The sequence below is a fragment of the Prevotella sp. lc2012 genome (assembly GCF_900107065.1).
Classification (GTDB): Bacteria; Bacteroidota; Bacteroidia; order Bacteroidales; family Bacteroidaceae; genus Prevotella.
In genome coordinates this window covers 57,672-173,014 of the sequence record NZ_FNUF01000001.1, presented here as the reverse complement: position 1 = coordinate 173,014, position 115,343 = coordinate 57,672, and the positions used below count along the sequence as shown (strand labels likewise).

The following is a 115,343-nucleotide window of genomic DNA, read 5'->3' as shown; positions in this document are numbered from 1 at the left end:
ACCCGTGAATTATATCGCGATACCATCAACGATGACCGACTCGTCCAAGCCATCGAGGAAAAAGACTTAAAAGAAACCACAGGTTGTCTGATGCAGATATTAAGTGAACAGACGGGCCTTGATGAGGGCTATATGCCACTTCCTCCAGTGAATAACCGGAAGACCCAACAAATCCGTCAACTAATAGCCTGTCATCTGAAGATATGAAGAGTATGATGTTGAACAGACTTTGGACTAAAATCAATACTCGGATGATGTCCGTGGCATTCTTATTACTGCCTTTGCATGCAGTGGCAGAGAATAGGATTTATGTTCCACAAGTTAAATCCCTGCAAGCAGTAGTCAATCAGGATTGGCTTTCGCCTGCCGTTATGCGACTTCACAGCGATGACCTATTACATGTAAGTTTTGACGAGCTGTCGCACAATCATCATCGATATATCTATCGTATTGAACGGTGTGAAGCCGACTGGTCGACAGCAGAAGAGGTATTTGAGAGCGACTGGCTCGAAGGATTTAACAACAATGTCGTTGAAGACTATCAACACTCTATCAACACCGTTGTTCCCTATACCCATTATAGCATCATCTTCCCCAACGAGAGATGTCAGTTAAAGATGAGCGGCAACTATCGTATACATGTCTATGAAGAAGATGAAGAGGAGGACATCCTGACTGTTGAGTTTATGGTAACCGAACAATCGATGTCTCTCTCCCTTCATGCCACAACCAACACGGACATCGATGTCAATCAAACCCATCAACAATTGACTATGGGATTGAGATTTTGTGATTTAGTGGTGTCGAATCCCGAGGAACAACTACAGATGGTCATCACACAAAACGGACAGAGATTCAATAAACGTCAGAATATAAGACCAACATCAGTCAATCATCATGGACTAGAATGGCAGCATTGCAGGGATCTTATTTTCGATGCCGGCAATGAGTACCGCAAATATGAGATCCTAGACACCAGTCACCCGACCATGGGCATCGAGCACATCACGTGGGACGGGACGCACTATCAGGCATTCCCATTCATAGATGAACCCAGGCCATATTACATCTACGACCAAGATGCGGACGGTGCTTTCTATATCCGTAACAGCGACAACAGGGAGAATGACATCACAAGTGACTATGTATGGGTTAACTATCGCCTGAAAAGCAACCTACCGTCAAAAGACGGTCGTATTATCATTGATGGACATTGGACAACAGAGGATCCGAAGACATACATCATGGACTATGACGAGAGCAGTGACACATACACCGCGCAAATCATGCAGAAACAGGGATACTATTCCTATCATTATCTCTGGATGACGAATAACGGCGATACGCAACTCCTTCCTTCAGAAGGCAGTTTCTACCAAACAGAGAACCGCTACTGTGCTTATATATACTATAAGGGGACAGGAGAGCGCACGTGGCGGTTGGTTGCCTACAGACAACTTATCTCAGACTAACCTATACCTTTCTTATGACGGAACTGGTCTGGTGTCTGTTTCATATGATGGAAGAAAGTAGCTATAAAAAAGTTGACAGAAACGAATCCGCACTCCTCTGAGATATCCGGAATATCCTTACCAGTTGTCTCCAACATCTCTATGGCACGCTGTAGCATCACCTGGACAGCCAGTCCTCTGGGACTCTTATAGATATTTGCCGTGATCAGCTGATAAAACTCCTGCACATCCATCCCTGCTGCGTTACTCAGATCGCGCATCGAGATCTGCGAGCCTTCTTTTGACAGAATCTGTGGCATGATCTTTATCATGGTACTATTAAACTCTGGCGATAGTTCATTTTGGGGATTAGTACCATAACCATACACCTCTTCAGGTGTCGGTTCCAATAACTCACTTCCACGATTACAACACCTCTCTGCAAAAATCCTGATTCGATTGATAATGCCTTGCTCTTCACTATTACGCATCACTCTCATGTTAGCGTTCCTTAGATAGCAGTAGGCATTAATGCCCAACAAGACAAGCAGTAACGAACCCAACAAGACGAACATCCCCGTCGTCCGCCACCATGGCTGGTGGATCCTGACAATCCATTCATCCGGTTTAGTATCCCATTGGTTTGGGAGCATTGAAGCTTGAATTTCAACCACATAGAGTCCCGGGCGGAGTGATTCCAGTAACAGACGCAGTCTACCATTCTTATCTACCTTTCCTTCTGAATCGTAACTGGTGTAGATATGCCATCTGTCATCCAGGCCCTTCACCCTAACCCGATAGTAGGTATGCTGAGGACGGAAATAGTTGAGTGCCGAATAAATTAGCATCAGAGAATTCTGATTATAGTTAAGATCGATCTCCGACGTACAACTAAGGGCCTTTTCAAGGATAATCTTTCCATCATGTTCCACCCCCGTCTCAACATTATTACCATTCACAAGCAGTTGAATCAACTTGGGATAAATCTCATATGCATACTCGCCCTTTAGTGTTTCCATCGACTGAGGATTAAAGACCATCATATGATCAAGTGACTGCATCACAATACGTCCATCAGGCAGACAGGCAGCCCCCCCGTTAACAAACGCCTCATTCGGCACACAGTCATGCTCATTATAACTGCAGACATAGTCTATCTCACGATCTTTTATAAACACACAGGAAACGCCATAAGTAGTAGTTACCCATATCCGTTTCTCATGATCCTCCACAATGGCATGAATCACATTATTGAGGAGACCATCATTCTTTGTGATAATCTGCGGCAGATGGTCGGACGTATGACGATAGAGATGCAAGCCCTGGGATGTACCGACCCACGTCCATCCTCGAGAGTCACGATAGGTGCAATTGACAGTCCGTCCTCGAAAGGTCGTAGAAGATCTGGCATACTGTGACATATACCCATAGTATACCTTGGCCTGTTTGTCATTCCAGTCATAGATGGTAAACGGAGGGTCGAATGGACGAGAATAAAGCAAACCCCGTTTTTCCGTTCCTACCCATAATCCGCCCTGCTTGTCGAAAGCCAACACATTGATGTCAGTGTTAAGCAACTGTCCATTCTGAAGTAACAGGTTTTCAACATGGTTGAGATGACCGTTACTAGCATCATATACCCAATAACCATACTCTGATGACAGATAGAAAAGAGAGTCTTTCTTCGCAATGTTATTCAAGTGATAAGGCGTCTTGAGAATCGTTCTCCATTCTCTTTTGACAACATCAAAACTCTGGAATATGGCTTGTTTCTTACCATTTCGTATCTGATAGAGCAGATTGCTGTCTTTTAGCAGCACCGACGACGATTTATAGGTCTCCTTCTCAGTTTCGTTATAGGCCGCACTCAACACAATTCTCTTTCCTGTTGCCAGATCCACCATGTCCATCTGTCCATCCTCGTAGAACAGCAGAAGATATTTATCCTGGCTGGTCTCAACATCCTGCAGGTTATGTCCCTTTCGTAATGGATATGACCTCTTAGACTCAACACTATAGAGTCCGTCTTCGACGGATAACCACACGATACCATCTGCATCGACAAACATGTCTCTCACCTGCTTGTCCATACCAAATTTAGCAAACTCTTCTTTGATAGAAACAGTAAACTTCTCGGTTTGCAGATCCACGCAAGTCACATTATGCGTGTTTTTCAACCACATGTGATGATATCGATCAAAATATAAATGGTAGTTCCCTGCATAATCTACCAACGGATAGAGGTTCTCTTCTGTAGGATCAATATAGGAAAATTTTTGACCATCAAAGAAGTTAATCTGTCCCATGGTGGTGATCACCATACGCCCCTCCTTCGTACAATATATGGTCTGGGCACTGTTATCTGCCAAGCCGTCTGAGGCGTTGAACTTCTCAAATCGCCGATCTGAGGTTTCTGCCATCACACAAGCAGACAGAAACGTCAACAGGCTTAGCGTCAATGATCTGGCTATAGACTGTACTTCCATATCATCAGGTTATTAGTTGCTTTTGCAAAGATAGGCAGAAAAACGATTAGTTCCAAATATTTCTTGGAAAATATCTGATGATGACTCATAAAAACGGTTCATGAGCCCGTCAAAGGGAGCCAGTACAGCCAATTCTCTTCCTAGACTGACAGATTAGCCGAGGCCCCCTTATACTTAAGCCCCCTAATGGGGGCCAGTATAAAGGGGGACACCTCAAGCTTGTTCTGTCAGGCCGCCGTCGCCAACGGTTATCTCACCAACCAAATGTCTCTGTAAGAACCCTGTCCCTTCTATACCCCTTTGACAGGCTCAGGGACCGCAGAAAGTAAGGGGTCACGGTTGCTGAGCATGTCGAAGCAAGGTTGTGACCCCTCCCACGCCCTTCTGCGACCAAGTAAGGAAAAGTAAGTCCTTCTGCGTCCTACTACGCCCTACTACGGAAAAGCGCTCTTTGACATGTTGTACCTTTGTAAGCGATAACGCCAGCGGGCCGAGCACCCCCAAGTAAGGGTGAAAGAGATAATCCCTTTCGGTGAAAGAGACGTCATCTACGACTGATGGAGATAATCCCTATAGGGGTATAGACCCTATCTCCATGACTCATAGAGCCTATCCGGATAGCTCATAGAAGGCATCTCCTTAAGCCAAAGATCCCCCCCCGCCCCAACAGCCTATGTTTAACTAAATCACTTACACAAATGGCACAAAAGTTGATCAAGACGCAGAACAAGAACCCCGAGTCGGCCGCGATAATGACGGTTATTGAACTTGTCAAAGCAAGGCTGAACCCCTTCGACATGCTCAGCCCTCACCCCGCCGCCTACCAGAAAATCATCAACGAGCACCACCACCAATTTTTCATGAATAAATAATTTATGTGTTCATGTTGACTTATCGTAGTAGAATCTTAACATTATTTATATCAAGATTATGTGATATAATGAAATATCTTATCTATCTTTGCATTAGTTTTATTGATTCCATGCGAGCCGAGAGCCATAATCACTAAAATCAGGCAATAGTGCCGAATCAACATAATTTTTAAAATAATGAAAATAAAAATTTCAGCACGGTACGGCTCGCTTGAATATAGTGAAACCGCATATCCGTACAACAAGAACGCTCATGATGAGCAAGTTGATGATTGTTTGAGAAGCATTCGTCGCCAAATCGCTGACGCTGGTCAAGCAGAGATGATGGATGCGTTTCTGTTAACAAGTGAAATAATCGAATAGATTGTCCTCTTTTTCCTCTGACGAAGCCCATTGGGCTTTGTCAGAGGATTACCTTTCAATTTGCCACTTCATTTTCAGCAGCAGATTCAATGACCATCTCGCTAAAAGGCTCACGCCTGTCGTAGTCTCTTGTAGGGCTCTGTAATACAGTCTGTTGTCTCGCGGCTTTTCTGATTTTCCTCATAGCTTTTAAACAACCAACGATATTGTCAAAATATCTACCAATACCATAAGCATTCAAAACCGCCATATCAAACTCACGTCGAACTGGGTCTTCTATGTCTTGGTTGATATCAACAATGCCTCTCGAAAGCAAAGCGGCAAACTTTTCCAAGATATCTGTCTGTTGTTCCTCTGAAAGCAATGAAGGATTTAGCATATAACATTTAGAGATAGAATCTTTGCTGATGTCCAAAGCACCCAGCCCTCGTCCAAATCCAACAGCCTCAATATAGAAGATGGAGATAATAGAATTCAACAAGGCATGGATAAGGTCTATATCATCATCTTGATTAATGCGATTGAGTCCAATTATTCGCTGATTGATGAAAGTCGGGGTTGGGAATTTTACATAAAACATCCTATTGTCAGGATTCATCATTGTTCCTATTTCTGCCAATTCACTTGGTTTATTCTCGTACCATTCCATGTGCGCTCTTTTAAGTCTGTCTACTAGTGGACCATAATCATCGACAACATCTTCAAACCGCCTGATCCAACTTAGTGCACCATGCATGTTTTCAGATTCTAGCTCGTCCATAGTCATACTACAGCAAAAAGCCTTACTATCAGCTTGCGCCACGTAACTTCGAGTTCGCTTCAAATTTTTCATAAAGCTATGTAGGAATTGAGGCTCTATTGTTGAATAGTCACAAGGACGAGGAATGAACAACTTGTCATGCCCCCTTCTGTTTCCACGTATTACATTAAGGATAGAATTGAGAGGTGTCAGATTCTCCTGTATTTCAATAAGCCAATTTAAATCGGCAAAAAGGGCATTATAAGAAATATTCAGTCTCATTAGGTCTAACAAGTTTTCATTACTATAGTTGGCCTTTGCAACAACACTTCTATCTAACTCACTATCAAGTAACGAAGAGTTTACTATGCAGTCCGCATAGTCACGCGAATCTTGTATTGCGTATAAATTCCTATTCCATCTGAAGAATGAAATATTAGTATTTCTCTCTGCTTCTGTCCTTTTTCTCATCACAAGCAATACTGTGACTACATCTGCATTCTCAAACCATCTTCCACTACCGCTGATATGCAATCTAATATCGTCAAAAAATTCCCTAATTGCATCAAAGAACAGATTGCCAGCTTCCGTTCCAAGGAAAGAATTAGACAATATGATTCCAACATATCCGTCTTCTTTGACAAGATCTCTGAGATGCAGGGCAACGTAGTAACTGAAATCTGATCTGCCAGATAAACCATAACGGGTCTTTATGCTTTCAACCATGCTAGCATCATCAGGTGATATACCACATGCTTTAACAAACGGAAGATTGGATATAATGGCATCAAATTGTGGTAATGTGTATTTTTCCTTTATACCCGTTTGAGGATTCACGATTTCTACTTCATCGCCTGGATGCAATGATAGAATATCGCGTTGGAATAAACGGCATGGCATATTGATTGTGTCATAGCTGGTCATAGCTAAGTTAGCAATCTGCAAGGGCAACTGGAATTTGTCGCTTGCCCATGTGGTAGCCATTGCTAGTTGCGCTCCAATTCTTTTGCCTTTCTTATAATCTATGATAAAATTAGGTATTGTCCCTGTTCCACAACAACCATCGAAACATTCACCTGTTATATCATGAATAGTCATTCGTGCGAGAATAGCCGCTAATACAGGCGGAGTTGGGTATTGCCCATGTACCAATCTCTTAGATATGCTGACAGAGCCTTCAAGAACCTGCTGGAGAATTCTTTGGCTGATGTGTTTTATCGGCGAGTTTTTCAGGAACAAAGATAGTTCAACCAATGCAGCCCATGTCTTCAATGGAAGATGTTCGTTGTAGAGCATGGCACCAAAGATGTTATAGAAATCGCTTTTCTCTGTAATCGTTTGGAAAATAGCATTGCCTTCCTCTGGTGTACTTTCGTAGTCAAGTTCGTCAATGGCATAAGCGCTCATTTGCCTTTGTTTTATCAAGTGGGCAAAGATAATTCGGTTGGCCCAGTTGATGATGACACTTTTGGCATAGGCTGCAAATTTGCTTTCTTCATCACCTTCATATTCCGATTTGATGTCACGCCACCATGTTTCAATTCGAGCACCCATGACAGCATCTCGTCTTGCCTCATCTTCCAAATGCCTGGCTACGCATAATTTGTTATCATTGACAAGATTCGAAATGGAGGTCTTAGTCAACACATCACCGATAAATGCCTTTTTAACTTCACCAGAAATCAGGTATTCGTTGACAGAGGTAAGTACACTTTTTAGTGTTCTCTCCCATCTTGATTTATATTTCTGAACATCATCACGTGTCCTAATGGTGGCATTATCCCACCTCTTCTTTTCTGCAAATTCATGAGCCTCCGTATCGTAGACAAACAACTTCACGTGAGTAAAGTTCCAAATCACGCAACTATTCAAGTTTAAAGCTCTGGCTTTACGTTGGGCATCATGTACAAAATCGGCATCATTGATAGGCACATCTGGCATCTTCAACTCCCAACCTTGTAATATGCTTGAAAGATCATGGTCACCATACAGAATAACATCAGGGAACATGTTCTGGCCTCGATATTCACTCACCGTTGTCTCACCTCCTGCTCTTTTTATTATCAGGTCGTTGTCTGTTGAGAACTGGTTAATCTGTGATATAAGCTCAATGGCCCAGCTTCTTTCGTTTTTTCGGATAGTTGTCATAGGCGTAAGTTTTTAAAAGTCATTTATCACATTACATTTTCGAAGGATTTCCCGCTTTTCAGCGTCAAGATGTTGCCAAGCAGCCTTTAGTCTGTCTTTTGTTTTCTTGATGTAGTCGATTTTCTCACCCTTGAAGAGTTCTGTGTCTGCATTCTTCTCGATACCAACAAAGTTGCGACCCTCCATCAGAGCAGCAACAAGGAAAGAACCGCTGCCGCTGGTGTTGTCAAGAACGATATCACCAGGGTTGGTATAAGTGCGAACGAAATATCTTCCCAGTTCCACAGGTTTCTGGGTAGCATGGAATACCTCACCTTCACTTTCTGCTGTTTTGAAATACACAACATCTGTAGGGTATCGTTTTCCATCGCTATATACATGAACTGGTTGAAAGTCTCCATAGCTACCACTCAACTGATTCTTACGAACACCTTTATCGTATGGCTCTCCATCCGTCATCTGAGGATGGTATACAGGCTGTTTGTTGTAGAAGACGCATACATCTTCATGTTTCCTCAATGGTTGCTTCTTTGCATTTAAGAAATTTGTAGGTTTTGACTTTTCCCAGACCCACTTATATTTGAACAACTTCGGCTGGCTCATAATTAGCGCAGCTGTAAATATTCCTTGTGATGTTAATACTATCGTACCGTTAGGTTTAACTATACGCCTATATTCAGCCCATAATTTATCGAGTGGAACAATACTGTCCCACTTATTCTGTGTTGTGCCATAAGGCAAATCACACAGTACCATATCGATACAGCCATCAGGGAAATGCCCCATCACGTTGATGCAATCGCCCTTGATGACAGCATTCACAAATCTGTCTTCACTCCAATAGCTTTTTGCCACTTTTGTTGCCATTTAGGCGTTACTATCTTTTCTCTCCCTAAATAGCTGTTTCCATAGGACACAAAAGAGTGGGTCATTACCTGCCCCACATTAAGGTCCTAGGAAAACCCGAGAAAAGACAAGTAAGCCCACTCGTAACGAGTGCGCTAGCAACTTGTCTACTTTTCTCGTCTATACTTTCAGAATTTCCTAGGTTCTAATGTGGATAGATCAATAGCAAACGCTTATATCATAAGAAAAGATCACACGAACAATACGGTAATCCGTATTTCACATGCAAAGATACGAAATTCTTAAGATTATCAATGAAATAATTGCAAGATTTTTATTAACTATTTAGTTGATTATTTAGAATCTTTAGTGCCCCACTGAATTGGGACGAGTTAATTTAATAGGAATGAAGAGACAAAATTTCTCTTTAATATCGTTAAAATCAGCAAAATAATATGAGCATTACAGCCGAAAATGTGATATTTGTAGATTGTAATTGAAAAATATACCACCATAATCATCGAAAAAATGGACCATTAAATCAGAGCTTTACGTTAAATCGCTACTGTTTGGGGGGATAGAGAAATAAAAATAATTAAAAACTGGCCCAACTCACGCAAAAATATTTGCATGAGTTATAATTACAGAAGTTTAATCATTGAGTGATTTATGTAATGAACAACAATCTTTTCGTACCATTGCAACACTCAGCCAAAGTGGTATACTTTTACGTTATCATCTACAATCATAAACTATCCTAAATGTCGATGCAAAGGTGGCGAAAATACTCCGATAATTTGTACCTTTGCCACATTGTTTAAGATAAAAAGTATGGATTATCTACCCAAAGACCCTGTCATTCTAGTTTCGAGCGTCAACATGCTCTTAAGAGATGAGGAGTTTGACACGCTGGAATCGCTATGCTACGCCTTCAGCAGAACCCCCAAGGATATAAAGGATTATCTCATGAAGTACGGTTTCGTATGGAGTGAGCGGCAGAAACAGTTCAGACCCATCGGCTACGACCAATGATTACGAAAGACAGCGTAGAGACCGCATATAGCTTTCTGCATCAGAAACGAAATGTCTATATCCATTCTACCCTCGATTGGCAGATGGATGACATAGAACTGGCCATTGGCAGCTACGTGGATGACATGAGCCAGGAACTATATGAGGCCATATCCGACGGCAGAGTCGATTTCCTGAGAGACCACAAGCGGTTTAGAGAGGACATGACTCAGGCTGTTGACAAATTAGAAGAAATGCTATAAAGAAAAAGGTATGTTAGAACATCTTGTTGAATTCACGGCTTGGCCGATACTGACAGGCATCCTCATTGGATATGTTGCCAATCGCATCATGAGTGGCAAAGGTAAAGGATGCTGCATGAACCTTATCATTGGCATCGTTGGTAGCTATGCCGGTACTTTCATCAGCCACTTGCTGAATATAGAACTGCTTGGCAAAGGCTATCTCACCAACTTTGTCTTCTGCGTTGTTGGTGCAGTAACAATATTGTGGCTCTGGAAAAAACTGTTTTGATTGAGTATGAACAGCAAGATGAAACAGTAGTTTTACATATATGACAATAGAAGAGTATTTGAATAAGCCATATTGGGTGATTGATATACTGCCCAAGCAAGTGCCCGCCGATGGCAGAGGACAGTACTTCAGGATAGAGAAATACTTTCTGGAGCATCCTCAGATTGACAACATCTACAGGAAATTCACCAATATCCTGCTGAAGCTGAATTGCTATGAGGATATCGAGGTGAGCCACGACGGTGATGAATGGATCACAAATCCGGCTCCACATGAACTGGAGACGGCATTGTTGGGATGTATGGCCGACAAGCAGACGCTTTACATCATCCTGGAATCAGCCGACGTCCTGATAACAGTCAGCGGTGACGACACCTATATGACTGTCTATAATCCAACGGAGGAAGCCATCGAGTTAATAGGCTCTTTGGCTGGTTCTGAGGGGATGGCTATATGGCAACCCAATAACATATAAGTAATAGCATCCTCAATATGGCAGTGATGGCCGTTGTGGCCTCGCTCTTCTATATCTTCGGCATCGAAGGACCCAAGCATCTGGAAGAACAACAATAAAAAAGCCGCTGACTCGTGATGAATCAGCGGCTTTTAAAGAAAGTCGAGGTGACAGGACTCGAACCTGCGACAGCCTGGTCCCAAACCAGGAACGCTACCAACTGCGCTACACCTCGCTGTTTTGCGGCTGCAAAGGTACTAAATAAAAATGAAATAACGAAAGAATGAGAGAATGAAATGACAAACCTTGTCGTTTTTTAACGTTTCAGAGTTCATCCATCATCTTTTCATTCTCTCATTCGCACTTTCTATTATTATTTTATGATACCCTGCTCCTGGAAGATCTTCTTCAAGGCAACTACCGAACGGTCCACTTGTTCCTCGGTATGAGTAGCCATCAATGCATAACGCACCAGTGTATCTTGCGGAGCACATGCCGGTGGGATAACGGGGTTGATGAACACGCCAGCCTTGAAGGCGAGTGCAGTCACCAAGAATGTTTTCTCCACGTCACGCACATAAAGTGGGATAATCGGACTCTCTGTATCGCCAATCTCAAAACCTTCCTCACGGAAACGTTTTAAAGCATAATTAGTCACTTTCCATAGCTTTTCAATACGCTCGGGTTCCTGCTGGATGATGTGCAGAGCCTCCATCGCTGCTGCCGTTGCCGCAGGGGTGTTGGAAGCAGAGAAGATATACGTACGACATGTATGACGCAGGAAATTGATGGTATCCCAGTCTGATGCAATAAATCCGCCAATACTAGCAAGCGACTTCGAGAAGGTACCCATGATCAGATCCACCTCATCGGTGAGACCAAAATGATCACACACACCACGTCCCTGACGACCAAAGACGCCAAGACCATGAGCCTCATCCACCATAATCGAGCAGTTATATTTATGCTTTAACGCAACAATCTCTGGCAATTTGGCAAGGTCGCCCTCCATAGAGAACACACCATCAACGACAATCAGTTTGATAGCATCATAAGGCAGTTTCTGAAGCACACGCTCCAGATCGTCCATGTCGTTATGCTTGTAATGTAACTGCTTGGCAAAAGAAAGACGTCGACCATCAACGATACTGGCATGGTCACGATCATCACAGATGATATAATCATCCTTTCCAACGACCATAGCAAGTACACCTTGATTCACAGAGAAACCTGTTGAAAAGCACAAACAGTCATCTTTTCCTATAAACTCGGAGATCTCCTTTTCAAGTTGTACATGAAGATCAAGTGTACCATTGAGAAAACGACTTCCTGCGCAGCCTGAACCATACTTGTCAAGCGCAGCCTTTGCGGCATCGATAATGCGCTGATCACCTGTCAGACCTGTATAAGCATTTGAGCCGAACATCAGAACCTTATGTCCACCCATCTCAACTTCCGTTCCTTGCTTTCCTTCTATAGCACGGAAATAAGGATAAACGTCAGCCTCCATGAACTTCTGCGGCTCACGATAATTCTTGTATTTTTCCTGTAACTGTCCCATTCTGGTTAGGTAAGTTCTATTATATTTTTTATTTTCAGGCTGCAAAGTTACACATTTTTTATCAATTCGTGCAAGTTTTTATCAAGATATTGTCCGTTTTGGATTATTTTGTTATACAAAAGCCCGATTTTTCAGTCTAATTTTGTACTTTTGCATATGAATATGACTAAGAAAAAGGAAATTGTCTTCATCGTAAATCCGATATCAGGTACTCATTCCAAAGATGAGGTACCCTCATTGATTGAGGAGAATCTTGAGAAGGATCACTTTGACTATCAGATATGCTTTACAGAATATGCGGGTCATGCGGCAGAAATTGCCAAAGCCTGCGCAGAACGGCAGACAGACATCGTGGTGGCTGTCGGAGGTGATGGAACAGTCAACGAGGTGGCACGTTCCCTCACCCACTCTTTTACGGCCTTAGGGATTATCCCCTGCGGATCCGGCAACGGACTAGCCAGGCATCTCTGTATTCCATTAGACATCAAGAAGGCCATCCAAATCATCAATGCCTGTAAGATTGAGACTTTCGACTATGGCATGATCAACGATCTGCCGTTCTTCTGTACCTGTGGAATGGGCTTCGATGCTTTTATTTCGCTGAAGTTCGCAGAAGCTGGCAAACGCGGCCCTATCACCTACGTGGAGAATGTACTCAAGGAGGGGCTGAAATATAAACCAGAGACTTACGAAGTGTCCGATGACACAGGAAAGAAACGCTATAAAGCATTTCTCATCGCTTGTGCGAATGCCTCACAGTACGGAAATAACGCTTATATTGCCCCTGGAGCCACGATGAAAGACGGTGAGATGGACGTTATCATCATGGAACCCTTTGATGCCCTGGAAGCGCCCCAAATTGCAGCAGACCTTTTCATGAAGACGATAACAAACAACTCAAAAATCAAAACCTTCCGCACAAAGAGTCTGCATATCAAACGAAAAGGTCCTGGTGCCATACACTACGATGGCGATCCGATTATGACTGGTGAGGAGATTGAGGTGCATATTGAGCATGAGGGTATCAGGATTCTAACCAATCCTGACGTGATTGAGGATAGCGGGCAACCTAATTTCCTATTGAATGCCTTCAGTGACTTTTTCAATAATATAAATAATGTACGTGAGGATATTGGAAAAACCGGACACAGGATTCTGGTTATTAATAAGGTCCTCCTAAGAAAACTGTCTAAGATCTGACGCGAGCATACCCATGCAGACTGTTCTTGTCATCCTCATCCTCATCGGCGCTACCTGCTATGGAGCATGGTGGGTCTACAACCTGGTTAGACAAGCCTCAGATCCATGCTATGGGTGTAAGGGCTGCGCACTGAAAGAGCTGAAACAAGTACAGAAAAAGAAAAAAGCCGATTGCTGGCATAAAAAATAGGTCAAAAATTTGGTCATGTCGAATAATATGCCTACCTTTGCATCCGCATTCAAGAAAAGGTGCCTTGGATGAGTGGCTTAGTCAACGGTCTGCAAAACCGTCTACGGCGGTTCGAATCCGCCAGGCACCTCCAAAGAAAATCCGGAAACCTCAATAAACAAAAGGATTCCGGATTCTTTTTTATTTATCCATGTGGTTTCGTGCAATTGTCACACGTCCTGTCGTGAACCACTAGAAAAAAGAAGTATCATTGCGACTACTCATCCTCCTTGAAGAGGTCCTTAATCTCGTTGATTTCCTCGTCATCAAACCACTTAGACAACTTGCCTTTAGCCTGTTCGACAATAGAAGGATCAATATCCGTCCATACTTTCTTCAGGACATACAGCAGGACAGCCAAGTCATCAGTGAGTCCCGCAATGGGAATAGCATCTGGTATCACATCCAGTGGACTGATCATGTAACCCAAAGCGCCAATGATGATAGCCTTGTCAGTCTTACTGACATGGTCACTCTGCAGTGTGTAATAGAGTATCAAAGCCGCATAGACCAGTTTCGCACCAGCTCGCTTAGCAATACGCGAAATCTTCTCAACAAATTCAGACTGAGAGAATTTGTTGGCATAGCTCATAAAATCAGGTAATTCCATTTTCATATCGGGTTAAGTTTATTTGTTGATTCTGATAATTCTGATTCCTGTATGGGATGGATGCTTTTGAAGATACTGGTACAGAGTCATCGGCTCCTCCACCACCTTCTTGTGAACTGATGAAGCATTCAGCAGATGGAGTCCATCCTTGCGCCAAACCGCGAACCCCAGATGGGCTATATCCAGTCCCACCTTCTTACTGGTAATAGCAATGATATCACCATCATGAATGGCACGCCGCAAGACTCTGCTGTTCTTCACCTCACTCTTTGGAATATAACGGAAATGTCCACCTGTGACACGTTCCTCCATCTGCCGGATATCCTCCACAAATTCCGGATGCTGCTGCAGAGCCTTGTAGCTTTCCGGATGCTGACTCATATAGTTTACACAAACAGTCTGCACATGAGTAAAAGGAGGATCAGGAGCCTGGATCTCCTTGACCATCTCCGTTGCCGTATTAGCGGTGATCCACTCAGTGAAGTAGTGAATACGACTTGGATAACGATCTATAAGTCCGTGGCGGTAACGCATAGCCACCAACGCATTCAAATAGTCATGCCATGAATACAGATTACGATAGACGCAAAGAGTGAGTGCCGTCACGTTCTCAACCAACGTCGTACAATCCAACTGACGGGTATTCACCACCAGTCGTTCCTCATCGTTAAGGTCTAGTGTATGCGCCACATATGGTTTTCCCAAGAATTTCCGTGCAAAGAACAATGGGAAATTAGTAGTACGAGGCATATGTCGCGCCTCTTCCAGAAAACGACACACGTCGATGCTATCTGTCGGAAGTGCAGCATACATCGTCTTTCCCTCAGCCTTACAAAGAATACAAGGGAACAGCACCATCATCATTCCTATTATTCCTTTCAATCTATCCATTTCTTTTCCTGTACTTTTTCTTTAACATGAAATTATAGCCGATATAGGCATTGAACGATCCGAAGATATTATTAGCCGTAAAGCGTGACCCCCGATAATTGTTCGTACGCAGGATGGCACTCAATCCGGCATACCATCTCGTATTATTATAGACAAGTCCAAACCGTCCCAGCATATCTACGTTCACTTTTGAGAAATCAAAGCCCTTTTTCTCATTCGACATATCGCCATAGCTCGTCTTGTAGGCCAAAGCCAACTGGCCGCTCGCACAGAAGAGCCAATCCTTGGCAAACACCCAGTTATATGCGTAGCCACCAGAGAGACTATAGTCAGTATACTTGATGTGACTGAACATCAGACCGCTGTCGAGTTTCACTTCCTGGTCCTTCCCTGCCCTTTCATTGAACAACTCCTCCAACTTCTCGAAATCAAAATCGAGCGTATTTCGCATATACCCTGCTCCTGCCATCCACGAGCCACAACTCACTTTCTGACAAGTACTCTGACTGAAGGCCGCTGGATATGAGAAACGACCGTGATTGAAGATGTAGTAGGCATTCAAGCCTGTAATCCCTACACTGATGCCATCGAACGGCATGTCCTCGAACTCATCACCATTAATGCCATAACCTAACTTAACATCACGCACCTTATAGTCATGCCCAGTCCGTCTGTAATGCAGATCCACACCCACCTGTGAGGTATAAATACTAAAGTCAAACTCTTTTCTGATACCGTTGCTACCAAATCCAAGATGGCTCAGGTCGAAAGTATAACCGAAAAACACCCATCTCCAGCCGAAATACGGCCCTACCTTCGTCAGCTCGTCTGGCGCCAATAAGATGCTTTGTCCATTACTTCCCAGCATGAAACTCTCATAGGTACGCGTCAACTGCATCATCACCGTAAACTCATAATGCTGAGGCTCTATATACTCATTGTGCAGTTGGTCAAGCCCCCGGATAGTACGTCGGAGCGGACTGAGTTCCTTGGATTTGGGTAGAGAATCTCTCATCACAGAGAGACTATCCATCTCTTCTACACGGTCGGCCATCATAGGCGCAGCCGTCAGCAGGAGCCATATCATCAATAGTCCCTTCAACGTCTTCAGAACTTATTTAAGATACGATCCATGGCCCAGTTTACTGGCGTTGCCGAAACGCTGGTACACGTGCATACACCCAGCCCCTGCAGATGCTCAATCACATTCTTAATGAGTGGATATTGCACATAAGGCGGATTAGGCACTGTGATATTCTCGTCTCCGTCGCTAGTCTGCAGACGGATAGGTTTATAGTCAAAGACGGAGAAGCTGACTTGTCCTTCCGTACCAATAATCTCAATACAGTCCTCCCTTGCACTCTCATGGGCAACATAACACCAAGAACCACTACCTGGCAGGCCGTTCTCAAAACGGAAAGAGGCACTTACCGAGTCCTCCGCCTCATAGTAGCCCCCACGGTTGGCACAAATGCCACGAGCTTCCAGGATTACGCCAAACATATCCTGCAGAAGATCCAACTGATGAGGTGCCATATCATAGAAATAGCCACCACCTGCGATTTCTGGCTGTAGTCGCCACGGCAACGGTTGACCGTTCTTTATGGCCTCCGCATCAGTAGCACGTAATGGTTCTGTATATCTCACCTGCACATTTATAATCTTACCTATTCTCCCGCTGCATACAATATCCTTCACTTTCTGGAAATATGGGAGATACCGACGGTAATAAGCCACAAAACAAGGAACCCCAGTCTGTTCTGAGATACGATTGATACGTGCACAATCTTCATAACTGGCCGCCAGGGGTTTCTCAACATATACAGGTTTCCCGGCTTTCATTGCCATGATAGCATAAGTAGCATGACTTGACGGTGGAGTAGCCACATAAACAGCATTGACATCTGGATCATCTATCAGTTCCTGCGCATCAGTATACCATTTTCGGATACCATGCTGGACAGCATAGGTACGGGCCCGTTGCTCCGTACGGCTCATCACCGCCTCAACACTTGAGCCTTCTACCTCACTGAAAGCTGGACCGCTTTTCTTCTCGGTCACCTCGCCACAGCCGATAAATCCCCACTTTAATATTTTCATAAGATGCCTCAATAACTACTAACAATGGTGCAAAGTTACTAAAAAAACGAGAGAAATGCAAAAGAAAAACTTGTTTTCTTTTCATTTCCAAGTGCATGTAACTTCGCCATCTCTGATGGCAAAGTTACTAAAAAGTCGAGAGCAGAACAAAAGATTTCAATCTTTTTTATGCCGAGACGGAGTAAGTTCGCCATCTCTGATGGCAAAGTTACTAAAAAGTAGAGCGCAAAACAAAGAAACTCGTTTCTTTTTTTGCCATCAGAAAGATTTCGATCTTGGGTCGCATGCTTTTTTGCACGAAAATCATCATCAAAGATGATAAAGTTACGAAAAAATGATGTACCTTTGCACAACATAGTGAAAATATCATTTTATATGGAAAAAGACAAAGACGACGCACTCTTGAAAGTCCGCAGCAGTCGGGTCTGCATAGCAGCCGGATACAAGCTCTATACCGGCAATTTCAAAACTATCTTCCGTCGTACATGGGTAATAGCTTTGCTCTATGCGATACTCTATGGTCTCTATACCAGTGTGATGATGAAAGAGTATCCTCACTTTTTCACCGCCGTGACAACAGGTCACCTATATATTCCAGACCATACAGTCCTGAATGTCTTCGCTTTTATAGCACCATTCCTCATATTGATAGTAACCATCTGGTTTTACTCGCAGTTTTTTTCCATGCTGTACCAGCATCGCACACAAGGGATTATCACTGCTCCGCCGCGCATCTTTTGTGTCAGTACAGACAAGCGCATTTTGCGCCATACCATTATCTGTGCGCTCACCTGTCTGCTGCTGAATATCATTATCTTCGCTGTCATCATCGGAGGAACAACATACTCAGGCATCAAACAGTCGCTGGCAGGACTTAGTCTTGTGGCCCTGCTCTGTTTATTATTCATAATATTGGCAGTACCCTTGTCCTATCCGTTTATGCACTACTTGACCACACGAGACTCTCATTTTTTAAAAGTTCTGAGTCATGACTACCGTATGGGATTCCGCCAGTGGGGGCTGCTCTTCACCGTAGCCATCATCACCATCATTCTTAGTGTTGCATTTCTGGTTCTGACAAGCCTACCTGCCAACATCCTATTCCTAGCCAACTTTAAGGCTCAGACAGGTGTGCTGATGGGCGACCCACTGGGAATGCCTGCATACATCACAAAACTGACTTTCCTGGTATTCACACTGGCTAGTTTTATACAAGCATATGTGATTCCCAGTATCTTTTTCCCAGCATATTATGCCGCTGGTTCCATAGAAGCGCAAGAAAAAGAACGGCAAAACATAAATGAAAAATCATGAAAAGAATATTATTTATAGATCGTGACGGAACACTCATAGAAGAGCCTGCAGACGAACAGATTGACAGTTTCAGTAAGTTAAAGTTCACTCCAGGCGTTTTCCGTAATCTTAGCTTCATCCGCGAAAAACTCGATTTTGAGTTCGTAATGGTCAGCAACCAGGATGGTCTGGGTACCGACTCTTTTCCAGAAGACACCTTCTGGCCTGTGCACAACTTCATTCTCCAAACACTAGAGGGCGAAGGCATTCGCTTCGATGACATCCTCATTGACCCGCACTTCCCAGAGGATCATGCGCCGACCCGCAAGCCCAACACAGGACTGGTGGAGAAGTACATGAACAATCCCGAGTACGACATAGCCAATTCGTACGTCATCGGTGATCGAGAAACAGACCGAACCTTTGCTCAAAACATCGGATGCAAGTCGTTGATCCTTAGCGACGAAGGAATCACATGGGAAAAGATTTCCGAGATCCTTTTCGCAGGCGAACGCATAGCAGAAGTCAAGCGGGTTACCAAGGAGACCGACATCCATGTCTGCGTCAATCTCGACGGCACTGGCAAGTGCGACATCAGCACTGGCCTCGGATTCTTTGACCATATGTTGGAGCAAATCGGCAAACACGGCATGATGGACCTTACCATCCACACAAAGGGCGACCTGGAAGTAGATGAGCACCACACCATTGAAGATACCGCTATTGCTCTTGGCGAGTGTATTCTCAATGCCCTTGGCAACAAACGCGGCATCGAGCGCTATGGATACTCGCTGCCCATGGACGATTGTCTGTGCGCCGTCTGTCTCGATTTCGGCGGACGTCCCTGGCTAGTCTGGGATGCGGAATTCAAGCGTGAGAAGATTGGGGAAATGCCAACTGAAATGTTCTTACATTTCTTTAAATCATTGAGTGATGCTGCTAAGATGAACCTGAACATCAAAGCCGAAGGTCAGAATGAGCATCATAAGATTGAAGGCATTTTCAAGGCTCTCGCCAGAGCCCTGAAAATGGCTGTTCGTCGTGACATCTATCACTACGAGCTTCCTTCAACGAAAGGAACCCTCTGAGCAAAGTGGGAGTTTCCACGTTGGAAACCCCCACTTTCCCCGGAGGAAACTCCCAGTCCGCTGGCACACATTTTCACTGAATTGTTTTGAAGTCTCGTTTTTTTTCACTACCTTTGCAGCCCAATTATAATATAATAAGGTAAAATAGAGATGATTACAGTCACGAATCTGGCAATACAATTCGGAAAAAAGACGCTCTACAAAGACGTCAATCTGAAGTTCACAAGTGGAAATATTTATGGCATCATCGGTGCTAACGGCGCAGGTAAGTCTACCCTGCTTCGTGCTATCAGCGGTGAATTAGAGCCCAACAAGGGTTCTATCGAGATGCACCCCGGTGAGCGCCTGAGTGTCCTGGAGCAGGACCACTTCAAATACGACGAGTTCTCCGTGATGGACACCGTACTCATGGGGCATCAGCCCCTTTGGCAGAACATGAAAGAACGCGAAGCCCTTTATGCCAAGGAGGAAATGTCAGAAGAAGACGGTGTACGTGCCGCCGAGTTGGAGATGGCTTTTGCAGAGATGAACGGCTGGGAAGCTGAGAGCGAGGCAGCACAGTTGCTGCAGAACCTCGGAGTTGTTGAGGGACAGCACTACAAGCAGATGTCGGAGATCTCAAACAACGAGAAGGTGCGCGTCATGCTTGCCAAGGCTCTGTTCGGTCACCCCGATAACCTGCTGCTCGACGAGCCTACCAACGACCTTGATCTGGATACAGTACAGTGGTTGGAGGAATACCTGTCGAACTTGGAGCAGTGTGTGCTTGTGGTCTCTCACGACCGTCACTTTCTCGATGCGGTCTCGACACAGACCGTCGACATCGACTTTGGCAAGGTGACGCTGTTTAGCGGTAACTACTCTTTCTGGTATGAATCATCACAACTGGCCCTACGTCAGGCACAGAACCAGAAGATGAAGGCCGAGGAGAAAAAGAAGCAGTTGGAGGAGTTTATCCGCCGCTTCTCTGCCAACGTGGCAAAATCAAAACAGACCACCTCGCGCAAGAAGATGCTGGAGAAGTTGAATGTTGAGGAAATCACGCCCTCAACCCGCAAATATCCAGGTATCATCTTCTCTATGGAGCGTGAACCTGGCACACAGATTCTCGAAGTGGAAGGACTGAAGGCTGTAGATACCGATGGCACCGTACTGTTCGACAATGTCAGCTTCACGATCGAAAAGGGACAGAAGACCGTATTCCTTTCACACAATCCGAAAGCCATGACGGCACTCTTCGAAATCATCAACGGCAACCGCGAGGCTCAGGCAGGCACATACAAATGGGGTGTAACCATCACCACTGCCTATCTGCCACTTGACAATACTGAGTACTTCCAGTCAGAGATGAACCTGGTAGACTGGCTTTCACAGTGGGGCCCAGGCAACGAGGTCACCATGAAGTCGTTCTTAGGCAGGATGCTATTCAAAGAAGAGGATATCCTGAAAAAGGTCTGTGTGCTCTCCGGAGGTGAAAAGATGCGTTGTATGATTGCACGTATGCAGTTGAGGAATGCCAACTGCCTCATCCTTGACACACCGACCAACCACCTCGATCTGGAGTCTATTCAGGCGTTTAACAACAATCTCATACAGTTCAAAGGCAACATTTTGTTCGCATCACATGACCACGAATTCATCAATACCGTGGCTGATCGCATCATCGAACTGACTCCGAAAGGAACCATCGACAAACTGATGAGCTACGATGATTATATCTACGACGAGGCTATCAAAGAGCAAAAAGAGAAGATGTACGCCTAATTCGGCACGATTTTTGCAATTAGGAAAGCAGAATTAATAAAACCACGTAGTTATGACAGAAAAAGATATGAACATCGAAGACGAGGATATCCTGAACGAGCAGGTATCTGAGGAGACTGACAAAGAGGCAGAGACCGAAGAGGCCGTCAATCCTGAGGATTCCGGTATGACCGAGAACTCTGACGAGACCGAGGAGCAAGATCCCATAGAGAAGGCTCAAAAGGAAATAGCAGAGTTGAAGGATAAATGGTTGCGAAGCGTAGCTGAATTCGAGAACTATCGCAAACGTACTCTGAAAGAGCGCGCAGAACTGATTCTGAATGGTGGCGAGAAATTCATCACAGCAGTTCTGCCTATTCTTGACGATATGGAGCGTGCCATCGAGAACGGAGCCAAGACTGATGACCCAGAGGTGCTTCGCGAAGGAATGACACTCATTCACCAGAAGTTCATGAAAGTATTGGAAACCCAAGGCGTTAGTAAAATCGATACTGATAATGCAGACTTCGACACCGATGTTCATGAGGCCGTAGCCATGGTGCCAGGCATGGGTGACGACAAGAAAGGTAAAGTCATTGATTGTCTACAGCAGGGTTATAAACTGAACGACAAAGTAATCCGTCACGCAAAAGTTGCGGTCGGACAATAATGTTTAATATTTAATGTTTTGATTGTTTCATGGCGAAACGCGACTACTATGAAGTACTGGGCGTAGAGAAAGGCGCATCAGAAGACGAGATTAAGAAAGCATATCGAAAGATTGCTATCAAATATCACCCTGACCGGAACCCTGGCGATAAGGAAGCCGAGGAGAAGTTTAAAGAGGCCGCAGAAGCCTATAACGTGCTTCACGACCCGAAGACCCGTCAGCAGTATGACCAGTTCGGATTTGACGGTCCGATGGGAGGAGGTTTCGGAGGTGGCTTCAGTGGCTTCGGAGGTACCAGCATGAACATGGACGATATATTCTCGATGTTCGGCGATATCTTCGGTGGTCATGGTTTCGGCGGATTTGGCGGACAGCGCCGTCCACAGCAACACCGCGGTAGTGATCTGCGCCTGAAGGTGAAGTTGACGCTTGAGGAAATCAACACTGGCGTGACAAAAAAATTCAAGGTGCGCAAGGATATCCACTGTCCCCACTGTAACGGTAGCGGAGCAGAGGCCGGCAGCGGCAAGGAGACCTGTCAGACTTGTCATGGTAGTGGTGTCATCACCCATACTACACAAAGCATCTTCGGCATGATGCAACAACAGAGCGTATGTCCGGCCTGTGGAGGAGAAGGTCAGGTCATCAAGAACAAATGCCATGAGTGTGGAGGTACTGGTGTAAAGAAAGGCGAGGAAGTCGTTGAGATCAATATTCCTGCAGGTGTAGCCGAAGGCATGGTCGTCAATGTACCAGGAAAAGGAAACGCCGGCAAGCACAACGGCATCAACGGTGACATACAAGTATTCATTGAAGAGGAAGATCACGACACATTCATCCGCGACGGAAATGATCTGATATACAATCTGCTGCTTGACTTCCCGACTGCAGCGCTTGGTGGCGAGGTAGAGGTTCCAACCATCGAAGGCTCCAAGTTGAAAATTAAGCTTGAAAACGGTACACAACCAGGGAAGACCCTGCGTCTACGCGGAAAAGGTCTACCCGCCGTACAAGGTTATGGCAACGGTAAAGGCGATCTTGTGGTAAACATCAGCGTCTACGTGCCCAAGACCTTAAGCCGGGAAGAGAAACAAGCCATCGATCAGTTCCGTCAAAGCGACAACTTCAAAGGTGACAAGCAAACGAAGGATTCTATCTTCCAACGCTTTAAGAACTATTTCAATTAATTCCGTTTAATCACAATCAGCAAATACAGAAATGACGTACCAGGAGACATGTGAATATCTGTACAACCAGATGCCTATGTTCGAAAGACAGGGGGCAAGCGGTTACAAGGAGGGGCTGACAAACACATTAGCCATGGATGAGCATTTCAAGCATCCGCACAAGGCATATAAGACTATTCATGTTGCCGGAACGAACGGAAAAGGATCATGTGCCCACACATTGTCGGCCATCCTGCAGATGTGCGGATATAAGGTAGGACTCTATACGTCACCGCATCTCGTAGATTTCTCTGAGCGTATCCGTATCAACGGACAGCCTATCAACGAAGATTATGTGGTGGAGTTCGTTGAACAGCATCGTCCTTTCATCGAGCATATACAACCATCATTTTTCGAGGTTGTTACAGCGATGGCTTTCAAGTACTTTGCAGATAAAGAAGTTGATATAGCTGTCATTGAAGTGGGCTTGGGTGGCCGACTCGACTGCACGAATATTATTACGCCTATCCTGTCGATCATCACGAATATCGGAATGGACCACACACAGTTCTTAGGCCATACATTTGAACAAATCGCCACAGAGAAAGCCGGTATCATCAAGAAAGGCGTTCCTGTCGTCATCGGCGAGACCACGCAGGAGACTCGCCCCGTCTTCGAGGCAAAAGCCAAAGAGGTTAAGGCTCCCATTATCTTTGCAGAGGACGAGCAGGAGGTTAGTACATTCACTCCTTCCAATAACGGCATAAAATACCAAACCCAGCACTTCGGAATGATAGAGGGACAGCTTGGCGGTATCTATCAGGCCAAAAACGCCAACACCATTCTTTGCGCTGTCAAGGAGCTGGAGAAGATGGGATATATGCATGCATGTCCATGTCAAGAGGATGCCGTATGTCAAAACAGAGAAGTGAGAGAAGGTTTCTTAAACGTATGTCAACTGACATCCTTAAAAGGTCGTTGGCAGATTGTTGACGAGGCACCACTCACCATCTGTGATACCGGACATAACGTGGCTGGCTGGCAATATCTCAGTGAGCAACTGAAAACGGTCAAATGTCATCAGATGCATATTGTGTTTGGAATGGTCGAAGACAAAGATATCGAAGGAGTCATCGCCCTATTGCCGAAAGATGCGATCTATTATTTCACAAAAGCCGCCAACAAGCGATCCGTATCAGAGAACGTACTGAAATTATACGCTAAAAGCCAAGACCTGCAGGGAGAGAGCTACCCGGATGTCATCTCGGCCTACAAAGCTGCCAAGAATGCTGCGACCGAAAAAGACTTTGTGTTTATTGGAGGTAGCAGTTATGTCGTGGCCGATTTTCTCAAAAACCGCATTTAGAGTTTTTTAATATATCAAAAACATTTTTTTCGTTGTTTCCTTCGTTTGTTTGGTTTTTTTTCTGTTCCTTTGCAGAAAGATAACGTAACTAAAAACATAGGAATATGGCGAACACAGCAGAAACAGCGAATCTGTGTGGTCTGAAGAGAGAAAACTTCCAGACCACAATCCATGGTAAGAAAACTGATTTGTACATCTTAAGGAACCGTAAAGGATATGAAGTGGCTATCACCAATTATGGTGGTGCCATTTGTGCTATTATGGTGCCTGACAAAGATGGAAAAGTGGCAAACGTCATTCAGGGACATGATAGCATCGAGAATGTTATTAACAGCCCCGAGCCTTATCTCTCCACGCTAATCGGCCGCTTTGGAAACCGTATTTGCAAAGGACAGTTCACCCTTAACGGCAAGGAGTATCAGTTGGCCATCAACAACGGACCTAACGCCCTGCATGGAGGGCCGACAGGTTTCCATGCAAAAGTATGGGATGCTCGTCAGATGGGCCCCCGTTCACTGGCTTTGCATCGCATCTCTTCTTATGGAGAAGAGGGATTCACAGGTGAGTTGGACGTTACTGTGGAGTTCACCTTCACCGACCAGAACGAGTTGGTAATCGAATATCTTGCTACAACCAACAAGAAGACCATCGTCAACCTGACTCATCATGCATTCTTCAGTCTTGCAGGAACAGCAGACCCGACACCGACTATCGATGATTTGATTTGTGAAATCAATGCAGACTTCTACATCCCCACAGATGACACATCCATTCCCACGGGTGAAATCCGTAAAGTGGAAGGCACACCGTTCGATTTCCGCACACCGAAACCAGTTGGAAAGGACATCGATGCTGATGACGAGCAGATCAAGAACGGCGCTGGCTATGACCACTGCTATGTGTTGAACAAGCAGGAAGAGGGCGAGTTGAGTTTTGCTGCAAGAATCACCGATCCGAACAGCGGTCGTACCATGGAATGTTATACTACCGAACCAGGTGTGCAGCTCTATAGCGACAACTGGGCTACAGGCTATAAAGGTGCCAATGGTGCCACATTCCCCCGCCGCAGTGCCGTATGCTTCGAATGCCAGCACTTCCCCGATTCACCCAACCGTCCGTATTTCCCCAGTGTTATACTGAATCCCGGACAGCGCTATAAGCAGAAGACAATATACCGTTTCGGAGTTGTTGAGTAATGAAATATAACCATAAACAATTTAAATAAAAGGAAAAAACTAATATGAGTACTCAAAAACAAAATGGAAGCATCATCGCCATCATCACGATGATGTTCCTCTATGCGATGATTTCGTTTGTCACTAACCTCGGTGCCCCCATCGGAGTCATCTGGAAAAGCCAGCCGGAAATCGGAGGTTCAAATGTACTTGGCATCATGGGTAACTTCATGAACTTCTTTGCCTATCTGTTCATGGGTATCCCTGCAGGAAAGATGCTGACCAAAGTGGGATATAAGAAAACAGCTCTCATCGGTATTGCTGTGGGCTTTATCGGTGTGCTGATACAGTTCCTCTCAGGATTCTCTGGAGGTATCTCAGGGTTCTGCGTATATTTGTTTGGTGCCTTTATCTCTGGTTTCTCAGTATGTATTCTGAACACCGTCGTCAACCCGATGTTGAACCTGCTTGGTGGCGGAGGTAACCGTGGAAACCAGTTGAACATGATTGGTGGAACACTGAACTCACTGTCAGGAACATTAACCCCGATGCTGGTAGGTGCTCTCATCGGTACTGTGACAGCATCAACACAGATGGCCGACGTCAATCTGGTGATGTATATTGCCATGACCGTCTTTGCAGCCGCTTTCGTTGCCCTGCTCTTTATTCCCATTCAGGATCCTGAAATGGGTAAGGTGACTGCCGACACCAAGTTCGAGCACTCACCATGGGCTTTCCGTCACTGTCTGCTCGGTGTCATTGCGATCTTCGTGTATGTAGGTGTTGAGGTAGGTATCCCTGGTGGTCTGAATTTCTATCTGTCCGATACATCTGACAAGGGCGCTGGTCTTTTGGCTGATGCCGCCACTATCGGTGGGTCTGTCGCTGCCATGTACTGGTTGCTCATGCTGGTTGGCCGACTGATATCCAGTGCTATTGCAGCCAAGGTATCTTCACGACAGATGATGCTCTTCACCACTTCTGTAGGAATGATTTTGATACTCGCTGCCATGCTGACACCGAAAAGCGTTACCGTCACCATGCCGTTGGTAAAGATTCTGGAAGGAACTGTTGAAATGACCACCGTGCCGATGAGTGCGATGCTTCTGGTCTTGGTTGGTCTCTGCACTTCAGTGATGTGGGCTTCCATCTTTAACCTCGCAACAGAGGGCCTCGGTAAATATACCGCTCAAGCATCTGGAATCTTTATGATGATGGTTGTTGGCGGTGGCGTGCTGCCAGTGGTTCAGAATTTCTTCGCAGATATCATGGGATATATGCCTAGTTATTTCATCTATCTGCTGGGTGTGGCCTACATGTTCTATTATGCGCTCATCGGCTGCAAGAACGTGAATAAGGACATCCCCGTTGATTGACATTTATAAACCTCTAATTTTTTCATTATGGACATCGAATTTGTAAGAAGCCGGTTCATCAAGCATTTTGATGGAAAGACTGGTAATGTATATGCATCTCCTGGACGTATCAACCTGATCGGTGAGCACACTGACTATAATGGTGGATTCGTATTCCCTGGAGCTGTTGACAAAGGCATCATGGCCGAGATGCGCCCCAATGGCACAGAAGACACGGTGATGGCATATGCTATCGATTTGAAAGATCGTGTCGACTTCAAACTTTCCGATCCTAAAGGTCCAAAAGCATCCTGGGCACGTTATATTTACGGCATCTCACTGGAAATGAAAAAGTTGGGAGTTCCTGTCAAAGGCTATAACATTGCCTTTGCAGGTGATGTCCCCCTTGGGGCCGGTATGTCCTCGTCGGCAGCTATGGAAAGTTGCTTCGCCTACGGTTTGAACGACCTCTTCGGAGAGAACAAAGTCTCACAGTGGGACATGGTATTGGCAGGTCAGGCTACAGAGCACAACTATTGCGGCGTGAACTGTGGTATCATGGATCAGTTTGCCTCCGTCTTCGGTAAAGCAGGTTGTCTGATGCGTCTCGACTGCCGTAGTCGTGAGTTTGAGTATTTCCCCTTCAAGCCCGACGGATATCGCCTGGTACTGCTTGACTCAGTTGTCAAGCACCAATTGGCTGGCTCTCCCTACAATGATCGTCGCAACTCTTGTGAGAATGTGGTCAAGCATATTCAAGCTAAGCATCCAGAAGGTAAATTCGAGACCCTGCGAGACTGCACATGGGAGCAACTCGAGGAGGTCAAGGATGAAGTGGGTTCAGAAGACTACAAGCGTGCCAAGTTTGTTCTTGGTGAAAAAGACCGTGTATTGGCTGTCTGCGATGCCCTGAACGAAGGCGATTACGAAAAGGTAGGAGAATTGATGTATAAGACACACGAAGGTCTGTCGAAAGACTATGAGGTGTCATGCGAGGAACTTGATTTCTTGAACGACATCGCCAAGGAGAACGGTGTTACTGGATCTCGTATTATGGGCGGTGGTTTTGGTGGTTGCACCATCAATCTCGTACGCAATGATCTTTATAAGAAGTTCATCGATGATGCGAAGAAAAAGTTCAATGCAAAATACGGACATGAGCCTAAGGTCTACGACGTTGTTATAGGCGATGGCTCACGTAAAATTTGTTAGTTTCTACTTGACATAAACACAGTATCTTGTGTTTATAAAAGTTAAATACATGCGGTAAGGTGTAGCAATTACACTTTACCGCTATTTTTTTTCTTTTTTCTGTTGCTAGTTCAAAAATATATTGTAATTTTACACCCAAAAATAAACACTGTAACATAAACAACTTAAAACACGTAAATGATGAAAGCACTAAAAGAAACGATGATGGGAATCAGCGTCATTGCGCTGATGCTCTCTGCATGTGCAGGTAGCCAACAGGCTTCAAAGCTCACAGTATCCGGTCTTGATCCTGCTAGATTTGACACAACGATCCAGGATAAGCCTGTGAAACTCTACACGTTGAAGAATGACAACGGAATGGAAGTATGTATCACGAACTATGGCGGGCGTGTAGTTTCTCTCTGCGTTCCTGATAAAGACGGTAAGCCTACCGATGTTGTTTTAGGTTTTGATAATATTGCCCAATATGCTGACACCATCAACACGCCTTCAGACTACGGATCAAGTGTTGGTCGTTACGCTAACCGTATCAAAGATGGAAAATTCACTCTCGACGGAATCGTATATCAACTTAAGAAGAATGATGGCCCCAACTGTCTGCATGGCGGTGGAAACACAGGTTGGATGCATCAGGTCTACGATGCAGAACAGATTGGAGACTCAATCCTTAAGTTGACCATTGTGGCTGCAGACAAAGAAAATGGCTTCCCTGGTAAGGTGATGGCTATCACAACTTACAAACTCACTGCTGATAATACCCTTGATATGACTTGGGAGGCAGAAACGGACAAGCCGACGATTATTAACCAAACGAATCATAATTATTATAATCTGAGTGGTGACTTCACTCAACCCGGATATGATATGATTCTCTATGTAAATGCAGACAATTTCACTCCAAGTGACAAGCTTTATATCCCGACAGGTGAGATCAAGTCTGTGGAAGGAACTCCCATGGACTTCCGTACACCGCATGCCATTGGCGACAGTATCCAGTCTCAGTATGACCAGATTCAGAATGCCACAGGTTACGACCACAACTTCTGTCTGAACACTTATAAGGACGGTAAAGGGGATGACAAACAGGTTTGCGCCAGCCTCTACTCTCCAAAGACAGGCATCTTCATGGAGATGTTCACAAACGAACCAGGTGTTCAGGTTTATTCTGGAAACTTTCAGGGTGTAGGTCCTGATGCCAAGATTGCTCGTAAGCACGGACTCACCTACCCCAAACACGTGAGTGTATGTCTGGAGAGTCAGAAATACCCCAACTCACCCAACCAACCTACATGGGTACAGCCTACACTGAACCCGGGAGAGAAGTATTACAGTCATGCTGCATATAAATTCAGTATCAAATAAAAACCTAAAATCATTAAAATAACAAACAATTATGGCATTATTAGATTGGATTGTCATTGGCGTCTTCTGCTGTGCGCTGATAGGCATTGTACTTTGGGTCGTCAGCCAGAAGAACGACAACTCGGCAGACTATTTCCTTGGTGGTAAGGATGCTACATGGATTGCAATTGGTGCATCTATCTTTGCGTCAAACATCGGCTCAGAACACCTGATTGGCCTCGCAGGAGCAGGAGCATCCTCGGGTATGGCCATGGCCCACTGGGAGATCCAAGGATGGATGATCCTAATCCTAGGATGGGTGTTTGTTCCTTTCTATACACGAAGCATGGTTTATACCATGCCTGAGTTCTTGGAGCGCCGCTACAATACACAGAGCCGCACTATTCTCTCCGTCATCTCACTGATAAGCTATGTTCTGACAAAAGTGGCCGTGACGGTTTATGCAGGTGGACTTGTGTTCCAACAGGTTTTTGGTATAGAAGAACTCTGGGGTATTGATTTCTTCTGGATTGCCGCTATCGGACTGGTACTTATCACCGCCATCTACACTATTTTCGGTGGAATGAAGAGCGTACTCTACACCTCCGTGCTGCAGACCCCGATCCTTCTGTTAGGTTCGCTGATTATCCTTGTCTTGGGTATGAAAGCCCTCGGTAGTTGGGATCAAATGCTCCAGCTCTGTGATGTTAAACCTAACTACGAAGGTGCCACAGGTACAATGGTCCATCTGATGCGTTCCAACAGCGACCCGCAGTATCCATGGCTGGGCGCCCTAATCGGATCTGCTGTCATCGGTTTCTGGTACTGGTGTACTGACCAATATATCGTTCAGCGTGTCCTTTCTGGAAAGAATGAAACTGAGGCCCGTCGCGGTACCATCTTTGGAGCCTACCTGAAGTTGTTGCCCGTATTCCTGTTCCTTATCCCTGGTATGATTGCTTTTGCACTCCATCAGAAATATGCAGGCGACGGTGGTTTCCTGCCTCTGCTCGCCGACGGTACACCTAATGCCGATGCAGCCTTCCCCACCCTTGTGGCTAAGATTCTGCCTGCAGGTGTGAAGGGTCTTGTGGTCTGCGGTATTCTTGCAGCCCTGATGTCATCACTAGCTTCACTGTTCAATTCTTCAGCCATGCTGTTTACCATTGACTTCTGGAAGCGTTTGAAACCCGAGACCTCAGAAAAGAGTCTCGTACGTATTGGACAGACGGCTACTGTCGTTATCGTAATTCTTGGTATCCTGTGGATTCCTATCATGCGTTCCGTAGGTAATGTACTCTATAACTATCTGCAGGATGTCCAATCTGTATTGGCTCCTGGTATTGCAGCAGCCTTCCTGTTAGGTATCTGTTGGAAACGTGCATCTGCCAAAGGTGGTATGTGGGGTTTGCTTTCAGGTATCATTATCGGTCTGACACGTCTGGGCGCAAAGGTATACTACAGCAATGCGTCAGATGCCGCTGACACCTGGTTCAAAGCCGTGTTCTACGACTTCAACTGGTTGTTCTTCTGCGGTGTAATGCTGATTGTCTGCTGCCTGATTGTTATTATCGTATCTCTCTGCACTGCCGCTCCTGATGAGCAGAAGATCCGAGGACTTGTCTTCGGAACCAGCACACCAGAGCAGCGCGCAGCTACACGAGCCAGTTGGAATCACTGGGATATTATCCACACTGTGATTATCCTTGGCTTCACTGTTGCATTCTACATCTATTTCTGGTAATCAACGAGCAATATGACCACTTTCTACGGTGAACATTCAAAAGTTTGGGTATCGGTTGACTGCATTATCTTCGGCTTTGACGAAGGAAAGTTACGCATACTGATTGGAAAACGTAAGATGGATCCCGGACGCGGCGAATGGAGCCTCTACGGAGGCTTCGTTCGTCACGACGAAAGCATCGACGAGGCCGCCAACCGTGTGCTCTTTGACCTTACCGGACTCCGAAATCTCTATATGCGACAGGTAGGAGCCTTCGGTAGTGTAGACCGCGACCCTGGCGAACGAGTCATCTCCATCGCCTATTACGCCCTCATCAACGTTAACGACTATGACGACCGTCTGCGTCGAGAGCATAGCGTAGAATGGGTAAATATCGACGAGATTCCCCATCTTTACTCCGACCACAATGAGATGGTACGTAAGGCACGAAAGATGATGCAACAGAAATTGGCACATGAGCCTGTAGGCTTCCGACTTCTGCCCAGCCTGTTTACGCTCACCCAACTACAAAAATTGTATGAGGCAGTAAATGGTTCTGAACTCGACAAGCGCAACTTCAGAAAACGTATCAAAGAAATGGACTTCATCGAGAAAACAGAACTGATTGACAAGACAGGCTCCAAACGAGGAGCCTATCTCTATCGTTTCAACAAAAGAGCCTATAACGAAGACCCAAATTTTAAATTGTGACAACAGATAGAAAGAATTATATAGAATATGTTAGAAGAACTGAAAGAAAAAGTATTCAAGGCAAACCTCGATCTCGTAAAGCACAATCTCGTGATCTTCACATGGGGTAATGTGTCAGGAATCGACCGTGAGAACGGACTAGTAGTCATCAAGCCTTCTGGTGTTGATTACGATGTGATGAAAGCATCAGACATGGTTGTGGTAGACCTCAAGACAGGCGAGGTCGTAGACGGTGAACTGAACCCGTCATCCGACACCCCGACACACCTCGTCTTATACAGGGCTTTCCCAGAACTAGGCGGTATCGTCCACACCCACTCTACCTATGCCACGGCATGGGCACAAGCAGGTAAGGACATCCCAAATATCGGCACAACACATGCAGACTATTTCCACGATGCCATTCCATGCACAGACGACATGACAGAAGCAGAGGTGAAAGGCGACTATGAGTTAGAAACAGGTAATGTGATCGTAAAACGTATTCATGCAGATAACATCAATCCTGTTCACACGCCTGGTGTACTGGTTAAGAACCATGGCCCATTCTCGTGGGGTAAGGATCCTGACAACGCTGTTTATAACGCCGTTGTTATGGAACAGGTTGCCAAGATGGCTTTCGTATCGTTCTCTGTGAACCCGCAGACCACGATGAACCCGCTTCTTATTGAGAAGCACTTCTCCCGCAAGCACGGACCCAATGCCTACTACGGTCAGAAGAAAAAGAAATAACATTAATAATAACTATTGACCCAAGCCCCAGATATGGTCATCCTTTCTATAAAGGGATAAGAGGGGGTATCTATTTATGATCAAAGCATTTGATAATTATGAGATTTGGTGGGTAACTGGTGCACAGCTTCTGTATGGAGGCGATGCAGTGGTTGCTGTAGACGGACACTCAAAGGAGATGGTTGCCGGACTAAATGAAAGCGGTAACATCCCCGTGAAGATTGTATATAAGGGCACAGCCAACAGTTCTAAGGAAGTAGAGCAAGTGATGTTGGCTGCCAATAATGATGAGAAGTGCGTGGGTATCATCACCTGGATGCACACTTTCAGTCCTGCCAAGATGTGGATCAAAGGTCTGCAGCAGTTGCAGAAGCCTCTGCTCCACTTCCACACACAGTACAACGCAGAGATTCCCTGGAGTGAGATAGACATGGACTTCATGAACCTGAACCAAAGTGCTCACGGTGATATCGAGTTCGGACACATCTGCACCCGTATGCGTATTGCCCGCAAAGTAGTGTGCGGCTACTGGAAGGATGAGAAGGCTCAGAAACAGATTGCCGTTTGGGCACGTGTGGCAGCAGGTGTGGCTGATGCCAAGAATGTTCGCTGCTTGATGTTCGGTATGAACATGAACAACGTTGCCGTAACTGATGGCGACCGCGTAGAGTTCGAACAGCGTCTGGGTTATCACGTAGACTACTACCCTGTCAGCTCTCTCATGGAATATTTCAAGAAGGTGACTGATGCAGAGGCCGATGCGCTCGTTGAGGAATACAAAAAGCTCTACACGATCAAGATCGACGAGAGCGGCGAACAGGTTTACTGGGAGAAGGTTAAGAACAGTGCCAAGGCAGAGATTGCTCTGCGCCGTGTACTGAAGGATGAAGGTGCTACAGCCTTCACCACCAACTTCGACGATCTGGGCGATGCCGATATCGATGCACCAGACTTCTGCGGTTTCGACCAGATTCCTGGTCTGGCTTCACAGCGTCTGATGGAAGAGGGCTACGGCTTCGGTGCCGAGGGTGACTGGAAGACAGCTTGTCTCTATCGTACCCTTTGGGTTATCCAGCAGGGCATGCCTACTGGTTGCTCATTCCTCGAGGACTACACATTAAACTTTGCCGGCGACCGTTCATCTTGTCTGCAGAGCCACATGCTCGAAATCTGTCCGCTGATTGCAACAGATAAGCCCAAACTTGAGGTTCATTTCCTCGGCATCGGTATCCGCAAGCAGCAGACAGCCCGTCTGGTATTCACCTCCAAGACTGGCCGTGGTATCAAGGCAACCGTTGTTGACCTTGGCAATCGCTTCCGTCTGATCTCTCAGGAAGTCGAGTGCATCGAGCCGAAGCCCATGCCTCATCTGCCTGTTGCTTCTGCTCTTTGGATTCCTCAGCCCACCTTCGAGATTGGTGCTGCAGCATGGATTCTAGCAGGTGGTACGCATCACAGCGCATTCTCTTACGACATTAACGAGGAATACTGGGAAGACTTTGCCGAGATGACAGGCATCGAGTATGTCCGCATCAACAAGCAGACCAACATCGCCGACTTCAAGCAGACGCTCCGCAATAACGAGGTATATTATATGCTGAATAAGGCGCTGAAATAATCATCTTAACACAGAGGTACAGAGACTTCCATAGAAGCAACTCTGTATCTCTGTGTTGATAAAAAAACGACTATGACAGCAAAAGAAACTATTCTGGCTGGAAAAGCCATACTGGGAATCGAATTCGGTTCCACGAGAATCAAGGCTGTTCTCATCGACGAGGATAATAAACCCATCGCACAAGGCTCACACGAGTGGGAGAATCAACTCGTAGACGGCCTTTGGACCTATTCTACCGAAGCCGTATGGTACGGACTGCAGGATTGCTATGCCGAGTTACGCAAAGATGTGCAGAAGCAATATGACTGTGAGATCGAGACGCTCGCTGCTATCGGATTCTCTGCAATGATGCATGGTTATATGGCCTTCAACGAAAAACAAGAGATCCTCGTACCCTTCCGTACCTGGCGTAATACCAACACAGGCAAGGCTGCAGCAGAACTCTCCAAGCTTTTCAACTACAACATCCCCCTCCGTTGGAGCATTAGTCACCTCTATCAGTGTATCCTCGACAACGAGGAGCATGTTTCCGACATCAAATACCTAACCACACTGGCAGGTTATGTACACTGGCAGGTGACAGGACAGTTTGTCCTTGGTGTCGGCGACGCATCAGGTATGATTCCTGTTGACCCCAAGACCAAGACTTACGATGCCACAATGGTTGAGAAGTTCGATAAACTCATCGCTCCGAAAGGTTTCTCTTGGAAGCTGCTCGACATTCTTCCTAAGTCACTTAACGCAGGCGAGAGTGCAGGTTTTCTCACTCCAGAGGGTGCTAAGAAACTCGATGCTTCTGGCCACCTGAAAGCAGGCATCCCCGTATGTCCTCCTGAGGGTGACGCAGGTACAGGAATGGTGGCTACCAACGCCGTGAAACAGCGCACAGGAAACGTCTCTGCAGGAACTTCATCGTTTTCGATGATCGTGCTCGAGAAGGAACTCTCAAAACCTTACGAGATGATTGACATGGTAACCACTCCCGATGGATCACTTGTGGCTATGGTTCACTGTAACAACTGCACCAGCGACCTCAATGCATGGGTAAACCTCTTTAAGGAATATCAGCAACTACTTGGTGTTCCAGTAGATATGAATGAGGTATTCGGAAAACTCTACAATAACGCATTGAACGGTGATGCCGACTGTGGCGGACTCGTATCCTACAACTATATCAGTGGTGAGCCTGTCACTGGACTTGCTGAGGGCCGCCCCTTGTTCGTGCGTTCTGCCAACGATAAGTTCAACCTTGCCAACTTCATGCGTGCTCACCTGTATGCCTCTGTCGGCGTACTGAAGATCGGCAACGACATACTGTTCAAGGAAGAAAAGATCAAGGTTGACCGTATTACCGGACACGGTGGTCTTTTCAAGACCAAAGGTGTTGGTCAGCGTGTTCTCGCTGCCGCCATCAACAGTCCGATATCCGTCATGGAGACTGCCGGCGAAGGTGGCGCATGGGGTATCGCCCTACTGGCCGGCTATATGGTAAGCAATCCCAACAAGCTTTCTCTCGCCGATTATCTGGAAGAGGTGGTCTTTGCGGGAAATACAGGAACATCCATTGCTCCAACCCCAGAAGACGTCAGCGGATTCGAGAAATACATAGAGAATTACAAGCGTGGTCTTGCCATTGAGCAGTGCGCTGTAGACAATAAGAAGTAAGGATAAGTGTGGGGAAAATTCCCCACCTATCCGTATTATAATATAAATATGGTATACAAAGTATGAAGAAACAGTTCCTTTTATTGATGATAGCTGCATTCTCCATGCCTGTAATGGCGGCAGACAATGTGAAGGCTACGGTTCATGCCGATCAGGGCGGAGCCAAGATTAACCGTGAGATTTACGGACAATTTTCAGAGCACCTTGGATCATGCATCTACGGCGGTCTTTGGGTGGGCGAAAACTCACAGATTCCCAATATCAATGGCTACCGCAAAGACGTATTCGAGGCTTTGAAGGCCTTGAAAGTGCCCGTACTCCGCTGGCCTGGCGGCTGTTTCGCAGACGACTATCACTGGATGGACGGAATCGGTCCAAAGGATCAGCGTCCCTCCCTGCGTAACAACAACTGGGGCGGTACCATCGAGGACAACTCTTTCGGAACCCATGAGTTCCTGAATCTCTGTGAGATGCTCGACTGCGAGCCCTATATCAGCGGTAACGTTGGTTCCGGAACTGTGAAGGAGATGGCTCAGTGGGTGGAGTATATGACCAGTGATGGTGATACGCCGATGGCCCGTCTACGCCGTCAGAACGGTCGCGACAAAGCCTGGAAGGTGAAGTACTTCGGTATTGGCAACGAGGCCTGGGGCTGTGGTGGAAACATGCGTCCTGAGTATTATTCTAACGAGTATCGTAAATTCAACACCTACCTGCGCGATCAGGGCAACAACAAGCTTTACCGTATTGCCAGTGGTGCCTCAGACTACGACTACAACTGGACCACGGTCTTGATGGAGAATATTGGTCGTCAGATGCAAGGTATTTCTCTGCACTACTACACCTGCACAGGATGGAACGGTCCTAAAGGCTCAGCTACGCAGTTTGATACCGATCAGTACTACTGGGCTTTGGGCAAGTGCCTGGAGATCGAAGAGGTCATTAAGAAACACAAGGCCATCATGGACGAGAAAGACCCCAAAAATACGATTGGCTTGCTCGTTGATGAGTGGGGAACATGGTGGGACGAGGAGCCTGGTACCATTCCTGGACACCTATACCAACAGAATGCCCTACGCGATGCTTTCGTGGCTGCACTGTCGCTCAACGTGTTCCATAAGTACACCGATCGTGTGAAGATGGCTAACATCGCCCAGATAGTGAACGTGCTCCAGTCAATGATCCTCACCGATCAGGAGGGTACGGGTCATATGGTGCTCACCCCGACTTACCATGTGTTCGAGATGTACACCCCGTTCCAGGAGGCCACCTTCCTCCCACTCGATCTGGAGAGTGAGACCGTCCAGTGCAGCAAGGAGTACTTCAAGGAGAAGGCAAAGACTGCCGACAACTCTACTCGTCCTTGTCCGCTACTCTCAGGCTCAGCCGCCAAGACCACTGATGGCAGCATCGTGCTGGCTCTGACCAATGTCAGCCTCGACAAAGACCAAACCATCGATGTCAATATCGACGGCTACAAGGCCAAGGCTGTTAGCGGCCGTATCCTCACTTCTAAGAATGTTGCCGACTATAACGACTTCCAGCATCCTAACACAATTGCTCCCAAGGAGTTTAAGGATGCGAAGCTGAAAAATGGTATTCTGACGGTGAAGGTACCTGCAAAATCGATTATCGTATTAAATATCAAATAACACTCATTATGAACGACAACAAGATTATGAACAAGGCAGCGGACAATATCCGTATTCTCGCTGCCTCCATGGTTGAGAAAGCCAAGTCCGGACACCCCGGTGGTGCCATGGGCGGTGCCGACTTTATCAACACTCTGTACAGTGAGTTCCTCGTCTATGACCCCGAGAATCCCGCATGGGAGGGTCGCGATCGTTTCTTCCTTGATCCAGGTCATATGGCTCCAATGCTCTACAGTCAGCTCGCCCTTATCGGCAAGTTCACTCTGGAGGATTTGAAGAACCTGCGTCAATGGGGTTCGGTAACTCCTGGTCACCCTGAGCGTGAGATTGAGCGTGGCATCGAGAACACCTCTGGTCCTCTCGGACAGGGTCATTGTTTTGCTGTTGGCGCTGCCATTGCCGCTAAGTTCCTGAAGGCTCGTCTGGGCAATGTCATGAACCAGACCATCTACGCCTACATCAGTGATGGTGGTGTGCAGGAGGAGATCTCACAGGGTGCTGGTCGTATTGCTGGTAACCTTGGACTCGACAACCTGATCATGTTCTACGACGCCAACGATATTCAGCTTTCTACCCGTACTGAGGTGGTGACCTGTGAGGATACCGCTAAGAAGTATGAGGCATGGGGATGGTTTGTTCAGAAGATCAACGGTAACGATGTTGACCAGATTCGTGAGGCCATTAAAAAGGCTCAGGCAGAGAAGGAACGTCCTTCACTCATTATCGGCCACTGCGTGATGGGTAAGGGTGCTCGTAAGGCCGACAACAGCAGCTACGAGAGTAACTGTGCTACTCATGGTGCGCCTCTCGGTGGCGATGCTTATATCAACACGATGAAGAATCTGGGTGCCGATCCTGAGAATCCGTTCCAAATCTTCCCTGAGGTACAGGAGTTGTACGCTAAGCGTGCCGAGGAATTGAAGAAGATTGTGGCTGAGCGCTATGCCGAAAAGGCTGAGTGGGCCAAGGGTCATCCCGTACAGGCCAAACAGCTCGAGGAATGGTTCAGTGGTAAGGCTCCGAAGATTGACTGGAGTAAGGTTGAGCAGAAGGCAGGAAGTGCAACCCGTAGTGCCAGTGCTGCCGTTCTGGGTCAACTCGCTGAGCAGGTTCCCAACATGATCTGTGCATCTGCAGACCTCTCTAACTCAGATAACACTAACGGCTTCCTGAAGAAGACTAAGGATATGGTGAAGGGCGATTTCAGTGGTGCCTTCTTCGAGGCTGGTGTCGCTGAGCTCACGATGGCATGCTGTTGTATCGGTATGGCACTGCATGGTGGTGTGATCCCCGCCTGCGGAACCTTCTTCGTATTCTCTGATTACATGAAGCCCGCCGTTCGTATGGCAGCCCTGATGGAGTTGCCCGTGAAGTTCATCTGGACGCACGACGCCTTCCGTGTAGGTGAGGACGGTCCTACCCACGAGCCCGTTGAGCAGGAGGCACAGATTCGTCTGATGGAGAAACTGAAGAACCACAGCGGCAAGAACTCCGTACTCGTTGTTCGTCCTGCCGATGCCGAGGAGACCACCGTCTGCTGGCGCATGGCTATGGAGAATGTCGACACACCTACCGCTCTTATTTTCTCTCGTCAGAACATTGAGATGCTGCCCGAGGGCAACGACTACAACCAGGCTACCAAGGGTGCCTATGTTGTTGCAGGTAGTGACGAGAACTACGACGTGATCCTGTTGGCTTCAGGTTCTGAGGTTTCTACCCTGGAGGCTGGTGCTAAGCTGCTCCGCGAGGATGGTGTGAAGGTACGTATCGTGAGCGTTCCTTCTGAGGGCTTGTTCCGCAGTCAGTCGAAGGAGTATCAGCAGAGTGTTCTGCCCGCAGGCAAGAAGAAGTTCGGTCTCACCGCAGGTCTACCCGTAAACCTCGAAGGTCTGGTAGGTGCCGACGGTACTGTATGGGGTCTTGAGAGCTTCGGTTTCTCTGCTCCCTACAAGGTGCTCGACGAGAAGCTCGGCTTCACAGGAGAGAATGTTTATAAGCAGGTAAAGGCTCTGCTGGGATAAATATTTAGACACAGAGGTACAGAGACACAGAGTAAGATGATCTCTGTATATCTGTATCTCTGTGTTGATTATTACATAAGACTATGGAAATAAAGACAGTAGGAGTTGCCTGCGACCATGCAGGCTTCGCATTAAAGAAATTCGTTCTCCAGTATCTGGAGGAGAAAGGCTACCCTTACAAGGACTATGGCACATGGAGCGATGCCTCCGTCGACTATCCCGACTTTGGTCACGCGCTGGCCGAGGGTATCGAGAGTGGTGAGGTCTATCCTGGCATTGCCATCTGTGGTAGTGGCGAGGGAATCTCAATTACGCTCAACAAGCACCAGCAGGTGCGTGCAGGTCTGTGCTGGATTCCTGAGATTGCCCATCTGATCCGTCAGCATAACGACGCGAATGTTCTTGTGATGCCAGGTCGTTTCATCGACAACAATATGGCTCGCAAGATCATGGACGAGTTCTTCACCGCAACCTTCGAAGGTGGCCGTCATCAGAAGCGCGTGGACAAGATTGCGATTAAGTGAGCAAAATGAAAATTCATTTTCATTTTCGAACGTGAGCAATCTCGACCAACGGTCAAGTTGCGATTAAGTGAGTAAAATGAAAGAGGCAAATAATGTTCTGGCGGATTCGGAAATCCGCCAGAACATTTTATTATATATCATACTTGTTCTTACGTTTATCAGCCTTACGAGGCTGAGAAGGATGGAACCCCATGTGAGGTGTTTTCACCCCTTGATAGCCAGCATGCCGCTGACGGATCTTTGAGACATAGTCGACGGTCTCACTTCCCCGCATATAACCATATTTCACCAACGGATCATTATAATACTGTGGTGAGGCCAGTTTCAGGACATACGTTGACACGTCAGCCCAGCGATGAGGATTACGTCCATCTCGCTTGGCCAACTCCATCGCATCACGGATATGATGGGTACCTCCATTATAGCTGGCCAACACAAAGTTGGTACGCTCATAGTGATCGCGTATGTCTGCGAAAGCTTTTTGCAGCTCCGCGATATACTTAACAGCAGCTGCAATATTTGTCTCTGGATCATAGAGCTTACTTCGAGGAACACCCAGATGATCCGCTGTGCCAGGCATGATCTGCATCAGTCCCTTCGCACCAGCGAACGATACCGCTCGTGGATCGAAAGTCGACTCCTGATAGCATTGGGCGGCCAGCAAGCGCCAGTCCCAACGGATATCGCGGCTATATGTCATGAAATAATGGTCGTAATGAGAGACGATGCCACCTTTGGCATCAAGCATCGGCGAGAACACACGTCGACGTACCTTCTTGGTGGTGAGCAATGCCGTCTCTTCCTTTCTCACCTCTTCGATCAGTGAGGGGCGATACCAGCCTTTGAACTCCTCTGACAACTCTTGTTTCTCCTTTCCGACTTGTATATGGCCTGGTGTAGCCCATGCCACGAGATCCACTTCGTCCTCCTCAAGCCTACGGGCCAGTTCGATACTGTCACGACACACCTCCACCCGCAGACGCACACCGAGAGAGTCGGCAAAATGCTGACAAATCAGATACTGCGTACCAAGCTGCTTGCCATGATAATCGTAATAAGTCTGCGGCCCACTGAGCGTAGCCATAATCAGTTCACCGCTCGTCTGGATATCAGGCAGATCGAACTCCTCAGTGACAGTGACGGAGTCGAGTACCGAGCCATAGGGCGTAACCACCCGCTCCCGTTTAGACGAGCAGGAGGCAAGCATAAAAAGCATCCCTAAAACTGCAAGAATATTCAAAAACCTCATCATCCGTCAAGAATATCTATCAAAAACGCTGCAAAAGTACGGATTTTCTTGCACATTCACACATTTTTGAGTAAATTTGCACACATTTTAATCAGACTTTAACGATATGTTACGTATTGCAGTACAATCCAAGGGACGTCTTTTCGACGATACGATGAATCTGCTGAGTGAAGCAGACATCAAGGTCAGTGCATCGAAGCGTACCCTTTTGGTCCAGTCATCAAATTTCCCGTTGGAGGTGCTATACCTTCGCGATGATGATATCCCTCAGAGTGTAGCCAGCGGTGTGGCAGACATCGGTGTGGTTGGCGAGAACGAGTTCGTAGAGCGCGGCGAGGATGCCGACATCATCTCACGACTCGGTTTCTCCAAATGCCGTCTGTCACTTGCCATTCCCAAAGAGATCGACTATAAAGGTGTGGAGTGGTTCAATGGCAAGAAGATAGCCACCTCCTATCCTGGCATCCTCAAGCAGTTCATGCAGGAGAAAGGAATCAATGCCGAGATTCATGTCATCACAGGTAGTGTAGAAATCAGTCCAGGCATTGGTCTGGCCGATGGTATCTTCGATATCGTCAGCAGCGGTTCCACCCTCGTCAGCAACAACCTCCGCGAGGTTGAGGTGGTGATGCGTAGTGAGGCACTGCTCATCGGCAACAAGAAGCTCTCCGACGAGAAGCGTGCCATCCTGGAGCAGATGCTCTTCCGTTTCAAGGCCGTGAAGGATGCTGAAGACAAGAAATATGTACGCATGAATGCGCCCAAGGCCCGTCTGCAGGAGATTATCGACGTACTGCCAGGTCTGAAGAGTCCCACCATCATCCCTCTGGCCGATGAGGAATGGTGCTCTGTTCACACCGTACTCGACCAGAAACAGTTCTGGGAGATTATCGGCAAGCTGAAGGAGATGGGCGCACAGGGCATCCTCGTGACCCCGATTGAGAAAATGATATTATAAGCATTACACAGACCAAGAAGATGAATATCATCAGATATCCGGAGAAAAGTGAGTGGAACAAGCTTGTGGAACGTCCGCATCTGGATGTGTCGCAGTTGAACGAGACAGTAGCCGCAGTACTCGCCGACGTCAAGAAACGTGGCGATGATGCCGTCAAAGGCTATGAATTGAAGTTCGACCATGTCGACCTGCCCTCAATCGTCGTCACTGACGAAGAGATGCAGGAGGCAGAGACGAAAGTCAGTCAGGAACTGAAAGAAGCCATCCAAATGGCCCATGACAACATCCTGGCATTCCACGAGTCACAGCGTTTCAGAGGAAAGAAGGTGGAGACCCGTGCTGGCGTGACCTGCTGGCAGAAGAGTGTCGCCATCGAGAAGGTTGGTCTCTATATCCCAGGAGGTACAGCCCCACTCTTCTCTACTGTTCTGATGCTGGCCACTCCAGCAAAGATCGCAGGCTGCAAGGATATCGTACTGTGTACGCCTCCCAACCGCGAGGGCAAGGTGAATCCCGCCATTCTTGTGGCTGCCCGTATCGCAGGTGTGAATAAGATCTTCAAGGCTGGTGGTGTGCAGGCTATCGGAGCGATGGCCTACGGCACAGAGTCAGTACCAAAGGTATACAAGATTTTCGGACCAGGCAACCAGTATGTCATGGCAGCCAAGCAGCAGGTCAGCCTGCACGATGTGGCCATCGATATGCCTGCAGGTCCGTCAGAGGTCTGTGTCATCGCCGACGAGACCGCCAATATCGAGTTCATCGCCGCCGACCTGCTGTCACAGGCAGAGCATGGCATCGACTCACAGGTGTTCCTCATCACGACATCCGAGCAGGTCATCCTCGACGTACAGGCTGAGGTGAACCGTCAACTCGAACTGCTCCCACGCAAGGAGATTGCCGCCAAGGCCTTGGAGAACAGTCGACTGGTTCTGGTACACGACCGTAAGGAGGCCATCGAACTGTCCAATGCCTATGCGCCTGAGCATCTGATTATCCAGACGGCCGACTATGAAAAGCTGGCAGAGAAGGTCATCAACGCAGGCAGTGTGTTCCTCGGCGAATATGCCTGTGAGAGTGCTGGCGACTATGCCAGTGGCACGAACCATACCCTTCCCACCCACGGATATGCGACCGCCTACAGTGGGGTAAACCTCGACAGCTATTGTCGTAAGGTGACCTTCCAACACCTCACGGCAGAAGGTATCCAGAACATAGGAAAAGCCGTTGAACTGATGGCTGCTGCCGAACAGCTCGATGCACACAAGAACGCGATGACCGTAAGAATAAACAGTTTGAAATGAAACCTTTACAAGAACTAGTTCGACCAAACATATGGGCACTGGCACCCTATAGCTCTGCCCGCAATGAGTATGCAGGGCGCGAGGCACGCGTGTTCCTCGATGCCAACGAGAACCCCTACAACCAGCCTTTCAACCGCTACCCCGATCCGCTCCAACTGGAGTTGAAGGAAGCCCTCTCTAAGGTAAAAGGCGTATCTGCCGAGAACATCTTCCTCGGCAATGGTAGTGACGAGCCCATCGACCTGGCATACCGTTGCTTCTGTCAACCAGGTATCGACAATGTCGTCGCCATCGAACCAACCTATGGTATGTACAAGGTCTGTGCAGACATCAACGATACAGAGTACCGTCCCATCCTGTTAGACGAGCACTACCAGATAACGGCCGAAAAGCTGTTGGCTGCCGTCGACGAGCACACGAAGATCATCTGGCTTTGCTCTCCCAACAACCCCACAGGCAACAGTCTGCGACGTGAGGAGATCGTCAAGGTGATTGAAGGCTTCGAGGGAATCGTCATTGTCGACGAGGCATATAGCGATTTCTCGGCAGTCACACCGTTGCGCTCAGAACTGTCCCAATATCCCAACCTGATTGTGCTGAACACCATGTCTAAGGCATGGGGATGTGCAGCCATCCGACTCGGTATGGCTTTCGCCTCAAAGGAGATTATCGCCATTTATAATAAGGTGAAATACCCCTACAACATCAACCAGCTCACACAGAAACAGGCATTGGAGGCACTGAAAGACCCCTACGAGGTAGACAACTGGGTGAAGATTCTCCTACAGGAGCGAGGCAGAATGGTCGACGCTTTCGCACTGCTTCCCATCTGCGAGAAGGTATACCCCACAGATGCCAACTTCTTCCTGGCCAAGATGACAGATGCCCAGAAGATCTACGACTACCTTGTCGATCGGGGTATCATCATCAGGAACCGCAACCGTGTACAGCTCTGTAAGGACTGTCTGCGAATTACCATTGGAACGAAAACGGAGAACAACGAACTCCTCGCTGCCCTCCGTCAGTATTAATACAGAGTCCCCTCCCATTCAGAGGGGATTCTTCTATTTCTTCGCTTTCTTGGCCAACTTCTCCGCTCTCAGTTGGGCCTTCGTGGCCTTCACCTGAGCTTTCTCGGCAGCAAGACGCGCCTTGTCTGAACCATCAATAGCAGCCTTCTCTGCAGCCTTCTGCGATCTGGCAATAGCTTTCTCCGCATCCTTCTGAGCCTTGTTGGCAGCCTTCACCGCATCATTGTGTTTCTTGATGGCACGCTCCTTTTTCTTGGCCTCTTTCTCGGCCTTCTTCTGAGCCTTTTCTTTCTTCTCAATAGCTTTCTGCTGCTTCTTAGCGGCCTTCTCTGCCTGGAGGGCAGCCTGCTGCTCCTGCTGCTGCACCGGATTAGTAATCACATCCTGAGCATATGCAACTGTGCACCAGCTCGTCATGGCCAAAACAACCATCATCATCAAAATCTTTTTCATAAGTCAAATCAATTTAATGGTTCTAATATACTACTATTTATATCCAGAAACGACTTGCTTCAACTCGTTTCCAAGTGCAAAGATAATGAAATCCATGCATAGAACAAAGAGATTTTGTTCTTTTTATGATGTTCCTCTTAGAAAACTTTTACTTTCCCCGGAGGAAAGTCGGACTTTCCTCCGAGGAAACTGTCACTTTGCTCCGACCCTTTTTGACAACGACACAGATACGGGAGCCATTGCGAACAAAGAACAATTCCTGATGCTGCATTTGTCCAATTGTCCAATTGTCCAATCAAGGCTGAAAAAATTCAAAAACCACCACGAATTATTCGTATCTCTCGGTTATTTTCCGTACTTTTGCACTCGTAAAAAGAATGAAGAAGATTATCTTGTATATCACCCTGCCCTTCATCGGGCTGATGATTGCCAATCTGTATATCCGCAAGCCTGCCTATACGGGCATGCGCCTGAGCACAGACATCGCATCGCACATGCTGTTCGACAGTACGCTGACGGTGCCATCGGCCATCGACGATGAATTGCGCTATTACTTCGAGCGGCATAACGTGGAGGACGAGGGCTATGAGATGGTTGTGGCATTTGCCAATGGCAGACGGCACCTCGTAGAGGTCAGCTCCTACGTGCCCGTGCGAAACATCGGCACCTGGAGAGATTACCAACGTGAGGGGTCGGCACTCCTCCTCGACGCTGAAGGAAGAACTATCATAGGAACCTGTCATGCCGACACCGTAGAGACGGGTGTCCGTATCGACTCCATAGGTACCTACATGGGTGACTTCAGTCAGATAAAGGCTCACGGACACGGTGCCTACTATCGTCCCAACGGAGACTATGCCGAGGGGCACTGGGAAGATGACCGTCAGCACGGGTTCGGCCTGGAGCTGTTGCAGCCCGACAACGGGGAGCCTCATCTGCGCGTGGGCGACTGGACCACAGGACGGTTCATGGGCGAGCGCATGAGATATACCACTGAACGTATCTACGGCATCGACATCGCGCGCTACCAGCATGGCAAGGGACGGAAGGTGTTCCCCATCCGATGGGATCAGATGCGCATCACCTGGCTCGGCAAGAAAGGCAGTCGTAACGTGAGCGGCACCGCCGACTACCCTGTATCGTTCCTGTATATCAAGTCGACCGAGGGTACCACCGTCCGCAACAGATACTATGCAGGCGACTACGTGCAGGCACGGAAACACGGCATCCGTACGGGCGCCTATCACTTCTGGTCGGTACGCACCACTGGTGCAGATCAGGCTCGCTTTTTCCTGCAGAACACCCGTTTTAGCAAGGGCGACCTGCCGCCTGTGCTCGACGTGGAGCCCAGCGACGCACAGATACAGCAGATGGGCGGCATCGAGAGGATGTTCCAGCATATCCGTGTATGGATGAACATGGTACAGCGCAGAACGGGCGTACGCCCCATCTTATACATCAACCAGATGTTCGTGAACAAGTACCTCTCACTGGCTCCGGACATCAAGCGCGACTACCGCGTGTGGATAGCCCGTTACGGGGAGTACAAGCCTGATGTACGACTGACCTACTGGCAGCTCTGTCCTGATGGCAGGGTGGCCGGCATCCACGGTGAGGTGGACATCAACGTATTCAACGGCTACAAGAGTCAGTTTGAGGAATTTCTTGAAGAAGAAACAATAAAATAAACACGAAAAATATGTATTTTACAGGTATCACCATCGCACTCATGACTTTCCTGGCTATCGGCATCTGGCATCCGATTGTCATCAAGACCGAATATTATTGGGGCACTCGTCCGTGGGTGGTCTATCTGCTAGTGGGCATTGCCTGCTGCGCCACCGCCCTGTTTGTAGAGAATGTCTATGTATCGTCGTTCCTCGGCGTGTTTGGCGCCTCTGCTCTCTGGGGCATCGGCGAACTGTTTGCCCAGAAACGACGCGTAGATAAAGGCTGGTTCCCCATGAACCCGAAACGTAAGGACCAATACCCCCAGAAAGATGAAGACCCTACTGATACTCGTGGGTAAGACCACCGACAAGCATTTCCAGGCAGGCATCAGTGACTATGTGGAGCGCATTGGTCACTACATGCCTTTCGAGATCGTGACCATCCCGGAGTTGAAGAACACGAAGAGCCTGTCGGAGGAACAGCAGAAGACGGCTGAGGGTGATCTGATACTCAAGCAGACGCAGCCGTCTGACACGGTGGTGCTGCTCGACGAGCACGGCAAGGAGTTCCGTAGCATCGAGTTCGCCCAGTGGCTCGAACGGAAACGGAACACGGCACGACGGCTCGTCTTCGTCGTAGGAGGTCCCTACGGTTTCTCGCCTGCCGTCTATGCCCGTGCCAACGAACAACTGTCGCTGTCGAAGATGACCTTCTCGCACCAAATGATACGACTCGTGTTTACGGAACAGATATACCGGGCCTGCACGATCATCAAGGGTGAGCCCTATCATCATGAATAAACATTCAACAAAACAGACAAAAAGCACAGTTTTTCCCGATTTTATTTTGTTATTCACGCAATTTACACTACCTTTGCAGCGCTGAGGGAACAAGACCCCACTTGTCAAGGGGTACCGTCAGTAAGATAAATTGCATAGGAATATGAAAGTAATGAAATTCGGCGGAACGTCCGTAGGTTCCGTAAAAAGCATTCTTAGCTTGAAAAAAATTGTGGAGACAGAGGCTCGGACGCAACCTGTCGTAGTAGTAGTAAGTGCACTTGACGGCATCACCGACAAACTGATCGCCACATCGAAGATGGCCAAGCAGGGCGATGAGCACTATCGTGAGGAATTCGACGCGATGGTGACACGCCACCACCAGATGATCGAGGCCATCATCTCTGATGACAAAAAGCGCATAGACTTATTCAACAATGTAGATCAGCTCTTCGACCAGTTGAAGAGTATCTTCTACGGTGTGTACCTGATCCACGACCTGTCGAAGAAGACCGAGGACACCATCGTGTCGTACGGTGAGCGCCTCAGTTCGCATATCGTGGCAGCGATGATCAAGAACGGTGTGCGCATGAACAGTCGTGACTTCATCCGTACGGAGAAGAAACAGGGCAAGCATGTGCTCGACACAGAGCTGACGACCCAGTTGGTGAAGGAGACGTTCAAGGATCTCAACGACAAAACGGTGTATGTCGTGCCCGGCTTTATCGCCAGAGACCGTGACAGTCACGAGACCACAAACCTGGGACGTGGCGGTTCGGACTATACGGCGTCGATCATTGCAGCTGTGCTGAACGCCGACGTGCTGGAGATCTGGACGGATGTCGACGGTTTTATGACTGCCGATCCAAAGGTCATCAAGAGTGCTTATACCATCAATGAACTGTCGTATGTAGAGGCGATGGAGCTCTGTAACTTCGGCGCTAAGGTGATCTATCCGCCGACCATCTATCCCGTCTGCATCAAGAATATACCCATCAAGGTGAAGAACACCTTCAACCCTGAGCATCCGGGTACACTGATCAAGGATCATATCGAGAACGACCAGAAGCCCATCAAGGGTATCTCGAGCATCAAGGGTACCACCCTGATTACCGTGACGGGTCTGTCGATGGTGGGTGTGATCGGTGTGAACCGCCGTATCTTCACCACCCTGGCCAACAAGGGCATCTCCGTGTTCATGGTGTCGCAGGCCTCTTCAGAGAACTCGACTTCTATCGGTGTGCGCGACGAGGATGCTGACGCTGCCGTAGAGGTGCTGAACGCAGAGTTCGCCAAGGAGATCGAGACAGGAGCTATGTTCCCCATGCAGGTGGAGAGTGGTCTGGCCACCATCGCCATCGTGGGCGAGAACATGAAGCAGACACCAGGTATCGCTGGTAAGCTGTTCGGTACACTGGGCCGTTCTGGTATCTCTGTGATTGCCTGTGCCCAGGGCGCCTCCGAGACGAACATCTCGTTCGTAGTTGACGGGAAGTTCCTGCGTAAGTCACTCAACGTGCTTCACGACTCGTTCTTTCTCTCTGAATACAAGGTGCTCAACATCTTCATCTGCGGTATCGGTACCGTAGGTGGCATGCTGCTTGAACAGATCCGTACCCAACAGCAGTTCCTCATGCAGTCACGTCGTCTGAAGTTGAACGTGGTGGGTATCTCGGATGTCGATAACTTCGTACTCGACCGCGACGGTATCGACCTCGACAATTACGAGAAAATCCTACGTGCAGGCTATCCTGCCAATACAGACCATATGCGCGACGAGATCGTGAAGATGAATATCTTCAACTCGGTCTTCGTAGACTGTACCGCCAGCAAACAGATTGCTACGCTCTACCAGACATTCCTGGAGCATAACATATCCGTGGTGGCAGCCAACAAGATTGCCGCATCAAGCGACTATGACAGTTACCTGAAACTGAAGCAGACGGCTCGCGACCGTGGCGTGTGGTTCCGCTATGAGACGAACGTAGGTGCCGGTCTGCCTATCATCGGCACCATCAACGACCTGTGTAACTCGGGTGATAAGATTCTGAAGATTGAGGCGATCCTCTCTGGTACGCTGAACTTCATCTTCAACGAGATCGCGGCCGACGTGCCCTTCTCTGAGACAGTGCGCCGCGCCAAGGAGCAGCGTTACTCCGAGCCTGACCCACGTATCGACCTGAGCGGTACGGATGTGATCCGTAAGCTCGTCATCCTGACCCGTGAGGCTGGCTACAAGGTGGAACAGGAGGATGTAGAGAAGCATCTCTTCGTGCCTGACAGTTACTTTGAGGGCAGCATCGACGACTTCTGGAAGAGACTGCCTGAGTTGGATGCCGACTTCGAGGCACGCCGCAAGGTGCTCGAGGCCGAGGGTAAGCGCTGGCGCTTCGTGGCCACGATGGAGAACGGCAAGACCAATGTGGCCTTGAAAGAGGTTCCGCAGAGTCATCCGTTCTATCCTCTCGAAGGCTCTAACAACATCGTGTTGCTCACCACTGAGCGTTATAAGGAGTATCCGATGCTCATTCAGGGCTACGGTGCAGGAGCAGCCGTAACTGCAGCTGGTGTATTCGCGAACATCATGTCAATTGCAAACATCTAAAATGATGAATTATCGTGCAAGCCGAAGGCAGAAAGCTTGCTTTATGCTGAGGTAAAGCCGATGATGCATAAAAACGAAGTTTTATGAAACACATCATTATATTAGGTGATGGTATGGCAGATCTTCCCGTCGAGCGACTCGGTGGGAAGACCTTGCTGCAATATGCCCATAAACCAATGATGGACCTGTTGGCGCGCGAAGGTCGCACGGGTCGACTGGTCACCGTACCTGAGGGATTTCCTCCAGGTTCTGAGGTGGCCAACACCGCCATTCTGGGATACGATCTGAATAAGGTATACGAGGGACGCGGTCCGCTTGAGGCAGCCAGCATCGGCTACGAGATGGCCGATGACGACCTGGCCATCCGCTGTAACATCATCACTCTCGAGGATGGGAAGATCATCACGCACAACGGTGGTAACCTGGAGACTCAGGATGCCGACGTGCTGATCAGATACCTGAATGAGAAATTGGCCAAGCCTATTAACGAACGGGAAGGTTGCGAACGGGTGAAGTTCATCACGGGCATCCAGTACCGTCATCTGTTGGTTATCAAAGGTGGCTCGAAGCATATCGTCTGCGCCCCACCCCACGATCATCCCAACGAAGAATGGCGTCCACTCCTCGTCCAGCCGGATCAGCCATCCGACAGCAAGGCGTGTCAGGATATACAGTCCGAGACAAATCGTCTCACCCCTCAGCAGACAGCAGACCTCATCAACGAGATGATCCTGAAGTCGCAGGAGTTGCTGGCAGCACATCCCTTCAACCAGGAGCGTGCTAAGCGTGGTGAGCGTCAGGCCAACAGCATCTGGCCTTGGAGCGGCGGCTATCGGCCCTCTATGCAGACGCTCCAACAGCAGTTCCCGCAGATCAAAAAGGGTTCTGTCATCTCTGCCGTAGACCTCATCAGAGGTATCGGCCACTACGCCGGACTGCGTATCATCGAGGTGGAAGGTGCTACCGGTCTGGCCGACACCAACTACGAAGGTAAGGCACAGGCAGCTATCAAGGCCCTGAGAGACGAGGACTTCGTCTTCGTACATGTGGAAGCTAGCGACGAGGCTGGACACGACGGTGATCTCGAACTGAAGCTGAAGACCATCGAGTATCTCGACCAGCGTCTTATCACGCCTATATACAAAGAGGTGGAGACCTGGGACGAGCCCGTATGCATAGCCGTACTCCCCGATCATCTCACGCCCGTAGAGATGCGCATCCACGTTGGACAGCCCGTACCTTTCCTGTTCTGGTACAGAGGCATCGAGCCCGACGAGGTGCAGCAATACGACGAGGTGAGCTGTGTCAGTGGTGGCTACGGTCTGCTGAAACTTCAGGAATTCATGCAAGAACTAATGAAAATAGAATAAGATGAAATATTATAGCACTAACCAACAAGCACCCACCGCCGACCTGCATAAGGCCGTGGTGAAAGGACTGGCCGAGGATCGTGGTCTCTATATGCCAGAAAAGATCAAGAAACTGCCGAAGACTTTCTTCGACACGATCGAGACCAAGACCTTCCAGGAGATTGCCTATACCGTTGCCGATGCTTTCTTCGGCGAGGATGTGGATGCAGCCTCCCTGAAACAGATTGTCTACGACACACTGTCCTTCGACTGTCCCGTGGTGCAGGTTAAGGGGAATATCTATACCCTGGAGCTCTTCCATGGTCCTACACTCGCCTTCAAAGATGTAGGCGCGCGGTTCATGGCCCGTCTGTTGCAGTACTTTATTCGGAAGGAGACAGAAGTCGGGAGTCAGGAGAAAGGGGAAGTGAATGTGCTGGTGGCAACATCCGGCGATACAGGCTCTGCCGTAGCCAACGGCTTCCTGGGCGTAGAGGGCATCCATGTGTATGTGCTCTATCCGAAAGGAAAGGTATCACCTATCCAAGAGTGTCAGTTCACAACGCTCGGCAAGAACATCACCGCCATTGAGGTGGACGGTGTCTTCGACGATTGTCAGGCGCTGGTCAAGAACGCCTTCATGGACGCAGAACTGAACCAGCACATGAAACTGACATCGGCCAACTCGATCAACGTGGCCCGTTTCCTGCCACAGGCATTCTACTACTTCAACGCCTATGCCCGGATGAAGGAACAGGGCAAGGCCGATAACCTGGTGATGTGCGTGCCCAGCGGCAACTTCGGTAATATCTGTGCCGCCCTCTTCGGACATGAGATGGGCCTGCCCATCAAACGTTTCATTGCAGCTAACAACGCCAACGATATCTTCTTCAAATACCTGCAGACAGGCAAGTATGAGCCTAAGGCATCGAAGCAGACGCTGGCCAACGCTATGGACGTGGGCGATCCCTCGAACTTCGCCCGTATCTACGACCTCTATGGCAAGAGTCATGAGCGTATCACCGCTCTCATCAGCGGTGCCACCTACAACGACGACCAGATCCGTGAGACCATGCGTCAGTGCTACCAGGAGACGGGTTATATCCTTGATCCACATGGCGCCTGCGGCTATCAGGCACTGGCGGAAGGACTGGCTGCCGATGAGACGGGTGTGTTCTGTGAGACCGCCCATCCGGCTAAGTTCAAGGAAAAGGTCGACGAGATTGTCGGCATCGACGTGGCAATCCCCGACCGTCTGGCAGCCTTCATGAAAGGAACGAAGCAGAGTGTCCCCATGACAAAGGACTTTGCCGACTTCAAGAAGTATCTGCTGACCCAGTAAAGGATTACGATATCGACAAGATATGCAAGACAGTTTCGAACATTTCTATGTCGGCTGGTATTCTCGCGCCAAGCATTTTGCGCAGGAATATGTCCTCGTCGAGAAAGACGCGGAGAACATTGTTCAAGATACTTTCCTGAAGATCTATGAACAATGGGACTCGTTCGACGAGGACATCAACCTGACAAGCTACCTTTTTACGAGCATCAAGAACAGATCGCTGAAGATGCTACGCAGGAATCTCGTCGCAGAGAAGGCCAAGTCGAGCATACAGAAGCAGTATGTCTTGGAAACGAAACTGCGTTACGACTCCTTGGAGGCATTCAATACAGCTTTCTCCGACGAAAAGAGTATAGAGGATCTTCTCTATGAGGCCATAGAGAAGTTGCCTCCGAAATGTCGTGAGATCTTCGTGATGAGCAAGCTTGAAGGTAAGAAACAGGCACAGATAGCACAGGAACTGGGCATATCGATCAACACCATCGAGGTACAGATTGGAATAGCCTATAAAAAACTGCGACAAGAGCTGAAAGACTATGTTCCGCTCCTGCTCTTTTTATTCCCCACGATCTAAGCCGTTACCATATTTTGGTTTTTTAAGGTTTTTATTCGACAGACTCTTAGTGGATTTCATGACAAAGAAGGTTATATATACAGAATGAGGATAAAATACAAGCTGTATGGATAGTATGGACGAAAGGATTATCAAGTATTACGAGAACGAGCTGAGCGAGACAGAACGTATGGAACTGCTCTGTGATGCTGAGAACGACCCCGACTTGAGAAAAGAGATGACAGACTACCAGAATGTCAGGGCTCTTACCCACCTGCATGAATCACTCAAGGATGAGGATGCAGGCAACCAAAGCTATCAGTTGTTTATGGGCAACCGTCGCCGTCAGCAACATAAGATCGTCAGACTTCAGATCCTGCGCTATGCCGCCGTCTTCCTCTTCGGAATCCTGAGTACATGGATCGCCTACAGCCTTCTTCAGCCATCATCCTCCAACACCATCGCACAGACGCTGACAGTGCCCGACGGACAGCGTGCCCATATCATCCTGCCAGATGGTAGTTCGGTATGGGTGAACGCGCATTCTACGCTCCACTACCCCTCTGCTTTTGGAAAGGAACGTAAGGTAGAACTCTCGGGCGAGGCTCTCTTCGATATTGTGAAAGACGATAAGCATCCGTTTATCGTCACAACGCCCAACAAACATAACGTCAAGGTGATGGGCACCTACTTCAATGTCTTCGCCTATCCTAAAGAGCCGCTCTCGGTATCTCTGCTGAGAGGAAAGGTTGGCGTCTATCAGAGTGACAACGAGAGTCAAGTTACGATCCTGCTTCCCAACCAGAAGCTGACAGAGACCGCCAATGGTTATGTGGTCAGTGCCATCGAAGAGAACCCCATCCTGTGGAAAGATGGCATCTATTCCTTTAATAAGCAGCGTATGGGATCGATCATCAAGAAGCTGGAGCTCTATTACGACGTCAAGATTATCGTGAAGAATCCGGCCATCTCTGATCTTGAGATATCCTGTAAGTTCCGCCAGCGTGACGGTGTGATGGAGATCCTACGCCTCATGCAGAAGGTTCATCCATTCCAGATACAGAAAGACGACGAGAAGAATGAGATCATGCTTTACCAATAGTCTCTTCCAGGTCTTAAATGTTAAAAGAAGGACCTCAAGACCGATTTAACAAAAAAAAATTCATTTTCCTTTAGTGGATTTATAACGATAAAGGGTTATAGACATAGATTTCAATGATAAATAACTAAATTTGAATGCCTATGGACATAACCAACAAACGTGAATGACCTCGCTGATTGACTAAAAACTACCAGCAATGTGTTGATCATGTATCAACAAGCCACCAACTCAACTCACACCGTCATGGAGGAGTTTGAGAATTACCAAACTAAAAATTAAAAGCCTAACAATGAATTCAAGGAAAAAACTACGACATCGTGGATGTCTGAAAGACATATCAGAGTTTCTGGATGTCTCTCGCTTCGTAAAAATTCTGGCAACAGTCTGCATCTTGTTATCTGCCACGCTGACTGCCAACGCACAGAACCAAAATCTAAAGTTACCGTCAAAAACAGTAACCATTTCAGAGTTCTTCACCGCTATTGAAAAGCAGACCGACCTGTTGTTGGTCTATAGCGACGTCGACCTGAACGTTAACTCACAGGTATCGTTTGCCCAGAAAGAAGGAAAGCTGAAGTCCTTCATGGATCAGTTTGTCAAGGCCAAGGGTATCCGTTATGAGTTCACGACCAATAAATATATTGTTCTCTCCAGATCTTCAATACAGGATAACAAAAACACATCGCCCGACGGCAAGACTATCATCACGGGAACGGTAACTGACAAGGCTGGTGAACCGCTCGTTGGTGCTACCGTCATGCAGAAAGGCACAAAAAACGGTGTCATCACCAATTTTGATGGTGAATACACCATTGAGGCTCCCATAGGAAGCGCACTCATCGTCAGCTACGTAGGTTATGAGTCCAAGGAGGTGAAGGCAACCAAGAATGCCCGTATCATCCTGGACGACGACTCCCAGCTGCTGAAAGAGACGGTGGTCGTGGGTTACGCCGTACAGAAGAAGGCCAACCTCACTGGTGCCGTCGCATCTGTCGATGCCAGCAAGCAGTTCGAGGGTCGTGTCATCTCTGACGTAGGACGTGGTCTGCAGGGTGCTGTCGCAGGTCTGACCGTTACCGACCCGCAAGGTGAGGTAGGTTCAAACCCGAAGATGAAGATTCGCGGTGCCATCGGCTCTTATGAGGGCGGTTCCTCTCCACTGATCCTTTTGGATAACGTGGAGATTCCTTCGCTTCAGGTTGTCAACCCCGACGACATCGAGTCAATCACCATTCTGAAAGACGCAGCCTCGGCCTCTATCTACGGTTCGAAAGGTGCTTTCGGTGTGGTACTGCTGACCTCGAAGAAAGGTGCGAAGACCGATAAGGTTTCTTTCTCCTATACAGGTAACTTCGCCTGGGAGAACCTGTCGAAGGACTACGACGTGGCTGGCGTGAACGGTCTGCAGTATATGCTCGACTGCCGCGCTCGTGAAAAGGACAGCTCACATACTGGTCACTATTCTTACGACGGTCTTTACACGGGTTCTTACTTCCGTGTAAGTGAGCAGAGTCTGCAGATGACCAAGGATTGGATTGAGAAATACGGAAGCATGGGTGCCGACGACCCCGTTGTCTATGGTCGTGACTGGTTCTATGAGAGCGGACGTATCTATGGTATCCGTCCATACAACATCTACGATTATATCATCCGTGAGAACGCTCCTTCCACAAAGCATAATATCACCGTCAACGGCAAGAAGGGTAACACCACCTTTAATATCGGACTGGGTTATCTGAGTCAGGACGGTATGTTCAGCACTTGTACGGACAACTTCAAGAAATACAACGCTTCTGTGAAGTTGGAGACCGAGGTAAACAAGTTCCTGACCATCCGCGGTGGAATGATGTACTCTACCTTCAACAAGAAATATCCGTTCCTGACGGAGTCGGGCAGCGATGGTCCTTGGATCTATCTCTACCGCTGGTCACCTCTGATGGCCATGGGCTACAACGAAGACGGTGAGATCATCCGTTCGGCACAGAGTGCCACCATGCAGGCCGCCAGTCAGAGTCAGAAGACCAACTACTCCAGCGTGAACATGGGCGTGACCATCACCCCATTGAAGAACTGGCAGATCAAGGCCGACTATACCTATTATAATAAGGAGTATATCGCCACCCTTCCTGGTTCTACGCTGAGTGCAGCCTCTTATCGTGACACACCTGTCGTACGCAGAGACGCCAACGGCAATAAGATCTATGTGAACAATGCCGGACAAGTGGTAAGCGAAGATACTGAGGGGGCAATGGTATCCTACAAGTTGCCATATATGGCCAACTACAACGGTGCCGACAAACCCAACCTCTTCAAGCGCAATCATGAAAACTCTTATAGTCACACGCTGAATGCCTATACCGACTACACGCTGAGACTGATGGACGTACACGACTTTAAGTTCATGGTCGGTATGAACCTGACGACCTACGATGCCAGCAGTCAGTATACTCAGGTAACAGAACTGACGAACTTCGAGAATCCTCAGTTCGCCTTCGGTACTGGTACATGGACTGGCGGTGGTGGCGCCTCTTGGTCATCACAGCTTGGTTACTTCGGTCGTCTGAACTATGTCTATGCCGACAAGTATCTCTTCGAGGCTAACCTCCGCTACGACGGAACATCGAAGTTCCCCACCGACATGCGTTGGAAGTGGTTCCCCTCATTCTCTGCAGGATGGCGTGTCAGTGAAGAGAAGTTCATGGAATGGACGAAGCCCGTCATCTCATCCATGAAGGTGAGAGGATCATGGGGTTCTATCGGTGACCAGACCGTCAGCTCATCACTCTATATCCCCACGATGAGCACAGGCTTCAGCAGTTGGATTGGTGGTAACGGTACAAGAGTGTTCTATGTCAACACCCCATCGGCCATTTCCGCTTCTATCAGTTGGCAGAAGATCGAGACGCTCGGCGTTGGTGTCGACCTCCGTCTGCTTAACAACGAACTGGGAATAACCTTCGACTGGTACCAGAGAGATACGAAGAACATGATCGTGCCTACCGACGGTGTGAACACCATCACCTATGGCGCCAGCGCACCGAAGGCTAACAACGGTCAGCTCCGTACAAAGGGATGGGAACTCTCTATCGACTATAACCACCGCTTTGCCAATGGACTGGGAATCTATGGTCAGTTCAATATCGCTGACAACAGATCAGTTGTCAAGAAGTTCGGTGACACCAAGAACCTGAGCGACTGGTATGTCGGTAAGGAATACGGAGAAATCTGGGGCTTCAAGGTAGACCGTCTCTATCAGTGGGATGACTTTGAGACTGATGCCAATGGCAACCTGATCTACCGCGAGCTGACAGCCGCCGACACCGACGACCCCAACTGCATCGGCAAGTCTTCATATATCCTCAAACCTAATGCCGACGGTTCTAAGCCTGTCTACCAGTCATATTTCGAAGGTAGCAGCTTCCACTTCGGTCCTGGTGACGTGAAGTATAAGGATGTAGACGGCGACGGCAAACTGTCAAAGGGCACCAAGACCACTGATGATCATGGTGATCTCGTGAAGATCGGCAACTCTACCCCACGTCTGGAGTATAGCTTCCGTCTGGGTGCCGACTGGAAAGGCTTCGACCTGAGCTTGATGTTCCAGGGTATCGGCAAGCGTAAGATCTGGGGACAGGGCCCGCTCTGTATCGCTGGATATAAGTATTCCGACGGTTGTATGGCTGCCGCCATCGCCGACAACTACTGGAGAGAGGATCATACAGACGCCTTCTATCCCGCAGCCATGGGCATGGGTTCTGGTAACGACAGTTACAACTTCATGGTCAACGACCGTTATATCCTGAACATGGCCTACCTGCGCCTGAAGAACCTCACCTTCGGCTATACCATGCCTTACGCTCTGACAAGTAAGATCGGCGTAGATAAAGCACGTCTCTACTTCACCGCAGAGAACCTGCTTACATGGGATAAGCTGCGTGGTCTGCCCATCGACCCAGAGGTCGAGACAGGTAACACCTATTTCGGTAGTCCACAGGACCGTACCGGTGTTGGTACACCTACATTCAAAACCGTTTCTATCGGTATTCAGTTGAACTTCTAAAGCATCCGAGCAATGAAAAAGACTATAAAATATCTACTGATTTCCACCGCATTTGTAACCTGCGGATGTAGCGACCTGCTCGACAGAGAGTCGCTCACCACGATGGAAGATACTAACTATTGGCGCTCGGAGAACGATCTGCGCTCCTATGCCAACCACTTCTACGAGACCTTCTTCCCAGGATATGGCTTAGAATGGGATCGTGACTGGGCATATTCCTATTCGACAGGATTCTGCGACGACTTCGTCAGCGAGGGTACACAGTCGTACTTCACCAATAAGGTTCCGACATCTCTGGGATCGAAGAGCGAGTCACGCGGCTGCTCTTCAGAGTACTACGGTCCGACATGGGGCTTCGGTCTGATCCGCTCACTGAACATCTTCATCGACCGTCTGAACACTGTCGCCAAGAACAATATCGACGAGGAGGCCTATCGTCACTGGATGGGTGTGGCCAAATTCTTGAAAGGATTCCAGTATGCCGACCTTGTCAGCGTATATGGTGATGTGCCCTACTTTGCTGATGTTGTCAAGGACGATGACCCCGAAACGATGTATAAGGATCGTGACGCACGCGGAGCCGTGATGGACAGTGTGTATGTGCTCTTCAACTATGCACTCGACAACATGCGCGAGAACGATGGTGCTCTGTTCCTCAACAAGTATATCGCTGCTGGATATATCAGCCGCTTCATGCTCAATGAGGGAACATGGCAGAAGTATCATGGTACAGAGCGTGGCGGTGGCGATGCTGCCCGTGCGAAGAAATATCTGGAACTCGCAGTAAAGGCTGGTGATATGGTTATCAACAGCGGTAAGTGGAGCTTCGACAGCGATTTCAAGAGCCTGTTCGCTTCGTTCGATCTGAGCAGCAACAGTGAGGTGCTGTTCTACCGCCACTACGACGCATCCCTGAACATCACTCATGCCATCGGTTCATACAATGGTGGTTCTGAGAGTGAGACAGGTGTGAGCCTGGCCTTCATCAAGGCATTCAACTGTAACGATGGCAAGCCCGCCAGCATCTCAACCATCGAGGGCGCCAACGACTTCAGTCTGGCCAATCTGACCAAGACACGTGACCCGCGCTTCGACGCTTGTTTCTACAATAAGCCGGATGTCAACTCTTCGTCGCTCATCTACCACTACAAGTATGCGTCGAAAGAGGCTCTCCAGTATTTCGAGGCTACCCATAACGTCATCAAACCTACTTGGTACTCCGACTTCAACGAGAACGACGCACCTCTGATGCGTCTGGGTGAGATCGTACTTAACTGGATCGAGGCTAAGGAAGAGTTGGCTCTGAGCTATGGTGGTGCTGCTGTCACCCAGGAGGATATCGACAAGAGTATCAACGCCATCCGTCAGCGTCCTCTCGACGACGATGCCAAGGCACGCGGCGTACAACAGACCGTTGCCCTGAACATCAACGCTATTCCCGAGGATCCTGATCGCGACAGCGACGTGCCTGCCCTTCTCTGGGAGATCAGACGTGAGCGTCGCATGGAGCTCTTCAACGAAGGCTCTCGCATCAAGGACCTGCGCCGTTGGCACAAACTCAACTACATGGACTACGACCGTAACCCCGATAACTACCTCGGACCGTGGATCGACTTCTCGAAGGAGATCGTGATGCCAAACAACGACACCAACGAGTATCTTGATAAGTTGATCGGTGTACTGACTGTCCAGAAGAAAGATGGAACTCGAGTGACCTACGATGGCACTAACGCCAGTGAGATGGTCGGCTTCTACGTGGTACGTAACGCTACCAACCGTGAGCCGTTCTCCGATCGTAACTACCTCGCACCTATCGGTCAGCAGCAGATTGACGACTATGGTCAGCGCGGCTATACATTAAGCCAGACTTATGGCTGGTAAATTCAATCAATAAACATCAATCTTAAAAAAAACAATTATGAAAAAGCTATTATCCTTTTTCATGGTGTCAGCTATGTTCTTTAGCTGTTCATCAGACGAGCCGGAGCTCCTGACATCAGGCAACCCCGCAACAAATGAGTCAGAGACCGAGATTACTCGGGGGTCTTCAGAAATGCCTATCGCCTACTTCTGGAGAAAACCAGAAACCTTACCCGATCTCTCTTACATGACACATGTCATCGTCTCTAAGACTGTCTTCAACAGTTCTTTCGATGGCACTCTCGTTAGCAAGCAAGCTGCTCAGTATCTGAACAAGATCGTTGAACACAGAAACAAGACCAACAGTAACGTGAAGATCATCCTCATGGTCGGCGGCTGGGGTGTCGACGGATTCAGTCAGGTAGCAAGAGACGACAACAAGGTGAAGAAGTTCATCAGCCAGTGCAGTAAGCTGATTGATACTTACGGACTCGACGGCGTCGATATCGACTGGGAATATCCCGGAAAGGCTACTTCCAATAATATTGGATACAGCTCGAGCGATAAGGCTAACCTCACCAAGATGATGAAGACTTTCCGTGAGACCTTCGATAAGTATTACAAGAGTCGTCCGAAGATCTTGTCTATCGACGTGAGCGCAAAGCATCCCGATTATTACGACATGAAGGGACTGTCTAAGTATGTCGACTTTGTGAATATCATGACCTACGACATGGGTGATCCCCCATACCACAATGCACCGCTGCACTCATCATCTATGACCAAGGGTTCATGCAACTCGTCAATGATTGACTATATGGACGCTGGCGTTCCCGCCTCAAAGATTCTGATGGGTATTCCTTTCTATGGTCATGCCAACGGAAGCAACAGCGAGCTCAAGGCAGACGTGTCTTACTTTGAAGTCAAGAAGCTTATCGAGAAGAAGGATAAGTACACAGAGAAGTGGGATGACGACGCTTGCGTGCCTTACCTCGTATGGAAAGGTCAGACAACCAACATCTGTTCCTTCGAGAACGCATCATCCATCGCAGCCAAGTGTAAGTACATCAAGAACAAGGGACTGGGTGGCGCAATGGTATGGTCGTACGATCATGACGACAGCAATGGTACGCTTCGCAAGGCTCTGAGGAAAGGGCTCTGGGGCTATTAAGCAGTCGCTACTGGAAACAACAACAACTATTAATATCTGAAAAATGAAATTGATCAAAACCTCTATGATGTGTCTGGCGGCAGGACTTTGTCTTGCCGCTCAGGCTCAAACTTCCAGAACAGAGCTGATGGCTCATCTCGATCTGGCAACTGGTAACTATTGTAACTATCCCAACCCGTCAGGGCATATCACCCCTGCTCCCGATGGTTATGAGCCGTTCTACGTAACCCATTACGGACGTCATGGTGCCAGATATATGACGAGCGACAAGCATTACAAGTACACCATCGGTAAGATGGACACCGCACAGGCCCAAGGACTGCTCACGGAATACGGTAAGGAGATCCTGCAGCGACTGAACGTGGCTGCCGCCAACGCTTGGCATCGCGACGGAGACCTGACAGAGCTGGGTGGTCGTCAGCACCGCGCCATCGCACACCGTCTGATGGTGAACTATCCGTCACTGATGAATCAGGCCATCGACGTCAAAGCCAACTCCTCTACCGTCAGACGCTGTATGCTCAGCATGGCTAACTTCTGTCAGGAGATGATCAGCATGAACCCCAGTCTGAACATCTCGATGGATGCCAGTGAACACGACATGTATTACATGATTGCCAACGACAGCATCGTCATCCCTAAGTCGGACAAAGATGATGCACTGTACGAGAAACTCGACGTGTTCCGTCATAAGATGCTTAACGGCCGTCATCAGTTTGAACTGCTGTTCAATAACCCTGAGGCAGCCGGTAAGTTCATCGATCATTATAAGTTCACCGACGCGCTGTGGAACATTGCTGCCGACATGTACTGTCTGCCGGAGCTGAACCTGTCGTTCAACGACCTGTTCACCGACGATGAGTTCATCGATGGTTTCCGTGCCTATAACGCCAGCTGGTGCCTCTGGGAAGGTCTGATGCCTGGTGCACAGCCCAACCACTACGCCCACTATCCGCTGCTGATAAACTTCCTCGACGAGGCCGATCTCATGATCAAGTCCGGGAAGAGCGGCGTACGCCTGCGTTTCGGACACGACAGCACAGTATTACCCTTCGCCTATATTCTCGGTATGAAAGAGGCCATGCAGGGTACCGACGACATGGAAGACCTGCACAATCACTTTGCCCTTTTCCGTCTGATTCCGATGGCCGGTAATATCCAGCTCATCTTCTTCCGCAAGCAGGGCTCAGACGATATCCTGGTGAAGTTCCTGATGAATGAGAACGAGACATCCATCCCCATCACAACCGATTGTTTCCCATACTATCACTGGAAGGATGTGGAGAGCTACTACAGGAACATGCTGAAACAGGCAAACATCACATATAAGGATAAGATCAAGAAGAAATAGCGTCATGATGAAGAATCGCAGACCTGTTTTATGGGCAATCGCCTTACTGACTGCTCTGACCGCACAGGCACAGACATCCCAGGAAGAGATCTTCAACGATATCTACCGCACGGGATCTAACTATTTCGCCTATCCCGGTCCTAGTCAGAAGGAACTGACACCCGCTCCCAAGGGATATGTGCCATTCTACATTAGTCATTACGGTCGACATGGCTCACGCTATATGTCACACAACGACTACTATGTCACGGCCATCAACAAACTCGACAGTGCCCGGCAGTTTGGTATCCTCACCGCCAAAGGTGAGGACGTGCTGAACAAATTACGCATTGGCTACGCAGACGCCTGGAACCGTGATGGCGACCTGTCTAAGCTTGGCGCACGTCAGCACCGGGAGATCGCCCATCGTATGTATGAGCGTTTCACCGAACTGCTATCGCAACCCTTAAAGATCGACGCGAAATCATCGACCTCACGCCGTTGCATGCTGAGCATGTTCAATTTCTGTCAGGAGCTGAAGGCACAGAACCCTGCACTGGACATCGCTATGGATGCCAGTAAGCACGATATGAAGTTCGTGGTCGAGGATCTCAGCATCAAACCAGCTGCTACACCTCAGAGTGAGGTCTATGAACAGCAGCGGTCGACGATCTTCGAGGATGCACACAACCCCGCCCGACTGATGACATCACTGTTCACCGACCAGACTCGCGCGAAACAGTTCATCGACGGCAGAGAACTGATGGAGGCCCTCTACAATGTGGCAGAGGATCTGCAGAACGTGCCTGAGCTCAACATCTCCCTGATAGACGTGTTCACGAAGGAAGAACTCTTTAACATGTGGACAGGCTATAATGCCGGATGGCTGTTGTCTACGGGACTTGTACCCGGCTCAACCCCCATCTACCTGCAACAGAAAGAGGTGCTCGACAGCATCGTCAGCAAAGCCGATCAGGCGATCCATGCAGGTGAGCCATCTCTGACCCTTCGCTTCAGTCATGACAGTTCGGTACTGCCACTGGCTTATCTGTTGGGATTAAAAGAGGCCATGGGTGGAACAACCGACATCCAGAATCTGTACAAGTACATCTCCATCGACAAGATCATTCCCATGGCCGCCAATATCCAGATGGTGTTCTATCGGAAGACAGATGCGAAAGATGTGCTGGTGAAGTTCCTGCTCAACGAGAACGAGACCACCATCCCGGTAAAGACGGATTGTGAGCCTTATTACCGATGGACGGATGTCAAGGATTTCCTGAACCATCGATTCTAAATCATCAGACAAGAAGCATCATGCGACTTTCAAGACAAGTTTTGGTTTTTTGCTATATTATGATACAGAGTCTCTCTCCTGCGTTAGCTCAGGAGACTGACTCTGTATTTTCACTCAGACCATTCCTACAACTCTCTTTCGCCCAGACAGCGACAACGGTCAACAACGATATGGTGGTGACATGGTCAACACACATACCGACAGTCAGTTGGGTTGAATACGGCATAGACTCTACCCGACTCTCCCCCGTCTGGCATATTGAGGAAGGTAAGGTAGTAGCCAACAACACGATACACCACATCACACTGACGGACCTCAAGCCACAACAGCGTTATTACTATCGTGTATGTTCGCAAGTCGTCAAGGATTTCCGTTACCGTCATATCACTTTAGGCGATACCGCACGGTCCCGCATCTATTCGTTTGTGATGCCCGACCTGCAGAGTAATGACTTCAGCATTGTTATCTACAACGATATCCATCGTCATCAGGAAACGATCACAGCCCTCACAGAGAAGGTAAGAGATGTGACTGCCGACCTCATCATCTTCAATGGCGACTGTCTGGTAGAGCCCGACAGCGAACAGGATCTTGTCGAGATGCTGGCTGTTCTCAATGAGAAAGTAGATGCTGCAGAGAACCCCGTATTGTACCTGAGAGGAAACCACGAGGCGCGTGGTGCCTGGTCGTGGCATCTCCACGACTATCTTCATTTCCTGGACGGCTCCTTGTATGGTGCCTTCAATTGGGGTAATACCCGTTTTGTAATGTTAGACTTCGGCGAGACACGCAGTGATGACAACCCGCAGTTTGCCCATCTGAACCGTAATGATTTGTTCCGTGAGCAAGTGGGTGGATTTCTGAAGAGTGAGTTATGCTCCGCACCGTTTAAGAACGCACAACATCGTGTTCTCATCCACCATGTGCCCCTTTACGGCTATGAGGGATGCGACCCGCTCCATGATGTGTGGGGACGACTACTGACGAATGCGCCTTTCAACATCTGCCTCAATGCCGATCTGCATGAGTATGCCTACCTACCGCCAGAGAAAGGTGTTCATCCTTTTCCTGTCGTCATCGCTGGTGGAGAAGAACCCAGCATAGCCACCGTGTTCGTGCTGTCTAAGAGAGATGGTCGCCTTCACCTGAAAGCACTCAAGGCCGAAGGTGGTATCCTGTTAGATAAAGATTTCTGATTTAAACAAAAAAGAAAGCACTGCCCCTATAAGCCGGGTTCTGTACCGATGCAGGCACCGGTGTCTGTCATTTATCTAGTCCATGAGTCACCCCATGGCTCAAGCGTTCTACCCTCCACCGTAGCCGAAGCCGTCGGGCGGGCAACCCTCAGACGATGGTATACGCGAACTTGCAGCCTCCAGCAGGCACAGCCCAATGATCACCCATTGGCTGGTGGTCTCTTACACCACCTTCTCACCCTTACCTGCTCCATCAGGAGTACAGGCGGTTATTTTCTTCTGCCCTCACCTACTGTCACCAATAGCTTCCATTTTCAGAAGTGGAGCGCCCTGTGCTGCCCGGACTTTCCTCTCGTGTCAAAGACACCAGCGACAGACCGTGGCAGTGCTTTCGGCTGCAAAATTACGAAAAGTCAAGCGCAAAACAAAGAAACTCGTTTCTTTTTTTGCCGAGACAGAGTATTTTCGCGATCCAACCCACAAATTACCTCACAGATTTGTCCGTTTCAAACAAATTGCCTATATTTGCCCTCGATATAAAGCTTTCTACCTGCATAAGATATTGCATGAAACAGTTACTTATTCTATTGACGTGTTGTTTGTTGGTGAGTTGTGGCACATCCATGTCATGTGAGAAGTTCTTTGGTACAGTAAGTACGAAAGACATACCCGATGTCTCTTTGGATTCTGTTTCTTTCAGAACAAGTTATATAGAAGGAGATTGTGTTTCATGTGGTACTATCTCTGAGCCTCTTTTTGATTACGATATCAAGTATGATACAATGTCACACTATAGAGTGGCTGTTATGGGGAAGATCGTTTTTGCGAAAGACAATCATCCAAAGGATCAATACAAGAGAGTCGATTCCGTAGGAATAACTCGTATTATTGTAAATAACATGTTACAAGCCCGCCGAGAGATCTATTCGAATATGAATTACAAATTGGAGAATGATACGCCATGGGACGAATGTCCGCTTCCGAAAAGGATTTTGAAGAAGATCAGGAATGAGTTCCTGAAACGAGAGAAATATGTAAGATACACTTTTAAGGAAACTGATGCTGATAGCGTTTACGAAACGTATGTGTATTATCTATATTAAAGAATCTCGCGCATAAATCTGAAGTAAAGGAAATAGCAGTTTCAGACAAATTGCCTATATTTGCCCTCGATATCAACCATATGGCTTGGAAGATGATAAGCGATAGCTATACCTACGACCTGAACGGCAACCCCCAGAAGATCTACTTCACCAACGGCAGCATCACGAAGTACGTCTACAGTGCGACGGGCCAGAAGCTGCGCATGGTGCACTACACGGCCAAGGCGAACATCTGCCGTGCGATCGGGCAGCAGGTGGAGCTGAAGGCGTCGGAGATCCAGAGCACGGACTCGACGGACTACCTGCTGGGCGGCAGCCTGGTGGTGAGGAACGGCAAGATCGACAAGTACCTCTTCGACGGCGGCTACGCCCAGGCGACGGCCAGCGGCACGACGGACAAGTTCACGTTCTACTACCAGAACAGGGACCACCTGGGAACGGTGCGTGAGACGGTGACCTCGACGGGCGCGATGAAGCAGCGCGTGAACTACTACCCCTTCGGCGGCCAGCTCGTGGACACGCTGAAGGCAATGGTGCTGAACCGTGACGCCCAGCCCTACAAATACAACGGCAAGGAGTTCGACGGCACGTTCGGCCTGAACACCTACGACTACGGCGCCAGACAGCACTACCCCGTCCTCGCAAGATGGGATAGAATAGATCCCCTCTGCGAGAAATACTACGGCGTCAGTCCCTATGCGTATGCAAATAATAATCCTGTGAAGTTTATTGATCCGGATGGAAGAAAAGTTGTCAACTCTAAAGGGGTGAGTATATTTTACATAAGTGCATCTAAAAAAATATGTGTCTCCAGGCATGCATCAGAAAATGAGAAAATGGTGTACCAAGGAATGATGCTTACGCCTACTGGACAAAGAATCTCTCGGATGGAATTTCAGCCAAAACTGCGGATTGACATTAACAGAGGCTGTTGGAGCCGAAGCTGCACATGAAAGTGTACATGCTTCTGATGAGGAAGAAATAAATAAAGATATCTCAAGTGCGAACAATGGAAAGCCTAGATCAAAACAAGAAGCCGAGAAGAAGCCTCGAGAAATAGAACAGCAATTTAGAGACGAATTAAAAAATATAAAAGATGGAAATCAATAAATTTTGCTATATAATCATCGCTTCGATCTTGTTTTCATTTGAAATTGGATTTGCCAAACGAAATGAAACAGAACTAAATTGGAACAAAACAGATAGGATTTTACCTATTTATGTTCAGGATTCCATACAAAACTTTTACAAATCTATTAATATAGACTATTGTATATATTTTTTGTATGGGAAAGGAATAAATGAAGACAAAGAGAATCCTGATGGCATATATTCTTTTAAGATGCTTTCCTCTCATAGTCATACCCATCTTTTAATTATTTATCATTCTGAAGTATATATTGTTAAAAGTCTCAATCATGGAGGGATAGTAGCAGAAATCTGTAGATTTGCCAAAAAAAAGAATATAGATGAAGCATTCCTAAAAGAAGCATGCTTGATATGTTTTAATTATCTGTTAGATGAGCATCAAACTACAGATGATGAAAAGAACATAGAATTTGTCAACAAAGACGACTTTGTTAGATCTCTGTTATTTAGCAAATCCATGGATGAAGTTTACAAGGTCTATAAGGAGATAAAATACTCCAAAAACATAGCAGAAGATTTTCCTTTCTATATTCTCACAAAAGAATTAGATGAGAAAGAAACAATTTTATTACTTGGTCTCATTGGAGGGTATGATTTTGAACATGAATCGAATGAAATAGAAAGGTGACGTACTGCGGCAACCATCCCTATCATGAGACCGACCGTACCAGGAAATAAAGAAGGTAACATTATATTTATAACGAAACGAAATTGGATACTTTGTGTAATATTGAGTACACGATTCATAATAATACGAACAAATGTCAAGTAATAGTACTGTCAGAGGATATATAGTATGAGAATTGGTAATAATATTTTGGAAATAACCCATGAATATTCCCAATTATTTGCTATATTTGCCGTTGGTTATCAACTATAAATCGCATGGGATTACAAAAGAGCGGCACGACGGACAAGTTCACGTTCTACTACCAGAACAAGGACCATCTGGGCACGGTGCGTGAGACGGTGACCTCGTCGGGCGCGATGAAGCAGCGTGTGAACTACTACCCTTTCGGCGGCCAGCTCGTGGATACCCTGAAGGCGATGGTCTTGAGCCCCAATTTCCAGCAGTACAAGTACAACGGCAAGGAGTTCGACAACATGTATGGCCTGAACACCTACGACTACGGTGCCCGCCAGCACGACCCGATATTGGCAAGATGGGATAGGATCGATCCACATTGCGAGAAGTACTATGGCATTAGTCCGTATGCGTATTGTGGAGATGCCCCCGTGAACAAAATCGATCCGGATGGGATGGATGAATATTATTCACCAGATGGCAGATTCCTGTATAAGGATGATAAAAAAACAGAATATGTTTTTGTCGGTGAGAATCAGCTGATGCTCAATGGAAAACCAATTACGGCAACAGAGTTTCAAAATAAAGCGAGTACTATATATGCTGAGAGTTCCATAGGTTATGGTATTGCAGATCCTAAAGAGATGTGTTCCATTGCCAGTGTTCATTTACGTAATAACAAGGCGTTTGGACAAGGAGCATCTTTAGCCAAAGCATTTAGATCCACATCATTGAGTAAGCAAACAAAAAGTATGCAAATGGCTAACGCAGCTTTGATAAATGCTTTACAAGGAGGGACCGATTATAGCAACGGTGCAACTCAGTGGGATGGCGCGGAGCAGGCAATGGTTCCATTACAATATATGGACAAACCATCTAATGGACGTTTTATGTTTAAAATGAACACGATGGGATGGTCTATGTCTGATGAGGATTACTCATCATGGAAAACTGCCGTTGAGAATAAATTTGGGATAGGCAAATTTACAGTTCCGCAAGAGAAGAGCGCAACATCTAATTATGGAGGAATGAAGAATAAAGGTAGAATACGGCTTCAATCAACTGCGCAATATGGTTTAACAATTTTTTGGAAGGAAACAAAATGAAAAATGTGTGGATTATTTTTTTCTTTTTCTTCGTAAACATTTCCTGCTCGGGTAGTAACTGTTATCGGGTTTTATATAATGGAAGTCTTATAGAGGAAAGGAATTATGAAAATGGAGAATTAAAAAGTATTGTTGCTTATAATCTAAGTGACACAAAAGATTCTATCATGTATGATGGCGGAATAAAGTGTTTTCACTTTTTGGGGAATGAGTATGTGGATGAAGATCCATTCGCGTTTCAAAAGTATTACAATTCTTACTTTGATAAATCATTGAGTCAGAACCTTATATATAGCACGGTAGAATCGCATGTATTATTAGAAGATGTCTTATGGTCATTGGCATCGATTGACTGTGAGATGGCATTAGACAGTGTCCGATTGTCTCAAAACAGAATCATTACAGAAGAGGCTTCAGAATATAGTATAGAGTATAAAAAACTGGATGCACAATGCCAATTGTATGGCTTGTTTCAAACATATAATACAGAGAAACTTGAATCTGTTAAGGCAATTATCAAAGACGGCTGTCTAATTAAATTGTTGTTTGTTGGTGAGAAAACCAATAAGACGGTTGTTTTCGAATATCTGAATGATTGTCTTTATAAGGTAAAAATTTGTTACTATGGTCGTGGCGTAGAAGATTGTTTATTTTCTGAGGAATATTGTTATATCAGAAAAGAGACAAAACAGACATCGTTCATCAGGAAACAAGCAGAATGAGCATGTCTTTGAATATTGAGATAGGCGAGCAGGTGGATATACGATGGATACCCTCTGCAAATTGACTTCGCTGACGATATAGATAAAGATTGTTTACCTGTAATAGAGGTGACCCCGAAGTGTCCTGATTGTAGGCGCTTCGGGGTCACTTGTTTTACCAGAGATGCTGTCGGACAAAATATTTTGGAAATAACTCATGAATATTCCCAATTATTTACTATATTTGCCGTTGGTTATCAACTATAAATCGCATGGGATTACAAAAGAGCGGCACGACGGACAAGTTCACGTTCTACTACCAGAACAGGGACCATCTGGGCACGGTCCGTGAGACGGTGACCTCGACGGGCGCGATGAAGCAGCGCGTGAACTACTACCCCTTCGGCGGCCAGCTCGTGGACACGCTGAAGGCGATGATATGGAACCGCGACTTCCAGCAGTATAAGTACAACGGCAAGGAGTTCGACGGCACGTTCGGCCTGAACACCTACGATTACGGCGCCCGCCAACACTACCCCGTCCTCGCAAGATGGGATCGTATTGACCCCCTCTGCGAGAAATACTACGGCGTTAGTCCGTATGCGTATTGTGCCAATAATCCGGTGAGGTTTGTGGATCCTAGTGGAAGAGATGTACATCCTGCTGATAGTGTGGCATATATTACAATACTCAATACGCTTCATCCTGCTGATAGGCAGTACGTAATATTGGATAAAAATGGAAATCTTGATTATGATATAATGAAGGCTCATGATAGTGATAGTGAAAACTATATATGCTTGATGGATTTAACAGGTTCTGATTTAGTCTTCAATGTTAATATACAAGAGAAATATACAGACTATATGAATGAACAAGGAGCATCCGGAGATAATGGAAAATTATCGTATTGTGAACCAGACGATTCTTTTGTTGATAATGAATTCTCTTCCCCATCAGGACTAACTACTGGAGAAAGTGGGAAATATGGGACGACGCTCTTACCTGGAAATGGAAGTAGTGGTGTGAATTCTGTAGATAATGCTGCTCATGTATTTATTCATCCTTCATTGAGTGAGATAGGAAAAGCAGAAGCTCTAAGCCATGAACTATATGGACATGGATACTTATATCATAAATATAGAAACAGGACTGTTGCGGGGCATCAATATATAGGAAGCACTGATACAAATATATTATTAAGACAGCATATTTTTAGGGCTAGAAAAGAAACTGTTTCATATTTTAAAAAATAAGAAGATGAAAAAAAACTTGTGTGTGACATTCCTGATTATTATTAATCAGATATCAGCATTCGCATATGAATTGAAGACGGACACGGTAGCCATTGAGAAAGACGAAAGGCAGATAAACCAGGTAATAGTTTCTATCATTAATAGCGAAAGTGAAAATCTTTGGATCTGGTTTGATGAACCCAATAATGATAGGGATGATGCATATGAAATAAAAAGGCACCTCATGAAGCGGGAGGCCGATTTCTCTTTATTCGATATTGCCACAGATGCGAACATGGAAGGATGTTTGTGGTGTATGCCGATGTCTATGAGGCTATTTGTTAAATGTATTGAACCTGGTAATTCTTTTAAGGTTGTAATATACAAAGAATCAAGAGTTGGTGAAGGAGGATACATCTCTTCTATAGACTTCAATAGGCATATTCGAATATATAAGAATGAGGATGTCGTTAGGTTTTGTCCTGGTATAGATTCAAAGTTGGGAATCAAAAGGATATCATACCCTTATGATGTCATCATATTGAATGAGCATATGATATACTTTTAAACAGAATCCCCTAATAAGCCTTCTGCATGCAGAAGATATTGCATGAAACAGTTACTTATTCTATTGACGTGTTGTTTGTTAGTGAGTTCTTGTGTTTACAAGAATATGTATCACTTCGAAGGAGATGATTTACAATGGATCAGCGCGTATCCAATAGGTGATACTATCAGATTGGAAACATCTAGTGGAGTTGACTTGTTGTGCATGAATAAAAAAGAAATCTATGACAAGAAGAACCCTTTCCTTGAGAATGAAGGGCAGGAAATGTTTGGAGATTATAATGCTATTGCATATTATGAAGGCTTTTTTATCCACAATTCGACAAAACATACAATATGGATTTCTATCACAAAGAATTCGCATAATGGAATATATGCTAGTTTCCATATAGGAGAGAGATATTGCTTTGGTATTGAGAATGATTATAGGAATTTGAATGAACAAGGATCATCCATTAAAGATACCGTGATCATAGATGATTCGAATTCCAAATATGGTGATAAAGGGCCTACAACTGATGATTTTGAATATTTCAAATGGAGCAAGAAAGAAGGTCTGATAGAATATCGACTAAGTGATGATACAGTATACCCTAAACCATAATTTATTTGATTCTTTTCGGCTGAAAGAGATGATACTTGATTACCTGAAAGATCATCCGGAGCAATTGAAGTATCAAAAGACCAAGAAGATTGTCAAGGACTCTGTTCAATAGTTCCTCTGACTAGAATCATTCCCACACCACCTCATAAATTCCTTGGTGGTGTGGGATTGTTCTTTCGTAGATAAAAGTTGGAAGGTAAAGGAACCACAAATAGGGAAACAATTGTCATGAAAAAGTGCCTAAAAAAGTGTTCGCCTGAAGTTGCGAACTAGAAAAAATAAGGGGGACTTTTATGCCTTTTTGGGCCTGTTCGGAGTGGAGATAGGGACTACTTTGGGTAGGGGTGGCTTCTTACAGTCAAGGAGATAATCCCTATACCCTATAAGGGATTATCTCTTTCGCTCGTAGAGCCTATCTGAATGACTCATAGGGCCTATCTCTTTGAACGAAAGATACCACCCCGTTCGCACATAGACTTAACTTGCTTTTTATCAGGCAGATATAAAAAGCATTCAAAACTTGCGTGTATGGGGCTCACTCCAACGTTCCTGACCTTCATGCGAGTTATGAGAGGGCGTTTGTAAAGATATATCGTGATAGTCCCTTCTTGCGTCCCGTCGGTAGCAAGCGAGCAGAGCTCGAGCGCGACAGGCTCAGGGGCCGCGGGGGGATGCTTCGCTTGGCCCTTCGACAGGCTCAGGGGCCGCCTTAATTCATTATTCTTAATTAAGCAGCATAATAAATACTAAAATTGTCAGAAATTTAAGATTCTTGTGTTAAACGCAAAGAGCCGTTAAGTATCGGAAAGGAAGTGTTAAAATGGGACAAATATTTGCGACATTCTGTCAGTTTACGATATTTTGCGCCTATATTTGCACCTTGAAAACTCGAAAGAGTTAAGTCAGCATCCATAAGCTGCAGAAGTAGAATCTAAAGTTATAATAAAATGAATGAAAATATGAAGAAAATTGTGAATGTAGCAACACCCGCTATGTGCGCTGTTGCTTTGGTACTTTCTGTAGCAGCATTCAACAAGACCAATGCAGCTACTGCCTCTGCTCCCAACCCAGTCATTAGCTCCGCTCCTGCCGGTCAGCCTGTCGATCTGACATATGCTGCAGAAAAAGCGCTGCCGTCAGTCGTTTACATCAAGTCGATCCAGAACTCGAAAGTGCAGACCGTCGAATACAGCGATCCCTTCGAGGAGTTCTTCTCTGACCCCTTTGGCGGGTTCTTCGGACGTGGACAGGGACAAGGAAACAACGGAAGACGCCAGCGTCAGGTACAGACACCTAAGCGCGCTGCTGCCGGCTCGGGTGTCATCATCTCTGCCGACGGTTTTATCGTGACCAACAACCATGTGGTCGACGGTGCCGACGAGCTGACCGTCAGTCTGAACGATAACAAGGAATATTCCGCACGCATCATCGGTGCCGACAAGACCACCGACCTGGCACTGATCAAGATAGACGCCAAGAACCTGCCCGCCATCGTGATTGCCAATAGCGACGATGTTCGTGTAGGTGAATGGGTGCTGGCCGTGGGTAACCCTCTGGGCCTGAACAACACCGTTACTGCTGGCATCGTAAGTGCTAAGGCCCGTTCTATGGGCTCAGGTGTCAGTTCGATGATTCAGACCGACGCAGCCATCAACCAGGGTAACTCTGGTGGTGCACTGGTGAACACCCGTGGCGAACTCATCGGCATCAACGCCATGCTGGCTTCGCCCACTGGTTCGAACATCGGCTACGGCTTTGCTATCCCCACCACCATCGTCAGCAAGGCCATTGAGGACTTTAAGAAGTACGGCACCTATCAGCGCGCCATGATCGGTATTCAGGGTGGTAGTCTGAAGGATTATATAGATGCCATGAAGGATCAGGATAAGGACGTGAAAGACTACGGCACGATGGAAGGTGTACGAATCGATAAAGTCGTGGAGGATGGTGCAGCAGCAGATGCAGACCTCAAACCTGAAGACGTTATTACAGAAGTCGATGGTAAGAAGGTGGCCACGATGGGTGAGCTGCAGGGTATCCTCGCTCAAAAGCGCCCAGGCGACAAGATTACCGTGAAGTATATCCGCGACAAGAAAACCAAGACCGTGACGCTGACGTTGAAGAACGAGCAGGGCAATACCAAGGTGGTAAAGAATGCCGACCTTGACGTGCTCGGTGGCACATTCCATCCTATCACCGACGCTCAGAAAGAGCAGTTGAATATCGGCTACGGCCTGGAGGTCATCAAGGTCAACGGTGGTAAACTGAAAGACGCCGGTGTTCCGAAGGGCTTCATCATCCAGAAGGTCAACGACCAGAGCATCAAGACAATAGCCGACCTTCAGGAAGCTGTCAGGGAGGCCTCTACCAGCAAGGAGCCGGTGCTTTACATCCAGGGAATCTATACCACTGGAAAGAAAGGCTACTTTGCAGTTCCTCTAGAAAACGATTAAGCTAAAATAGAAGAAAAAAAGTCACGAACATCAAAATTCGTGACTTTTTTTTGGTTGTCTCGGAAAAAACACATACTTTTGCAGAACAGCTAAAAACGAAACCACGATGAGACAACTAAAAATTACTAAATCTATTACCAACCGAGAGAGTGCCTCTTTAGAGAAATATCTACAGGAAATCGGTAAGGAGGAGATGATCTCGGCTGAGGAGGAAGTTGAACTCGCACAGCGCATCAAGAAAGGAGATCAGAAGGCGCTGGAGCGGTTGACAAGAGCCAACCTAAGGTTCGTGGTCTCTGTGGCCAAGCAATACCAGAACCAAGGGCTCAGTCTGCCCGACCTCATCAATGAGGGCAACCTCGGTCTGCTGAAGGCCGCCGAGCGATTTGACGAGACACGTGGTTTCAAGTTTATCTCCTATGCCGTATGGTGGATCCGCCAGAGCATCCTGCAGGCCATCTCGGAACAGAGCCGTATCGTCCGTCTCCCCCTGAACCAGGTGGGCTCGGTCAATAAGATCAACCGAGAGATCAACCGGTTCGAGCAGCTCAACGAGCGCCGGCCATCACTCGAGGAGATAGCCGAGAAGGTGGACCTGCCGGAAGATAAGATCGACGAGGCCATGAATATCAACGGCCACCATATCTCCATGGATGCACCATTCGTTGACGGTGAAGACAACAGTCTACTCGACGTGATGCCCAACAACGACGCTCCTATGGCCGACATCACGCTGGTAGAGGAGTCGCTGAGATCGGAGATACAGAACGCGCTGAACGTGCTCAACGAACGGGAGCGTAACGTGATCGAGGCCTCATACGGTATCAACCGTCAGGAACTGACACTCGAGGAGATCGGCACGAAATTCGGACTCACCAGAGAGCGTGTCCGTCAGATCAAGGAGAAAGCCATCCGCAAGCTCAGGAACTGCACCAAGAACAAGATTTTAAAAACGTATTTAGGATAATGAGATTTTTCAAACACATCACACTGGCTGTAGCACTCCTGACAGCCTCTACCCTGCCGCTCTCTGCTAAGAGCACACAGGCATCCAAAGCATATATGTTCGGCTTTTCTGCCTCATTCAACGACTCCATCGTCTATTTCACCGATATCCAAGAGGTAGACAGCGTATGGACCAACGGCAGAAGCCATTTCCTGGCTGGCCGTAACCAATACTCCTATCAGCTTCGCGAGTATTTCACCACGAAGCTCGGCATGGCCCGTCGCACCTGTGTCGTAGTCAGTTCTCTGAAGCGCAAGGATGTCGAGAAGAAATATGCGAAAATGAAGAAGCAATATATAGAGAAGAAAGCCGGAAAGTTCGATGTGCGCTTCCTCTCTGCCGAAGACTTCCGTTTTGAGGCTGTCGACATGAGCGACTCCGAACAGGTGAGCCAGCAGTCTGTCAAGGCTAAGAAACAGAAAGAGAAAAAGGCCAAGGATAAGAAGTCGAAAGCCAAGGCAGCCCCTGACAAGAAAAAGTAATCCAAACGATCAGATAACAAAAGAAGTCCCCTACAGACGATTCTGCAGGGGACTTTCTTTATCTATTAGCATAGACGTTACCGAGGGTTGTTCTCCTCGAATATCTTCATACGCTCTTCAAGCATCTCATACTGATGGTCCTCGATGAACGAGGTACACACACGCAAGCCTTCCTGTTCTGAGCCACAGGTGATGAGACAGATGGCCGACACACCATAGTACATCAGTTCGTGAGCCAGCTCCCCACTCGTCATACCGGGATAACCGATCGTGAAATAGAAACCATCGGCAATGGGTTCGTCGAGGTCCTTGTCGTAGACCACATAGAAGCGATGGCGACAGAAGATCTCCTTCAGCTTCTTGGCACGCTCACCATAGACACTGATCTCCTTGCGGAAGTCGTACTTACCCTCATAGGCTGCCGTCAGCATGGCTGCCATGGCATACTGCGCACTGTGACTCGTACCAGAGCTCAGCGCATAGAGCATACGGGTAGAGAACACCGGACCGAACGGCAGTCCCTGATAACGCTCTGACAGATCGTCGAAATGACGATGGAACAGCTTATCAGAGATACAGGTCACACCGATACGCTCTCCGGCATAGCTAAACGCCTTCGAACCGCTGATGAGTAACATATAGTTGTCCGTATAACGGGCCACCGTTGCCTGATAAGGCGGCTGGAACGGTGTAGAGAGGTCCTTGCGGAAGTCCATGGCAAAATAGGCCAGATCCTCCATCACCACAGCATCATAGCGTGTGGCCAGCTCACCTATCACCTTCAGCTCCTCCTCACGCAGACAGATCCACGAGGGGTTGTTAGGATTGGAATAGACGATGGCACAGATATTTCCCTTTGAGAGATAGCTCTCCAACTTAGCGCCAAGCTTATCACCACGGTAGTCGTACACGTCGAAGGTCTCATACTTCACTCCCATGACCTGCAGCTGCATCTTCTGCACAGGGAAGCCTGGGTCGATGAACAGCACCGTGTCTTTCTTCCTGTCACACTGCGAACAGGTGAGGAAACTGGCAAAGGTGCCCTGCATCGAACCACTGACAGGCACACAACCTTCCGGTTTGATGTCCACACCAATGAATGCCTTGACAAACTGCGAGGCAGCCTCCTTCAGTACCGGTGCGCCCTGGATATCAGGATATGAGTGGGCAATACCGCCCTCAAGGGCTTTGATCTGGGCTTCCACGCCCACCTGTGCAGCAGGCAGTCCGGGAATACCCATCTCCATCTTGATAAACTCAACGCCAGAGGCTTTCTCAGCCTTCGCTGCTACCTGCTTCACCTCACGGATGGTTGCCTTGGCAAAGTCCTTGATGCCCAACTCAGCCACCAGTCCGTCGACAATCTCCTTTTTAATCGGAGTATTCATAACTCTTATTTCTTAATTCTTAACTCTTACCTTTTAACTTTTAACTCTTACCTACTTCTGCGCCTCGCGGCCGATGGCGAGCGCCTTGATGTTCGCCTCGACGATGGCCTCACCCTTACGTCCGAAGACACGACGGATGGCATCCTCGAGCTTATCGTACTCGATACCCAGCGCCTTCTGAGCGGCACCGAGCAGAATCACATTGGCCGAACGGGGCACGCCATTATCCTTTGCTGCCTGTTCAATATCCAGCACGATCACGTTCTTGATACCAGTTAGGTCTTTCTTTATCGTCTCGATATCAGGATAGTTGGGAATATTCACAAAAGGAGCGCTCGAGGTGATGATCCAACCGTCTTTGGCCAAGAACGGCAGATAGCGCAGCGCCTCCATGGGTTCCATAGAGATGATGACGTCAGCCCCTCCGAGCGGAATCAGATCGCTGTTAATAGGACTGCTCGATATGCGCAGGTTCGACTGCACATCACCGCCGCGCTGCGACATGCCATGTACCTCGGCCTGCTTGATATAGAGGTTCTCCTTCATGGCAGCCTCACCGATAATGGTGGCGATAGAGAGGATACCCTGTCCTCCTACACCGCAAAGAATTATATCTGTTTTCATTCTTTTACCTTTTTACTTGTTTACCTTTTATTTTTTCTCGGCTGCTCTCTTCTGCTTCAGGTGACGCTGCAAGGTCTGCATGCACTCACGACGCGGGATGATCACACTCACACCGTGGTAGTTGATCTCCTCGCGGATAGCGGCCGTAATCTCAGGCATGTTCTTGGGGATGGGGTTCACCACCTTCAGGTGATCCTCCGAGAGACCGAGACCCTTGCAGATAGCCTCAAACTTATTGGTACCAGCAGAATCCTGACCGCCCGTCATGGCAGTGGTCAGGTTGTCACTGATGATCACAGTAATATCAGCATTCTCGTTGATAGCATCCAACAGGCCCGTCATGCCACTGTGGGTGAAGGTCGAGTCACCGATGATGGCGACGGCAGGCCACTGACCGGCATCCGAGGCACCCTTGGCCATCGTGATCGAGGCACCCATGTCCACACACGAGTGGATAGCCTTGTAGGGCGGCAGGAAACCGAGTGTATAACAACCGATATCACCGAACACTCGGGCATTGGGATACTCCCTCAGTACCTCGTTCAGTGCCGTATAGACATCACGGTGTCCGCATCCCTGACAGAGTGCGGGCGGGCGCGGTGTCACATCCTCACAGGGAGCATAGCTCTCACTGCTCTCGATGCCCAGCGCCTTCTTCAGGAAGTCGGGGTTCAACTCACCCGTGCGCGGCAGCTCACCCGTCAGACGACCCTTGATGACGGCATTACCCGGCATCACACCACGTACCTGATCCTCAATGAACGGCTGACCCTCCTCGGCAATCAGCACAAACTCACAATCGTCGGTCATGCGACGGATCAGTTTCTTCGGAATCGGATACTGCGAGATCTTCAGTACAGGGAAAGGACATCCGTCAGGATAGCACTCCATCAGGTAGTTATAGGCGATGCCACTGGCGATCACACCCATCTTATGATCGGGACCGTCGATATACTTGTTGTATTTGCTGTCCACGGCCATCTGCTCGAGCAAGGGCTGCTGACCGGTTACCACGATATTACGCTTACGGGCAAAGGCAGGCAGCAACACCCAGTTGGAAGCCTGAGCATCGTAGTTGAGGGCATTCTGCTCACGGGGACTATCCTTCACCTCTACGACAGCACGACTATGTGCCATACGGGTGGTGACACGCATCAGGATAGGCAGATGCAGTTGCTCAGAGAGATCGAAAGCCTCGCCCATCATGTCGTAGGCCTCCTGCTGCGAGCTCGGTTCCAAGGTAGGGATCATAGCGAACTTAGCGTAGAAACGACTGTCCTGCTCATCCTGTGAGGAGTGCATGGAAGGGTCATCGGCCACCAACACGATCAGACCACCGTTCGTACCCGTCATTGCGGAGTTCACAAACGGGTCTGCACAGACGTTCAGTCCCACATGTTTCATACACACCAGCGCACGCTTGCCCATATACGACATACCGAGTGCTGCCTCCATGGCCGTCTTCTCGTTCGTTGACCAGCGGCGATGGATGTTTCTCTCTTTAGCAATGGGCGACTCCTGGATATACTCCGTGATCTCCGTTGACGGCGTTCCCGGGTAGGCATATACGCCACTCAGGCCTGCGTCGATGGCACCCTGAGCTATCGCCTCGTCTCCCAACAAAAGTCTTTTCATATCTGTTTTCGGTTTTTGAATAAATTTTCGCAAAGGTACGACATTTCAATCGAATAAACAAAAAAATGCAACCTTATTTGTATAAGGCTGCATTTATATTCAGGTTATTTTCAGCTAGAACGTATATCCCACTGTCAGCAGTAGCTGGTGACGCTTGTTGCTCACCTTCGAGTCGAACACACGCTGCCCGGCATAGTTGCTGGTAGGATCAGCAGGATACTCCTGGAACGGATGGAAATCACCGTTGGTGGCACTGTACTGATAAGCCAGATCCACATTCCAGGCATTCAGTCGATATCCCATACCGAGGGTCAGCCGATGTGTATCCTTCCAGTTGGTATAGTCGGTCGTCGAGGCATAAGCCACACCCGGAGAATTGATCTTCGTGTCGCGCACACCGTCCTTCTCATAGCCAGCCGTCACATAGTTGTAACCAATGCGCAGGGCTACCGTCGGATCCGGTTTGATCTCCATACCGACCTTGAAGGTCGACACGCCCTTCAATGAGCGCTCCGTGTTCACCTTCATGATCTCGTCGGTATACGAATCCTCTTCACCGTAGTAATCATAGTTGCCCGAATTGATACGGTTCTGACTGGCGCTATAGTCTGTGTACTCATAACCGGCACCGATAGCCACCTGACCGCCGATGACATGACCCATACTCAGACCGAACTTCCACGGGGTGTTAAAGTGGAAATCGTAGCTCTCACCACTGCGACCATTATCCCACTGACCGAATCTTGAGTTATTCAACATATACGTCTCGTTGCTCGTCGTCAGGTCGTACCAGGTCGGGGTGGCCACGGAGAGACCCAGACGGAAGGGCGACTCCTCGACAGGACGGAAGATGATACCCGCCTTCAGGTCGATACCTGTACCCTTGATGTCACGCTGGTCGCCATAGACTACCGAACCGCATTCTTCGTTACCGGCACCGGCAACAAGTGTCTCACCATACTCGCTATAACCCTTGTAGCGTACATCGTGGAAACCGATGGTGAAGCCCCAGTAGAAACGATCGTTGACGTTACCGCTCAGGTTCACGTCATAGTCGTTGATCCAACCACGGTGCGCACGATCGAAGGTATAACCATTAGCATCGTTATAATAGATCTTATGATCATCTGGATCGAGCATCAGCACGTTCGCATTCAGGTAGTCGGCCTGTGTGAAAGTCTGCGCACGGTAGTCGCTCGTCTGACTCTCATAGCCGATGAGGTCATTGTCGGTATTGAAGTCGAGATAGTAACCGCCCTGATTCACATAACCGATCTGGTCCTTATGATAGCTCAGTCCGTTCTGCGAACAGTTCACCAGACGGTTGGCTGCCGAGAGTATCTGATCGAAGTTCTTACTCTTATGGTAGTTGAAGCCCACGTTCACGAACGAGGTGCGACTGATACGTGTAGAGTACACGAAGCCCAACTGATCGAAGCTCATGTTCGTCTTGTTCAGGCCATCGAACTTCTGAGCGTCCTGCTGCGACACGAGACCGAGGCTCGCGCTCACCGTCGAATGACGGAACAATCCGATACCGGCGGGGTTAGTACCCATGGTCGAGATGTCTGCGCCCAGCGCGTCCATCGCACCACCCATTCCCACGTAGCGTGCCGTACCGTTCAGGTCACTGCCCAGCAGGCGGGCGCTCTCATATGTATCCTGTGCAGCGGCCGGGACAGTCATCGCCAGCACAAACGCTGCCATAAAAATCTTCTTCATATCTCTATAAACTAAAACTTTCAACTTCCAGAAAACTATCTTCTTCCGCCGCTGCGACCGCCTCCGCCGCCACCGCTACGACTACTACCGCCGCCACCGCCGCTGAAGCTACCGCTACTCGACGAGGAGCTACGTGTGCCGCTGAAGCTGCTGTTGCTACTACGGCTACTGCTGCTGTTGTTATTGTTACTATTGCCGCGATAACCGCTGAAGTTACCACTACGACTCCGTTTGTTGTTACCACTGCTATAGTTACGACCGTCGCCTTGTCTATCGGCACGCTGGCGAATGCTGTTCATCCGGCTGCTGTTGTTCTCCACCGACCAGCGACCGTCCTTATAGTAGGCACGATGTGTAGCACCGTCGTTCCTAATCGTTCCCATGCCGATATGAGTGGAAGCATAGTTCCGTCCTACACCGATATAGCTGTGAGCCCAACCGTTCCAGTAGTAGGGATAACCCCAACCGTAGCCATAGAACCAAGGATCGTACCAGCCACCGTACCAACCACCGTACCAACCGTAATTGCCATAGTACCAGGGATCATACAGACCGTACCAGCTACGATAATACCAAGGCGAATACCATGGATCGTACCAGCCACCATACCAACCGAAACGGCTATAGTACCAAGGTGAGTGCCAGCCCCAGTCGTAGCGCCCGGCAGCATATCCGGCCCAGAAAGCGGCATTGTCAGACAACTCATAATCGTCGAAGCGGGTCATCTTCTTCGTCAACTGGAAATCCTCCAGTGAGTCAGGATAGACACCTTGCTCGGCGGTGAGATCGATCACATCACTCTTCAAAGAGTCACCGATGACCTCATAACTGCTCTCCCTGCGGTTATAGTCATCCACACTACGGTCGCTCCCGGAATAATAGGTATCCTTCGGCATCCCATAGTTGTCCGTCACCTTCTCTACTGTCTTCTTCTTGGGAACATAGTAGAGATCATCTACCTGAGCCAGTGCCGGCAGCGACATGGCTCCGATAAGCATTGAGATCAGTAACAGCTTTTTCATTTCCTTATCTATTTATTAAAATTGTTTCGATCGGCACCATCGGCGCCTTTTCATTTCTTCACGTTGCAAAAATACAACAATATTTAGTGCAAATTTAGGGAAAAACCCTAAGTTCTGGTAGGATTTTCCCTATTTTTTGTAATTTTGCCGCAAAAATTAACATCCTTATGAAGTATTACGAAGTAGAATTCACCATAACGCCCTACTCCACGGATGCCTGCGACCTCGTGGCAGCCATGGCCGGAGAGGCAGGTTTCGAGACGTTCGAGGAGACGGAGACGGGTCTGAAAGGCTACGTACAACAAGCACTCTTCGACGAGACCGTCCTGAAGTCGGCACTCATCGACTTCCCCTTCGAGGGAGTGACCATCGACTATGAGATCCGTGAGGCTGAGGATCGCGACTGGAACGAGCAGTGGGAACAGGAGGGCTTTGAGCCCATCAACCTCTCCCTGCCCCCCTCCCGAGGTGAGGGGATGCTGACCATCCATGACGGTCGTCATATGCCAGAGATACCAAGCAAGATCGCCATCGAGATCGACGCGAAGCTCGCCTTCGGCACCGGTACCCACGAGACCACCCGTATGATCTGTGCCACCCTACTCGACATGGATCTGACGGAGAGACAGGTGCTCGACTGCGGCACTGGCACTGGCATTCTGTCCATCTGTGCCCTGAAACTTGGTGCCCGTCGGGCGGTGGGCTACGACATCGACGAATGGTCGGTCGACAATGCCCGTCACAACGCGGTCATCAACCGCTGCGACGACCGTTTCACGTCCCTGCTGGGTGACGCTACCATCCTCGACACCATCGAGGGGACCTTCGGTCTTGTCGTCGCCAATATCAATCGTAACATCCTACTGGCCGACCTGCCGGCCTTCCGTCGGAAGATGACCGATGATGCCGTCCTGATCCTCAGCGGTTTCTATACCAGCGACGCCCCCATGCTGATAGAGGCAGCAGAGCGACTCGGTCTTCGTCTGGAGAAACAAAAAGAAGACCACGACTGGTGTTGTCTGGTCTTCTCTTGTGCCTGACCTGTCTTTTACAGGTCGCTATAGTTCTGTACGCTGAAGGTCGTCGTGCGCATGTCACCTGTCTCGTAGCCACGCTTCAGCCAGCGCTTACGCTGATCGCTCGTGCCATGGGTAAACGACTCTGGTGTGGCCCTACCCTGTGCCTTTTTCTGTAGCCAGTCGTCACCGATGGCCTTGGCCAGCTCCAGGCCCTTCTCCAGGTCGCCATACTCCATCGAGTGGTTCATGGCATCCTCATAGTGGGCCCACACGCCGGCATAGTAGTCGGCCAACAGCTCCAGGCGCACGCTGATCTGATTGGCTCTCACCTTATCGGTCTGACTCATGGCCTGATGCGCCTTATTCAGGATTCCCGTCAGATACTCCACGTGATGACCGATCTCATGGGCGATCACATAGGCATAAGCGAAGGTGTTACCCTCCACGCCCAACTGACGTTTCATCTCTGTAAAGAACGAGAGGTCGACATACAACTTCTGGTCGCCAGAGCAGTAGAACGGTCCTACAGCAGCCGAGGCCGAGCCACAGGCGGAATTCACCTGATTAGAGAAGAGCACCAGTGTAGGATACTGATACTCGCCCCACCCGTTGTCTGCGAACACCTTCGTCCACACGTCCTCCGTCGAGGCCATGATCTTCTTACAGTCCTCGGCCAACGCCTGTTCCTCTTCGGTGAAGCTCTCCTCACCAACAGTCTCCGTGGGTGCCTGCATCTGCTGCTGGAAAGCCTGCAGACCGGCCGAGACGGGATCGCCTCCACTGATCCATGCGAACAAAGCCGCAATAATCACCGCACCGATACCGCCGATACCAGCAACCTTACCACCGCTCAATCCGCGACGATCTTCGACGTTTGAGCTTGATCTTCTTCCGTCTAATCTCATAATCTTAAGTTTTAAGTTATTGTATTCTTAATTCCGTTTCTCAACTATCTCACCGTCATATGGAAGCATCCCTGTTTCACCTCATACTTGATATAACAGCGGTTCTGCTCACGCATATCACGGAGCACCTCGGCAAGCACCCATTTCAAAGTATCGTTACGCACCAGCCGACGTGCCGGTCCGGCAGGGTCTTCCACTGTCTTATAACGGTTATAACAGATATCAAAGGTGGTGCCATAGAGATGACAGCTGTTTTCCGTGGCATTACCATTACGACGGCGCAGCTTCACCACATCATCCTGTGAGCGCAGCACACTGGTGACGATCAACCGATGCAGGGGGATACCCTTGACATAAAGACTGTCAAAGAAAGCCGACCCGATATCCTGCAGGAGCACGGCAGCCCGTGGCACCAGATAGGGAATGCTCGAATAGAGCGGATCCACATGATAATAAGGATTGGAACCAACATATACCAGCTCACGCTTACGTGTCTCCGCATCCTCACGGTTCTTCACCGGAGTCACGCCCCATCGTTGCGCAGCCGCCAGTTGCACGGCATTGGTGTCGGGGAAGGCATCACAATAGCTGGGTACAGAGGTTATCTTATGGGCTGATGAGCGACCGTCGACCACAGGCCATACCGACAGGGTATCAGGCGTGCATACCGTCTCGGCTTGCTCGCACGCCGCGGCCTGACTGGCGACCAACTGAGGGAATCCCCGGCGCACACAGGCCAGGACAAGCACCACAGCGATAAAGCCCATCAGATAGTTTTTCTTTGTTAGTTTCATCCGATCTTCCTGTTTTCGATGCAAAGATACAAATATTTTTCGTAACATCGTACCAAAGTTACTTTTTTTCCTTCAATCCCATCTCTTCATTTTCTTTCTGTCACCAGAAAGAAAACCGAAGCAAAAAGAAAGAGTGCGAAAACGTCCTGAGCTCGGAGGTCGGTTGTCCGATTTTAGTAGCCACTCAATGCGCTCGAGCTCTGCTCGCTTGGCTTGTCCAAGAACTCGCTCCGCTCAGACAGCATTTCGTATTTCGTTCCTTGGCTCGCTCCTCGAGCCAAGACTCAATATGGCTCCGAAAATAGGACACCCTCTAAAGACCTCCTCGTGCGGAGTGTTTTCGATATTTGCTGAGCCATCAGCTGTGCGCCAGCCGATAAAAAATCACGCCAGACCTTTCTTAAGACTCGCTTCGCTCATATAAGCGACCAGAGGTCGAGCGGATGGTCTGAGCGTACCTTAATGTAAGAGCGACAGGAGGAGCGGTTAAGTCCCTTGCCAATGATTGGCGAGGGGTTTGGGGAGTGGTTCGAAGCCCCTTCTTAAGGACAAGAAGGGGTTGGGGTTGTTGGTGAACCTGCAGGGTGAAACCCTGCAAAACCTTTTGGTTCTTTTCTTCGCGCCGAAGAAAAAGAACGTCTCTGCAGGGTGCAACCCTGCATTATAGCCGCCCCTTACCAAGGGGCTCTAAGGGCTCGGTTTCTTTCTCGTAACTAAAAGAAAATGAAGGAATGCAAAAGAAAACAAACTTTTATTTTGCATTTCTCTCGTTTTTTCGTAATTTTGCACCCAAATTATAAATTTGTCAACTTGATAGAGAAGCATATTGTATTAGAAGACATAGATCCCGTCATCTTCTTCGGGGTTGCCAACGCACATCTGCAGATGTTGCGCTCTCTATTTCCGAAGCTCCGTATCATGGCGCGTGACAACGTGATCCGTGTGCTCGGCGACGAGGAACAGATGGCAGCATTTGAGGAGAGCATCGAGAAACTGCGCTTCCATGTGCTCCAGTTCAACTCTTTGAAAGACGAGGATATCCTGGATATCGTGAAGGGCAAGCGCCCGGGCGAGCATATCCCCGAGGGGGTGGTATGTTACTCGATGTCGGGGCGCCCTATCAAGGCACGCACAGAGAACCAGCAGCGACTGATCGAAGCCTATAGTCAGAACGACATGGTGTTCGCCGTCGGTCCAGCCGGAACAGGTAAGACCTACCTCTCCATCGCCCTGGCCGTGAAGGCCCTGAAGGAGAAAACGGCCAAGAAGATTATCCTGAGTCGTCCTGCCGTCGAGGCCGGTGAGAAGCTGGGATTCCTACCGGGCGACATGAAGGATAAGATCGACCCCTACCTGCAACCACTCTACGACGCTCTGGAGGACATGCTGCCACAGGTGAAGCTGCAGGACATGATGGAGAAGCACATCATACAGATCGCACCATTGGCTTTTATGCGTGGTCGTACGCTCAGCGACGCCGTGGTGATCCTCGACGAGGCTCAGAACACGACACCGGCCCAGATCCGTATGTTCCTCACCCGTATGGGTTGGAACACGAAGATGATCATCACAGGCGACATGACACAGATAGACCTGCCCCACTCGCAGAAGAGCGGGCTCATCGAGGCACTGCATATATTAAATAATGTAGAGGGCATTGGAGTGGTGAACCTCGACCGCCGGGACATCGTCCGCCATAAACTTGTGACGAAGATCGTCAACGCCTACGAGGAGTACGACAAGGAAAGGAACAACAACAATGAAACGCAGAGGTACAAGGAAGCAGAAGAATAACAGCACTGTGACTTTGTACCTCTGTGCAAATAAAGAATAAAGATGAAAGCATTAACCAGAACAGACTTCAATTTTGAAGGACAGAAGAGCGTTTATCACGGAAAGGTTCGTGATGTGTACAACATTAACGACGACCTGATGGTCATGGTGGCCACCGATCGTATCTCGGCATTCGATGTCGTACTGCCGAAGGGCATCCCTTTCAAGGGTCAGGTGCTCAACCAGATTGCTGCCAAGTTCCTTGACGCCACGACCGACATCTGTCCCAACTGGAAGCTCGCCACGCCCGATCCGATGGTGACCATCGGTCTGAAGTGTGAGGGTTTCCGTGTGGAGATGATCATCCGTTCGATCCTCACCGGCTCAGCCTGGCGTGAGTACAAGAACGGCTGCCGTGAACTCTGCGGCGTGAAGCTGCCCGACGGCATGAAGGAGAACGAGCGGTTCCCCGAGCCTATCATCACCCCGACAACCAAAGCCGACGAGGGGCACGACATGAACATCTCCAAGGAGGAGATCATCGCCCAGGGTATCGTCTCAGCCGAGGACTATGCCGTGATGGAAGACTACACCCGTAAGATCTTCAAGCGCGGTCAGGAGATTGCCGCCAAGCGCGGTCTGATCCTCGTCGACACGAAGTATGAGTTCGGTAAGCGCAACGGCAAGGTGTACCTCATCGACGAGATCCACACCCCCGACTCCAGCCGTTATTTCTATGCCGAAGGCTATGAGGAGAAACTGGCTAAGGGTGAGCCCCAGCGTCAGCTCTCGAAGGAGTTCGTACGTCAGTGGCTCATCGAGCACGACTTCATGAACGAGCCCGGACAGGTGATGCCCGAGATTACGGACGAGTATGCTGAGAGCGTGTCTGAGCGATACATCGAGCTCTACGAGCATATCGTCGGCGAGCGTTTCGAGCGCGAGACAAGCGATGAGGATATCGCTACCCGCATCGAGAACAATGTCAGCAGCTGGTTGAAAGCTTTCAAGAGCAAATAAGAAGCAAAGAGAGCCATGGGATACCGACAGGAGAAGATCAAGCCATATGGCGATGGTGAGAAGGCCGCACAGGTGGAGCAGATGTTCGACAACATCGCCCCCACCTATGACAAGCTGAACCACCGTCTCTCCTGGGATATCGACAAGCGTTGGCGCCGTAAGGCCATCCGGCAGCTCGCTCCCTTCGCACCCAAGACGATGCTCGACATCGCCACTGGCACGGGCGACTTCGCCATCCTCGCAGCCCGCATGCTCCAGCCCGACAGGATTGTCGGTGCCGACATCAGTGAGGGCATGATGGAGATCGGTCGTCAAAAGGTAAAGGCCGCAGGACTCGACCAGACCGTCGTCTTCGAGAAAGAAGACTGCACCCGGCTATCCTACCCCGACGCGTCGTTTGACGCCGTGACCGCAGCCTTCGGCATACGCAACTTCGCCGACCTCGACCAGGGGCTCCGTGAGATGGGGCGTGTCCTCCGTGAGGGCGGTCACCTGAGCATCGTCGAGCTGACAAGTCCGGTGTCGTTCCCCATGAAGCAGCTGTTCCACATCTACGCCCACACGATACTGCCGGTCTACGGACGCCTCGTCAGTAGGGATCAGAGCGCCTACAGCTACCTGACACGTACCATCGAGGCCTTCCCACAGGGAGAGCAGATGGTAGAGATACTCCGAGGAGCGGGCTTCCGAGAAGCCTCGTTCCGACGACTCACCTTCGGTATCTGCACCATGTATTTCGCAACAAAATAGATAAGGACTATGGACAAGTACGGTTTAATCGGATATCCTTTGGGACACTCCTTCTCCATCAGCTACTTCAACCAGAAGTTTACCGATGAGGGCATCGATGCCCGTTACGAGAACTTCGAGATCCCGAATATCGACAATCTCCCCGAGATCCTGGACAAGAATCCGAACCTGCGAGGGCTGAACGTGACAATCCCCTACAAGGAGAAGGTCATCCCCTTCCTCGACAGCATCAGTCCTGAGGCGAGGGCCATTGGTGCTGTCAACGTGATCCGTGTCACCCACGAGGGGAACAAGACCCTGCTCAAGGGCTACAACTCCGATGTCATCGGCTTTACCCAGAGCATCGAGCCCATGATCGACAAGAAATGGCACAAGAAGGCTCTCATCCTGGGCACAGGCGGAGCCTCTAAGGCCATCAACTTCGGTCTGCGGTCGCTCGACATCGAGCCGGTCTTCGTCAGCCGCTATGAGCGCCCCGACACCATCCAGTACGAGAACATCACCCCCGAGGTGATTAGAGACTATAATGTCATCGTCAACTGTACCCCTGTCGGCATGTATCCCCATACTGAGGAGTGCCCGTTGCTGCCCTACGAGGCCATGGACAAGCACACCATCCTCTACGACCTCATCTACAACCCCGACATGACTCTGTTCATGCGCCGTGGTGCCGAGCATGGTGCCGAGGTGAAGAACGGTCTTGAGATGCTCCTGTTGCAGGCCTTCGCCTCGTGGGAATTCTGGAATGGAAAAGAAAAATAGTTGATAGACTTATGAGTGATAATCGATATATGATGCGCGGTGTGAGTGCCGCCAAAGAAGACGTTCACAACGCCATCAAAAACATTGACAAGGGAATCTTCCCGCAAGCTTTCTGCAAGATCATTCCCGACATCCTGGGCGGCGACCCTGAGTACTGTAACATCATGCATGCCGATGGTGCCGGCACCAAGTCGGCACTGGCCTACATGTACTGGAAGGAGACGGGCGACCTCTCCGTCTGGAAGGGCATCGCACAAGATGCCATCGTGATGAACACCGACGACCTGCTCTGTGTGGGTGCCGTCGATAACATCCTCGTATCCTCCACTATCGGGCGTAATAAGATGCTCATCCCCGGCGAGGTTATCTCTGCCATCATCAATGGCACCGACGAACTCCTGGCCGAGTTGCGTGAGATGGGTATCGGCATCTACCCCACTGGTGGTGAGACAGCCGACGTGGGCGACCTCGTGCGCACCATCATCGTCGACTCCACCGTCACCTGCCGCATGAAGCGCAGCGATGTTATCGACAATGCGAACATCCGTCCGGGCGACGTCATTGTCGGTCTGTCATCTACAGGACAGGCCACCTATGAGAAGCGCTACAACGGCGGTATGGGCTCCAACGGCCTCACCTCTGCGCGTCACGATGTGTTCGCCAAATACCTGGCCGAGAACTACCCCGAGAGCTACGACCACGCCGTACCCGACGAGCTCGTATATAGCGGTAAGTACAAACTCACCGACGCTGTCGAGGGATCGCCCGTGGATGCCGGACAGCTCGTCCTCTCGCCCACCCGCACCTATGCCCCTGTCATCAAGAAGCTGCTCGACGAGTTGCGCCCTCAGATTCACGGCATGGTCCACTGCACCGGTGGTGCCCAGACCAAAGTGCTACATTTCGTCAGTGACAACTGCCGTGTCGTCAAGGACAACATGTTCCCCGTGCCGCCTCTGTTCCGTGCCATCCACGAGTGTTCAGGCACCGACTGGCGCGAGATGTACCAGGTGTTCAACATGGGTCATCGCATGGAGATCTACGTACCCGCCGAGGTTGCCGAGAAGGTCATCGCCATCTCACAGTCGTTCAATATCGACGCCCAGATTGTGGGTCATATCGAGGAAGGCAAGAAGAGCCTCACCATCCAGAGCGAGTTCGGCACATTTGAGTATTAAACGCCAACCATAAACACCAGAGATCCCTGAGAGCACCGTCTCTCAGGGATCTTTTCGTTATATAGAGAATTCCCTACTCTTTGTTAGGGAATTTCCTTGTGTTTTGAGCATACAATGGTCTATATTTGCCATACGAACTTAAAACAACGAAGAATTATGAACAGAATTACGAGAAACGTGGCAGTTGCCACTTTAGTGCTGACACTCAGCGCGTGTGGGTCATACAAGAGTGTGGCAAACTATACAAGTCGTATCGAACCAGGCATGACCATAGATGAGGTCAGTCTGGTCGTCGGCAAGACCGACTATCGCAGTTTCGAGGGTAATACAGAACGATGGGAGTACCGCTCGCGTGACAATTATGGTGATTTTGACGTGGTAATCGTGGAGTTCGTCGACGGTCGTGTGGTGGCGATGGACTCGTTCCATGAGGTACACCCGAAATTCCCGGAACCGAAGAAAGACAAATAAGGGCAGTGTGAAGGGTGCCACAGAGACGGGCTGAGGAAGAAAAATCATGCTTTCTTCTTTATTTTCAAGAATTTGTGGTACCTTTGCACGCGATTATGGAGAATAACAGCATTTTACAGAAGCTCGACGGACTGGAGGCTCGCTTCGAGGAGGTATCGACCCTGATTACCGACCCCGACGTAATTGCCGATCAGAACCGTTTCGTGAAGCTCACCAAGGAATACAAGGATCTGGGCGACATCATGGATGCCCGTAAGCGTTACATCGCCTGCCTGAACGGTATCAAGGAGGCCAAGGATATCCTGGCCAACGAGACCGACCCGGAGATGAAGGAGATGGCACGCGAGGAGTTGGCCGCTAACGAGGAACTGCAGCCAAAGCTTGAGGAGGAGATCAAGATCGCCCTCATACCAAAGGATCCTGAGGACGCGAAGAACGTACAGATGGAGATTCGTGCAGGAACGGGCGGCGACGAGGCTTGTCTGTTTGCCGGCGACCTGTTCAAGATGTACAAGAGCTACTGCGACTCGAAAGGGTGGCAGCTCTCGATCACCAGTGTGTCGGAGGGTGCTGTCGGCGGTTTCAAGGAGATTGACTTTGCCGTCTCAGGTGCCGACGTCTATGGCACCTTGAAATATGAGTCAGGCGTGCACCGTGTACAACGTGTGCCTGCTACCGAGACACAGGGACGTATGCACACCTCGGCTGCCACGGTGGCTGTGCTGCCCGAAGCAGATAAGTTCGAGGTACACGTGAACGAGGGTGAGATCAAATGGGATACCTTCCGTAGCTCGGGTGCCGGTGGCCAGAACGTGAACAAGGTGGAATCGGGTGTGCGTCTGCGCTATATGTGGAAAAACCCTAACACCGGCGAGACAGAGGAGATACTCATCGAGTGTACGGAGACGCGTGACCAGCCGAAGAACAAGGAGCGCGCCCTCTCACGTCTGTACACCTTCATCTACGACAAGGAGCATCAGAAATACATGGACGATATTGCATCGCGCCGTAAGAGTCTGGTGTCGACGGGTGACCGTAGTGCTAAGATCCGTACGTACAACTTCCCTCAGGGTCGTGTGACAGATCATCGCATCGGCTATACCACCCACGACCTGCAAGGATTCCTCGGTGGTGACATTCAGGGAATGATCGATGCCCTGACAGTGGCCGAGAATGCGGAGCGCATGAAGGAGAACGAGTTGTAGTTCAGAGTTGAGAATTCAGAGTTATAGATATATGACCAGACAAGAACTGATAGAACAGATACGGGAGAAACAGAGTTTTCTCTGCGTGGGACTGGATCCGGACATTAAGAAGATTCCGGCATTTATCCATGAGGAGTGTAAGGCGAAACTTCAGGAGGGCGAGGACTACGACGAGGCTGTGGCTTTGTACGTGTTCAACCAACTCATCATCGATGCGACAGCCCCTTACTGTGTGGCTTACAAGCCCAACCTGGCCTTCTACGAGTCGTTGGGCGCCAGTGGCATCATCTCCTACGAGTTGACCGTTCAGTACATCAAAGAGAACTATCCCCATCATTTTATCATCGCCGACGCCAAGCGCGGAGATATCGGCAACACATCGGCCATGTATGCCCGTACGTTTTTCGAGGGTGAGTCGCAGGTCGATGCTCTGACCGTCGCTCCTTATATGGGTGAGGACAGTGTATCGCCGTTCCTAGGTTACGAAGGCAAGTGGGTGATCTTGCTGGCGCTGACATCAAACAAGGGATCGCACGACTTCCAACTGACGGAAGACAAAGAGTCGGAACGTCTGTTCGAGAAAGTGCTGAAGGTGTCGCAACAATGGGGCACCGACGAGAATATGATGTATGTCGTGGGTGCAACTCAGGGAAGGATGTTCGAGGATATCCGTAAGGTGGTGCCCAACCACTTCCTGCTCGTGCCGGGCGTCGGAGCCCAGGGTGGCAGTCTGCAGGAGGTATGCCAATACGGCATGACCAAGGACTGTGGTCTGCTGGTGAACTCTTCACGCGGTATCATCTATGCCTCCAACGGTGAGGACTTCGCCGAGGCGGCGGCCGCTGCCGCGAAGAAGCTCCAACAGGAGATGGCAGAAGAATTGAAAAAGAAAGGGTTCTGAAATTTCAGAACCCTATTTTATTTCTCCCTTCCTTTGATTCTCGAGCGCATGCTTCTGACCGACGTGCGTTTCACGTTCAGAGCGGCAGCGATGGCTTCGTCGTCGTAATGCAGGTCGTCCTGCATGATGAGGAAGATATACTGTGCCGTAGAGAGACCACTGTACTTGCGCCCCCACTCCTGCCAGCGCTTCGGACGCAGTTGGGCGAAATAGTCCACCAAGCACTGCTGCTCTTTGGCCGTGGCGTCGGCGATGCTCTGGCGTTGCTGCAACTGGTTGAACATCTGTGTACCCACCAACAACGTGTTCGAGATGCGTTCCATACGACTCTCCAACTCTTCCTTCAACCGCGCCATCTCTTGTCCATTCTGTTCGCCGCTCCTCTCTTGCTGCTCGATCTTCGTGCGCAGTTCACTGATGCGTTGCGTGTCCACATCCAACTGGCAACTCAGGCGGTGCACCCGCCTGCGATGCCACCATGTACCGAGAGTAATGGCCAGCGCCACCACAACGATCAAGAAGATCGTCAGTGCCTGCATCCTCGTCGTCCGGCGATAGTATTCCTTCGTTTGTCGCACCTCGTCGAACCGTTGCTGCCACTCAACCATCTGCATGGTCTGATTCACGTATTTCATGGAGTCGTTGTACGCTTTTACTTGTTGCCGTGCCTCTGAAGCCCTTTCTTGATGGCCCGTCAACTCATATAGCTCGGAAAGAAGATCCAGGCATTCCATACGCGTCTTCTGGTCGCTCCCTTCCATTCCCATCTCCACCTCAGCCAGTCGGATAGCCATCTCATATTTCCCTTGGATCTTACGGATACGAGCCAGAGTCAGGAAGCCAATATTCTCGTAGGATTCTGTCTCCTCCCATTTCTTCACATAGGCAACGGCCTTCCCCATATCCCCTCTCTCCTGATAGATGGATGCAGCCCTTGCATAAACGTCGGACAACAGATATGAATAACCAACATCCTGACTGGATTCTGATACCATACTAACCATCAACTTTGTCTCACGGGCAAATGAAAGCAGTTGGGGATTGATTGCCTTCTCTATATAAATACATGCGCTGTCCTTCTGTCCGATGTCTGCATGAGCCGTGGCACAATCCATAAGACTCTTGATAATCTTCATGCTGTCATTGAGTTCGATACTGCTGTCCAGTCTCTTATGTGCATACCTCAGGATCTGCGGATGGTTATTGAAAATCTCATTGACAAAATACAGCATGCCATAGACCCGACTCTTCAGCTCCTTGTCGTCGGCATGCTCCGAAATGAACTCCGCCATTTTGAAGTCCTTAATGGCATCGGTATTCATGCCATACCTGGCCATTCTAATGGCACCACGGTAATAATAGGCGCGACCACGGTGCCAATCGTCACCATGTTGGTTGTAATAGGCGATGCTGGCGGATATGAGTGAGTCGTCTTCCACCTTCTCAGACAACTTATAGGCCACCATCGTTCTCAGTAGTCCGTATTCTGCCTGTTCCTTCTCTGTCAGGGCATCCGTCCCTACCCTTGCCAGAATAGTCTTTGCATCTTGCGGTTTGGTTTCTATCTTTTCCCAGGCCTGCCTCAACAGCGGGTGACGCCAACCGGTGCATCCAACCGTAATAGCCACGACGGCGAGTATCATGAATAGTCTCTTCATATAGATTGTTATTTGTCTGCAAAAATACGGCTATTTCGTCACATGAGCAAGTCTTTTTCATGGTTTTCGCATTCTTTGCCCGTCCCTCTCAGTCACTTTATTCACCGTCACGATTTACGCATCCTGCTTATTGTCAGACAATTAGGACCAAACAACATGCAACACCACCTATGTCGATTTTCCGTTCAAATGCTTGCATGGTTCACATCTTCATCCTAACTTTGCTATCGGATTATTCAAAAACCAATCATTACAAAACGTAGAACTATGAACAAGAAAATCTTATTATTTCTTATTAGTATGGCATCATTCGTGTCGTGTTCAGACAAAAGTGGTGCAGAATTTGAGGTGTCTCTTGAGGGACAGCTTGTAAAAATGGACATAAATAAGGGATTATGGCCCAAATGGATGTTGGGGGACAACATCTATGCCCGGGATCAAGACTGGAGTATTTATTCCGGTAAAATGACAAGGACAGAATGGCAGAAAGCAGAAAAGATATTAGTAAAGGGGCATGGGCAAAACGAGTTCGGCTGTATGGATCTATCGCAAGACAATCATGGAGCAATATATGTTATTGATCACCCTGAGATTGATGAAACTGTTTTTGAATCGACTTTAGCCACATTGACGAAGATACCTCACACAGACAACCATTCTACTTTTAAAGATCCGACAAAATGGGAAAGATACGACCTCAGGCAAATGCCTCGTTTTTACCAAGGTGGTACTACATTTGTAGTATTATCCGATTCTACTCTTCTCTTGATAGGAGCACCTGAAGACGATTTACGCCACGTGCTCGCAACCGTAAACTTTAAGAACCAGACGGTCACTCCGCTTGACTATTGGCCCAATGATAGTACGCCAGAGGTTTTGACTGAGGAAAAGTGGGCAGTGTACACCGAAGGTGGTGTTGCAGATAATGGAAAAGGCAGATTTCTGTATTGGGGTGATTCTGGAAAGCTTGCTTTTATCTTTACTATTGATGGAAATAAAACAAATATCCTAAACTATATATATTCTGACCATCTCCCAATCCCTGTGATTGATAAAACGCTGTCAACCGAGCGCATACATTGCTGCGCAGATAATGACAGGATTTACTTGCTTTATAAGCATTCCAACAGCAAGGGCGAGATCATGGAGGAATTTGATATGAAGGCCCCCTTTCCGTGGGGTAATACAGTAGAGGTGTATGACTGGGATGGCGTCAAGCAACACATCATTCATCTTGATAAGTTTGGACAAGAGATTATGTTATCCAAGGATGGTAAGACCCTTTACCTATATTCAGATTTTATCGATGATGAGACTGATCCATATATTTACTCATACGATTTAAGTTCTCTATACTAAACTCTAATAAACAAGGTTATGAACAAGAAAGATATTATGGTTGCGATTTATTCAATCGCTGGTGCATTACTCTTTTGTGCTTGCACGCAAACATCCAAAAACACGACAGATTCCCCAATAGAATCAGAACAGGAAGCAGTCGATACGTTGCATATTCTGGAGGTGGGAGAGAAAGCCGTTGATGCCGAACTTTTCGACATGCAAGGCAACAAACATCGCCTATTTGAAGCCTTCGCCGATGGTCGTTATGTGCTGCTCAACTTCTGGACTCTCCATTGTGGCGTGTGCCGGAAGGCTGAGCCGGAACTGCAGGAGGTCTATGACCGGATGAAGAGCAAACTGGAAATCGTTTCCATCAACTTGGATTCGATCTCAGAATGGCAAGGACATGAATTGAGCAAGAAGATTGTCTGGAAGAACTGGAACGACGGTAAGAGATTCAAACAAGGAGGTGTCAAGAGCCATTACTACGACTTTAATGCCGCACCCTTTTACGTCTTATTGTCGCCCGATGGTCGTATCCTTTGGGAGCAGACAGGTTATGGCCCAGGAAGTTTCCTTGGAATTGCCGAGGCTCTGAATGGTCCCAAGCAAGACAATTATTCAAATCCAAATCTGGCCATCAGGAAAGTTAAGACCAGCACTAATGGTACCGCCATCAGTTTCCGCGTTTATATAAGAAAAGGCTTATGGTTCAATATTTCCCGCGATTCCTACCTCACTGCCAACGGCAAGAAATACGAACTGACAGCAGCCGACGGAATCAAACTCGATGAGGATGTCACGCCCCAGGTTAAAGCATATACCGTAAGGGAAAAATTTGGCGATGACATTAACTATTGCGATTTCACGCTTACCTTTGAGCCATTCGACACCCTCCCCACCTCTTTCGACTTTATGACGGACGACGGCGAGGACGAAGACGTCATAGTCATTGGAAATGTTTCCATAAAATAACCAGTCATGAAGAAGCGAACCATCATCACCTGCCTGTTCGTAATGATCGCGATGACGGGACAAGGACAAATAACATGTCACGTTGAAGGCATATTGGATACTGATGCGTGGGGAGATGACATCATCATCTGTGAGGAAGGAACTGATCTTCGAGTGATTGACGAACCACGCTTTCACATACATGCCATAGATGGACGCTTTACCTATGATATTGAAACGGATTTCCCCAGACTCTACAACGTGTTCTTCCTAAATCAATTTAAGACAGGAAAATTTTATGTAGGAAAGTTTCTTACTGAGAATTGTGATGTGAATGTAACGATGTATGAAGACCAACCAATGCGTGTTATTAGTAATGGTGAGGAAGGGCGAAAACAACAAGTGAGAGACAGCATAGAACAAATACACTGTGGAAACTCCCCGAAAGAGAGACTTCCGTTCCGTTTGAACTATGCAAAAGAGCATCCTATGCTATGTACGCTCTACGATGTGCTTGATGCTATCCATACGCTCTGTCATGCCAGCATATACACCGATTTCGACGCATCGCAGTGGGAGGCATATCTGACATTGTATCATGACAAATTGGTTGACATGTATCCAGATCATCCAATCCATGAGCAGATCGCTACGGTTGAGGCTGCCTATCGTTTGCAACCTGGCAAACCTTATATCGATTATAACGTTCGTAATAATGACGGTCAACTCGTGCCTATCTCTACAATGATAAAAGGAAAAGTTGCTCTTGTTGACCTTTGGGCTTCATGGTGCGGTCCATGCCGTCGGCATAGTATTGCTATGACTCCAATCTATGAACGATATAAAGACCAAGGCTTTACTGTAGTGGCTATTGTTCGCGAACGAAATCGAGATGCTCTGGAGAAGGCGGTAAAGAAAGACGGATATCCGTGGATATGTCTGTTAGAATTGAACGACGAAAACCAGATCTGGCGTAAAAACGGTATTGACAGAAGTGGCGGTGCTATGTTCCTAATCGATTGTGACGGTACTATCCTTTCCACCTCAACCAATGCCGAAGAACTGGAGTCACTTATCTATAAATCACTAAACAATAAACAACTATGAACAAGAAGACTATCATTACGATGATGCTTGCCCTCGTCACCATGACAGGACTGGCACAAACAAAGACAGCAACCATCACTGGTTATTCACCCGCAATGAAAGACGGAACGTTGGCTTTAGCCTATGTAGGCGACAACGAGTTGCCTGCGACAATAGACACAGTGCAAAATGGGCGCTTCAGTTTGACCGTTCCCGTAGAGGAATTTACCAAGAGCTATATCTTTCTCGAAGGTGAGGGCAGTCCCAACAGTTCACGTCTTATATGGCTGAGTCCCGGTGTAACCGTGAAAATGACGGGTAATGATTATCTCATCCCCATATGGAAGGTAGAGAGTCCAATTCCCGAACAACAGACAGAGGATCGCCTGATAGAACAATGCCGTGACGTGCTGGCAGAATTATTGAAGTTGAATTCTGACCGCGCACCATGGGAAAAGCGGGGACCTGTCGAAATAAAGCGAAGAAAAATGGAGATGGATATCCTGCCATCATTGCCCGTAGATGCGGCCTCAATCAATAAACTGGAAGACATTTCCATAGATGTGAAAAGCATCAATATCACCCATAATAATAGCTTTCCATACATGGAGCAGCTAAAGGAACTGGAGAAGTCTATGGCTGCCCGTGCGCCGAAAGGGTTTGAAGAGCAACTGGCAGAGATACATGCCAATATCTATCCACCACATGTTCTACAGGTAGGCGAAGAGATCGTCGATGTCGAGCTGTTCGACATGCGAGGAGAGAAGCATCACCTTGCTGAGGTTTTTGGACAGGACAACCGATATGTTCTGCTTGACTTCTGGAATCTTGGATGTGGCCCTTGTATACAATCTGAGCCTGAGATAAGAGAGGTCTATGAGAAAATGAAAGGGAAACTGGAAATCATCAGCATCAATGATAATAATCTCTCTGCGTGGCAGAATCATGCCTTCAGTAAGCGCATCGTCTGGAAGAACTGGAACGACGGTAAGAAGGGTAAGGGCATCAACAGCCTATACTGCGACATTAACGCCTGGCCTTATTTTGTTCTTATCTCACCTGACAAACGTATCGTCTGGAAGGGCATGGGCTATATTCCCGGATCCTTCATGGGTCTGGCCGAGGGTCTCAACGGTCCCAAACAAGACAACACTTCCTACCTATCCCTCGCCATTCGGAAAGTGGATGCCAGCGCCAGCGGCACCACCGTCAGCTTCCGTTATTACAGTCCCAAGATCTATGGGTTCGGAATGTCCAAAGATGCCTATCTGGAGGCCAACGGTAAGAAGTACAGACTGACGGCAGCCGACGGTATCAAACTCGACGATACAAACTATACGCAGGTGAAGGCCTCAGAAGCGACAGAAGGGCTTCTGAAAGACCTCTTCTACACAGACTTCACACTCACCTTCGAGCCGTTCGACACCATGCCATCTACCTTCGACTTCAAGGAGGGTGATGAGAAAGGCGACTTCGTCGTCCGCCATGTCTCTTTGGAATAACAGCATCATATTGACATATTATTCTCTCTCTTATCAGAATGCCCCCGGAAGCTCTATCATACTTCCGAGGGCATTATTTCTCTAAGGACTATCTTCTTAGTTGCTCAAGCCGCTCATATTCCTCTTTCGTCAGTCGGAGGAACGAGCCGTGCTGCGGTCGACTGACGCCCTCGATATTCTGAGGGGAATGGAAATTACGCATATATTGGTCGGCCCGACAAAGACGGTAGTTCTTCGGGTTCGAGGAGTATTCGATATAACCGATCACCCACGTGGAGTCGCCCACCAGTTGGAAGGCAGAAACACCCTCGCATTTTTTGTTGCCTTCGAAGTTCACATAGTCGTCCTCGACAGGCTCACTCCACGGTCCCATCAAGGCCGGTGCAGTGGCCGTGAACAGCCCAGGCTGTCCCCCCTCCTTCTTGATCATCATGTGCCACTTCTGGTCAGCGGTCACCCAGTTGATGTCGGCATCGATGGTGGCATAGCCCCAGTCGAAGAGCAGACGGGGCTGCGTAAGTGTGGTAAACGACTCGTCGGCATATGAGTAATACATACGGTCGTAGGCCTCCTCGCCACGGTTCCACATCGAATAGTAGACCATATAACCGCCTTTCCGTCCATCGGGCCACTGGTAGTCGGCATCCCACATGATCTGCGGCGCCCACACACGGTTGATCGTGCTCCAGTTCCGGTACACGCTCTCGGCCTCAGGATCAGAGAAGATGGCCGTTCCCTTCCGGTAGTCGAAGGTGGTGGACTGCCAGTGGATGAGATCATCGCTCGTCAACAGATCGATGCCATAGTTATCCCATGTGGCGGCCTTACCCAACAGGTCTCTGGCCCCCACATTCATATCAGTGCACACCATCAGATAGCCTGAGCCGTCGTGCTTCCTACATACAAAGGCGTCGCGGGTGGCCCCCTCTATCCGGGCATGTTCAGCATCACTGAAGATGGAGTCGCCATCCAACAGGTCGTGATAGTGGAAACCGTCACGACTCAGGGCATAGGCTGTCCACGCCCGTCCGCGATCGTTCATGTGACAATAGAGATAACCATAGTCGCCTTTCTGCAGATTACCCTTGGCAGTTTGCGACCAGACAGCGGGACAGCACAGTGCCCCCAGCAGTGTCATCAAAAGAATTCGTTTCATGTGATATTTGTCGTTAGTTTGTTTTTGACGCCAAAGTTACGACATTTATTTGGAATATAAGGATTTTTATAGTACCTTTGCGCACGAAATAACAATTATTACGTTTTTATCATCCAAGAAGTGAGCGACGTCAAGATTATCAACGACCCCGTGTTCGGGTTCATCAAGATTCCCAAGGGACTGCTATACAGTATTGTAGAACACCCCCTGTTCCAACGTCTGAACCGTATCAACCAACTGGGTCTCGCCTCGGTGGTCTACCCCGGTGCCCGGCATACACGCTTCCAGCATTCGTTAGGCGCCTTCCACCTGATGAGCGAGGCTATCGTATCGCTCCAGCAGAAGGGCATCTTCATCTTTGAGTCGGAGGCGGAGGCCGTACAGGCCGCCATCCTGATGCACGACATCGGGCATGGACCGTTCTCGCATGTGCTGGAGAACACGCTCTTCCGTGGTATCACCCACGAGGATATCTCACTGATGATGATGGAGGAAATCAACCGCGACTTCAACGGACAATTGAACCTGGCCATTGCCATCTTCAAGGGCGAGTACCCGAAGGACTTCCTCCACCAACTCATATCGAGCCAGTTGGATATGGACCGTCTCGACTATCTGCGGCGCGACTCCTTCTATACGGGTGTGACAGAAGGAAATATCGGTTCGGCTCGTATCATCAAGATGCTCAACGTCGTAGACGATGCCCTGGTGGTGGAACAGAAGGGAATCTACTCGTTGGAGAACTACCTGACCACCCGACGACTGATGTATTGGCAGGTGTACCTGCATCGTACCTGTGTGGCTTATGAGAAGGTACTCATCAAACTGCTGACACGTGCCAAGGACCTGATCGCTGCAGGGCATAAGCTCTTCGCCACGCCCTCGCTCCTGTACTTCTTGGAGAACGATGTGGACAAAGAACGGTTCTGTGGCGACGAAGAGGCGCTGAAGCATTACGAAAACCTCGACGACAGCGATATCTGGAGTGCTATGAAGGTGTGGCGACAGTCGGACGATAAGATCCTCGCCACGCTGGCCGCCGACATGCTCGACCGACATATCTTCAAGGTGGAGGTCTCAGAGAATCCTATCAGTGAGGAGCGGATCCATGAGTTAGCCACCACCATCGCCCGTGAGATGGGTATCTCCGAGGCCGATGCACAGCGCTACATGATCAGCGTGAATCCCATCCAGAAAGACATGTATAATGTTGATGACGACAGTATCTCAATACTTTACAAGAACGGGGATATCAAGGATATCTCCGAAGCATCGGAATTGCTAAATGTTCAATTACTTTCTAAAAAAATAAGAAAATATTATCTTTGTTATCAGCGAATTGAATAATTTTTGCTATCTTTGCACAATTAATTAAGAACATACTTAAAAATTATGGAGTTTACAGCCAAGCAAATTGCCGAATTCATACAAGGCAGAGTGGAAGGCGACGAGAATGCCGCCGTGCACACCTTTGCCAAGATTGAGGAGGGAGTGCCGGGAGCCATTTCCTTCTTATCGAATCCCAAATATACCCACTACATCTACGAGACCCAATCAAGCATCGTCCTTGTCAATGAGGATGTTGAGTTGGAGAAACCCGTCAGCGCTACGCTCATCCGTGTGAAGAACGCCTATGAGAGCGTGGCCAAGTTGCTACAGCTCTATGAGTCGATGAAGCCTAAGAAGACTGGCATCGACCCGACAGCCAGCGTATCGTCTAAGGCCACCATCGGTAAGGATGTCTATATCGGTGCTTTCGCCGTCATCGGCGACGGAGCCACCATCGGCGACGGCACACAGATCTATCCCCATACCGTCATCGGCGACGGGGTGGCTATCGGTGCCGGTTGTCTCCTCTACCCTAACATCACCGTTTATCAGGGTTGTAAGATTGGGAACAACGTCACCATCCATGCCGGTAGTGTGATCGGAGCTGACGGCTTCGGCTTTGCACCGAATACAGAGGGCTACGAGAAGATTCCACAGATTGGTATCGTGGTGATCGAGGACAATGTGGAGATTGGCGCCAACACCTGTATAGACCGTTCGACGATGGGACAGACCATCATCCGTAAGGGTGTGAAGTTGGATAATCTGATTCAGGTGGCCCACAACTGTGAGGTCGGCGAGAACACGGTGATGTCGGCTCAGGTGGGTATGGCTGGTTCCACGAAGATCGGTGCCTGGTGCATGGTTGGCGGACAGGCCGGTTTCTCCGGTCATATCCAGATTGCCGATAAGACTTTCGTTGGTGCCCAGAGCGGTGTCATCAAGAACACCAAGGGTAACGGTGAGGCCCTGATCGGTTCGCCGGCCGTTGACCCGAAGCTCTTCTTCAAGGCGAGAGCCATCGACGCGAAACTGCCCGATATGTACAAGCAGATTGCTGCCCTACAGAAGGAGATCGACGCTATCAAGGAAAAGATGGGCGCAGAATTATGAAGACTGAAAATTTGAAGATATGAAGCAGAAAACACTGAAAGGCAGCTTTTCACTGTTCGGAAAAGGACTGCACACGGGGTTGAACCTGACAGTAACATTCAATCCGGCACCCGAGAACACAGGATACAAGATACAGCGTATCGACCTGGAAGGTGAGCCGGTGATTGATGCCATCGCAGAGAATGTGGTGGACACACAACGTGGTACGGTGCTCGGCAAAGGCGAGGCCCGTGTGTCAACGGTAGAGCACGGTCTCTCGGCACTCTATGCCCTCGGCATCGACAACTGCATGATCCAAGTGAACGGACCGGAGTTCCCGATCCTCGACGGTTCTGCCATCCAGTATGTGGATAAGATTCGGGAGGTGGGCATTGAGGAACAGAACGCACCGAAGGACTACTATATCATCCGAAAGAAGATTGAGGTGAAGGACGACAAGACCGGTTCGTGCATCACCATTCTCCCAGATGACGCGTTCACCATCACAGCGATGTGCTCCTTCGAGTCGAAGTTCATCAACAGTCAGTTTGCGACTCTCGACAACCCTTACGACTACGACAAGGAGATTGCCAGTGCCCGCACATTCGTCTTTGTACGTGACATCGAGCCACTGCTTCAGGCCAACCTCATCAAGGGTGGCGACTTGGACAATGCCATCGTCATCTATGAGCGCCAGACCACACAGGAGCGCCTCGATATGCTGGCAGACATGTTGCACGTGGAGCATCGCGACGCCACCGACCTGGGATATATCCAGCACAAGCCCCTGCAGTGGGAGAACGAGTGCACCCGTCACAAACTGCTCGACATCATCGGTGATATGGCCCTTATCGGCAAGCCTATCAAGGGACGTATTGTGGCCACCCGTCCTGGTCACACCATCAACAATAAGTTCGCTCGTCTGATGCGCAAGGAGATTCGTAAGCATGAGATCCAGGCGCCTATCTACGACCCGAATCAGGAGCCGGTCATGGACGTGAACCGCATCCGTGAACTCCTGCCCCACCGTTATCCCATGCAGTTGGTCGACAAGGTCGTCGAGCTCGGCGCCACCACTATCGTCGGTATCAAAAATATCACCGCCAATGAGCCGTTCTTCCAGGGACACTTCCCGCAGGAGCCTGTCATGCCCGGTGTGCTCCAGATCGAAGCGATGGCACAATGCGGAGGACTGCTCGTACTGAACACGCTAGAGGAGCCGGAGCGCTGGTCGACCTACTTCATGAAGATCGACGACGTGAAGTTCCGTCAGAAGGTGGTTCCCGGTGATACGCTCATCTTCAAGGTGGAGTTGCTCGCACCCGTACGTCACGGTATCTCCTCGATGAAGGGCTACGTATTCGTAGGCGACCACGTAGTAAGCGAGGCCACCTTCACCGCCCAGATCGTAAAAAATAAATAAAGCTCAAAGTAAGAATATGGCTAATCAGATACATCCTTTAGCTGTTGTTGACCCTGAGGCTAAGCTTGGTGACAACAATATCATCGGTCCTTTCTGCGTGATCGACAAGAACGTGGTGATAGGCGACAACAACAAGCTATATAACGGTGTGACGCTCCACTTCGGAGCACGCATCGGCAACGGCAACGAGATCTTCCCCGGTGCCAGCATCTCCACCAAGCCCCAGGATCTGAAGTTCCAGGGCGAGGAGACTACCTGTGAGATTGGTGACAACAACTCCATCCGTGAGAATGTGACCATTAGCCGAGGTACAGCCTCAAAAGGTAAAACCGTGGTGGGTAATGGTAACCTGCTGATGGAGAACATGCACATCGGTCACGACTGTGTGATTGGCAACGGTTGTATCATCGGTAACTCGACGAAGTTTGCCGGTGAGGTAATCGTCGACGACTTCGCCATCATCTCGGCCTGCTGTCTGTTCCACCAGTTCCTGCACGTGGGCGGCTACATCATGTTCCAGGGCGGCTCACGCACCTCACAGGATATTCCTCCCTATGTCATCGCAGGTAAGGAGCCTATCCGCTATGCCGGTGTGAACCTGGTCGGTCTGCGCCGCAGAGGATTTTCGAACGAGACCATCGAGGCCATCCATGACACCTACCGCATCATCTATGGCCATGGCATCATGAAGGAAGGTGTGGCAGAGGCCCGCGCCAAATACCCCGACGTGAAGGAAGTAGATTATATCTGCTCGTTTATCGAAAGTTCCAAGAGAGGTGTCATCCGCTAAGACGCTGATTGTCATCACAGGGCCGACGGCTGTAGGCAAGACTACCTTGTGTCTCGACATCGCCCAGTACTTTGGCATTCCCATCATCAATGCTGACTCAAGGCAGATATACAAGGAACTGAAGATCGGCACGGCGAGTCCTACCGACGAACAACAGCAATTTGTACCCCACTACTTTGTGGGTTCGCTCTCGCTGAACGACTATTATAGTGCTTCGCTCTTTGAACAACAGGTGTTGGAGATTCTCGACGACGAATTCCGTACGCATGGCCTTGCTCTGATGACGGGAGGCAGCATGATGTATATCGATGCCGTGTGCGACGGTATTGACGATATCCCCACAGTGGACGATGAGACACGGGAGACGCTGAAGAAGCGTCTGGCTGATGAAGGACTCGAGCCCTTGTTGGAGGAACTGAAGGCACTGGACCCGGAATACTACGCCATCGTGGACCGTCAGAACCCACGACGGGTGGTGCACGGACTGGAGATCTGTCTGATGACAGGTAAGACCTATACCTCGTTTAGAAAACGAGAGGCTGGAGAAAGGAGAAAGGAGCGTCCGTTCCGCATCGTGAAGATCGGTCTGAACCGACCGCGCGAAGAGCTCTACGCCCGTATCAACCAACGTGTGGATCAGATGATGCAGGACGGTCTGCTGGAGGAGGCCAAGCGTCTCTACCCCATGCGACAGATGAACGCACTGAACACGGTAGGCTACAAGGAGCTCTTCGACTATCTCGACGGGAGATGGTCTTTGGAGGAAGCCGTGGAACGTATTAAGGGCAATACCCGCCGTTATGCCCGAAAACAACTCACTTGGTATAAGAAGGATGAAAGTATCAGATGGTTTCATCCCGACCAGGAAAAAGAAATAATCGACTTAATATCTCAGAACTATGGTTAACGTATCAGGAAACGACATGTACGCTTGGACAAAACGTATCATACAGAAGACTATACAGAAAGTGAAAGATTTCTGGACATGGTACAAGCAACTCTATCGGGGGAAACCTTGGTATCTCAAGACCCTGACGGTCATCGTTTCGCTGATCGTGGCGTTCTTCCTCTATCTGGGTGCCGTAGACATCAACTTCCTATGGCTCTTCGGTAAGTCGCCATCCATGTCAACCATCAAGCACAAACGTCCCAGTCAGGCATCGGAAATTTACAGTGCCGATAACGTGATGATCGGTAAGTTCTTCAGTGAGAACCGTACCCCTGTGAAGTTCGACGAGGTGAACCCGGTATTCTGGAAAGCCTTGGTCGACACAGAAGACGAGCGTTTCTTCCATCATCACGGCATCGACTACACCGCCTTTGCTGCTGTACTGAAAGAGTATGTCCTCCACCACGATGCCCGTGGTGCCTCGACGATCACCCAACAGTTGGCCAAGAACCTGTTCCGTACGCGTTCAGAGTATTCCACCGGCCTGTTGGGCTATATCCCCGGTCTGAAGATGCTCATCATGAAGAGCAAGGAATGGATCACGGCCTATAAGCTGGAGTTCTTCTTCACGAAGGAGGAGATTCTCACGCAGTATGCCAATACCGTGGATTTCGGTTCCAATGCCTTTGGCATCAAGACAGCTTGTAAGACATACTTCGGCTGTTCGCCCAAGGAGCTGACAACCGAGAATGCTGCCATACTCGTGGGTATGCTGAAGGCTACCACCTATTATAATCCGCTGATCAATCCGGAGAACTCCCTGAAGCGTCGTAATATCGTACTGGATCTGATGAGACAGCACGGCGATCTGACGGAGGCTGAGTGCGACTCGCTGAAGCAGTTGGACATCAAACTCGACTACAGTGTGGAAACAGCCTACGACGGACAGGCCAACTATTTCCGCGAGGCTGTTGCCAACAGTCTGAAGGAGTGGTGTAAGGACAACGGCTACGACCTCTATACCGACGGCCTGAAGATCTACACGACCCTCGATACCCGCATGCAGAAATATGCCGAGGCGGCAGCCACCAAACAGATGTCGCAGGTACAGAAGACCTTCAACAGTCACTGGGGTAGCACCAACCCTTGGCAGGATGAACGGCATGTGGAAATAGCACATTTCATTGAGGATATCGCCAAGCGCCAGCCAGTATACAAATACCTGTCGAAGAAATACGACGGCAATGAGGACTCCATCAGTCACTACCTGAACCTGCCGCACCCTGTGAAGGTGTTCGACTATGAGAAGGGACTGGTTGAGAAGCAGTTGTCGACGATGGACTCCATCCGTTATATGGTCCGCTTCATGCACTGCGGTTTCGTGGCTATGGAACCAGAGACAGGTCATGTGAAGGCCTGGGTAGGCGACATCGACTTCAACTCGTGGAAATACGACAAGGTGACGGCCATGAGACAGCCAGGCTCTACGTTCAAGCTCTTCGTCTATGCCGAGGCCATGAACCAGGGACTAACGCCTTGTGATACCCGCAAGGACGAGTATTTCTCCATGAAGGTGATGGATCACGGTCAGGAGGTGACATGGGCACCCACTAATGCTGACGGTCGTTTCTCTGGGGCTGACATCACCCTGAAACAAGCCTTCGCCATGAGTATCAACTCCGTGGCCGTCCGTCTGGGACAGGAATGTGGTATCGAGCGCATCGTCAAGACTGCACACGACATGGGTATCAAGAGTGAGCTGAACGCCACTCCTTCGCTCGCCTTAGGATCGAGCGACGTCAACCTTCTGGAGCTGGTAAATGCGTACTGCACACCGATGAACGACGGAAAGGCCCACGACCCTGTCCTTGTGATACGTATCCTCGACCGCGACGGCAAGGAGATCTATACAGCGCCCACTGAACAAAAACAGGCCATCCCCTACCGGAGTGCGTATCTCGTACAACAGTTATTGGCTGGTGGTATGAGCGGCACCAGTTCGCGTCTGATGGGATTTGTGGGCCGCCATGCCAGTGACACGGACTTCGGCGGTAAGACCGGAACATCCAACAACCACTCCGACGCCTGGTTCGTCGGTGTCAGTCCAAAGTTGGTGGTCGGTGCGTGGGTAGGCGGTGAATACCGTAGTATTCATTTCCGTACAGGACAGTTAGGACAAGGAAACCGAACGGCTCTACCGATCTGCGGCTACTTCCTACAGTCGGTGCTCGATGATCCTGCCTTCAAGCGTTACCACGGTAAGTTCGCAGCACCTAAGGATGCTAGTCTGACACCCGACATGTACAGTTGCGGTGGTTACTTCAAGGCCCCGGCCGATTCCGATTCTATCGGTGTGGACACCCTGGCCCTCGACATGAGGGATGGTGAGGACATTCTGCTCGACGATTTCGGCAATCCGCTGCAGCGTCCGGTCAAGACACCAGAGCCCGACGAGGTCGACAACACACCTGCTCCTCAGCAGAACAATGAGGCCACAGAAGAAAAGAAACATATTTAGGTGTATGGAGCTTGACCTCGACAACAAGGAATGGCAAGATGCCCTACAGATTATTAACTATACCCGTCGCTCGCTCTTTCTAACCGGAAAGGCAGGGACGGGTAAATCTACGTTCCTACGTTACGTCGCGGCCAACACCAAGAAAAAACATGTCATATTAGCCCCGACAGGTATTGCCGCCATCAATGCCGGCGGCACCACACTCCACAGTTTCTTCCGCCTCCCCTTTCATCCGCTCCTACCCAACGACTCCCGCTTCAGCTACCGCCATATCAAAGAGACCCTGAAATACACGGGGGCACAGCGGAAACTCATCCGTGAGGTGGAACTCATCATCATCGATGAGATCAGTATGGTACGCGCAGACATTATTGATTTTATAGACAAGGTTCTACGCATATACACGCGCAATCCGGAACCGTTCGGTGGCAAACAACTCCTGCTCGTGGGCGACATCTATCAGTTGGAACCGGTCGTGAAAGATGAAGACCGACAACTGCTCCAACCATTCTATCCAAGTGCTTATTTCTTTAATGCCAAGGTATGGCAGCAGATGCCTATCGTCTCGATAGAACTGCGCAAGGTGTATCGTCAGAGCGACGATGCATTTATTGCCATCCTCGACCGCATCCGCACGAATACTGCCACCGCCGCAGATCTTCATGCGCTCAACACAAGGGTTAGACCTACCCCCAGCCCCTCCCCACGGGAAGGGAGTGAGGGCGGGCTCCTTATCACCATCGCCACACGGCGTGATATCGTCGACTATACCAACGAACGGCATCTCGCCGCCCTCGACGGTGATCCCTCTATCTTCTACGGTACCATCAAAGGTGATTTCCCTGAGACATCACTCCCCACCCCGATGGAACTACAGCTCAAGCCCGGTGCACAGGTAATCTTTATTAAGAACGACAAAGACAAGCGTTGGGTAAACGGCAGTCTTGGCATCATCGATTATATCGATGAGGAAGAAGGTATCATCGGCATCGTCAATGAAGAGGGTGTGGAGTATGACGTGGAACGCGAAATATGGGAGAACATGCGCTATACCTTCAACGAAAAGGAACAGAAGATCGAAGAGGAGCTGATGGGCACATATACCCAGTTTCCTATTCGTCTGGCATGGGCCATCACCGTCCATAAGAGTCAGGGACTGACATTCAACCAGGTAAGCATCGACTTTGGAGGGGGTGGCGCCTTCGCTGGCGGTCAGACCTATGTCGCTCTCTCACGCTGTACCTCACTCGACGGCATCACCCTCAAGGCACCATTACGTCAATCAGACATCTTCGTTAGAAGCGAGGTGGTGCAGTTTGCAAACCACTATAACGACCAACGACTGATAGAACAAGCCATGCAGGAAGGTAAGGCAGACCGCGAATACCATGATGCCATCACAGCCTTTAACCAAGGAGACTTCGGAGCATTTCTGGATCATTTCTACAAAGCCATCCACAGCCGCTACGACATCGAGAAGCCTCATATTAAACGTTTTATCCGTCGGAAACTGGAAATTATCAACCGTCAGAAGGCAGAGCTCATCCAACTGAAAGAGCAGATACATGCGAAGAACGAACAACTGAAACGTTTAGCGGCCGAATACACGATCCTTGGACGGGAATGTGAGCATGAGCACATGACCGATGCAGCCATCCGAAACTATCAGAAAGCATTGGAACTCTATCCCGATGCCAACGATGCGAGAAGAAGACTGAAGAAACTACAAAAACAGTAAGGATAGAGACTTGATAATAGTCGTTTAATATTATTTAAAACACGATAGTTATTCTTCTCTAAAAATCAATCGTTTGCGCATATATAAATGTTAAAGCATGGTAAAATATGGCCATGTGCACCCACACAGATGATTTTGTTTAAAAAAAATAAGGAAAAATTTTGGCGATATCAAAAAAAACGTTACCTTTGCAACTGTTATCCTGAAAACAATCTTTTTACCTTAGAAAACTAATACCTATTGAAGATATGGAGCGATCACTTGCGAAAGTCGTCGCTTTATTTTTTGTCCGCCCGCATTATGTTAAACTTTCCTAAATCTAATCGCATTAAACCATATTCAATGTCTAATGTTCGATAAAAGTTTGTACCTTTGCGCCCGATTTATCCCGTTGGGGCTCAGACAAGTGTGCACGGACGTGTGCCGCCTCGCGGAGAAAACCCCTAAATACAATAATAATATAATGTACGCAATTGTAGAAATTCAGGGTCAGCAGTTTAAGGCAGAGCAGGGTAAGAAGCTCTTCGTGCACCACATCAAGGATGCCGAGGCCGGTAAGACTGTTGAATTTGACAAGGTACTGCTCGTAGATGCTGACGGTGCAGTGAAGGTAGGTGCACCGACCGTAGAGGGTGCAAAAGTAGTATGTGAAGTAGTGAACCCACTGGTAAAGGGCGACAAGGTCATCGTGTTCAAGATGAAGCGTCGTAAGGACTCTCGCAAGCGCAATGGTCACCGTGAGCAGTTCACTGAGGTAGAAATCAAGTCAGTAATCGCTTAAAACGTAGGAGGAACAAGAAATGGCACATAAAAAAGGTGTAGGTAGTTCTAAGAACGGCCGTGAGTCAGCAGCTCAGCGACTTGGCATCAAGATCTTCGGTGGTCAGCAGTGTCTCGCAGGTAACATCATTGTTCGCCAGCGCGGTACCAAGCACAACCCCGGTAACAACGTAGCTATTGGTAAGGACGATACGCTTTACGCTCTCGTTGATGGAACTGTTGAGTTCCACAAGGGAAAGCGCGACAAGAGCGTTGTCTCTGTTATTCCAAACGCAGAGGCTTAAGACCAACAAATAACACTTATTCCAAACAAACAACAGAAATCCCATTTCTCATAAGAGATTTGGGATTTCTGCCTTTTTTGTTTGTTTCTTTGGTTTTGCAGTATTATATTTGCGACTTTGCCGTCTAAGACGGTGAAGATACTCTCATTCGGCAAAAAAAGAAACAAGTTTCTTTGTTTTTGCGCTCATTTATTCGTATCTTTGCAGCTAAAAGAGATTATAATCATTAAAATACGTATTTTGACATGTTAACACTCAAACTCATCAATGAGGAAACCGAGCGCGTGATCCGCGGCTTGGAAAAGAAACACTTTACTGGAGCTAAGGAGGCCATAGACCAAGTGCTCGCCATCGACAAGAAGCGTCGCGAAGCACAACAGGAGCTCGACAAATGCCTAAACGAGCAGAAGCAGTTGTCCGGCCAGATTGGTCGGCTCATGAAAGAGGGCAAGAAAGACGAGGCAGAGCAGGTGAAGGCTCAGGTGTCTCAGCTGAAAGAGAAATCGAAAGATCTGGACGAGGCTATGGCCAAAGCTCAGGAAGAGATGACCGCCATGCTGTGTCAGATTCCGAATATCCCCTACGACGAGGTTCCTGAGGGAAAAGCCGCTGAGGACAACCGTGTCGTGAAGAGCAACCTGAAAGAGTGCACCGACAATGATACGGTAGGCAACTGGGATGTGAACCCCTCACTGGGTATCGCCAATCCCCTGCCCCATTGGGAGCTCGCTAAGAAATATAATCTAATCGACTTCGATCTTGGTGTAAAGATCACGGGTGCCGGATTCCCGGTATATATCGGTAAGGGTGCCCAACTGCAGAGAGCCCTCATCAATTTCTTCCTTGACGAAGCCCGCAAGGCTGGTTACACAGAGATCATGCCTCCGACGGTGGTCAACCAGGCATCTGGTTATGGTACTGGTCAACTGCCTGACAAAGAAGGGCAGATGTATCATTGTGAGATTGACGATTTCTATCTGATTCCGACAGCAGAGGTTCCCGTCACGAACATCTACCGTGACGTCATCCTTGACGAGGCTCAGTTGCCTATAAAGAACTGCGCATACACACAGTGCTTCCGTCGTGAGGCCGGCAGCTACGGTAAGGACGTACGCGGTCTGAACCGTCTGCATGAGTTCTCAAAGATTGAGATCGTACGCATCGACAAGCCCTCCCACTCTAAGGAGAGCCACAAGGAGATGCTAGCACATGTCGAGGGACTGCTGAAGAAGCTGGAGCTCCCTTACAGGATCCTGCTGCTTTGCGGTGGCGATCAGAGCTTTACTAGCGCCATCTGCTATGACTTTGAGGTTTACTCCGAGGCCCAGGGCCGTTGGCTTGAGGTCTCGTCTGTCTCGAACTTCGACACCTATCAGGCTAACCGTCTGAAGTGCCGCTACCGTAATGCTGAGACTAAGAAACCCGAGCTTTGTCATACGCTCAACGGTTCTGCTCTCGCTCTGCCACGTATCGTGGCCGCTATTCTGGAGAACAACCAGACAGAGGAAGGCATTCGCATCCCGAAGGCCCTCATACCTTATTGCGGTTTTGATATCATCAACGACAAATAATTCTAACCACATACCATTACTAAACAAAGACCGATATGAACAAGATTGTAAGAAAAGAACAATTCTCTGAAAACGTTTTTCTTTTCGAGATCGAAGCTCCACTGATTGCGAAGAGCCGTAAAGCAGGTAACTTCGTTATTGTGCGTGTAGGCAAGAAAGGTGAGCGCATGCCGCTGACCATCGCTGCTGCAGACATTGAGAAAGGTACCATCACCTTGGTGGTGCAGAAGGTGGGGCTCTCTAGCCAAAAACTATGTATGCTCAATGTAGGCGACTACGTCACTGACGTGGTTGGTCCTCTGGGTAATCCTACGAAGATCGAGAAATACGGTACAGTCGTATGTGCAGGTGGTGGCCTTGGCGTGGCTCCCATGCTCCCCATCATCCAGGCGTTGAAGGCAGCAGGAAACCGTGTGCTTTCCGTAATGGCCGGCCGTTCAAAAGATCTCATCATACTCGAGGATAAAGTTCGTGAGAGCTCTGATGAAGTCATTATCATGACCGATGACGGCAGCTACGGTGAGAAAGGTGTTGTCACCGTCGGCATGGAGAAGTTCTTCGAACAGGAGCATGTTGACAAGGTGTTCGCTATCGGTCCCCCAATCATGATGAAGTTCTCGAACCTCACGGCACAGAAGCACAATATCCCCTGTGAGGTATCGCTGAACACCATCATGGTAGACGGTACAGGTATGTGCGGTGCCTGCCGACTCACCATCGGAGGCAAGACCAAGTTCGTATGTATTGATGGGCCAGAGTTCGATGGTGCATTGGTCGATTGGGACGAGATGTTCAAGCGTATGGGCACCTTCAAGCGTGAGGAGCAGGAAGAGTTAGCTCACTTCGAAGAGCATCTGGACGAGAACAACTCTCAGCCTCTCTCAGAAGGGAAAGGAACAGCTGTTTCTGCCAAGGGTCATGATGATTCATCCTCACAGAGAGGCAAAGGAGAAGAATCTCTCGATGTCTTGACCAACCGTGATGCCGAGTGG

At 48.7% G+C, this 115,343-nt stretch carries 101 protein-coding genes, 2 tRNA genes and 1 other RNA gene (2 of these 104 cut by a window edge); 82 read left to right on the top strand and 22 right to left on the bottom strand.

Annotated elements, in window-relative coordinates; genetic code table 11:
- Both BLU99_RS00745 and BLU99_RS00740 read left to right on the top strand, forming a co-directional pair.
- A protein-coding gene (locus BLU99_RS00745; RefSeq protein WP_091899277.1) for a glycosyltransferase crosses the window boundary here: on the top strand, positions 1 to 207 show its 3' end. Its footprint begins 876 nt before the window's first position; only the last 207 of its 1,083 coding nucleotides appear in the window; the start codon falls outside the window, past its left edge; it ends in the stop codon at positions 205 to 207.
- On the top strand, positions 204 to 1,472 hold the full coding sequence (locus BLU99_RS00740) for a type IX secretion system plug protein (RefSeq protein ID WP_255397397.1): 1,269 nt from the start codon (positions 204 to 206) through the stop codon (positions 1,470 to 1,472). The genes BLU99_RS00745 and BLU99_RS00740 overlap by 4 nt, the downstream gene beginning before the upstream one ends.
- Here the strand turns inward: BLU99_RS00740 and BLU99_RS00735 are convergent.
- Positions 1,469 to 3,937, bottom strand: coding sequence for a two-component regulator propeller domain-containing protein (locus tag BLU99_RS00735; protein ID WP_091899275.1), 2,469 nt, complete (start codon positions 3,935 to 3,937; stop codon positions 1,469 to 1,471). The two genes, BLU99_RS00740 and BLU99_RS00735, sit on opposite strands and share 4 nt — an antisense overlap.
- Positions 3,938 to 4,635: 698 nt before the next feature.
- Here BLU99_RS00735 and BLU99_RS12215 point away from each other — a divergent pair.
- Positions 4,636 to 4,809, top strand: coding sequence for a hypothetical protein (locus tag BLU99_RS12215; protein WP_176771000.1), 174 nt, complete (start codon positions 4,636 to 4,638; stop codon positions 4,807 to 4,809).
- Positions 4,810 to 4,986: 177 nt separating this feature from the next.
- Complete coding sequence (locus tag BLU99_RS00730) at positions 4,987 to 5,172, top strand: hypothetical protein (RefSeq protein WP_091899274.1); 186 nt, start codon at positions 4,987 to 4,989, stop codon at positions 5,170 to 5,172.
- Between the two features lie 55 nt (positions 5,173 to 5,227).
- On the opposite strand, the gene BLU99_RS00725 is transcribed toward BLU99_RS00730, so the two are convergent.
- Entirely contained in the window at positions 5,228 to 8,059 is a 2,832-nt protein-coding gene (locus tag BLU99_RS00725) for an N-6 DNA methylase (protein WP_091899273.1), read from the bottom strand.
- A gap of 12 nt (positions 8,060 to 8,071) precedes the next feature.
- The gene (locus BLU99_RS00720) at positions 8,072 to 8,926 is read right to left on the bottom strand and encodes a DNA-methyltransferase (protein ID WP_091899272.1); all 855 of its coding nucleotides are present in this window, start codon (positions 8,924 to 8,926) and stop codon (positions 8,072 to 8,074) included.
- A gap of 810 nt (positions 8,927 to 9,736) precedes the next feature.
- Here BLU99_RS00720 and BLU99_RS00715 point away from each other — a divergent pair.
- The 4 genes from BLU99_RS00715 to BLU99_RS00700 are packed head-to-tail and all read left to right on the top strand — an operon-like array spanning position 9,737 to position 10,925.
- The gene (locus BLU99_RS00715; RefSeq protein WP_091899271.1) at positions 9,737 to 9,937 is read left to right on the top strand and encodes a DUF4250 domain-containing protein; all 201 of its coding nucleotides are present in this window, start codon (positions 9,737 to 9,739) and stop codon (positions 9,935 to 9,937) included.
- Complete coding sequence (locus tag BLU99_RS00710) at positions 9,934 to 10,179, top strand: hypothetical protein (RefSeq protein WP_091899270.1); 246 nt, start codon at positions 9,934 to 9,936, stop codon at positions 10,177 to 10,179. The genes BLU99_RS00715 and BLU99_RS00710 overlap by 4 nt, the downstream gene beginning before the upstream one ends.
- Before the next feature lie 10 nt (positions 10,180 to 10,189).
- The gene (locus tag BLU99_RS00705) at positions 10,190 to 10,450 is read left to right on the top strand and encodes a GlsB/YeaQ/YmgE family stress response membrane protein (protein WP_091899269.1); all 261 of its coding nucleotides are present in this window, start codon (positions 10,190 to 10,192) and stop codon (positions 10,448 to 10,450) included.
- 40 nt (positions 10,451 to 10,490) lie between these two features.
- The gene (locus BLU99_RS00700) at positions 10,491 to 10,925 is read left to right on the top strand and encodes a hypothetical protein (RefSeq protein WP_091899268.1); all 435 of its coding nucleotides are present in this window, start codon (positions 10,491 to 10,493) and stop codon (positions 10,923 to 10,925) included.
- 141 nt (positions 10,926 to 11,066) lie between these two features.
- Here BLU99_RS00700 and BLU99_RS00695 read toward each other — a convergent pair.
- Both BLU99_RS00695 and BLU99_RS00690 read right to left on the bottom strand, forming a co-directional pair.
- A tRNA-Pro gene (locus BLU99_RS00695) sits at positions 11,067 to 11,139 on the bottom strand.
- A gap of 138 nt (positions 11,140 to 11,277) precedes the next feature.
- Complete coding sequence (locus BLU99_RS00690) at positions 11,278 to 12,465, bottom strand: serine palmitoyltransferase (RefSeq protein WP_091899267.1); 1,188 nt, start codon at positions 12,463 to 12,465, stop codon at positions 11,278 to 11,280.
- A 162-nt stretch (positions 12,466 to 12,627) separates the two neighbouring features.
- Between BLU99_RS00690 and BLU99_RS00685 the strand changes: the two genes are divergently transcribed.
- The 3 genes from BLU99_RS00685 to BLU99_RS00680 all read left to right on the top strand — a co-directional run bounded on the left by BLU99_RS00685 (position 12,628) and on the right by BLU99_RS00680 (position 13,988).
- A complete protein-coding gene (locus tag BLU99_RS00685; protein WP_091899901.1) occupies positions 12,628 to 13,665 on the top strand; it encodes a diacylglycerol/lipid kinase family protein in 1,038 nt (345 codons plus the stop codon).
- 13 nt (positions 13,666 to 13,678) lie between these two features.
- Positions 13,679 to 13,855, top strand: coding sequence for a FeoB-associated Cys-rich membrane protein (locus BLU99_RS12125; RefSeq protein WP_144006064.1), 177 nt, complete (start codon positions 13,679 to 13,681; stop codon positions 13,853 to 13,855).
- A 58-nt stretch (positions 13,856 to 13,913) separates the two neighbouring features.
- Positions 13,914 to 13,988: transfer RNA gene (locus BLU99_RS00680), tRNA-Cys, on the top strand.
- Positions 13,989 to 14,111: 123 nt separating this feature from the next.
- Here the strand turns inward: BLU99_RS00680 and BLU99_RS00675 are convergent.
- The 5 genes from BLU99_RS00675 to BLU99_RS00655 are packed head-to-tail and all read right to left on the bottom strand — an operon-like array spanning position 14,112 to position 17,851.
- Positions 14,112 to 14,504: a YkvA family protein gene (locus BLU99_RS00675; protein ID WP_091899266.1), complete on the bottom strand. Its 393-nt coding sequence runs from the start codon at positions 14,502 to 14,504 to the stop codon at positions 14,112 to 14,114.
- A gap of 18 nt (positions 14,505 to 14,522) precedes the next feature.
- Positions 14,523 to 15,395: an N-acetylmuramoyl-L-alanine amidase-like domain-containing protein gene (locus tag BLU99_RS00670; protein ID WP_255397396.1), complete on the bottom strand. Its 873-nt coding sequence runs from the start codon at positions 15,393 to 15,395 to the stop codon at positions 14,523 to 14,525.
- Complete coding sequence (locus BLU99_RS00665) at positions 15,388 to 16,497, bottom strand: DUF4421 domain-containing protein (protein WP_255397395.1); 1,110 nt, start codon at positions 16,495 to 16,497, stop codon at positions 15,388 to 15,390. Before BLU99_RS00665 ends, BLU99_RS00670 begins: the two co-directional genes overlap by 8 nt.
- Before the next feature lie 5 nt (positions 16,498 to 16,502).
- Complete coding sequence (locus BLU99_RS00660; protein ID WP_091899265.1) at positions 16,503 to 17,495, bottom strand: Gfo/Idh/MocA family protein; 993 nt, start codon at positions 17,493 to 17,495, stop codon at positions 16,503 to 16,505.
- 38 nt (positions 17,496 to 17,533) lie between these two features.
- Positions 17,534 to 17,851, bottom strand: a complete 318-nt coding sequence (locus BLU99_RS00655; protein ID WP_091899264.1) for a hypothetical protein — start codon at positions 17,849 to 17,851, stop codon at positions 17,534 to 17,536.
- 19 nt (positions 17,852 to 17,870) lie between these two features.
- Between BLU99_RS00655 and BLU99_RS00650 the strand changes: the two genes are divergently transcribed.
- The 18 genes from BLU99_RS00650 to rpiB all read left to right on the top strand — a co-directional run bounded on the left by BLU99_RS00650 (position 17,871) and on the right by rpiB (position 40,550).
- Positions 17,871 to 18,809, top strand: a complete 939-nt coding sequence (locus BLU99_RS00650; RefSeq protein WP_091899263.1) for a hypothetical protein — start codon at positions 17,871 to 17,873, stop codon at positions 18,807 to 18,809.
- On the top strand, positions 18,806 to 19,876 hold the full coding sequence (hisB, locus tag BLU99_RS00645; protein WP_091899262.1) for a bifunctional histidinol-phosphatase/imidazoleglycerol-phosphate dehydratase HisB: 1,071 nt from the start codon (positions 18,806 to 18,808) through the stop codon (positions 19,874 to 19,876). Before BLU99_RS00650 ends, hisB begins: the two co-directional genes overlap by 4 nt.
- A 150-nt stretch (positions 19,877 to 20,026) precedes the next feature.
- Positions 20,027 to 21,640: an ABC-F family ATP-binding cassette domain-containing protein gene (locus BLU99_RS00640; protein WP_091899261.1), complete on the top strand. Its 1,614-nt coding sequence runs from the start codon at positions 20,027 to 20,029 to the stop codon at positions 21,638 to 21,640.
- Positions 21,641 to 21,707: 67 nt separating this feature from the next.
- Positions 21,708 to 22,289 (top strand): nucleotide exchange factor GrpE, encoded by a 582-nt coding sequence (locus tag BLU99_RS00635; protein WP_255397394.1) that lies wholly within the window; start codon positions 21,708 to 21,710, stop codon positions 22,287 to 22,289.
- 29 nt (positions 22,290 to 22,318) lie between these two features.
- Positions 22,319 to 23,476 (top strand): molecular chaperone DnaJ, encoded by a 1,158-nt coding sequence (gene dnaJ / locus BLU99_RS00630; RefSeq protein WP_091899259.1) that lies wholly within the window; start codon positions 22,319 to 22,321, stop codon positions 23,474 to 23,476.
- A gap of 31 nt (positions 23,477 to 23,507) precedes the next feature.
- On the top strand, positions 23,508 to 24,821 hold the full coding sequence (locus BLU99_RS00625) for a bifunctional folylpolyglutamate synthase/dihydrofolate synthase (protein ID WP_091899258.1): 1,314 nt from the start codon (positions 23,508 to 23,510) through the stop codon (positions 24,819 to 24,821).
- A 104-nt stretch (positions 24,822 to 24,925) separates the two neighbouring features.
- Positions 24,926 to 26,017, top strand: a complete 1,092-nt coding sequence (locus BLU99_RS00620) for an aldose epimerase family protein (RefSeq protein ID WP_091899257.1) — start codon at positions 24,926 to 24,928, stop codon at positions 26,015 to 26,017.
- Between the two features lie 44 nt (positions 26,018 to 26,061).
- Positions 26,062 to 27,372, top strand: coding sequence for an MFS transporter (locus tag BLU99_RS00615; protein WP_091899256.1), 1,311 nt, complete (start codon positions 26,062 to 26,064; stop codon positions 27,370 to 27,372).
- Positions 27,373 to 27,399: 27 nt separating this feature from the next.
- Positions 27,400 to 28,563: a galactokinase gene (gene galK, locus BLU99_RS00610; RefSeq protein ID WP_091899255.1), complete on the top strand. Its 1,164-nt coding sequence runs from the start codon at positions 27,400 to 27,402 to the stop codon at positions 28,561 to 28,563.
- A 180-nt stretch (positions 28,564 to 28,743) separates the two neighbouring features.
- Complete coding sequence (locus BLU99_RS00605; RefSeq protein ID WP_091899898.1) at positions 28,744 to 29,925, top strand: aldose epimerase family protein; 1,182 nt, start codon at positions 28,744 to 28,746, stop codon at positions 29,923 to 29,925.
- Between the two features lie 31 nt (positions 29,926 to 29,956).
- Positions 29,957 to 31,648: a sodium:solute symporter gene (locus BLU99_RS00600; protein ID WP_091899254.1), complete on the top strand. Its 1,692-nt coding sequence runs from the start codon at positions 29,957 to 29,959 to the stop codon at positions 31,646 to 31,648.
- Positions 31,649 to 31,660: 12 nt separating this feature from the next.
- Entirely contained in the window at positions 31,661 to 32,338 is a 678-nt protein-coding gene (locus BLU99_RS00595; RefSeq protein ID WP_091899253.1) for an NUDIX hydrolase, read from the top strand.
- 27 nt (positions 32,339 to 32,365) lie between these two features.
- On the top strand, positions 32,366 to 33,070 hold the full coding sequence (locus tag BLU99_RS00590; RefSeq protein WP_091899252.1) for an L-ribulose-5-phosphate 4-epimerase: 705 nt from the start codon (positions 32,366 to 32,368) through the stop codon (positions 33,068 to 33,070).
- A 76-nt stretch (positions 33,071 to 33,146) separates the two neighbouring features.
- Entirely contained in the window at positions 33,147 to 34,688 is a 1,542-nt protein-coding gene (araA, locus tag BLU99_RS00585) for an L-arabinose isomerase (protein WP_091899251.1), read from the top strand.
- Positions 34,689 to 34,760: 72 nt separating this feature from the next.
- Complete coding sequence (locus BLU99_RS00580) at positions 34,761 to 36,353, top strand: xylulokinase (RefSeq protein ID WP_091899250.1); 1,593 nt, start codon at positions 34,761 to 34,763, stop codon at positions 36,351 to 36,353.
- Positions 36,354 to 36,415: 62 nt separating this feature from the next.
- A complete protein-coding gene (locus BLU99_RS00575) occupies positions 36,416 to 38,005 on the top strand; it encodes an alpha-N-arabinofuranosidase (protein ID WP_091899249.1) in 1,590 nt (529 codons plus the stop codon).
- 8 nt (positions 38,006 to 38,013) lie between these two features.
- Positions 38,014 to 40,026 (top strand): transketolase family protein, encoded by a 2,013-nt coding sequence (locus BLU99_RS00570; RefSeq protein WP_091899248.1) that lies wholly within the window; start codon positions 38,014 to 38,016, stop codon positions 40,024 to 40,026.
- An 83-nt stretch (positions 40,027 to 40,109) separates the two neighbouring features.
- Entirely contained in the window at positions 40,110 to 40,550 is a 441-nt protein-coding gene (gene rpiB / locus BLU99_RS00565; RefSeq protein ID WP_091899247.1) for a ribose 5-phosphate isomerase B, read from the top strand.
- A gap of 130 nt (positions 40,551 to 40,680) precedes the next feature.
- On the opposite strand, the gene BLU99_RS12405 is transcribed toward rpiB, so the two are convergent.
- Entirely contained in the window at positions 40,681 to 41,766 is a 1,086-nt protein-coding gene (locus tag BLU99_RS12405) for an MltF family protein (protein ID WP_304441963.1), read from the bottom strand.
- Between the two features lie 139 nt (positions 41,767 to 41,905).
- Between BLU99_RS12405 and hisG the strand changes: the two genes are divergently transcribed.
- From hisG to hisC, 3 genes are read left to right on the top strand one after another with little or no spacing between them, the layout of a single operon-like run.
- Entirely contained in the window at positions 41,906 to 42,757 is an 852-nt protein-coding gene (gene hisG / locus BLU99_RS00555) for an ATP phosphoribosyltransferase (RefSeq protein WP_091899245.1), read from the top strand.
- Between the two features lie 20 nt (positions 42,758 to 42,777).
- Complete coding sequence (hisD, locus tag BLU99_RS00550) at positions 42,778 to 44,061, top strand: histidinol dehydrogenase (protein ID WP_091899244.1); 1,284 nt, start codon at positions 42,778 to 42,780, stop codon at positions 44,059 to 44,061.
- Positions 44,058 to 45,092: a histidinol-phosphate transaminase gene (gene hisC, locus BLU99_RS00545; RefSeq protein ID WP_091899243.1), complete on the top strand. Its 1,035-nt coding sequence runs from the start codon at positions 44,058 to 44,060 to the stop codon at positions 45,090 to 45,092. Before hisD ends, hisC begins: the two co-directional genes overlap by 4 nt.
- Before the next feature lie 33 nt (positions 45,093 to 45,125).
- Here the strand turns inward: hisC and BLU99_RS00540 are convergent, their stop codons facing one another.
- The gene (locus BLU99_RS00540) at positions 45,126 to 45,545 is read right to left on the bottom strand and encodes a hypothetical protein (protein WP_091899242.1); all 420 of its coding nucleotides are present in this window, start codon (positions 45,543 to 45,545) and stop codon (positions 45,126 to 45,128) included.
- 377 nt (positions 45,546 to 45,922) lie between these two features.
- On the opposite strand from BLU99_RS00540, the gene BLU99_RS00535 reads away from it, so the two are divergent.
- The 14 genes from BLU99_RS00535 (at position 45,923) to BLU99_RS00470 (ending at position 65,860) form a co-directional block, all read left to right on the top strand.
- Complete coding sequence (locus BLU99_RS00535; protein ID WP_091899241.1) at positions 45,923 to 47,233, top strand: GH25 family lysozyme; 1,311 nt, start codon at positions 45,923 to 45,925, stop codon at positions 47,231 to 47,233.
- Positions 47,234 to 47,244: 11 nt separating this feature from the next.
- Positions 47,245 to 47,574, top strand: coding sequence for a DUF4491 family protein (locus tag BLU99_RS00530; protein WP_091899240.1), 330 nt, complete (start codon positions 47,245 to 47,247; stop codon positions 47,572 to 47,574).
- Positions 47,546 to 48,016 (top strand): 23S rRNA (pseudouridine(1915)-N(3))-methyltransferase RlmH, encoded by a 471-nt coding sequence (rlmH, locus tag BLU99_RS00525; RefSeq protein WP_091899239.1) that lies wholly within the window; start codon positions 47,546 to 47,548, stop codon positions 48,014 to 48,016. Before BLU99_RS00530 ends, rlmH begins: the two co-directional genes overlap by 29 nt.
- A 142-nt stretch (positions 48,017 to 48,158) precedes the next feature.
- Positions 48,159 to 50,600, top strand: a complete 2,442-nt coding sequence (thrA, locus tag BLU99_RS00520; RefSeq protein WP_091899238.1) for a bifunctional aspartate kinase/homoserine dehydrogenase I — start codon at positions 48,159 to 48,161, stop codon at positions 50,598 to 50,600.
- Between the two features lie 83 nt (positions 50,601 to 50,683).
- Complete coding sequence (locus tag BLU99_RS00515; protein WP_091899237.1) at positions 50,684 to 51,970, top strand: cofactor-independent phosphoglycerate mutase; 1,287 nt, start codon at positions 50,684 to 50,686, stop codon at positions 51,968 to 51,970.
- Position 51,971: 1 nt separating this feature from the next.
- Positions 51,972 to 53,291: a threonine synthase gene (gene thrC, locus BLU99_RS00510; protein ID WP_091899236.1), complete on the top strand. Its 1,320-nt coding sequence runs from the start codon at positions 51,972 to 51,974 to the stop codon at positions 53,289 to 53,291.
- 22 nt (positions 53,292 to 53,313) lie between these two features.
- Positions 53,314 to 53,865, top strand: a complete 552-nt coding sequence (locus tag BLU99_RS00505; protein WP_091899235.1) for an RNA polymerase sigma-70 factor — start codon at positions 53,314 to 53,316, stop codon at positions 53,863 to 53,865.
- Between the two features lie 115 nt (positions 53,866 to 53,980).
- A complete protein-coding gene (locus BLU99_RS00500) occupies positions 53,981 to 54,946 on the top strand; it encodes a FecR family protein (RefSeq protein ID WP_091899234.1) in 966 nt (321 codons plus the stop codon).
- A 289-nt stretch (positions 54,947 to 55,235) separates the two neighbouring features.
- Complete coding sequence (locus BLU99_RS00495; RefSeq protein ID WP_255397393.1) at positions 55,236 to 59,006, top strand: SusC/RagA family TonB-linked outer membrane protein; 3,771 nt, start codon at positions 55,236 to 55,238, stop codon at positions 59,004 to 59,006.
- A gap of 12 nt (positions 59,007 to 59,018) precedes the next feature.
- A complete protein-coding gene (locus BLU99_RS00490; RefSeq protein WP_091899233.1) occupies positions 59,019 to 60,887 on the top strand; it encodes a RagB/SusD family nutrient uptake outer membrane protein in 1,869 nt (622 codons plus the stop codon).
- A 37-nt stretch (positions 60,888 to 60,924) separates the two neighbouring features.
- Complete coding sequence (locus BLU99_RS00485; RefSeq protein ID WP_091899232.1) at positions 60,925 to 62,037, top strand: glycoside hydrolase family 18 protein; 1,113 nt, start codon at positions 60,925 to 60,927, stop codon at positions 62,035 to 62,037.
- A gap of 43 nt (positions 62,038 to 62,080) precedes the next feature.
- Positions 62,081 to 63,388 carry a histidine phosphatase family protein gene (locus BLU99_RS00480; protein ID WP_091899231.1) on the top strand — a complete coding sequence of 436 codons (1,308 nt, stop codon included), beginning with the start codon at positions 62,081 to 62,083 and terminating at the stop codon, positions 63,386 to 63,388.
- Positions 63,389 to 63,392: 4 nt separating this feature from the next.
- Entirely contained in the window at positions 63,393 to 64,664 is a 1,272-nt protein-coding gene (locus BLU99_RS00475) for a histidine phosphatase family protein (protein ID WP_091899230.1), read from the top strand.
- Between the two features lie 59 nt (positions 64,665 to 64,723).
- Complete coding sequence (locus tag BLU99_RS00470; protein WP_176770999.1) at positions 64,724 to 65,860, top strand: purple acid phosphatase family protein; 1,137 nt, start codon at positions 64,724 to 64,726, stop codon at positions 65,858 to 65,860.
- A 13-nt stretch (positions 65,861 to 65,873) separates the two neighbouring features.
- On the opposite strand, the gene rnpB is transcribed toward BLU99_RS00470, so the two are convergent.
- Positions 65,874 to 66,249: RNase P RNA component class A (gene rnpB, locus BLU99_RS00465), an RNA gene on the bottom strand.
- A 543-nt stretch (positions 66,250 to 66,792) separates the two neighbouring features.
- Between rnpB and BLU99_RS12210 the strand changes: the two genes are divergently transcribed.
- The 12 genes from BLU99_RS12210 to BLU99_RS00410 all read left to right on the top strand — a co-directional run bounded on the left by BLU99_RS12210 (position 66,793) and on the right by BLU99_RS00410 (position 77,071).
- Positions 66,793 to 66,963 (top strand): hypothetical protein, encoded by a 171-nt coding sequence (locus tag BLU99_RS12210; protein ID WP_176770998.1) that lies wholly within the window; start codon positions 66,793 to 66,795, stop codon positions 66,961 to 66,963.
- A gap of 80 nt (positions 66,964 to 67,043) precedes the next feature.
- A complete protein-coding gene (locus BLU99_RS00455; protein WP_255397392.1) occupies positions 67,044 to 67,916 on the top strand; it encodes an RHS repeat domain-containing protein in 873 nt (290 codons plus the stop codon).
- The gene (locus BLU99_RS12120) at positions 67,876 to 68,073 is read left to right on the top strand and encodes a hypothetical protein (protein WP_143065715.1); all 198 of its coding nucleotides are present in this window, start codon (positions 67,876 to 67,878) and stop codon (positions 68,071 to 68,073) included. The genes BLU99_RS00455 and BLU99_RS12120 overlap by 41 nt, the downstream gene beginning before the upstream one ends.
- On the top strand, positions 68,060 to 68,740 hold the full coding sequence (locus BLU99_RS00450) for a hypothetical protein (RefSeq protein WP_091899227.1): 681 nt from the start codon (positions 68,060 to 68,062) through the stop codon (positions 68,738 to 68,740). Before BLU99_RS12120 ends, BLU99_RS00450 begins: the two co-directional genes overlap by 14 nt.
- A gap of 257 nt (positions 68,741 to 68,997) precedes the next feature.
- Positions 68,998 to 70,023, top strand: a complete 1,026-nt coding sequence (locus tag BLU99_RS00445) for an RHS repeat domain-containing protein (RefSeq protein ID WP_091899226.1) — start codon at positions 68,998 to 69,000, stop codon at positions 70,021 to 70,023.
- A complete protein-coding gene (locus BLU99_RS00440) occupies positions 70,020 to 70,745 on the top strand; it encodes a hypothetical protein (RefSeq protein WP_091899225.1) in 726 nt (241 codons plus the stop codon). Before BLU99_RS00445 ends, BLU99_RS00440 begins: the two co-directional genes overlap by 4 nt.
- Positions 70,746 to 70,996: 251 nt before the next feature.
- Positions 70,997 to 71,980, top strand: coding sequence for an RHS repeat domain-containing protein (locus tag BLU99_RS00435; RefSeq protein WP_091899224.1), 984 nt, complete (start codon positions 70,997 to 70,999; stop codon positions 71,978 to 71,980).
- A gap of 22 nt (positions 71,981 to 72,002) precedes the next feature.
- Positions 72,003 to 72,527 carry a hypothetical protein gene (locus BLU99_RS00430; RefSeq protein ID WP_144006063.1) on the top strand — a complete coding sequence of 175 codons (525 nt, stop codon included), beginning with the start codon at positions 72,003 to 72,005 and terminating at the stop codon, positions 72,525 to 72,527.
- A gap of 105 nt (positions 72,528 to 72,632) precedes the next feature.
- On the top strand, positions 72,633 to 73,130 hold the full coding sequence (locus tag BLU99_RS00425; protein WP_091899222.1) for a hypothetical protein: 498 nt from the start codon (positions 72,633 to 72,635) through the stop codon (positions 73,128 to 73,130).
- 959 nt (positions 73,131 to 74,089) lie between these two features.
- A complete protein-coding gene (locus BLU99_RS00420) occupies positions 74,090 to 75,583 on the top strand; it encodes a trypsin-like peptidase domain-containing protein (protein ID WP_091899895.1) in 1,494 nt (497 codons plus the stop codon).
- Between the two features lie 106 nt (positions 75,584 to 75,689).
- Positions 75,690 to 76,550 (top strand): sigma-70 family RNA polymerase sigma factor, encoded by an 861-nt coding sequence (locus BLU99_RS00415; RefSeq protein WP_091899221.1) that lies wholly within the window; start codon positions 75,690 to 75,692, stop codon positions 76,548 to 76,550.
- The gene (locus BLU99_RS00410) at positions 76,550 to 77,071 is read left to right on the top strand and encodes a hypothetical protein (RefSeq protein WP_091899220.1); all 522 of its coding nucleotides are present in this window, start codon (positions 76,550 to 76,552) and stop codon (positions 77,069 to 77,071) included. Before BLU99_RS00415 ends, BLU99_RS00410 begins: the two co-directional genes overlap by 1 nt.
- Positions 77,072 to 77,148: 77 nt before the next feature.
- On the opposite strand, the gene BLU99_RS00405 is transcribed toward BLU99_RS00410, so the two are convergent.
- The 5 genes from BLU99_RS00405 to BLU99_RS00385 all read right to left on the bottom strand — a co-directional run bounded on the left by BLU99_RS00405 (position 77,149) and on the right by BLU99_RS00385 (position 83,462).
- Positions 77,149 to 78,459: an aminotransferase class I/II-fold pyridoxal phosphate-dependent enzyme gene (locus tag BLU99_RS00405; RefSeq protein WP_091899219.1), complete on the bottom strand. Its 1,311-nt coding sequence runs from the start codon at positions 78,457 to 78,459 to the stop codon at positions 77,149 to 77,151.
- A 51-nt stretch (positions 78,460 to 78,510) separates the two neighbouring features.
- Positions 78,511 to 79,083 (bottom strand): indolepyruvate oxidoreductase subunit beta, encoded by a 573-nt coding sequence (locus tag BLU99_RS00400; RefSeq protein WP_091899218.1) that lies wholly within the window; start codon positions 79,081 to 79,083, stop codon positions 78,511 to 78,513.
- A gap of 27 nt (positions 79,084 to 79,110) precedes the next feature.
- A complete protein-coding gene (locus BLU99_RS00395) occupies positions 79,111 to 80,718 on the bottom strand; it encodes a thiamine pyrophosphate-dependent enzyme (protein WP_091899217.1) in 1,608 nt (535 codons plus the stop codon).
- Positions 80,719 to 80,832: 114 nt separating this feature from the next.
- Complete coding sequence (locus BLU99_RS00390; protein ID WP_091899216.1) at positions 80,833 to 82,440, bottom strand: OmpP1/FadL family transporter; 1,608 nt, start codon at positions 82,438 to 82,440, stop codon at positions 80,833 to 80,835.
- A gap of 35 nt (positions 82,441 to 82,475) precedes the next feature.
- Positions 82,476 to 83,462: a hypothetical protein gene (locus BLU99_RS00385; protein WP_091899215.1), complete on the bottom strand. Its 987-nt coding sequence runs from the start codon at positions 83,460 to 83,462 to the stop codon at positions 82,476 to 82,478.
- A 167-nt stretch (positions 83,463 to 83,629) separates the two neighbouring features.
- On the opposite strand from BLU99_RS00385, the gene prmA reads away from it, so the two are divergent.
- Positions 83,630 to 84,502 (top strand): 50S ribosomal protein L11 methyltransferase, encoded by an 873-nt coding sequence (prmA, locus tag BLU99_RS00380; protein WP_091899214.1) that lies wholly within the window; start codon positions 83,630 to 83,632, stop codon positions 84,500 to 84,502.
- Between the two features lie 8 nt (positions 84,503 to 84,510).
- On the opposite strand, the gene BLU99_RS00375 is transcribed toward prmA, so the two are convergent.
- Positions 84,511 to 85,386 carry a KPN_02809 family neutral zinc metallopeptidase gene (locus tag BLU99_RS00375; RefSeq protein WP_091899213.1) on the bottom strand — a complete coding sequence of 292 codons (876 nt, stop codon included), beginning with the start codon at positions 85,384 to 85,386 and terminating at the stop codon, positions 84,511 to 84,513.
- A gap of 44 nt (positions 85,387 to 85,430) precedes the next feature.
- A complete protein-coding gene (locus BLU99_RS00370; RefSeq protein ID WP_091899212.1) occupies positions 85,431 to 86,180 on the bottom strand; it encodes a DUF5715 family protein in 750 nt (249 codons plus the stop codon).
- Positions 86,181 to 86,990: 810 nt separating this feature from the next.
- Here BLU99_RS00370 and BLU99_RS00365 point away from each other — a divergent pair.
- The 8 genes from BLU99_RS00365 to pyrF all read left to right on the top strand — a co-directional run bounded on the left by BLU99_RS00365 (position 86,991) and on the right by pyrF (position 94,240).
- Positions 86,991 to 87,974 carry a PhoH family protein gene (locus tag BLU99_RS00365; RefSeq protein WP_091899211.1) on the top strand — a complete coding sequence of 328 codons (984 nt, stop codon included), beginning with the start codon at positions 86,991 to 86,993 and terminating at the stop codon, positions 87,972 to 87,974.
- Positions 87,975 to 88,016: 42 nt separating this feature from the next.
- Entirely contained in the window at positions 88,017 to 88,973 is a 957-nt protein-coding gene (locus tag BLU99_RS00360) for a phosphoribosylaminoimidazolesuccinocarboxamide synthase (RefSeq protein WP_091899210.1), read from the top strand.
- 15 nt (positions 88,974 to 88,988) lie between these two features.
- Complete coding sequence (gene ubiE / locus BLU99_RS00355; RefSeq protein WP_091899209.1) at positions 88,989 to 89,723, top strand: bifunctional demethylmenaquinone methyltransferase/2-methoxy-6-polyprenyl-1,4-benzoquinol methylase UbiE; 735 nt, start codon at positions 88,989 to 88,991, stop codon at positions 89,721 to 89,723.
- Between the two features lie 9 nt (positions 89,724 to 89,732).
- Positions 89,733 to 90,485 (top strand): shikimate dehydrogenase family protein, encoded by a 753-nt coding sequence (locus tag BLU99_RS00350; protein ID WP_091899208.1) that lies wholly within the window; start codon positions 89,733 to 89,735, stop codon positions 90,483 to 90,485.
- A 29-nt stretch (positions 90,486 to 90,514) separates the two neighbouring features.
- Positions 90,515 to 91,663 (top strand): AIR synthase-related protein, encoded by a 1,149-nt coding sequence (locus BLU99_RS00345; RefSeq protein WP_091899894.1) that lies wholly within the window; start codon positions 90,515 to 90,517, stop codon positions 91,661 to 91,663.
- Between the two features lie 156 nt (positions 91,664 to 91,819).
- Complete coding sequence (locus BLU99_RS00340) at positions 91,820 to 92,134, top strand: hypothetical protein (protein ID WP_091899207.1); 315 nt, start codon at positions 91,820 to 91,822, stop codon at positions 92,132 to 92,134.
- 92 nt (positions 92,135 to 92,226) lie between these two features.
- Complete coding sequence (prfA, locus tag BLU99_RS00335; RefSeq protein WP_091899893.1) at positions 92,227 to 93,339, top strand: peptide chain release factor 1; 1,113 nt, start codon at positions 92,227 to 92,229, stop codon at positions 93,337 to 93,339.
- 31 nt (positions 93,340 to 93,370) lie between these two features.
- Complete coding sequence (pyrF, locus tag BLU99_RS00330; RefSeq protein ID WP_091899206.1) at positions 93,371 to 94,240, top strand: orotidine-5'-phosphate decarboxylase; 870 nt, start codon at positions 93,371 to 93,373, stop codon at positions 94,238 to 94,240.
- Between the two features lie 17 nt (positions 94,241 to 94,257).
- On the opposite strand, the gene BLU99_RS00325 is transcribed toward pyrF, so the two are convergent.
- Entirely contained in the window at positions 94,258 to 95,898 is a 1,641-nt protein-coding gene (locus tag BLU99_RS00325) for a tetratricopeptide repeat protein (RefSeq protein WP_091899205.1), read from the bottom strand.
- A gap of 267 nt (positions 95,899 to 96,165) precedes the next feature.
- Here BLU99_RS00325 and BLU99_RS00320 point away from each other — a divergent pair, with 267 nt between their 5' ends.
- Genes BLU99_RS00320 through BLU99_RS00305 form a run of 4 tightly spaced genes read left to right on the top strand, consistent with a single transcriptional unit; the run spans position 96,166 to position 100,781 of the window.
- Positions 96,166 to 97,257 (top strand): hypothetical protein, encoded by a 1,092-nt coding sequence (locus tag BLU99_RS00320; protein WP_091899204.1) that lies wholly within the window; start codon positions 96,166 to 96,168, stop codon positions 97,255 to 97,257.
- 18 nt (positions 97,258 to 97,275) lie between these two features.
- Positions 97,276 to 98,214 (top strand): TlpA family protein disulfide reductase, encoded by a 939-nt coding sequence (locus BLU99_RS00315; protein WP_091899203.1) that lies wholly within the window; start codon positions 97,276 to 97,278, stop codon positions 98,212 to 98,214.
- Positions 98,215 to 98,220: 6 nt separating this feature from the next.
- The gene (locus tag BLU99_RS00310) at positions 98,221 to 99,300 is read left to right on the top strand and encodes a TlpA family protein disulfide reductase (protein WP_091899202.1); all 1,080 of its coding nucleotides are present in this window, start codon (positions 98,221 to 98,223) and stop codon (positions 99,298 to 99,300) included.
- Positions 99,297 to 100,781: a thioredoxin-like domain-containing protein gene (locus BLU99_RS00305; RefSeq protein ID WP_091899201.1), complete on the top strand. Its 1,485-nt coding sequence runs from the start codon at positions 99,297 to 99,299 to the stop codon at positions 100,779 to 100,781. The genes BLU99_RS00310 and BLU99_RS00305 overlap by 4 nt, the downstream gene beginning before the upstream one ends.
- 88 nt (positions 100,782 to 100,869) lie before the next feature.
- On the opposite strand, the gene BLU99_RS00300 is transcribed toward BLU99_RS00305, so the two are convergent.
- On the bottom strand, positions 100,870 to 101,937 hold the full coding sequence (locus BLU99_RS00300) for a glycoside hydrolase family 43 protein (RefSeq protein WP_091899200.1): 1,068 nt from the start codon (positions 101,935 to 101,937) through the stop codon (positions 100,870 to 100,872).
- 120 nt (positions 101,938 to 102,057) lie between these two features.
- Between BLU99_RS00300 and BLU99_RS00295 the strand changes: the two genes are divergently transcribed.
- The 11 genes from BLU99_RS00295 to BLU99_RS00245 all read left to right on the top strand — a co-directional run.
- Entirely contained in the window at positions 102,058 to 103,284 is a 1,227-nt protein-coding gene (locus tag BLU99_RS00295; protein WP_091899199.1) for an HD domain-containing protein, read from the top strand.
- A gap of 45 nt (positions 103,285 to 103,329) precedes the next feature.
- Entirely contained in the window at positions 103,330 to 104,379 is a 1,050-nt protein-coding gene (lpxD, locus tag BLU99_RS00290; protein ID WP_091899198.1) for a UDP-3-O-(3-hydroxymyristoyl)glucosamine N-acyltransferase, read from the top strand.
- Between the two features lie 19 nt (positions 104,380 to 104,398).
- Positions 104,399 to 105,781: a bifunctional UDP-3-O-[3-hydroxymyristoyl] N-acetylglucosamine deacetylase/3-hydroxyacyl-ACP dehydratase gene (locus BLU99_RS00285; protein ID WP_091899197.1), complete on the top strand. Its 1,383-nt coding sequence runs from the start codon at positions 104,399 to 104,401 to the stop codon at positions 105,779 to 105,781.
- Positions 105,782 to 105,797: 16 nt separating this feature from the next.
- A complete protein-coding gene (gene lpxA, locus BLU99_RS00280; RefSeq protein ID WP_091899196.1) occupies positions 105,798 to 106,571 on the top strand; it encodes an acyl-ACP--UDP-N-acetylglucosamine O-acyltransferase in 774 nt (257 codons plus the stop codon).
- Positions 106,558 to 107,478: a tRNA (adenosine(37)-N6)-dimethylallyltransferase MiaA gene (miaA, locus tag BLU99_RS00275; RefSeq protein WP_091899195.1), complete on the top strand. Its 921-nt coding sequence runs from the start codon at positions 106,558 to 106,560 to the stop codon at positions 107,476 to 107,478. Before lpxA ends, miaA begins: the two co-directional genes overlap by 14 nt.
- A 16-nt stretch (positions 107,479 to 107,494) precedes the next feature.
- A complete protein-coding gene (locus BLU99_RS00270; RefSeq protein ID WP_091899892.1) occupies positions 107,495 to 109,978 on the top strand; it encodes a transglycosylase domain-containing protein in 2,484 nt (827 codons plus the stop codon).
- A gap of 4 nt (positions 109,979 to 109,982) precedes the next feature.
- Complete coding sequence (locus BLU99_RS00265) at positions 109,983 to 111,716, top strand: ATP-dependent DNA helicase (protein ID WP_176770997.1); 1,734 nt, start codon at positions 109,983 to 109,985, stop codon at positions 111,714 to 111,716.
- A 463-nt stretch (positions 111,717 to 112,179) separates the two neighbouring features.
- Positions 112,180 to 112,497: a 50S ribosomal protein L21 gene (gene rplU, locus BLU99_RS00260; RefSeq protein WP_091841744.1), complete on the top strand. Its 318-nt coding sequence runs from the start codon at positions 112,180 to 112,182 to the stop codon at positions 112,495 to 112,497.
- 19 nt (positions 112,498 to 112,516) lie between these two features.
- Positions 112,517 to 112,780 (top strand): 50S ribosomal protein L27, encoded by a 264-nt coding sequence (gene rpmA, locus BLU99_RS00255; protein WP_091899193.1) that lies wholly within the window; start codon positions 112,517 to 112,519, stop codon positions 112,778 to 112,780.
- Positions 112,781 to 113,025: 245 nt separating this feature from the next.
- A complete protein-coding gene (gene serS / locus BLU99_RS00250; RefSeq protein WP_091899192.1) occupies positions 113,026 to 114,351 on the top strand; it encodes a serine--tRNA ligase in 1,326 nt (441 codons plus the stop codon).
- A gap of 35 nt (positions 114,352 to 114,386) precedes the next feature.
- Positions 114,387 to 115,343, top strand: the start of a protein-coding gene (locus BLU99_RS00245; protein WP_091899191.1) for a bifunctional dihydroorotate dehydrogenase B NAD binding subunit/NADPH-dependent glutamate synthase. It continues 1,425 nt past the right edge of the window; the window shows 957 of its 2,382 coding nt (coding positions 1–957); it begins with the start codon at positions 114,387 to 114,389; its stop codon lies beyond the right edge, outside the window.

Coding starts and splice junctions, on each gene's coding strand:
- BLU99_RS00690 (WP_091899267.1), bottom strand. CDS start 12,465: ATGGGACAGTTACAGGAAAAATACAAGAATTATCGTGAGCCGCAGAAG.
- BLU99_RS00575 (WP_091899249.1), top strand. CDS start 36,416: ATGAAGAAACAGTTCCTTTTATTGATGATAGCTGCATTCTCCATGCCT.
- lpxA (WP_091899196.1), top strand. CDS start 105,798: ATGGCTAATCAGATACATCCTTTAGCTGTTGTTGACCCTGAGGCTAAG.
- BLU99_RS00440 (WP_091899225.1), top strand. CDS start 70,020: ATGAAAAATGTGTGGATTATTTTTTTCTTTTTCTTCGTAAACATTTCC.
- BLU99_RS00725 (WP_091899273.1), bottom strand. CDS start 8,059: ATGACAACTATCCGAAAAAACGAAAGAAGCTGGGCCATTGAGCTTATA.
- BLU99_RS00270 (WP_091899892.1), top strand. CDS start 107,495: ATGTACGCTTGGACAAAACGTATCATACAGAAGACTATACAGAAAGTG.
- prmA (WP_091899214.1), top strand. CDS start 83,630: ATGAAGTATTACGAAGTAGAATTCACCATAACGCCCTACTCCACGGAT.
- BLU99_RS00530 (WP_091899240.1), top strand. CDS start 47,245: ATGTATTTTACAGGTATCACCATCGCACTCATGACTTTCCTGGCTATC.
- BLU99_RS00580 (WP_091899250.1), top strand. CDS start 34,761: ATGACAGCAAAAGAAACTATTCTGGCTGGAAAAGCCATACTGGGAATC.
- BLU99_RS00505 (WP_091899235.1), top strand. CDS start 53,314: ATGCAAGACAGTTTCGAACATTTCTATGTCGGCTGGTATTCTCGCGCC.
- BLU99_RS00635 (WP_255397394.1), top strand. CDS start 21,708: ATGAACATCGAAGACGAGGATATCCTGAACGAGCAGGTATCTGAGGAG.
- BLU99_RS00300 (WP_091899200.1), bottom strand. CDS start 101,937: ATGAAACGAATTCTTTTGATGACACTGCTGGGGGCACTGTGCTGTCCC.
- BLU99_RS00615 (WP_091899256.1), top strand. CDS start 26,062: ATGAGTACTCAAAAACAAAATGGAAGCATCATCGCCATCATCACGATG.
- BLU99_RS00670 (WP_255397396.1), bottom strand. CDS start 15,395: ATGGATAGATTGAAAGGAATAATAGGAATGATGATGGTGCTGTTCCCT.
- BLU99_RS00265 (WP_176770997.1), top strand. CDS start 109,983: ATGGAGCTTGACCTCGACAACAAGGAATGGCAAGATGCCCTACAGATT.
- BLU99_RS12125 (WP_144006064.1), top strand. CDS start 13,679: ATGCAGACTGTTCTTGTCATCCTCATCCTCATCGGCGCTACCTGCTAT.
- hisG (WP_091899245.1), top strand. CDS start 41,906: ATGTTACGTATTGCAGTACAATCCAAGGGACGTCTTTTCGACGATACG.
- hisD (WP_091899244.1), top strand. CDS start 42,778: ATGAATATCATCAGATATCCGGAGAAAAGTGAGTGGAACAAGCTTGTG.
- BLU99_RS12210 (WP_176770998.1), top strand. CDS start 66,793: ATGAATTACAAATTGGAGAATGATACGCCATGGGACGAATGTCCGCTT.
- BLU99_RS12215 (WP_176771000.1), top strand. CDS start 4,636: ATGGCACAAAAGTTGATCAAGACGCAGAACAAGAACCCCGAGTCGGCC.
- BLU99_RS00655 (WP_091899264.1), bottom strand. CDS start 17,851: ATGTTGTGCAAAGGTACATCATTTTTTCGTAACTTTATCATCTTTGAT.
- rpmA (WP_091899193.1), top strand. CDS start 112,517: ATGGCACATAAAAAAGGTGTAGGTAGTTCTAAGAACGGCCGTGAGTCA.
- pyrF (WP_091899206.1), top strand. CDS start 93,371: ATGACCAGACAAGAACTGATAGAACAGATACGGGAGAAACAGAGTTTT.
- BLU99_RS00740 (WP_255397397.1), top strand. CDS start 204: ATGAAGAGTATGATGTTGAACAGACTTTGGACTAAAATCAATACTCGG.
- BLU99_RS00395 (WP_091899217.1), bottom strand. CDS start 80,718: ATGAAAAGACTTTTGTTGGGAGACGAGGCGATAGCTCAGGGTGCCATC.
- BLU99_RS00570 (WP_091899248.1), top strand. CDS start 38,014: ATGAACGACAACAAGATTATGAACAAGGCAGCGGACAATATCCGTATT.
- BLU99_RS00700 (WP_091899268.1), top strand. CDS start 10,491: ATGACAATAGAAGAGTATTTGAATAAGCCATATTGGGTGATTGATATA.
- BLU99_RS00685 (WP_091899901.1), top strand. CDS start 12,628: ATGACTAAGAAAAAGGAAATTGTCTTCATCGTAAATCCGATATCAGGT.
- BLU99_RS00350 (WP_091899208.1), top strand. CDS start 89,733: ATGGACAAGTACGGTTTAATCGGATATCCTTTGGGACACTCCTTCTCC.
- BLU99_RS00500 (WP_091899234.1), top strand. CDS start 53,981: ATGGACGAAAGGATTATCAAGTATTACGAGAACGAGCTGAGCGAGACA.
- BLU99_RS00660 (WP_091899265.1), bottom strand. CDS start 17,495: ATGAAAATATTAAAGTGGGGATTTATCGGCTGTGGCGAGGTGACCGAG.
- araA (WP_091899251.1), top strand. CDS start 33,147: ATGATCAAAGCATTTGATAATTATGAGATTTGGTGGGTAACTGGTGCA.
- BLU99_RS00605 (WP_091899898.1), top strand. CDS start 28,744: ATGAAAGCACTAAAAGAAACGATGATGGGAATCAGCGTCATTGCGCTG.
- BLU99_RS00400 (WP_091899218.1), bottom strand. CDS start 79,083: ATGAAAACAGATATAATTCTTTGCGGTGTAGGAGGACAGGGTATCCTC.
- BLU99_RS12405 (WP_304441963.1), bottom strand. CDS start 41,766: ATGCTTTTTATGCTTGCCTCCTGCTCGTCTAAACGGGAGCGGGTGGTT.
- lpxD (WP_091899198.1), top strand. CDS start 103,330: ATGGAGTTTACAGCCAAGCAAATTGCCGAATTCATACAAGGCAGAGTG.
- BLU99_RS00375 (WP_091899213.1), bottom strand. CDS start 85,386: ATGAGATTAGACGGAAGAAGATCAAGCTCAAACGTCGAAGATCGTCGC.
- BLU99_RS00480 (WP_091899231.1), top strand. CDS start 62,081: ATGAAATTGATCAAAACCTCTATGATGTGTCTGGCGGCAGGACTTTGT.
- BLU99_RS00320 (WP_091899204.1), top strand. CDS start 96,166: ATGAACAAGAAAATCTTATTATTTCTTATTAGTATGGCATCATTCGTG.
- BLU99_RS00715 (WP_091899271.1), top strand. CDS start 9,737: ATGGATTATCTACCCAAAGACCCTGTCATTCTAGTTTCGAGCGTCAAC.
- BLU99_RS00495 (WP_255397393.1), top strand. CDS start 55,236: ATGAATTCAAGGAAAAAACTACGACATCGTGGATGTCTGAAAGACATA.
- BLU99_RS00720 (WP_091899272.1), bottom strand. CDS start 8,926: ATGGCAACAAAAGTGGCAAAAAGCTATTGGAGTGAAGACAGATTTGTG.
- BLU99_RS00730 (WP_091899274.1), top strand. CDS start 4,987: ATGAAAATAAAAATTTCAGCACGGTACGGCTCGCTTGAATATAGTGAA.
- BLU99_RS00420 (WP_091899895.1), top strand. CDS start 74,090: ATGAAGAAAATTGTGAATGTAGCAACACCCGCTATGTGCGCTGTTGCT.
- BLU99_RS00625 (WP_091899258.1), top strand. CDS start 23,508: ATGACGTACCAGGAGACATGTGAATATCTGTACAACCAGATGCCTATG.
- BLU99_RS00325 (WP_091899205.1), bottom strand. CDS start 95,898: ATGAAGAGACTATTCATGATACTCGCCGTCGTGGCTATTACGGTTGGA.
- BLU99_RS00435 (WP_091899224.1), top strand. CDS start 70,997: ATGGGATTACAAAAGAGCGGCACGACGGACAAGTTCACGTTCTACTAC.
- serS (WP_091899192.1), top strand. CDS start 113,026: ATGTTAACACTCAAACTCATCAATGAGGAAACCGAGCGCGTGATCCGC.
- BLU99_RS00445 (WP_091899226.1), top strand. CDS start 68,998: ATGGGATTACAAAAGAGCGGCACGACGGACAAGTTCACGTTCTACTAC.
- rplU (WP_091841744.1), top strand. CDS start 112,180: ATGTACGCAATTGTAGAAATTCAGGGTCAGCAGTTTAAGGCAGAGCAG.
- hisB (WP_091899262.1), top strand. CDS start 18,806: ATGAAAAGAATATTATTTATAGATCGTGACGGAACACTCATAGAAGAG.
- BLU99_RS00425 (WP_091899222.1), top strand. CDS start 72,633: ATGTATCACTTCGAAGGAGATGATTTACAATGGATCAGCGCGTATCCA.
- BLU99_RS00470 (WP_176770999.1), top strand. CDS start 64,724: ATGATACAGAGTCTCTCTCCTGCGTTAGCTCAGGAGACTGACTCTGTA.
- BLU99_RS00450 (WP_091899227.1), top strand. CDS start 68,060: ATGGAAATCAATAAATTTTGCTATATAATCATCGCTTCGATCTTGTTT.
- BLU99_RS00310 (WP_091899202.1), top strand. CDS start 98,221: ATGAAGAAGCGAACCATCATCACCTGCCTGTTCGTAATGATCGCGATG.
- hisC (WP_091899243.1), top strand. CDS start 44,058: ATGAAACCTTTACAAGAACTAGTTCGACCAAACATATGGGCACTGGCA.
- BLU99_RS00315 (WP_091899203.1), top strand. CDS start 97,276: ATGAACAAGAAAGATATTATGGTTGCGATTTATTCAATCGCTGGTGCA.
- BLU99_RS00650 (WP_091899263.1), top strand. CDS start 17,871: ATGGAAAAAGACAAAGACGACGCACTCTTGAAAGTCCGCAGCAGTCGG.
- BLU99_RS00735 (WP_091899275.1), bottom strand. CDS start 3,937: ATGGAAGTACAGTCTATAGCCAGATCATTGACGCTAAGCCTGTTGACG.
- dnaJ (WP_091899259.1), top strand. CDS start 22,319: ATGGCGAAACGCGACTACTATGAAGTACTGGGCGTAGAGAAAGGCGCA.
- BLU99_RS00595 (WP_091899253.1), top strand. CDS start 31,661: ATGACCACTTTCTACGGTGAACATTCAAAAGTTTGGGTATCGGTTGAC.
- rpiB (WP_091899247.1), top strand. CDS start 40,110: ATGGAAATAAAGACAGTAGGAGTTGCCTGCGACCATGCAGGCTTCGCA.
- BLU99_RS00705 (WP_091899269.1), top strand. CDS start 10,190: ATGTTAGAACATCTTGTTGAATTCACGGCTTGGCCGATACTGACAGGC.
- BLU99_RS00515 (WP_091899237.1), top strand. CDS start 50,684: ATGAAACACATCATTATATTAGGTGATGGTATGGCAGATCTTCCCGTC.
- BLU99_RS00370 (WP_091899212.1), bottom strand. CDS start 86,180: ATGAAACTAACAAAGAAAAACTATCTGATGGGCTTTATCGCTGTGGTG.
- BLU99_RS00455 (WP_255397392.1), top strand. CDS start 67,044: ATGGCTTGGAAGATGATAAGCGATAGCTATACCTACGACCTGAACGGC.
- BLU99_RS00675 (WP_091899266.1), bottom strand. CDS start 14,504: ATGGAATTACCTGATTTTATGAGCTATGCCAACAAATTCTCTCAGTCT.
- BLU99_RS00415 (WP_091899221.1), top strand. CDS start 75,690: ATGAGACAACTAAAAATTACTAAATCTATTACCAACCGAGAGAGTGCC.
- BLU99_RS00620 (WP_091899257.1), top strand. CDS start 24,926: ATGGCGAACACAGCAGAAACAGCGAATCTGTGTGGTCTGAAGAGAGAA.
- BLU99_RS00490 (WP_091899233.1), top strand. CDS start 59,019: ATGAAAAAGACTATAAAATATCTACTGATTTCCACCGCATTTGTAACC.
- rlmH (WP_091899239.1), top strand. CDS start 47,546: ATGAAGACCCTACTGATACTCGTGGGTAAGACCACCGACAAGCATTTC.
- BLU99_RS00535 (WP_091899241.1), top strand. CDS start 45,923: ATGAAGAAGATTATCTTGTATATCACCCTGCCCTTCATCGGGCTGATG.
- BLU99_RS00305 (WP_091899201.1), top strand. CDS start 99,297: ATGAACAAGAAGACTATCATTACGATGATGCTTGCCCTCGTCACCATG.
- BLU99_RS00600 (WP_091899254.1), top strand. CDS start 29,957: ATGGCATTATTAGATTGGATTGTCATTGGCGTCTTCTGCTGTGCGCTG.
- BLU99_RS00360 (WP_091899210.1), top strand. CDS start 88,017: ATGAAAGCATTAACCAGAACAGACTTCAATTTTGAAGGACAGAAGAGC.
- BLU99_RS00540 (WP_091899242.1), bottom strand. CDS start 45,545: ATGAAAAAGATTTTGATGATGATGGTTGTTTTGGCCATGACGAGCTGG.
- ubiE (WP_091899209.1), top strand. CDS start 88,989: ATGGGATACCGACAGGAGAAGATCAAGCCATATGGCGATGGTGAGAAG.
- BLU99_RS00340 (WP_091899207.1), top strand. CDS start 91,820: ATGAACAGAATTACGAGAAACGTGGCAGTTGCCACTTTAGTGCTGACA.
- BLU99_RS00385 (WP_091899215.1), bottom strand. CDS start 83,462: ATGAAAAAGCTGTTACTGATCTCAATGCTTATCGGAGCCATGTCGCTG.
- BLU99_RS00405 (WP_091899219.1), bottom strand. CDS start 78,459: ATGAATACTCCGATTAAAAAGGAGATTGTCGACGGACTGGTGGCTGAG.
- galK (WP_091899255.1), top strand. CDS start 27,400: ATGGACATCGAATTTGTAAGAAGCCGGTTCATCAAGCATTTTGATGGA.
- thrA (WP_091899238.1), top strand. CDS start 48,159: ATGAAAGTAATGAAATTCGGCGGAACGTCCGTAGGTTCCGTAAAAAGC.
- BLU99_RS00285 (WP_091899197.1), top strand. CDS start 104,399: ATGAAGCAGAAAACACTGAAAGGCAGCTTTTCACTGTTCGGAAAAGGA.
- BLU99_RS00590 (WP_091899252.1), top strand. CDS start 32,366: ATGTTAGAAGAACTGAAAGAAAAAGTATTCAAGGCAAACCTCGATCTC.
- BLU99_RS00640 (WP_091899261.1), top strand. CDS start 20,027: ATGATTACAGTCACGAATCTGGCAATACAATTCGGAAAAAAGACGCTC.
- BLU99_RS00710 (WP_091899270.1), top strand. CDS start 9,934: ATGATTACGAAAGACAGCGTAGAGACCGCATATAGCTTTCTGCATCAG.
- BLU99_RS00345 (WP_091899894.1), top strand. CDS start 90,515: ATGATGCGCGGTGTGAGTGCCGCCAAAGAAGACGTTCACAACGCCATC.
- BLU99_RS00390 (WP_091899216.1), bottom strand. CDS start 82,440: ATGAAGAAGATTTTTATGGCAGCGTTTGTGCTGGCGATGACTGTCCCG.
- BLU99_RS00485 (WP_091899232.1), top strand. CDS start 60,925: ATGAAAAAGCTATTATCCTTTTTCATGGTGTCAGCTATGTTCTTTAGC.
- BLU99_RS00410 (WP_091899220.1), top strand. CDS start 76,550: ATGAGATTTTTCAAACACATCACACTGGCTGTAGCACTCCTGACAGCC.
- BLU99_RS00475 (WP_091899230.1), top strand. CDS start 63,393: ATGATGAAGAATCGCAGACCTGTTTTATGGGCAATCGCCTTACTGACT.
- thrC (WP_091899236.1), top strand. CDS start 51,972: ATGAAATATTATAGCACTAACCAACAAGCACCCACCGCCGACCTGCAT.